The sequence below is a fragment of the Vreelandella lutescens genome (assembly GCF_014640815.1).
GTDB lineage: Bacteria > Pseudomonadota > Gammaproteobacteria > Pseudomonadales > Halomonadaceae > Vreelandella > Vreelandella lutescens.
Window position 1 is genome coordinate 744799 of the sequence record NZ_BMHM01000001.1, and the last position, 115343, is coordinate 860141.

Consider the following 115343-nt stretch of genomic DNA (forward strand, 5'->3'; position numbering starts at 1 on the left):
TTCGACAACGGCGGTGGCTCTCTTGGGAGCCCTATCAATCGATGACCCAACAACAACGGCTCAGTGCCCACACATTCTTATTTCACCCCCAGTGTGATGAATCAAAACGCAGTAAAGAAATTTGACGTCAAAAAACGTCAAATTAAGTCATGTGACTTTTATTTCACCATCCTCAATTATGTCTCTCATGAACAGGGCAAGCAGCACATGAGTTAACGATGCCCATAAATTCATCAATGATAGAGGCAAATAGAGATGGAAACTTTAAATGCTAAACCAATGACGCTTCTGCGTCTGAAACAAGTGATAGCGATAACGGGACTATCCCGTTCGTCCATTTACAGCATGTTGGATGAAAACTCATCTAGCTATGACCCTGATTTTCCTAAGCAAGTAAAAATAGGAAAAAAGTCGGTGGCCTGGGTAGAAAATGAAGTTGATCAGTGGATTGGCAAGCGTATCGCTGCGCGTCTAACTAAACAGGAGAAGTAATATGGCTATTCATCGGACAGGCAGAAATGCCGAGCTCAATAACCATGTAAAAGATTTAATTGAGCAATCAGCAGATGAAATGTCGATAAATTTACAAATCGACCAAAAAATGGCTTTGTCATGTTATTTGACTGCGGCGTCAACTGCATTACAGGGGGTGGCAGATATCCGCTGGCCTGATGGTAGGGAGTCCCCGCTATCTCTATTTACGCTGCTACTTGCAGGCTCGGGAGAGAGAAAAACAACAGCTTTTGCTAAAGCAAATTCAGTTGTACTGGCTAAAAATAAGGAATTAGCTCTAAGTAACGAGCGTAGGAAAAATCGATACGATAACGAAATTCGCATTTGGAGCAAAAAATACAAAGCAATTGAAAGTAAAATTGTTCGTGAAACTGTGCAAGGTCGAGAGACTGAAAAGTACGAAAAAATACTGAAGGAGCTAGATATGGAAAAACCTGAAAAGCCATCGATAATTGACTTCATATATAAGGATTCAACATCCGAAGCTTTAATGCAAGGATTGCATGATAAATCAAAGTATGCATCGTTGATATCAAGTGAGGGTGCTGGAATATTGAATGGAGGGGCATTTAAAAATTATGCTTCTATTAATGATGCCTGGAGTGGCGATGATCTAAAAGTGGATAGGAAATCAACTGCCTCAAGCTATGTAAAAGGGGCTAGGTTGACTATTGGTGTTATGGTGCAAAATGAAATAATGAATGAGTTTAATAAAAAACATTCATGCGAGTTCCGAGCTTCAGGCCTTTGGGCTAGGTTTTTAGTTTTTTTGCCTGAAAGCCGAATTGGTAAGCGCAATCAGTCCGGGCCTGTTCAAAGCCGTTACTCAAGTTTGTTCAACAGAAGTTGCAGTAAGTATATTCATGAGCAAATAAATATTCTGGAAAAACGGAGTGAAAGAAAGGCAATGAGTCTGTCAAGAGAAGCCGCTGCAGAATTTGCGCTTATGTGTCAGCATGTTGAAAGCGAAACTCTATCTGGTGGTCAATATGCTTCATTTAAAGATTTAGCATCTAAGGTGCCAGAAAATATTATCAGGCTATCGGCTATATTAAGTGCTTTCGATAATGGTTTGGACGTGTGTGTTACTAAGCATTATCTGGTGAAAGCATATAACATGGTTCAAATATGTGCAAATGATTTCATGCGCGTTTTCTATATGCCTAGTGAAGAAGATATAGACGATAATGTCTTGCACCAATGGCTTGAAGGTAAGAGAAAACTTGGATATCGATATTTGAAGAAAAACTATATTAGGAGAAATGTTTCGTCAAGGTTAAGGAATATCGATAAGTTAAACGCGTCAATCGATCGGTTGTCAAATAAAGGGATGATATCTAGATTTGTAATGAGTAACGTTCAGGCGATTGATATGTACCCTAATATAATCATTGATTATGTGGCTGCAAACCACGAGTTATTTGGAATGAATGGACCTTTTAAACCATTTGTTGACATTAACTTTGTGATTTAATTAAGAGTGTGAGTGCGCAGTATTTAGAGTCTTGTGTGCTGAATACATAAGAAAAAGTTTTGGTATATATGTTATTGGATTGTGTATTTTTATTTAAAATAGGTAGATGCTAGGTGTCTTTTAATTACTCCTTTCTATACTCGTAAAACATAATTGCTAAGGTGATATTAGGGTGGAGTAACTACCCTTATACTAAGAAAGTGAAGTAGAGTATTGCACCTTTTAGCGGTTACCAAGTCTTGGCTTTCTGCTTTATTAGAAAGAAATGTGTATATCAAAAATCTGCCATGCCATAGTCATGAGCCTGATAAAACTGCGCATATTATCTTGTTATAAGGATGCTTAAATGATTGATTTATTTTCTAAAGCTAATTCGAATGCATTAAATGCAACTAATGATAGTTGGCTAGAGTTAAGAGGTGGGCCGCGTGGTTACTGTGTGCAAGTGATTGGCTTGGTTAAGCGTCTAAAAGAGCAAGGGTGGCCTGCATTTAGTTCGAACGACGAAGGTGGGGCTGTCTTACTGTCTAGCCTTACTAGTAACGAGCTATTTGAAAGTATAATCGAAGGAGTTAACCTTGATAGGCTGGATGCGTCAAGATTGCCATATAATCCATATCTCTTATGCTTTTTAAGTCTTTTAAATGAAATTAAATCTAGGTTTGATGGTCAAGAGATAAATGCCATTAGTAAAGAAGATTTGCTTAATTTCAGCGTTAATTTTTTGAATTATGAATTTTCCTCTAGAAAAATAAGTTTGCTGAGGTATAAGCAAGAAAAAGCGTATCGTAATAGACTTAAGAGCGCATATGGGTATGTTGACTCTTTACATAATTTATATTCAAGAATACTTTGCGTTAGAGTCGATTTTTCTTATCGTAAAGGTAAGTTTATAGAAAGTGATAATTTCGGTAAACAAATGAGAGAGGTAAAAAACGACTGGAAGGTTATGCATTCAAAGCTAAGAGCATCGGAGCTTGGCGAAGATATGATAGGGTATTTGATAAAACTTGAATATGGACTGCTTAAAGGCTTTCATTACCATGCTTTAATTATTTATAACGGATCAAAGCGCCAGCAGGACGTCGTGTTAGGGAAAATGCTAGGTGAATGCTGGGTTAACAATGTAGTGTCTGGCAATGATGGTCGATACTATAATTGTAATCGATACAAGAATAGGTATAAGAGCCTTGGAATTGGTTCTATAAATTATTATGAAATGGATAAACGTAAAGCCCTTAAAAGCATGGTTTTGAACTATATGCTTAAGCCTGATGACGTATTAGATTTTATAGGCCTGAACGAGCGCTTGTTTTTTAAGGGCGTGCTGAAGAAAAAATATAATTCATGTAATGGCAGGCCTAGAAAGAAGGTTTCTATCAAGGCTTGGGAAGCATAAACCGCGCCAGTTGTTGCGATATTCGTTTAGGCAGTGCTTTTTCTTTATCCGCCTGGTCTTTTATGTCTTGTATTCTGGGCGGATTGTTTCTATCAATGCGTTCGCTAATTCTAAGGGCAAGTTCATTCATATTTACTACTGCTGGTGTAATTGCAGTATGGTATCTTGATTTTTCTGATAGACTTGGGGCGTGCATGTTTTTCATCAGTTGATCAGTGATTACAACATCTGTGCATGCGCTTAGTACGGTCTTACTTATTTCTTTTTTATTAATTTCTCGATAATTGTCGGAAATAAACTCTTTGATCAATATTTTTATCTGGTCATTGTCACTGATTGTGTTTGTTTTTTTCTCGATAAGAAATCTGACGCATGCTCTATTTAGCATTATTAAATTGTCATTCATCCACTCTTTAGTCACATCTAAATTTTCAAGCTGTATAATTTCATCTTGGATTGCTTTGGCTTCATCCTGTATTTTTTTGTTCCGCAGTCTTTCTTCTTTCTCTTTGTTTATTTGTTGCTGTAGGAAATGAGGGATGATTTTATCTAAATCATAGCTTCTTATCCAAAGTTGATCTATTGTAATGAAAAGCTCACATGGATTAATAGGTGGGAGGGTGACTGTTATTTTTTTTGGTTTGAAGTGTTGTAAAGAGTTTTTGCGTTCAAAGAAACAAAAGCGAGCCTCAGTCCTAAGCCGTCTTGAAATTTGACAAGTCTTAAATTTTTTGTCTGTTTCGTTAAGAGCAATATTTTCAGCAGATAATATATTTATTTCTGTTGGAGAGTTAAATCTTGCTATATTGTAGAAAAGAGAAATGGTTATCGATTTCGCGCATAATATTTTATCGTATACGCTGCTATCTACTACGACGTAGTCACAGTCATTAACTTCTTGATAGACAGTTCTGTTATCTTCAAGAAAGCCTTGGAATGGTGCAAATGGGGCTATTAAGTTTATATCAACTGAAAGGCAATAAAGGTGGATGAGTGAGCTCGGCTTATATAGTAAAGGGATGCTTTTTTCAACCAGTCTTTCGAGCAAAGAATTTTTATTAATACCGGCTAGTTTAGCGGCATCATCGAAAGTAAAAAGTTCATCGTTTGACATGCTTAGATTGACCTTATGTTCATTTTTTATTGATGTCGTTGAAAACAAAATCAGCCCATCCTTGCATCATTTGTCTGCGTTTTTCAAACAAGTCCCCACGCCTATATGCAGCCTCTACCTTATTTTCAATAGTATGTGCTAGCGCCATTTCAGCTACGTCACGCGGGTAGCTTGTCACTTCCCCTGTCCAGTCTCGAAAACTTGAGCGAAAGCCATGGGGAACGTAATTTCCTTTTTCACCACTGGGGCCATATCCAAGACCTCGCATAAATTGCAAAAGCGACATATTGGATAGTGGTCGACCCACCTTCATTCCGGGGAAAAGAAAATTATTACCTCTAACGCGCTGCAGGCTATGTAATAGATCCATTGCTTGCTTAGATAGTGGCACTCTATGCTCTCTATTAGCTTTCATGCGGGCTGCTGGTATTAGCCACGTAGCTTTACCCATATCGATCTCATGCCATTCAGCGTTGAGCACCTCAGAGGTACGCGTGGTTGTTAGTATCAAAAACTGCAGTGCTTTTGATGACACGCTATTGTAAGCCTGTATTGAACTTACAAATATCGCCACCTCGTCATAAGGCATAGCAGGGTGGTGAGTCACTTTTTGAACCCTTGACGGCTTGGCTAAGAGTTTGTCGAGATGGCCGCGCCAGCGCGCTGGGTTGACTGGGTCGCGGTATTCATGGGCTGCAGCGTAATCAAGCACATTCTCGATCCGCCCCTGTACACGCTTAGCTGTCTCGTTTTTGACTGTCCAGATAGGCGTTAGAACCTTCAATATGTCCTGCGTTGTGACATTCTCTACAGGGAGGTTTCCTATCACCGGGCGGGCATATGTTTTAAGCGTGCTTACCCACTGACGCGCATGCTTAGCATTTCGCCAACTGCGACGGTGAGATTGAATGTAGCGCGCTGCACAATGCGTGAAAGTTACAGGCCCTGCTACTGGATCAGATTTCTGCTCACGAGCAGCCAGTGGGTCGATGCCTTGCTTCACAAGCTTGCGTTGCTCAGCAGCAACGACCCTTGCCTCTGATAGGGAGCAATCTGCAAAGCTACCGAGGCCCATATCTCTCAATTTGCCGTTCCATCGAAAACGGTAAATCCAGCTTGCGCCGGCACCTTTACCGATTTTCAGATACAGCCCATCCCCATCATTGGTCATGCCAGGGTTTGATTCCCTGACCAGCTTCTGTACGCCTTTTGTTGTCAGTTTGCCCACAGCTGCTATCTCCCATAGTAGATTTTTCAAGATTACCATATGCTAGCCCATACGCCAGCCCATACTTTTCTTGTGTGACTAGTCGCATGAATGTGGATGTAGTGGGACTTATTTTTTACTTTTTTCTATATAAATCAGTTATTTCTGTATTTTTTTGGATTTGTCAGGACGATGAGTATGCGGACTCCCTCTCCGCCACAGAATTTAAAAAAGCCCGCTGAGCAATCAGCGGGCTTTTTTGTGTTTGAGGTTTTCACGAATAAACAAACAGCATTCATGCCTCAGCGTGCAGAATGCCGCCCCCACCAACATAACAATTGCCCTGACGACCCACGATCCGTCTATACTCGAAAAAAGTCACCCGGCTAGGCTGCCCATGTCCGTTGATTTACAGGCGCTTTATCCCAAGCTAGTTCACTTGATGCTCGATACTGTGTTCGTGGTGGATGCGGATCATCAGATCCTGTTCGTTAGCGATGCCTGCGAATCACTGCTGGGCTATCGTGCCGATGAGCTGGTGGGGTCGCTGATTACTCGCTATATGCACCCAGAAGATTTGGCCGTGACTAAAGCCTCCATTAAACGGGTGATGAATGGGCAGCCCCATCTCGATTTTCGTAACCGCTACCTGCATAAGAACGGCAGCGTGGTGCATGTGCTGTGGTCGGCTCGCTGGTCGGAAGAAGAGCAGGTGAGAATTGGGGTGGCGCGGGATGTAACGGCCCAGGTGCAGGCGGAAGACGACCTACGCTTTTTGGCGCATCACGACCCGCTCACCAAACTGACCAATCGTTCGCTGTTTTACGACCGTTTGGAATCGGCGTTAAGTACCGCAAGACGCTATCAAACCCGCTTTGCGCTGCTGTTTTTAGATGTAAACGACTTTAAGCGCATTAATGATGTGCATGGCCACGCGGTGGGGGATGCGGTGCTGTGTGAGGTGGCTCGCCGTTTGAGTGACTGCGTGCGCGAAACCGATACGGTGGCACGTATGGGGGGCGATGAATTTACGGTGTTATTGACCGACGTTCACTCTAAAGAGGCCGCTATCGAAAAAGCTGCCCAAATACTGGAGGTGCTTTCTGCACCACTCGCGGCAGAGGTAGGAGGGGCGGATATGCGGGGTATCGGCATGCCGTCTTGCAGTGTGGGTGTGGCCACCTACCCAGAAGACGGCAAAGATGCCGATACGCTACTTAACTATGCCGATGTCAAAATGTACCGAATGAAAAGGCGACGTGCGCGTTAGTAACTTGGCTGCTTTTAAAACGGTAGCCCACCGCTAAAGCCAAAAATCGCTACGGCAATCACAACAACGACAACAACGATGGTAGTAGTAGATGGCATGCTCTCTTCCTCTGAGAAATAAGTGTGCTTTAAGCCTAGCTGCTGGCCAGCGGTTTCGCACATTTTTATCCGCGTGTGCGGCTAAGAGCGCTGCCTAGTGTGATGAAGTAGTCACTCAGCAGCGCGTTGATGCGTTCGCGCTGCTCCCCCTGCGGATATAAACCACGCTCTGCTTCTGGCGAGCTTTTGGTGCCTTTCACCAAAAAGTGATTTTTGATCGAGGCATCCTGCACGAACGCTTCAAAGGCGCGGGCGCATAGCTCTTCTGGTTTGCTGTAGTAAAGCTGCCCAAGCGCTTTATCCATCGCCGCAGAGTGGTGAAATAGTGCGCTAGGTTGCTGGCCATTGGGTTGCAGTAGGATGGCACGAAAGCAAGCGATTAACCGCTGGTTGAGCGGGTGCTGAATAGGGGAAGCATCGGCCAGCCAAGCGGCAGATGCAAAAGCACTGTTCGGCACGTTGTGAAAGCATTTAGGCGCAATGTAGTGATCGAAGGCGTGAAACCACTCGTGGGCAATACTGCCCGGGCCTGCGTTTTTGGCCAGCGCAAAGCTGCGTTGGCGAGGGTCGTAGTGGGCCGAAACGCCAGGCCTTCCACCAGTGCCGTACTGGAGCGCGAGAGAGCCCCTGAGTGAAATCAGCGTTTCGGTACCTTGAAGAATCAGCATGAGATCGCACAGCGCATCGTGAAACAGCTCGGCTGCACGGTCTCGTTCAGTGTTGGTGACCCAGCGGCCAATCTCGATGGAGCGAAAATCGAACTGGCGGCGAATCAAGCCAAAACTGCTGGCGGGCTCCGAGCGGTGCGCAGGGCCGTTGCGGAAAAATGTTCGTTCGTGAAAGCTCACGTTAAACCTATGCCTGTCTGAACCATCGTCTCGCCATACCTTGCGCCCATGAAAAAGCGCCCTCGTAAATGAGGACGCTTTTTTAAGCACCAATGCTTCTAGTACCTGGCCTTCCATGGTCGTCGTTTAGCTCTTCCTGAGCTAACTCCTTCCCTGGTGTTACCTTGCTCTTCCTGAGCTGACTCCTTCCATGAGCAATATCTCGCTATTCCTTAGCGTACATTCCATTGTGACGCGGTATCCCTGCCGCGAGCCCTTTCAACTATAGGTTAGGGATAAGTGATGTACAAGATAAAATTGTATGTTTATTGTACTTGAATAGTACATAAATGATGCTTCCTGTTATCAAAAGGCGCGAAAACAAGTCGTTATGGTGGATATCGAGGTTTTTGATTTTCTATACAAGGTAGCCGGGCAGGGCTTGTAACCGTAAAAGTGCGCCCCAAGGTAAATGGAGTAACGCATCACGCTATCCCACTCTTCACTATTAGGAGCATCGAGATGAGCAAGCGTATTCTAGTGGTACTAACCTCGCATGATCAGCTAGGCGATACCGGCGAGAAAACCGGGTTTTGGCTGGAAGAGTTGGCAGCGCCTTACTACGTGTTTAAAGATGCAGGGGCGGTGGTCACGCTTGCTTCGCCGAAAGGCGGCCAACCGCCGCTGGATCCTAAAAGCGATGCAGAAGATAGCCAAACCGATGAAACGCGCCGCTTCCAAAAAGATGAGGCCGCAAAAGCAGCGCTTGCCAACACCCATCTGCTAAGTGAGATGAAGGCGGATGATTTTGATGCAGTCTTCTACCCCGGCGGCCACGGCCCGCTATGGGACTTGGTAGACGACCAAGACTCCATCAAACTGATTGAAACCTTCATTGCCCAAGGCAAGCCGGTAGCGTCTGTTTGTCACGCGCCTATCGTGCTGGTGAATGCCAAAGACAGCAACGGCGAGCCGCTGGTGAAAGGTCGCCAAGTCACTGGCTTCACCAACGGTGAAGAAGACGCCGTTGGCCTCACGGATGTAGTGCCGCACTTGGTGGAAGATGCATTGCAGAAGTGTGGCGGTATTTACAGCAAAGCCGATATCTTTACGCCCTATGTACGTGAAGATGGCCAGCTAATTACTGGCCAGAACCCGCCTTCCTCAGCGCCAACGGCAGAAGCGCTAATGGCGTGGTTTACGCGCTGAGCGAAGCGATCACATAAGTGAAGCGGTAAAGTGAACGCATAAAAAGGCGGGCCATGGGCCCGCCTTTTTTGTGGTGGTCATCGCCGAACTAGAAGCGGTAAGTTAGCGATACGCCGCTTAGTGCCTGCCAATCGCTACCTAGGTCTTCCACAATGGGGCTATCGGATGCGCTGCCGGTAAGGTAAGTGGTGCCTAAAAACCCTGTGGCAGTCCATTCCGGCGTTAACGCGTAGCTCAGCGTTGCGTTAATGCCTGCCCGCCAATAGCCGCCATCAGGCGTGTAAGCCGCTATGCCGCTGCGGGCGCTATCTTGTGCCGAGACACCAAAGAACGATTCGGTCCACTTTTCATTGGAGTAGCTCACACTTGGCGTCAGCGTGAAGAGCGTGCGTTCGCTCATGGGCAGTCGAAGGGCTGCATCCCCCGTGAAGTTAGCGCCCTCTACATCGCCTGTCACCGCTGTGCTGCCCGCGATGCTGTAACGCCACAGGCCCTGCTGGTAACTCACCCGTAGGCCAAGAGTGGCACCGCCATCGACTTTCTCAAAGCGGCTGATGTCGCCTTCGTTATCCCGCCCGAAGGTGTAGCCGATGTACGGAGAAGCGGTCCAATTGCCTTGGCGAATCGCATGCCAAGCGATACCGTCGCGTAGGTTGATGGAGAGCTGGTCACCATAGGTGAGGTTGAGCACTGGCAGTGGCTGCACATCGTAATCATCGCTGCCCAGGTAATCAGGAGCATAGGTAGCGCCTGCGCCAAGGGTGCCTTCCCAGCTGTCGGCGAGTGCTGGAGTAGCTAAGGCAATACCCAAAGCGGCCGCCAACCAGGGGGTAAGACGCTTCTGTGGAGGGGTCGCTATTGCAATAGTGTTGGTCGTCACGGGGCTGCCCTTTATTAGTTGCAAACGTGCACGATTGTATGTTTTTGGTAGAAGCCACTGCAAGGTATCTGATAGGTTTTAGTCGATAGCATGAAAACTTTTGGCGTTTCATATCATAGGTTAGATAACTCAACCGCTATAGAGCGCACTGTGTGCACATAACGCAGGGACGGCGTTACAGGGAAGTGCAGGCATGGAGTGCTTGCGGTGCACATGGAAGCATGAACAGGATGTTCGTGAAGTAGGATTATGGAGGACCTGATGAAACCCCGGCCAGCAATGGCCGGGGTTTTTTTATGAACGAGCGGTGCGCGTGACAAGAGCCATTAACAGGCGTGGTGATAGAACAGTGCGCTTAGCTGGCTCATGGGGGCCGATACCGACGTTTGGCAACTTAAACAGCGTAACAGCACGCTGTCTTTCCCGGTGCCTTCCAGTCGAAACCGGTTCAGGTACGGTGTTGTCGCGGATTCTGCATTGCCGCAGTGGCGGCACATAATATCCACACCGTGGACTTTCGAGCTGATCATGATATGTCGCACGCTGACCTCCTACCGCTAGGGGGTGAATGGGTTCAGGCGTGGTAACGTCCGTGTAGAAAGGCATCCTTACAGATGCCAAAAAAGTATAGGTGGCAACCCTGCAACGCGCTAAGAAAAGCAGTCTCAGTGTGTGCTTTATTTAAAAGTGCACAGCCTCGATATTTAACAAAAGTGCTGATGTTTCTATCTCAGGTTAATGTAGTTGACACATTTAAAAGGCAAGGTGAGCAGTAACACAGGGAAAAGTGTTAAGGAGCAGGCAGGGAAGGCTTGCAAGACCAGGGATGCACGAACAGGAGGTTCGTGAAGAAGGATTACGGAGGAGTTACTACTACCCCGGCCAGCAATGGCCGGGGTTTTTTTATGCCAATTAAGCGGGTTTTTCGTCGTCACTCTCAGGCTTAGCGCTGCCCTGGTGCGCAAGCGGGCTTGCTTGGTCTAAGCGCGGGTGGTTATCCAGGAAGGCCTGCTTAAGGTTGGGCAGGGCATCCAGCGCTTGAATGGTGTGGTGCAGCGCATGCACGGCAGCCAGTACGTCCTGGGTGTTACCGGTTTCCGAAATGGTATGCATGTTACGGATCGGGAATCCCATAGAGGTAGCAGCGCTATCGATGGAAGCCAACACGCCCGCCATGCCGTCCGTGCCGGTATCCACGCCCACGATGTCCCGCTGCATGGGAATGTCCTGCTCTTTGGCAGCACTGGCAATAATACGGTTGAGCTGTTCGCTGGCAATAGAGCCCACCGACAGCGTAAAGCCTTTGCCCATTTCCAGCGGCTGCATACGCTTATCGCCAATGCCGGGGGCCGCCACATAGTCGTGGTTAACGTCCACGCCAATCAACGCATCGGGCTTGAGTTCACCGGCCAGCACTCGGCTGCCGAAACGGCCAATCTCTTCGTAGCTGGCGATAGCAAACATCACCCGTACGTTCTCGGTGCCGCCCGCTTCAGCGATCAGGCGCGCCACTTCAGCCGTCACAAAGCAGCCCAGACCGTTATCCAAATACGCGCCGTAGAACGTATTCGGGCTAAAGCCTTGGCGGATAGGGCGATTGAAGATAATCGAGTCGCCCGGACGCACGCCCAGGTTCAGCACCTGCTGCTTTTTGTTCTCGCCGTGGATTTGCAGGTCGAGATATATCTGCTCTTTCTTAATGCCTTTGCTGCCATCGCGCTGGGCGGGGTCAGAAAAGTGGATAGCACCCAGCGCTTCCACCGTGCCGCCTTCAATGCTGCGGTAGCTGCCGGGGGCTTCCGGGTCTTCGCTGAACAGCGTGACTTCATGGCCGATCAGCACGCTGGGTAGGAAGGAGTCGGTGTTGATCCAGATTTTGCCATCTTCACCAATCGAGCGAACCTGCATACGGATTTTGTCCGCATGGCCGATGATCATCAGCTTGAACATATCATCGCGGTCCGGGTGAGTATCCAGCACCACGCCCGCATTGCCTTTGAACTGGTGCAAGTGCCAGTTACTGGGGGCGAAGCTCTCGAAGTAAGGCTTCAGCACGCCGTAGGTCATTGCGCCTTCCAGGCCTACCGGGCTGGGGGCGGCCAAAATGTCGCGCATCAGTTTGAACTGCGCGTCGGGCATGGGTTGCGTCCAGGGTTTTGCAGTATCGCTCATCGTGCTTGCTCGCTTATGACGGTAGTGAAACGTGAGGCTTAGTCTGCCAGATTCTGCGCGCCAATGCGCTGATTCCAGGTGCCACGTTTAGCGGATAGTACGGCGCGCGATTCCGGGTATGATGGAAGATAGCTGGCTATCCATTTACGCCACCCTATCACAACAAAAAAGCTCACGACGAGGGAGTGTCCATGCCCACTGCTAGCGTTCAAACGCAGCGCTTTAAAGTGCTGCTAGCGGGTGTGTTTAGCCAAATTCTATGCATTGGCATTGCGCGGTTTGCCTATACGCCGCTGCTGCCAGTGATGCAACAGCAGAGCTGGATTAGCGACGCCGATGGCGGCTGGCTGGCGGCGTTGAACTACGCAGGCTATATGCTGGGGGCGGTGCTCGCGGCTTCAATTCGCACGATTTATCTCAAAGACACGCTGTTTCGCATTGGCCTAGTGCTGGCGGTGCTAACCACCGCCGGTATGGCGCTGACCGAACACTTTTGGGTATGGGCAGGGTTGCGCTTTTTGGCGGGGCTCTCCAGCAGTGGCTCGATGCTATTGGCATCAGGGCTGATTTTGCATTGGCTGATTCAGCACCGCCAGCGGGGCGAGCTGGGCATCCACTTTGCAGGCGTCGGCATTGGTATTGTGGTAGCGGCTTTAGCGGTAGAGCTGATGCTGACGCTGGCAATGAACTGGCAAGCGCAGTGGTGGGGCTTTAGCGCCTTGGGGGCGGTGCTGCTGGTGCCTGCCTGGTGCTGGTTGCCGCGCCCGGTAAAACCGGTGGTAGGCAGTGCTGCCAGCCATCAAGCACCTGCAACGCCGCCTAGCCGCACCTTTATGCGCCTGATGCTGCCTGCCTACTTTTGTGCGGGCTATGGCTATGTGATCAGCGCGACGTTTTTGGTCGCGATTGTGGAGCGTGAACCGCTGCTGGCCGGAGCCGGGAACTGGGCCTTTGCGCTGGTAGGGCTGGCCGCAGCGCCTGCGGTGATGCTGTGGGATTTAATCGCGCGGCGGATTGGTTATTTAGGCGCGCTGATTGTGGCCATGCTGGTGCAGGTAGTCGGCATTGTGCTGCCTGCCATAAGCCCAACGCTGCCGGGCGTGTTGATTAGCGCTGTGCTGTACGGCGGCACGTTCTTGGGCTGTGTCAGTTTAGTGCTCACTATGGCCGGTAGGCTTTACCCCGCCAGCCCCGCCCGTTTGATGGGGCAAATGACGTTGGCCTATGGCGCAGCGCAGATTGTGGCTCCTGCGTTAACCGGCATGCTGGCAGAAGCCTCTGGCCATTATTATGTGGGCCTCTGGCTAGCCGGGGGCTTCGTATGTGTTGGGGCGCTGCTGCTGGCGTGGCTGCGCAAAGTGGATCATACCGCCCAGCGGCTGGATGCTGAGGCAAAAGCGAGCTATGCCACGCCGTGATACGTGGGCTTTCACTGCAAAATCCACTAGGATAGGCGCTTTTTTCTGACAGGGTGGAAGGTCATGGCGTCTTCTGGGCAACCTCGCATTCAGTGGCTAGGCCGCTGGGGCTTTATGTTGGCAGCCACCGGTTCGGCGGTGGGGCTAGGCAATATTTGGAAATTTCCCTATATCACGGGGGAGTATGGCGGCGGTGCCTTCGTACTGGTCTATTTAGCGTGCATCTTAGCGGTGGGCGTCCCGGTGATGATGACGGAAATTGCCTTTGGTCGTCGTGGTCGTGGAAGCCCCATTGATGCCATTCGCCGTGTGGTGAACGAGTCTGGCCGCTCCTCTATGTGGTCGCTGATTGGCTGGATGGCCATGCTCTGTGGCTTTATGATTCTGTCGTTCTACGTCGTGGTGGCCGGCTGGTCCTTCTCCTACTTATGGAAAATGCTCTCCGGCGGTTTGGCGGGCACTAGTGTTGACGATATGGCCGCGGTGTTCGGGGCCAATAACGCCAACCCCATCACGCTGGGCGGCTGGAGTACGCTAGTCACGCTGCTCACCATGGTCATTGTCGGTAAAGGCGTTCAGGAAGGCATCGAGAAAAACGTTAGCTGGATGATGCCTGGGCTGGTGCTGATGCTGGTGCTGCTGATTGTATTCGGCGTGTTTTCCGGCGGCTTTGGTGAGGCGGTGAGTTTCCTGTTCTCGTTCAAAGCAGGCAGCCTGTCTAGTGAAGGCATGCTGGCGGCTTTGGGACACGCCTTCTTCACGCTCTCACTGGCATCGGGGGCGATTCTGACCTACGGCAGCTACCTGCCGAAAGGTGCTTCCATTGGCCGCACCACGCTGAGCGTGGCCGTGGCAGATACCGTGGTGGCGCTGATGGCGGGGCTAGCGATCTTCCCGGTGATTTTTGCCAACGGCATGAACCCCGGTGAAGGCCCAGGGCTAATCTTTATGAGCCTGCCGCTGGCGTTCCAAGCGATGCCCATGGGCACGCTGTTCGGTGTGCTGTTTTTCTTAATGCTCTCCATGGCCGCGCTCACTTCCTCAATCTCTATGGTGGAAGCGACGGTCTCGTGGCTATGCGACAACAAAGGCATGAGCCGTAAATCAGCCGCGTGGGCCACGGGTATTGTGCTATGGCTGATGAGCACGCTGGCGATGCTGTCGTTCAACATGGGCGCTGACTGGACGCTGGCAGGCAAAAACTTCTTTGACTGGCTAGATTACCTCACCTCCCGCTGGATGATGCCGCTGGGTGGTTTAGGCATGGTGCTGCTGGCAGGGTTTGTGCTGAAAAGCGAGACCTTCCGCGACGAGCTGGGGCTTTCGCCGCTGCCCTATGCGCTGTGGCTCACCATGGTGCGCTACGTCAGCCCGCTGGGTATTCTGGTGATTTTTGTTGATGCCCTTGGCCTGTATCAGGTCTCGTTTGCGGCCCACTGGCCAATGTTGTTGGCGCTGCTGGTGCTAGTTGCCGTGGTGGGAGAGGCCATTAGCCCGCGTCTTCGCCACGCGCTTTCCGCCCGCTAAGCGCTGCTGTTCACGCCTTGCCCTGGCGGCAGCAATCGCGCCAGGGTGAGTGCCTGCCTCCATTAACTCATCCCAGCACGTGGTGTAGCGGTTAGACCGGTGCGCGCAGCGTAACTGCCAGGGCGCGTCGGCATCGGTCATGCCGAAGCGCAGCGTGCCTTGCCCCATCTTCTGATTAATGGCGTCGATCGTCTTCATCAAATGAGGATGCGCCTTGGTAGTTGGCCGCAGCAGAGAGAGCTGGTACTGCTGCGCGTCTACCAAATCCAACAGCATCACACCCGCTTTCATAAACGTGAAGCCGGGGCGGTACATCTGCTCTAGCCCTTCGCGAACGGCCTCTAGAATGACGCGGTTATCGTCGGTGGGCGCATCTAGGGGAATCATGGCGCTCGGTGAGAGCTGCGGCTGGTCTTTGCGGTGGCGGTTGGTGTTTAAAAACAGCATCACCGCGCGGGCCAGGCTGCCTTGCTGGCGTAGTTTTTCGGCACTGCGCTGGGCGTGGCGGCGTAGTGCGGCGTGCAGTTCCTCTTTCACACCGGTGGATTGGCCGAACGAGCGCGAGGTCATAATGCGCTGGCGGGGCTGCTCCACGGCGTTCATCTCCAGGCAGGGCGTACCGCGTAGCTCTAATGCGGTACGGGCCAGCACCACGGAAAAGCGTTTGCGCAGCTGCTTGGGGTCGCTCTCTCGTAAGTCCCAGGCGGTGCGAATACCGCTCACCGCCAGCCGTTCCGCCAAGCGTCGGCCTACGCCCCATACGTCGCTAACGGCCAGCTGTTTCAGCAGTACTTGTGTGGTGGCGCTCTCGCCGTGAAGCAAACACACCCCTTCATAATGCGGCTGCTTTTTGGCCACGTGGTTGGCGAGCTTAGCCAGCGTGTGCGTCGGTGCTAAACCCACACACACGGGCAGCCCTAAATGGCGACGAATACGGCGGCGCAGCGCCGCACCGATGGCTTGGCACTGGGCATCGCTAAAGCCATCCAGGTAGATAAACATTTCATCGATGGAGTAGGGGGCAACCTCCGGGCAGGCGTCGCGCAGCAGTTGGGCAAGCCTCGCCGACATATCGCCGTACAGCTCGTAGTTGGAAGAGAGCAGATGAATCACGCCACGGCGGCGCAGCCCCTCTAGCTGGTATGCAGGCGTGCCCATGGCGATCTCCATGGCTTTCATTTCGGCTGAGCGGGCAATCACGCAGCCGTCGTTATTCGACATCACGCCAACGGGCTTGCCCTCTAGCGCGGGGTCAAATACCCGCTCGCAGGAAACATAAAAGTTGTTGGCATCCACCAGCCCAATCATGGCAAGTACTCGTGAATAACGGCGCGCACCACGCCCCATAGCTGGCAGTTGGTACCTTCTAGCGGCAGCGGAGGATAATGGGGGTGAGCAGAGCAGAGATGCGGCGTGCCGCAATACAGCGCGTAGCGTTTGATCAGTACTTCCTCATCAAACATGGCCACTACCGTATGCCCCAAACGGGGCGTAACGCTGCGATCCACCACCAATAAGTCCCCTTCAAAAATGCCCCAGCCCTCCATGCTGTCCCCGGTGGCGGTGAGGTAGAACGTTTGAGTGGGGTGCTTGATGAGCCGCGTATTGAGATCAAGCGTGCGCGGTTCGTAATCCTGGGCAGGGGAAGGAAAGCCGCTAAAGCCTGCACGACCCGTCAGCGGAGGAAACGGCAGCGGTTGGGAGGTTAACGGAAAGGCTGTCGCAACCAGAGGCATGGCAAGAGGGGCGGGTTGAGACGGCATTATCGGTGTCCTCATGAATAAATAGTGTGTTTATATACAGTATTTTTAAACAGTATTTATTCATGAGGCAAAAATTGCAAGTGTCTTCCTAAGAAAGCTAAGCATTGTACGGATGACTAACGCACGGTTGACTAACGTGCCAGCCACAGCCCCACGACCAAAGCGCTGGTCACAGCAATAAAGAACACAAGGTTACGAGCGCGGGTATCGCGGCGAGGTTTCATGGCAATCTCCATCAAAAAAGGAACGGCGTCGTGGCCCATGGCCGCGTAAAAGCAGCACAAGCGCTGCGCCGAGCATGGTAACGTTTGCACTTACGAGCGTCATCAGACGCGCTGGCTTTTCGCTGTGAGACACCGATTTATGAACGATGCTTCCCGAGTAGGCACGGCTCCTCAACCGCTTTCGTTGGCCAGTGGACGGCTAGCGGCGCTGAGCTGGGGGCGGCAAGATGCGCCCACCTGGCTGGCGCTGCATGGCTGGTTGGATAATGCGGCCAGCTTTTCACGTTTAGCTCCACGCTTAGCCAATATGCTGGATATTCGCATTGTGGCGATTGATTTTCGTGGCCACGGGCACTCCGCCCATGCGCCTGCTGGCAGCGACTACGCGCTCTGGGATTACACCCACGACGTGCTGGATGCCATGGAAGCGTTGGGCCTTGAGCAGGCCACGCTGCTTGCCCACTCCATGGGCGCAGCGGTTTCTTGCCTGCTGGCGGCGTCGCTACCGGAGAAGGTCGCTCGGTTAATTCTGATTGACGGCTTAGGCGCGCTGAATACGCCCGCTGAAGAGACGCCAAGCCAGCTGCGCAAAGGCTTAATGGCCCACCGGCGGCCGCTTTCTCGTGGGCCCCGCTACCTAGATATTGAAAGCGCTGTGGCGGCTCGTGTGGCGGGTGGCGTCACGCCGCTGGATAGCATTACCGCCACGCCGCTGGTAGAGCGCAATACCCAGGCCACCGCCGATGGCAAAGTACAAATGCGCACGGATAGCCGTCTGCTTAAGCCTTCGCTAGTACGTTTTACACCGCAGCAGGTGCTCGCGGTACTGGCCGAGATTCAGGCACCGGTGCTATTGATAGAAGGTGAGCGGGGCATTTTGGGCGAGCGCGCCTGGGCTGCTCAGGCGCGGCAAGCAGTGCCGATGTTAACCCGGCATGTACTGGCGGGTGGCCACCATCTGCATTTAGAGCCGCAAGCCGTAGAGCGCGTGGCCGAGGTCATTAGTCGCGAAACCGCACTGTAATATAAGCATGCATTAAGCGCTAAGCGCGTACGCATCAGTCGCCATGCCAAAAGGGAGGGGCAGAACGTGGTCAGCCAATTGACGGGGAGAACGCTAGAGGGCGGCAATAAAGTCGCGCTGGTGCTGGGCAGCGGCGGGGCCAGAGGCTATGCCCATATCGGTGTGATTGAAGCGCTGGAGGCGCGTGGCTTCGAGATTATTTCGATTGCCGGGTGCTCCATGGGGGCGCTGATTGGCGGTATTTACGCTTCCGGTAAGCTACCCGAGTATCGGGAGTGGGTGTGTAACCTTGATTATCTAGACGTGCTCAAACTGGTAGACGTGACCTGGAGCCCCATGGGGGCCATGCGTGCCAACAAAGTGATGAGCAAGTTGGAAGAGCTGGTAGGCGACCGGCTCATTGAAGAACTGCCGATTCCCGTCACCACGGTGGCCACCGACCTCGTGCGCCAGCGAGAGGTGTGGTTTCAAAATGGCCCGCTGCTTCGCGCTATTCGCGCTTCTATCGCGGTACCTGGGGTGATTACCCCGGTGCATATTGGTGAACAGGTGCTGGTGGATGGCGGGCTGCTGAATCCGCTGCCGATGATGCCCATTTTGGCCGCCCACGAAGCTGATTTCGTGGTGGCGGTGAACGTCACCGCCCACAGCCCGCAGCCGGTTACGCTAGAAGAGTTGCTGCCTCAACAAGAGAGTGACGACAGCCGCACGGCCCTAGAGCGGGATCGCGATGCCAATATTGGCGGCTGGATGGAAGAAGTACGCGCCACCACCCGGCGGTTATGGGGCGGCCTGGGCGGTGGTGCTGACGATAGCGACGACGATGAAACGGTGGACCTGCGCGGTAAGCGCGAGTGGGGCAAGCTGGATATGATTCTGGAGTCGTTTGATATCACCCAGGCGGCGCTGGCGAAGTACAAGGTGGCAGGCTACCCGCCAGATGTCCTGATCGAAATTCCCAAAACCGTCTGCAGTACGTACGAATTCCACCGCGCTAATGATCTGATTCGGTTAGGACGCCACTTGGCCGACCAAGCCCTGGAGCGGCGCATGCCCAGCATTGCCTCGGATGCCACCGAATAACGGCGGGTATAAGTAACGGCGGCCTACTTACTGCCCGCGTTTGCGCAGCAAAATATACACCGCCCCGGTGCCACCATCGATATCCGTGGCAGAGCAGAACGCCAGCACGCCGGGCCACTCGCGCAGCCACGCATTGGTGTGGCTTTTCAGTACCGGGAAATCAGAGGTAGTGCCCCAGGCTTTGCCATGCACCACCAGCACACAGCGCAGCCCTTGGCCGGCGGCATCGCGAAGAAAGCTCTCTAGCTCTAACCGCGCCTCTTCCAGGGTATAGCCGTGAAGGTCTAGCCCTGCCTGCCAGGCCGTTTGGCCGCGCTTCAACTGGCTGAACGTGCGCCAGGGCAGGTCGGGCACGCTGAACTCTAAATACTCCGATGGCCGTACGGCTTCCACCCGGCCATCAGAGGTGCGCCCGCTGGTTTGCAGCGTATTGCTCTCTACCGCCGCACGGCGGCGTGCTTCGCTGGCATCCGTTTGGCGCTTAGGCTTGCCGGGGTCGGCTTGGTTGGTGGCAATACGGCGTACCCCTGCCGCCTGCAGCGCTTGGCGAAAGGCACTGATATCGTCATCGTTAGGCAGGTGTCGCGTCATGGTCGGCTCAAATCAAAAGTCACGGTGAATAGAAACATTACGGGCGAGACAGTATAGCGAGCTTGGCGCTGCTGTGAACCGGGCGGCGTCAAAGGTACAATCCCCTAACGAACTTTTGACGCCAGGAGCCCTTGTGACCACGCATCTCACCGATGAGTCCTCTCCCTCAACGCTATCGCTGCCCGATTCGGCGCTGTTGGGTGATCTTTTTACACTGCGCGATTATTTGCGCTGGGTCTCCAGCGAGTTTTATCTGGCGGGGTTGCACTATGGCCACGGCACCCAATCACCTTGGGATGAAGCCGTTGCGCTGTGCTTAGGCGCGCTGCACCTTCCTTGGAACGTTGACCCTGCCGTGTTGGATGCGCGTCTGCTGCCGGTTGAGCGTGAACGCATTATTCGCCTCGCCCGCGAACGCGTCACCACGCGCCGCCCGCTGCCGTATCTACTGGGTGAAGCCTTCTTTGCAGGCTACCCCTTCAACGTGGATGAGCGCGTGCTGATTCCTCGCTCGCCGATTGCCGAGCTGATTGAAGATGGCTTTGCAGCGTGGTTCCCCGAAGAGCCGCCCGCCCGCGTGCTGGATCTGTGCACTGGTTCAGGCTGCATTGGCATTGCAACAGCGCTGGTGCTGCCTACCTGCGAAGTAGCGCTGGCGGATATCAGCCAGGATGCCTTAGCCGTGGCGCGGCAGAATATTACCCGCCACGATGTTGGCGACCGGGTACGCGCCGTGGAATCGGACGTGTTTAACGGCCTGGAAGGGCAGCGCTTTGACCTGATCGTTTCCAACCCGCCCTATGTGGATGAGCGCGACTTAGCCACCATGCCCGCCGAATTTCGCCATGAGCCAGCGCTGGCGCTGGGTTCAGGCAGCGACGGCCTGGATATCGTGCGGCGCATTCTGCGCGAAGCGCGTAACCATCTAACGGCCGAGGGCTGGCTGATTGTCGAAGTGGGCAACTCTGACCGCCATTTAGAGGCGGCCTTCCCAGATGTGCCCTTTATCTGGCTTGAATTCGAGCGTGGCGGCCAGGGCGTGTTTGCCCTGAGCGCCGCTGAACTCGACGCCCATGCGGCGTCTTTTGCGTAAGGAATAAACGCCCATGTCTGGCAATACGTTTGGCAAACTGTTTACCGTTACCACTTTTGGTGAAAGCCACGGCCCCGCACTAGGGGCCATTGTGGATGGCTGCCCTCCTGGCATTGCGATTAGCGAAGAGGATCTGCAGGGCGATTTAGACCGTCGCCGCCCCGGCAGCTCGCGCCACACCACCCAGCGCAAAGAGCCTGATCAGGTGCGTATTCTTTCCGGCGTGTTTGAAGGCAAAACCACCGGCACCTCGATTGGCCTATTGATCGAGAATACCGACCAGCGCTCGAAAGATTACTCCAAGATTAAAGACCAGTTCCGGCCCGCCCACGCGGACTACACCTACCATCATAAGTACGGCCATCGTGACTACCGGGGCGGCGGCCGCTCCAGCGCCCGTGAAACCGCCATGCGCGTGGCGGCGGGTGCCATTGCTAAAAAGGTGCTGGCGGCCCAGGGCATCCAAATTCGTGGCTACATGAGCCAGCTCGGCCCGATTAAGATCGACTTCAAAACCTGGGAAGCCGTCGACCAAAACGCCTTCTTCTGCCCCGACCCCGATAAAGTGGCCGAGCTGGAAAGCTACATGGACCAGCTGCGCCGGGACCAAGACTCCGTGGGCGCAGAAATTACCGTGATTGCCGATGGCGTGCCTGTAGGCTTGGGCGAGCCGGTCTTCGACCGCCTGGATGCTGACTTAGCGCACGGTTTGATGAGCATTAACGCGGTAAAAGGGATTGAGATTGGCGCGGGCTTTGGCTGCATTGCCCAGCGCGGCAGCGAACACCGCGACGAGATGACGCCGGAAGGCTTCCTCTCTAACCACGCGGGGGGGGTGCTGGGCGGTATTTCCAGCGGCCAACCCATTGTGGCGCGGCTGGCGCTGAAGCCCACCTCCAGTATTACCACGCCGGGCCGCTCTATTGATGTGCATGGCGAGCCGGTAGAGGTGATTACCAAAGGGCGTCACGACCCTTGTGTGGGCATTCGGGCAACGCCCATTGCCGAAGCCATGATGGCCATTACGCTGTTGGATCATTGGCTGCGCCATCGCGGGCAGAATGCGGATGTTAGCGTTGATACACCGCGATTAGGCCAGCAATAACGCCAAGGTGCGCTGAGTGGTTCGCTGCTACACTCAAACAAGACGGTTAAGGAGTCGCCTATGAAAATTAACGTTGAGTTTGACCTGACGCCGGATGAGTTTCGGCAGTCGCTGGGGTTGCCGGATGTAGAAGCGTTCCAGCAGAGCCTGCTGGACAACATTCAGCGGCAGATGGAATCAGGGGTAGAAGGCTATGACCCCATGAGCTTAATGCGCCCATTTTTGCAGCAGCCTATGATGCAGCAAGGGCTTTCACAGGGGCTTGCTAACTTTGGCACCTACCAGCAAATGATGCTGGATATGTTGCGCCAAGCCGGTAGCGCTCATACGGGTGGAACCAGCACTAGCACTCAGGAGAGCGAACCGGCGTCAGCGGCAAGCGAGAAAAGCACCAAAGCGAAAGCCACGGCCTCTTCTCGTTCGCGCGCGAAAGGGTAGAAGAAAGGGTAGAAGATGCACAAGGAGCGAATGGAAAGCTCCTTGTTGCAAAGCAGCATACTAAGGATTACTCTTTTTGCAGTGCAGCAATCTGCGATGTGATGGGCCACTCTAGGCTCATGCCAAGGAATAAGAGACAGGAGCAACCACAATGCAAGATAAAATGATGGACGCCTTCAGCGCCCAAACCCGCCAAATGTTTGAGCCGATGCGCAAGATGAATTCGCTGATGCTTAACAACATGGAAAAAATGACCCAGTACCAGCTGGAAGCGATGAAACGCTACAGCCAGATGGGCACTGAGCGCATCCGCAGCGCGACCGAAATTAATGACGCTGAAAGCCTGCGTGATTTCGGTACCAAGCAAGCGGAAATGATGAACGAGCTCTCCCAGCAAATGCAGGAAGATGCACGGGTCATGGGCGAAATGAGCCTACAGTTCAAATCCGAAATGGAAAAACTGTTTAGCGAAGCCGGACAAAAAATGAGCGAACAGGCCAGCGCCGCCGCCAAAGGTGAGCAGCCTGCGGCTAAAGCGTCAAGTCAGTCGTCTCGCAAAAGCTAACGGTGAGTAGTGTTCGCGGCGCCTTTGAGGCGCCGCGTTCATTTTCAGCGTTCTTTAGAGCGTTTTTTTAGCAAGTTGCCAGGGCGAATCGCGCCCAGTTGGTGAGGGGGAAGTTGTATGCAGTCAGGGTGGAAAATGCCGTCTCAACCGTTGTCCCAGCAAGAGATGGAGACATGGAAGGCACAGCTTGACGACGTGGGTGAGCAGTACAAAGGCCTGCTACAAGACCTGCTGTCACGCATGGTGCCTAGCGAAGCCGCTGACTCTGTGTACAGCGACATGCGCGAAAGCTTTGAAGCCGCCGCTCAATCGCTAATGAGCAACCCCAATTTGCTGTGGCAAACCCAGTCGCGTTTGGTGCAGGACCAGTGGCTGCTATGGCAGCAGGGCGTGCGCGCCATGGCCGGTGAGCAGGTGGCCCCGCTGGTCACGCCGCCCAAACACGACCGCCGCTTTAAAGACGAAGCCTGGACCACCGACCCCTACTACATGGCGATCATGCAGCAGTATTTGCTGTTCTCGCAGATGGTTGATGAGTTAATCGGCGATCTAGACGGTTTAGACGATACCCATAAGCGTAATCTGGCGTTCTACGCCCGCCAGCTGGTGAGCGCTATGTCGCCCACCAACTTCGTCTCGACCAACCCGGAAGTGATGCGCCGCACCCTGGAAACCAAAGGCCAGAATTTGGTCGATGGCCTTGCCCGGCTGCGCGAAGATTTAGCCAACTCAGCGGAAGGCATCAACGTCCGCATGACCGACCGCAGCGCCTTTGGCGTGGGCGAGAACATTGCGGTGACGCCTGGCTCCGTGGTGTATGAAAACGAGCTGATCCAGCTGATTCAGTACACGCCCACCACCGAAAACACCTTTAAAACGCCGCTGTTGATCGTGCCGCCCTGGATCAACAAGTACTACATCCTCGACCTGCGGGAAGATAACTCGCTGGTGAAGTGGATGGTGGATCAGGGGCATACGGTATTTCTGATCTCCTGGCGCAACCCTGGCCCCGAGCAGAGCGATATTACCTGGGCCGACTACATGCAGCTGGGCCCCATCAGCGCCATGGAAGCGATTGAGCAAGCCTGCGGTGAGAAGTCGGTTAACCTGCTGAGCTACTGCGTAGGCGGCACGCTAACGGCCTCCACCGTGGCCTATCTCACCAGCACGCGCCGTGGCCGTAAGGTGAAGTCGGTTACCTACATGGCGACGCTGCAAGATTTCCGCGACCCGGGCGATATTGGCGTCTTCCTCAATGAGCGAGTGGTTCAAGGCCTAGAGAACACGCTGCAGTTGAAAGGCTATTTGGACGGCCGTTCGATGGCCTACACCTTCAACCTGCTGCGGGAAAATGACCTGTTCTGGTCGTTCTATATCAATAACTACCTAAAAGGCGAAGTGCCAGCGGCCTTTGACTTGCTGTATTGGAACACCGACGGCACCAACCTAACGGCAGGCACCCATGCGTGGTATTTACGCCATATGTATCTGGGCAACCGTCTGGTAGAGCCGGATGGTATTGAGCTTGATGGGGTGAAAATCGACCTGCGTAAAGTCTCAACCCCCAGCTACTTTGTCTCCACCAAAGAAGACCATATCGCCAAGTGGAACAGTACCTACTACGGTGCGCTGCTGCCTAAAGGCCCGGTCACCTTTGTGCTAGGCGGTTCTGGGCATATTGCCGGTATTGTGAACCCGCCGCATAAGAATAAGTACGGCTACTGGACCAACGACACGCTGCCTGAAACGCATGACGCGTGGCAAGAAGGCGCGACCTTTAACGAAGGCTCTTGGTGGCCCCATTGGCAGGCGTGGGTGACAGAGAACGGCTACGCGGATGCGGACCCGAAAAAGATGGTGCCCGCCCGCCAGCCAGGAGAAGGCGAACTAAAAATCATTGAGCCCGCCCCAGGTCGTTACGTGAAAATGACCATTCCTGAAGTGCTAGGGGAAATCCCCAGCGGCGCGACCAGCCAGTAAGGCCGCCACGCCACCGCGGTTAAAGAGCTGCGTTAGGCATCAAGCCGCTCCTCAGTACCCCCTAAAAGCCCCTGCCACTGAAACGTGGCGGGGGCTTTTACGTGGTGGCGCTACTTAGCAAGCCGACGCTGACGGTGCGCCAACCAGCCAATCCAGCTGCCGTATAGCGCACATAGCCCCAGCAACACGCCGATTTCACGCCAAATGCTGATGATCGGTGCGCCCATCTGATTGATCGCTAAAAAACCCTGGATGCCGGGTTTTACCGGAATCAGCAGGGTGATGACATCCAGCCAGCGGGGCAGGCTTTCGGCAGGCCAGGCAAAGCCTGCGGTAAACACAATAGGTAAAGAAGAGAGCAGCACCACCACGGTGGTCAGTTCCGGCCTAGGCAGTAAATACCCCAGCCAAATCGCAAACAGCGTGGCTGCCATGAAAAACAGCAGGCTGAACAGCAGCAGTGGCCCTGGCGTGGCCACATGGGGAATCCCGTACAAGCGGAAAAAGAATCCAAAATAGAGCATCGCGAAGAGCAAATAGATCAGCATAAAGCTGGCGACTCTTAGCGGAATCGCCAGCGCCAGCGAGGTGGCGGGCTGGCCGAGAAAACGCCGAGCGCGATCTTTGATGGTGACGCTGCCTGCGGCGATCAGCAGGGTCTGGTGGAGAATCAAGACAAACACCGCCGGAACGATATAGTTCAGGTAGCCGGATGTGGGGTTAAAAACGGGTTTGGTAATCACCCGCATGGGCATGATGTGCCCAGGAATCTGCATCGGGTTATCACCTTTGAGCAAGCTGCTCATGAGTTGGGTTTGAACGCTTAACGTGGTGGCGGCGGTGAGCAGCCCCTCGACCACATTGCCATAAATGAGAAAGTAGCTGGCATCCCCTGCAAAGGAGAGGCTGGTGGGGTTGCCGAGATACACATTGCGCTCAAACCCTTCGGGGATCACCAGCAGCCCGTGAACCTCGTCATTGGCCAGCAGTGCTTCGGCTTCTGCCATGCTGCCGGGGCGTGCCGCGACTCGAATTTGCGGGGCGGCATCGGCCATGCGAATCAGCTGGCGCGCCATGGCGGAGTGGTCGCTGTCTAACACGGCAATGGCCTGCTCGCCGGGAACACTTTTTTGATATGGCAGCGGGTACAGCACCGCATAAAATAACAGGCCGCCCACAATCACCAGCAGCACCGCACGGTCGGCCACAATATGGGTTATTTCAGCACGCCATGCCTGCCAAAAGCGCCGCCAATCGCTCATGTGGATACCTGCTCGGTAGGGTCGACGGTGAGCTGCTTGGGTAGTGCCCGAATAGCAAAAGGCAGCGGAATGAGAAACAGCAGCAGGGTGAGTAAGGGCGGCAACAGCGTGGCGAGCGGCGCACCGTGGTCGGCCACTGCGACCTGCAGCTCAATGTAATGGGTGGAGGGCATTAAATTTCCCCAGAGACGAGCCAACATATTCATATCGCCACGTGGAAAGGTAATGCCCATAAAGGCAAACGCCGGGGCAAGGTAGGCGGCGCATAAACTCAGCGCTCGCACTTTATTGGCCACTACGGCAAGTATCAGCATCGCCATGCTTTGTATCGCCAGCACCATCAGGGCCATGCCCACGATTAACCATCCAACGGAGCCCTCCGGGGTCCAGCCAAGAAAATAGTGAAATAGCCCTAGCGTGATTAGCCCTTGTAACCAGAGCAGCAGCGAAATAGGCATGAGCAGCTGCCAAAGGGCATGGCTTCTAGCGAGGTAGCCGTCAGGCAGCGGGGCGTTTTCTAAACGCCAGTACAGGGTGAGGAGCGTGGCGACAACAATCATGATTTGCCATAAGGCAGGGGTAATCGTCGTGACCAAGAACAGCGCGTAACTCATGCCCGCGTTATACAGCGCGGTGATTTGTGGACGCACAGGTGCAGCTGCGGCCACCGCTTCAGGAAGGGCGTAGCCTTGCCCTAACCGAAGTGCCACGCCTGTTTCTGCGGCAAAGGTCATGCTGGATTGCGTGACAGCAGAGGCAATGAACTTGCCCGCCAGTAAGTACTGACTATTGTAGAAAGCCACCGCCTCCGGGCTTAGCGACAGCCGTAAGTCGCGCCCAAAATCGTTGGGGATAATCAGCAGCGCCAGCACCTCGCCGCGTTGCAGTGCCACGGCACCTTCACTGGGCGAGGCATAGGGGTGACGTACATCCAGCGCGGGGCTGGCGTCTAGGTGGCGCTGCAGTGCGCGGGCTTCAGCGGTGTGGTCTAAATCCACCACTCCAATAGGCAGCGACTGTGGCGTGCCTAGGGCAAAAATGGCGATTAACAGCAGTGTCAGTACGGGCGGTAGCCAACCCACCAGCGCCAATAACCAAGGCTGGCGACGTAGCGCCTGCCAGCCAGTAACGTTATTCGTTGCCATGTTGGGTGTTTGAGTCAAGGTCGGGTAGTTCGAGCAGCACGCTCATGCCAGCCCTTAGCCCCGCCACCGGCGCAACAGGGTGCATTTCCACCTCGAAAGTGCGCATATCGAATCCACGCCCTGGCACGGTGGCCCGCCATGTGGCGAAATCGCCGAGCGCCGCAATATGGGTCACACGAAACAGCGCGGTTTGGTTAAGCGCCGGAATCGTCAGTTCAAGCTCTGCCCCTGGCGGTACCCGTTGGAGAAGGTCTTCGCGAACGTTAAACAGCGCCCAGGCGTCATCAAGGTCGGTGATCATCACCACTGGGAAGCCCTGAGGCACCAGCTCGCCGACATTCAGCAGCACGTTGCTTACCACCCCAGAGTGATGCGCAAAGGCCATGGAGTCTTCGAGTAATTCGTTGATCTCTTCCCGTAGGCTGGTGGTGATCTCCTCGCCTGCACGGCTAGCGGTGCGGGCCTCTTCACGCGGGCCAGCCTCAGCCAAGCGCAATATTTCACCGGCAGTAACGCGTGTTTGCTCCGCCACGCGCAGCAAAGTGAAGGTTTCATCCAAGCGCTGGCGCGCCACTACGCCCTGGTCGGCCAGCACCCGAATACGTTCATAGGTGGTGCGCGCCATGCTTTCAGCCGCCTGAGCTTTCTGAAACTCGCTGCGTGCCGCGGCTATTTTCTCTTCCCGAGTGCCGCCTTCCACCGCTTGGGCTAACGACCGGCTGATGGTGTCTAGCGCATCGACCTGGGTCAATTTGGCTTCGAGTTCGGGGCTGTCGATACGAAACATACGCTCGCCTGCGGCAACGCGGTCGCCACGGCGCACGTCAATCTCGGCAAGGCGACCGGGGACTTTGGAGGAGACCATATATTGGCGCGCCTCTATTTGCCCCTGCAGTTGCGGCGTGGGCGGGCGATACGTACGCCAAAACACCGTGGCAATGGCCCCTATGATCACCACCAACATGGCCAGCAGGAGGAGTTTACGAGTGGTCACTGGATGGGCTCTCCCTGGCTAAGGTAGTCAAACAGCGCCTCTTGCTGGCCGGTAATGCTTAATAGCTGTGCCAGCGAGACGACAAACTGAAAGGCCGTCGCATCTCGGCGTGTTTGTGTCGCGGATAAAAATGTCTGCGCATCAATCACGTCTAGCGCACGGCCCAAGCCCTCTGCAAACGCGAGTTCCTGCAAGCGCAGGCTCTCTTCCGCTAACGCAACGGTGCTGGCAAGGTCGCGATACTCATTCAGCGCCTGCTGAGCGTCGCGATACTGGTGGTCAAGCAGCAGTTCCAGCCGTCGCGCCGCCGCCTGCTGGCGGTGGTCTAATTCCACCACGGTGCTAACGGCGGCCTGCACTTTGCCGCTGCGCCCGCTGCGGTCCACCAGCGGCACGCTAACGCCGACCCCCACTAGCCAATCGGGCGTGAGGTCGCTGGCCACCGAGTCATCTTCATAAAGGTTATAGCTGCCGTACATGAACACATTCGGTTGATACAGCCCGCGGCTTGCGTCAACGACGCTCTCCGCCTGTGCTTTTTGATTGGCGAGCAGCCTAAGCCCTGGGTGGTTAGCAAGCCCCGGCGTGAACGTATCCATAGGCGGCAGTGTGCTTAGCGTAAAAAGCGGCGAGCTAGGCACAAGTAGCGAGGGAGAGTGCGCCGCCAAAGAGGGCTGGGTACTGGCATGATGAACGAGCGAGGCCAGCGCCTGCCGGGCGCTATTGCGCTGCTCTTCTACGGCGCGGGTAGTAATGCGAGCGCGATCATAGGCGGCTTCTGCTGCTAACCGCTCTACCCGCGCAATTTGGAATTGATCCTCCAGCGCCTGGGCGGAACGGTAATGGTGGCCTAGGGTTGATTCCGTTTGGCGCTGGGTGGCTAGGGCTCTCTCTGCCATCACCAACCCATAGTAGGTGCTCACTAACTCCATAAAGCGCACGCGGTAGACTTCTTCAAGTAACAAGGCAGCCGCTTGCTCTTCCAATGAGAGTAAGTCCCGCGCCGTGGTGATTCTTCCGCCGGTATACAGGGGCCAAAACATCGCCAGCGAGCTTCTGGCGATATTGCGATTAGTTACCGGGGTGGTAAAGGCCTCAGGCCCGCCAATTAAATCGACTAACAGCTGGCCGGGAACCGTTGCCGCTGCGCTGGTTAACGGGTTAAGCGCTAAGGCATCCACTTCGATGGGACTATTTAAGTGGGTGTAGGAGCCGATTAAGTCGATTTGCGGAAGTAGCAAACTGCTACTTGAAGAGAGAAGGGCGGCCGCTCTTTGCTGAGCGGCTTGCCCGGCGGCAACGTCGTCGTCTTGTTCGCGCAGCTGTTGCCAAGCGGTGGGGAGTGAAATTGGCTGCGCAGCGGCAGAGAGGCTAACCGAGGCTGCAGCCATCACCAGGATAGAGGTGCATAGCCGTCTGAATGAGATATTCACTCTCACCACCCTTAATCTATGTGTTATTGACGTTAAACCATAGTGAGGGAGGGAAGTACAAGCGCTGTTTTCAAATAGAGAGCATTCGTGTTGAAACAGCGTTACGAGACGCTTTTACGCAGTAACGTGAGACTAATAACCGCTATGCGGTGAATGGTTATTTGCGTTTCAGTGATAAAAGGGTTTTCAACGGCTTGGCTAGCTGGTTGAGTGCTTTACCCCAACATCTTGCCAAACAGTAGGCATTCAGCAGATGTTGGGGTGAAAGTGTCGCCTATTTAACGGCCAACGCTTAGCGCCTGCGCAGTAAGCCTGGAACCAGCATCAGCCCCGCCAGCAGCCATACGGGCCAGCTACCCATGCGGGTGAACGGCGTTAACCCTTCCATGGCGTAGAACTCGCCCGTGAGGTAGGTGGTTTCAAACTGCGGGGCGCGGTTTACCAGTTCACCACGGGGGTTAATAATGGCGGTGATGCCGTTGCTGGTGGCGCGAACCACGTAGCGGCCATTTTCCAGCGCACGCAGGCGGGCAATTTGCAGGTGCTGGTGCGGGCCAATAGAGGCACCAAACCAGGTGTCGTTAGAGACCGTCACAATCACGCCGCTATCGGCTGCCCGCTGTGCGACGAGCTGCGGGTAGATAATTTCGTAGCAAATGGCGTTACCAATCGCGACGCCCGCTGCCTGCATCGGCACTTGCTCTGACGCGCCTTTGCTAAAGCTAGACATCGGCAGGTCAAAGAAGTCGATGGCCCCCCGCAGCACGCTCTCTAGCGGCAGGTACTCCCCAAACGGCACTAAGTGCTCTTTTTGGTAGCTGCCTTCTACATTGCCCACGCCAATCACGCTATTAAAGTAGCGGTTGTTCTCATCGAGCTGAACAATGCCCGTTAGCAGCGCGGCTTCAGGCGGCAGGTTGGCCTGCACGCGCTCCAGCACTGGCCGGGCTTGGCTATCAATCATGGGCAGCGCGGTTTCAGGCCATAAGATCAGATCCGCTTCATCCGCCACTTCGCGGGTTAAGTCGCTGTAGATATTCGCGGCGGTGCGCTGGCCTTCAGGGGTCCATTTTAATAGCTGGGGCAGGTTGCCCTGCAGCAGCGCAACGCGAGTGGGTTCGCTTACGGGCGTTGTCCACTGGTGGGTTAAGGCAAGCGGAGCCAGCCAGATAGCGGCCAGCGGTAGCGCCGCCCACCACTGGCGGCGCAGCAGCTCCGCCCCTAACGTGCCGGTAAGCACCACCAGCAGCGAGAGTAAGTACACACCGCCAACAGGTGCCCAATTGGCCAGTGGGGAGTCTACGTAGCTAGAGCCCACCAGCAGCCAGGGGAAACCGGTAAACAAGTAAGTGCGCAGCACTTCGCCCAGCACCCACGCGCCTGCGAAGGTGAGCAGCGCCCAGCGGGGGCCAATAAAGCGCCGATAGAGCCAGAACGTGCCCGCAAAAAACAGCGCCAGTACGCTCACAAACAGCGCGGTTAAGAAGACCGCGAGCGGCGCACCGGTGTAGCCGTAGTCGTGAATCGAAACGTAGACCCATGAGGTGCCGCTGGCAAACAGCGCCACGCCATACAGCCAGCCTTTTAACGCGGCTTGGGCAGGGCTTAAGGTGTGCAGGCCTGCATACAGCAGGCCGATGGCAACAGGGCCAAGCCACCAAAGCTCAAACGGAGAAGCGGTAAGCGTCGTAAAGCCGCCAGCCACTAAGGCGGCTAGCAGCTGAAGCGTCAACGTGGGTGTAAACCCCATGGCGATATCCTATCAGCAGGGTGAGGTAGGCAAGGTGAGGGCGACAGGCTAGTCGTCTTGGCTTTCGTCTTCCGTAGGTTCGCTATCGCGATAGGCCTCAAGTAGACGTATCCGGCGGTTATCGGCGTTCAGAATCACAAACCGCCAGCCGCCTAAGCTGGTGTGCTCGCCACGGCCGGGTAGGTGGCCAAACTGCTGCATCACCAGGCCGCCCACCGTGTCGAACTCGTCATCAGAGAACTCGGTGCCAAAGCGCTCGTTGAAGTCTTCAATTGGGGTGAGGGCGCGGATCGCGAAGTGGCCGTTCTCCAGCGTGCGGATATCGTCCTCTTCATCGGTGTCATGCTCATCTTCGATATCCCCGACAATTTGCTCCAGAATATCTTCAATGGTGATGATACCCGCGGTGCCGCCATACTCATCCACCACGATGGCCATGTGGTTATGGGTTTCGCGGAACTCTTTGAGCAGCGTGTTCAGGCGTTTGGACTCTGGAATAAACATGGCAGGGCGCAGCACGTCTTCCAGTTTGAACGCATCGCGGCTCTCTTGCGATTGCGACAGCAGCGGCAGCAGGTCTTTGACCAGCAGGATGCCCTTCACGTCGTCCAGGTTTTCGCCCACTACCGGGTAGCGGGAGTGGCCGGTTTCCTGAATCAGGGGCAGGTAATCATCCCGCGTTTGATCAAGGGTGATGGCTGATACCTGAGAGCGTGGGATCAAGATTTCACGCACCTGCTGGTCGCTGATCTCAAGTGCGCCCTCAATAATCATGATGGCGTCTTGGTCCAGCTTCAGTTTCCCTGCGGTGTGGCGTAAAAACGTCATCAGCTCATCCCGCGAGCTGGGTTCGTCGTTGTCTCCGGAAAGGGCGCCAAAGAGTTTCTCGAGCCATGATTTTTGATTGGGGTTGCTCGATCGGTCTTCGCTCATTGCGTCAAATCTCTCAGTTACGAAAAAGGGTATTACGAACGGATGATCGTATTTACACGTCATCGTTTTATCACTGAGTGGCGGCCAACACCACTCTAAACATAGGCACCTGAACCATTAGGCTGGCTCAGGGTAGCAGCTTACACGTGATAAGGATCAGGAATATTAAGCGTCGCCAGCAGCTCGCGTTCTAGCTGCTCCATCTCTTCGGCTTCCTGCTCATCAATATGATCGTAACCCATAAGATGCAGGGTGCCATGTACGACCATGTGAGCATAGTGATGGGCCAGCGGCTTCTGCTGCTCGTCGGCTTCTTGCGCCACCACGGCGTGGCAGATAATCAGGTCGCCCAGCAGCGGCAGGGTAATGCCGGGTGGGTTTTCAAAAGGAAAGGAGAGCACGTTGGTGGGCTTATCTTTGCCCCGGTAATCGCTGTTCAGCGCTTGGCTCTCTTCTTCATCCACAAAACGAATGGTGAGCTCTAGGCGGTCATCATCCGGGTGGCGAGAAAAGACACAGCCCACCCAATGGGTGAGCTGTTCAAGCGAGGGTAGCAGTGGCTCATCAATCGCCGCCTGCCGATCAATCACGATCTCGCTCATCGGTAGGCTTCTCCAGAACGCTCGCTGTTGCGCTCTAGCGCGTGCATACGCGCTTCACGCTCTTGCTGGCGAGCTTCACGGCGGGCGCGCTCTTGCACTTCCTGCTCCGATTCAAACTCGTCGTAGGCTTCGATGATGCGCTGAACTAGCGGGTGGCGCACCACGTCCTTGGCGGCAAAGTGCGTCACGCCGATTCCGGGGGTCTCTTTGAGTACGTCGAGCACTTGCGAGAGGCCCGAACGCTGCCCGCGCGGCAAGTCGACCTGGGTAATATCCCCGGTAATCACGGCGGTGGAACCAAAACCAATCCGCGTCAGGAACATTTTCATCTGCTCTGGCGTGGTGTTCTGGCTCTCATCCAGAATGATGTAGGAGTTGTTCAGCGTACGGCCACGCATATAGGCCAGCGGAGCAATCTCGATCACCTGACGTTCGATCAGCTTCGCCACCTGCTCAAAACCGATCATTTCATACAGCGCGTCGTACAGCGGGCGCAGGTAAGGGTCGATTTTTTGAGCAAGGTCGCCCGGCAAGAAACCCAGTTTCTCACCGGCTTCTACCGCTGGGCGCACCAACAGAATGCGGCGCACTTCTTGCTGATTGAGCGCTTCTACCGCAGCGGCCACGGCCAGGTAGGTTTTACCGGTACCCGCTGGCCCAATGCCGAAGTTGATATCGTGCTCGCGAATGCTCTGCACGTAGCGCTGCTGGTTAAGCCCGCGTGGCTTAATCATGGTGCGCGGCGTGCGCATGATGACTTCATCGCTACCGCCTTCGCCATCGTCCTCCTCTTCCAGAGCTTCAAGCCCGGATTCCTGGAGGAACAGGTGCACGGTATCCGCCGAAAGCTCGGCGGCGGCGGTTTCACGGTAGAGGTGCTCCAGCACGTTAGCCGCCGCTTTAATACGGTTAGCGGCACCGGCCAGCTGAAATACATTGCCCCGGTTGCGCAACGTCACGTCCAGGCGGCTTTCAATCAGCTTTAGATGCTCGTCCTGTTGGCCGCATAGGCTAGCAAGACGCTGCGGATCATTGGGTTCAAGGCTTAGGGTGATAATGCGATTGGCCTGAGGTGATGGCTGGCTCAAGAGTAAGAAACCCGTCAGTTGATGTATGTGAGACTCAGCTTACTGCCCCGGCGGTGCCGGGGCAATTACCTAGGATAAGACGCCGATTAATAACGCTCGGCAGAGGCAAGCTCAGCACGCAGCGAATTAGGCAGCGCTTCGGTGATTTCGACGTCCACAAAGTAGCCGATTAACTCGGTAGGATTGGCGGCGCGGAAGTTCACCACGCGGTTGTTCTCGGTACGCCCAGAGAGCTGGCCGGGGTCTTTCGGAGAAAACCCGGTAACCAGAATACGCTGAGTAGTGCCCACCATGCGGCGGCTAATCTGCGCGGCCTGCTGAAGAATGCGCTCTTGCAGAATAGCTAAGCGCTGCTTCTTCACGCTTTCAGGGGTGTCGTCGGGCAAGCCGGAAGCCGGGGTGCCGGGGCGCGCCGAATACACAAAGCTGAACGAGTGATCGAAACCGATACGGTGGATCAGATCCATCGTGGCCTCGAAATCCTCTTCTGTTTCACCGGGGAAGCCGATAATAAAGTCAGAGGAGAAGCTGATATCCGGACGGTTAGCGCGGATACGCTCCATCTTCTCGATGTACTCTTCCGCCGTGTGGCCGCGCTTCATGGCGCTCAGAATACGGTCAGAGCCAGACTGAACCGGCAGGTGCAGGTGGCTCACCAGCTCCGGAATATCCGCATAGGCGTCTACTAAGCTATCCGTAAACTCCACCGGGTGAGAGGTGGTGAAGCGAATACGGTCGATGCCATCCACCGCCGCGATACAGGCGATCAGCTCGGCAAGATCAATCTCGTCGCCGTCTTCGTTGTCGCCACGGTAGGCGTTCACGTTCTGGCCCAGCAGGTTGATTTCACGCACGCCCTGGTCGGCTAGGTGCATGACTTCATCCATCACCGCTTCAAACGGGCGGGAGACTTCTTCACCGCGGGTGTAAGGCACCACGCAGAAGGTGCAGTACTTCGAGCAGCCTTCCATGATCGACACAAACGCCGTGGCACCATCAGATTTGGGCTGCGGCAGGTGGTCGAACTTCTCGATTTCGGGGAAGGTGACATCCACCGCCGCAATTTGGTTATTGGCGCGGGCGTCGAGCATCTTCGGCACCCGGTGCAGGGTTTGCGGGCCAAAAATCATATCTACGAAAGGAGCGCGTTTACGCAGCGCTTCACCTTCTTGGCTGGCCACGCAGCCGCCTACGCCAATCACAAGATCCGGATTCGCGTCTTTGAGCTTTTTCCAGCGGCCTAACTGGTGGTAGACCTTATCTTGAGCTTTTTCACGAATCGAGCAGGTATTCAGCAGAATCACATCTGCTTCCTTCTCGTTATCGGTGAGCTCCAGCTGGTGAGATTCGCCGAGTAGGTCCGCCATACGCGAGGAGTCGTACTCGTTCATTTGGCAGCCGTGCGTTTTGATGAAGAGCTTCTTCGCCATCGGTACCTGTCATCTATGGGTCGTCGGGGGAGACGAGGGATGAATGAAATAACGGTTGGGCAGCGATTGGTGCGGCCGTTGAATGCGTGCATTATACGGATACACGAAACCAGGGGCTAGGCATTCCCCCGTAATCGATACTTGACCCGAGCGTTTCAATCAGTATACTACGCACCGTGTTTGAGCAGTTCCTCGATAGCTCAGTTGGTAGAGCAAATGACTGTTAATCATTGGGTCGCAGGTTCGAGTCCTGCTCGAGGAGCCAAAACATTTGTTAAGACAACTACTTAGATTGCTTTAAGTAGAGGCTGACAAGTGATAGGCTCTGGTTCAAACGCAACAGCAAATGATGTTCCTCGATAGCTCAGTTGGTAGAGCAAATGACTGTTAATCATTGGGTCGCAGGTTCGAGTCCTGCTCGAGGAGCCAAGCTGCTGTTCTGCTAAAGATTTTTCTGTTGTTCCCNCTGTTCTGCTAAAGATTTTTCTGTTGTTCCCTGATAGCTCAGTTGGTAGAGCAAATGACTGTTAATCATTGGGTCGCAGGTTCGAGTCCTGCTCAGGGAGCCATCTAGCGTAACACCTTCCCCGTTTGAATGATTCTATCGCCCGCTGCCATATGGCATTTTGGGTGATTTTTTGTGCGTGCTTATTTTCCTATTTCCTTTCATGCCTGTGTATTGGCCTCAAAGTACCTTCCTAGCTGTGACAGAGCCTTTAAGTTGTTGAAAATTCATCATATTCCCATGATATGAATAAGATTTACTTAGTTAGAGTCCGTCTTAGAGAGAACTTTTCCGTTGCTGTGGAATAGAGTCATGATGTTTTTTCAGTAGTTGAAAGTTTTCTATTAAAAATTTCATATGTCTTTGCTTCTATCAAGAAATGATCCTACTGAGGATATTTTGTAAAATTAAAATGTGTGACCTAAAGTGCCAATTAGGGAGTTGTATTGTTGTAAATGAACGGGCATCATTGCTCATAATACTTAGAAATTATTATTTCTAAGTATAAGAATGTATTAGTGGCTTTTGGATATTTTTAATATGTTTATAGATAATAGTAATTATGCTCTACGTTTTTTTAGAAGTCTGGGCTCTACAAAGGGTTGGTGAGTATGAGTGATTCAGAAAATTATTTGCTTAGCTCCTCCTTTTGGGAGAAGGGTCAAGCATTGGGCTTTCCAGTCAATTTTGATCGTGTTTTAAGCCACTTGCGCCAAGATATGCGAGATGATTGGTATTTTGACTGCTTGCAATACCAAGATCTTTTTAATAACCCTAAAGATGCAAAAAATATAATTATATCGATGCTTCAAGACGGGAATGGTATTTATTGCGGAACTCAAAGGGTTCTGCGAAATATTCCAAAGAGTGGGTATGGTGAGCGTTACAGTCTTGAAACAGACTTTTTTGATCGTTTTATTTATCAAGCTATATGTAGTTTTTTGATTCCATATTATGACCGGCTAATAAGCCATAGAGTGCTAAGTTATCGCTATGATTCCAAGCCTTTTAAAGAAAAATATTTGTTTAAGCCAAAGATAGATCGTTGGTTTACTTTTGAAGGGGTTACGTTAACTTTTGCTAGGTCAAATAAATTTCTGCTGATAACTGATGTTAGTAATTTTTTCGAGAACATTTCACGAGATCAGTTAACTGCTGCGCTAGAGCATGCTATTCCATATATTTCAGCAACAGGACCAGAAAAGCTTCAAATACGAAACGCAATAACAACTCTGGATAAGCTTCTAGTGAAATGGACCTATAGTGGAAGTCATGGGCTTCCTCAAAATCGAGATGCTTCCTCATTTTTGTCAAATATACTTCTTTCATCTATTGACCATGCAATGGTTGAGAGCGGGTGTGATTACTATAGATATGTTGACGACATAAGAATTCTTGCTGATTCTGAATCTTCTGCTCGGCGTGCGCTTCAATATTTAATACGTCAGCTTCGCTGTATAGGTTTAAATATTAATGCAAGTAAAACCGAGATTTTGCCGCCTGATACAACTCATGAAAATATAGCGAAGTACTTTCCTTCTCAAGATAGTAGTACTAATGCAATTAACTATATGTGGCAGTCACGTAGTCGTAGGCTTGTAACACGCTCCGTAAGCTATATTGTTGAGATGCTGGAAAACTGTATTGAATCTGGCGAGACACAGTCTCGTCAATTTAGGTTCGCTGTCAATCGTATTGCACAAATTGTTGAATGTGAGCTGTTTGATGTTGGTGATGCACTAACTTTTTCTTTATTAGATGCACTCTCAGGTACTTTGCTTGATCAGGCTGTATCAACCGATCAGTATTGCCGTTTAATTGCCATTTTAGACAGAGATGGGCGCTGTTTGCCGGCATTAGAAGCTTTTCTAATGCAAGAAGAGGGCGCTATTCATGATTGGCAGAATTATAATATTTGGCTTCTCCTAGCTGTTAGAAAATACCGATCTGATGCCCTAGTTGAGCTTGCGGATCGAAAGCTTCAAAAAGATTTTGGATCTGGAGAAGCTGCTGCAATTCTCGTTTGGCTACGTTGCGTTGAAGAAAGTAAATTAATTGAAAAATCACTAGAAAAATTTTCAGGCACTCTGCCCTTTCAAAATGCGCGTTATTTGCTCATATCTGCTTCTGTTCTTCCTGAAGCAAGTCTAAGCAAGTTATACGGTTTGGTGCCATTAGCATTAAAAGGTACGATTGTTCGAGCCGCGCGACATAATAATAAGGAAGGTCTACCGTTTGCTATGCGTGAAAGAACTGACCTTCCAAGTCTCGTGAATGAGGTAAGCGAATATGATTGACTACTCTTATGCTATTTTGTTATTTGCGAAGGATATTACAGGTGGCGGAGCAGATAAATTCTACTGGTTTGACGATGGGCAGATTGTAGAGACGGATGTACAGCAAGTTGTTGAATTAGATAGGATAGTTGTATGCCATGATTTTTGGCTGATTCGCGACGTGTTATTTGATAAGGCGCAAGATATACCAGAATTAATTTTAGATCTTGATGAGTTTAGAATTACTATAAGTGGTGATCCAAAAGACCGTATCCTTCGCGAAAAGCAAGATATTACGAACGAGTTAATCAGGTATGGCACTAGCGAAGAAGTCTGCTCTCAATATAAGAAAATGTTTTATGGGGGGGAGGGGTTTGATATTGAAGTCGCATTAGAAGCTGCTACAGCTATGGATAAAATGTTTTGTTTTTTATGTGAAAAAGCATCTGTTAATGATGAGATGAGTAGGTTTTTAGAAGTTGAGTTGCCAGTTTACAGACTTCTTCAGAGGTCGATGGCTTCTGGTATTTGTATTAATTCGATGGGCTTAAAAGAAAAGCGAAGCGAGGCAGAGCACGACTATTTTTATGCCTTGAAGAATTACTCTGCTACTCATGATATGCCTTTAGAGACACCTGCTCAAGATGCAATAGAAGCCAAGCTAAATGCTTTGGGTTTCGATCTCAATGGGGTTTCGACTAATTATGTGTTGGAGTTTTTGCCTCATGAGAAGAATTTCGGGAATGATACAATTTCTCTTTTAAATTTAAACTCAACTAGGCAAGTGCTTTCATCATTATCCATATCTAGTGATCTTGTTCGTCCTGTAATCGACGTTTTTGGATCTAGAACATCGCGAGTGCATTTACGCAGTCCATCACTGCAAAACTTAGCTAAAAAATATCGAACAATACTGAAAGCACGTGAAGGTGCGAATCTCAGCTATGTAGATTTTGATCAATATGAAGTTGGAATTATGGCAGCACTTTCCGAAGACCCAGAATTAGCAAGACTTTACGAAACGGGCGACATGTATGATTTGTTTGCTACACAATATCTTGGTCTTGATGGAAATAGGAAGGCCGCTAAACAACTCTTTCTTTCATATGCTTATGGAATGAGTCGTGATGCCTTAGTTGATGCGGCAGTCTCTTTTGGTGCTGATCGTAAAAGTGCAAAATCTTCATTTAAAGCTTTTACCAAATATGAAGAGTGGAAGAATTCAGTTTGGTCGGAGTTTCGTCGAAATGAGCGAATAGGTACGTTAAATGGAAATTACTACAAGAGGGATGTGTACGATCTCAAATTGATGTCTGTTGATAATCTTAAGCGCCTTGCAAATAGCGCAGCTTCTTTGGTAATTGTCGCTATGGTTTCGAATAAGATACATGTTCGCATATTTGACGAAAAAGGAAAGAAAGTTATTGATAAGAGTGAGAAGCAAATATCTTCTAAAGATGGTTTTACAGAATTTTGTCAGCAGCTGAAATTTTTTTATAATAAGGATTGTTTGTCTTTTGATAATCAACAAGAGGTAATAAAATTAGCTATGAGCATTACAGGGTATAGTAGAAAATTATCTGGAAAAGAAAAGCGCTCGGCAGTTAGTCAAGTTGTGCAGGGTACTGCTTCTTTAATATTTAAAAAATCGCTTCTAGCAGTAAGCGAAATCGAAGATGTTACCATTGTTTTGCCTATGCATGATGCTTTGCTTTTTGAACATAATTTGTTAGATACCCCTAATAAGGTGGTCGAAATTTTTTCCAAAGTAATGACTGAAGAGCTCTCAGACCGAGTGAAGGGTAAGGCATCAATTGCTCAGTTTTCTTGAAATACAATTTGTTGGATATGAATTTAATGCTTTTTTAATTGTGTGACGCTTCTTTGGTATTAATAAAAATTTGGCATTAATGTTTTTTAGAGGTCTACGTTCTGGCTACCAACCCCTTAGCCTTACCCCCCAGCATGACGTAAACTAGCCTCCTCAATTCATGGCGTAGGAAGGTGTCGTGGGAAAAGCGGCTAGCCTGCAGGCGCTGCAGGTCTTTAAGTGTTTGAGCGATGAAACGCGGCTGATGCTGGTGCTGCTGATTGCCCAGGAGCAGTCGCTGTGCGTGTGTGAGATGACCTATGCGCTGGAGGAGTCTCAGCCGAAGGTGTCTCGCCATTTGGCGCAGCTGCGCCAGTGCGGCCTGCTGATCGATCAGCGGGAAGGGCAGTGGGTCTACTACCGTTTAGCGCCGCAGCTGCCTGCCTGGGCGCAGTCGATTATTGAATCCGGTGCGCAGGGGAGTGTGGTGCAGCTTAACGCGCTAACGCAGCGTTTGGCCCGCATGGGCGACCGGCCTGCGCGCCGTGCAGCGCTCTGCTAGCGGTTAGTTAGTACACACAAACAAAAACGCCAGCCCGAGGGCTGGCGTCTTCGTACTTAGGGTAGGTCAAGCCGTTTACTTACCGCTTGGCCATGCGCTGCTGGTTTTGCAGGTGTACATAGTCAAGCAGCACTTCAGCGGCTTCGAGTACGTGCGCACGGTCTACCGGTACTTCTTCGTCGCTTTCTTCCGTTCCGCCTTCGCTTTCTACTTCAGCATCTTCTGTCGGGGTGGTGCCGTCGCTACGCGCGTCCATCCACTCTTCCAGTTCGGGTAGCCCCAGGGCGCGGCGGCGCTGGTTTTCCAGCGAGAGCTGTTCGGCTTCTTGGGCTTCTAGCTCGCGTTGGCGCTGTTCCCGGTTCAGGCTCACGCTGGTGTGCTGTTCACGCAGTTGGCGAGCCAGCGTGGATTGGCGTTCCAGGTAGCGGAAGTTGGGGTTCTCTTTGGCGCGCTCTTCATGGCGGGCAATTAGCGTTGGCAGGGCGCGTTCCGGCTCGCCGTAGCGGCGGTACTGAACGTTTTGCACGGTGTCCCAGGCCAGGGCGTTATCCAGGCTGCTCTCACCAATCCGCTCCGGGTCAATCAGGCTGGGGAAGGTGATGTCCGGCTCTACGCCGCGGTTCTGGGTGCTGTCGCCAGAAATACGGTAGAACTTGGCGCGGGTGAGTTTGATCTGGCCATGGCTGAGGTCGTTCAGGGTTTGAACGGTGCCTTTACCGAAGGTAGACGCACCCACCACAATGCCGCGGCCGTAGTCTTGAATAGCACCGGCAAAGATTTCAGAGGCCGAGGCCGAAAGGCGGTTCACCAGCACGGTGAGCGGGCCGTCGTACACGGTGCCTGCTTCGGTGTCGCCGTAGAGCTGAATGCGGCCCTGGGCGTCGCGTACTTGCACGGTGGGGCCACGGTCGATAAACAGGCCGATCAGCGAGTTGGCTTCTTGCAGTGCACCGCCGCCGTTATTGCGCAGGTCTAGCACAATGCCTTCTACACCCTCTTTTTTGAGGCTGTCGATTTCGCGGGCCACATCGCGAGTGGTGCTGCGATACTCCTCTTCACCGGCCTGCCAGGCGTCAAAATCCACATAGAAGGTAGGCACGCTGATCACGCCAATGCGGTGGGGCGCGCCGTCACGCATCACTTCAATCACTTCGCTGTGGGCGGCTTGGTCTTCCAGGCTGACCGTGTCGCGGGTGATTTCAACGATTTGCGAGCGGGTCATGTCGACGGCTTGGGCGGGCACCACATCTAAGCGCACCACAGAGCCTTTGGGGCCACGAATCAGGTCCACTACGTTGTCTAGGCGCATGCCTACCACGTTGACCATCTCGCCCTCTTCCTGGCCGACGGCGATAATGCGGTCGGCAGGCTCTAATACGCCTGCGCGCTCAGCGGGGCCGCCGGGTACTAGGCTAGATACCTTGACGTACTCGCCGTCGGCTTGCAGCAGGGCACCAATGCCTTCCAGCGAGAGGCTCATCTGGATATCAAAGGATTCACCCTGGCGAGGGGAGAGGTAGCCGGTGTGCGGGTCGATGGTGCCGGAAACGGCGGCCATCATCAGGCCGAAGACATCTTCTGATTCTGCTTGGCGTAACCGAGAGAGCTGGCCTTCGTAACGCTGACGCAGGTTGTCTTCAATCTGCTCATTGTCTTGATCGGTCAGGGCGAGGGTCAGGGCGTCATTTTTCAACCGCTTGCGCCACAGTTCGTCCAGCTCGCTTTCGCGGGTGGCCCAGGGGGCGTCTTCGCGGTCCACTTCCAGGCGTTCGTCGCTATCAAACTCCAGCGAGAGCCCTTCATCCAGGCGAGCCAGCAGCCATTCAAGCCGAGCGGTATGGCGTTCACTTAAGCGATTGTAAAGCGCGAAAGCGTCGTCCAGGTCGCCGTTGAAGAGCACCTCGGCCATATCGTCTTCAAGATGACGGTAGGGTTCGATGTCGCGGTTTAGCAGGTAGGCGCGCTGACCATCTAGAATATCTAGATAGCGCTGGAAAGCTTCCTGTGACCACTGCTCGTTAAAATTAATATCAGCATAGTGGCCATAGCGGAGCGAGTCCGCAATTTCCACAGCCGCTTGGCGTTGTTCGTCGGTCGGCGCGATTTGCGCTAGTGCTGCCGGGCTGGCGATCACCAGCATCACGGCAAGGGCGACCGAGCGCGAAAGCGTTGCAAACAAGCTCATCAGTCAAGCTCTCCCGGATTTGTGTACACTCATTCTTCCCTAGACCCGCAGTTAGCCTATGAGTTGCGTAGGCCGAGGGAGCATTGTAGCAGGTCATTTCCCCTGTGAGACTCAATCATTACTGTTATGAGGAATTCCATGTCCGAGGCTTTCAACGCGGAACGTTTAACGCGGCTGTGCGATTTTTTGCAGCAGTCGCCTACGCCATGGCATGCCACGCGCAGCATGGCTCAGCGTTTGGAGCAGGCGGGCTTTACGCGCCTGGAAGAGACCGCGAACTGGCAGCTTGCGCCAGGAAAGCGCTACTACGTGACGCGTAACGATTCGTCTGTGATCGCTTTTCAACTGCCCGCAGGTAAATTGACCAGCCTGCGCATGCTGGGGGCACATACCGACAGCCCGGGGCTGCGTTTAAAACCTAATGCCACGCAGTATTCCGCGGGCTGGCTGCAGCTGGGCGTGCAGGTGTACGGCGGTGTGCTGCTAGCGCCCTGGTTTGATCGTGATTTGGGCTTGGCGGGGCGCGTACACGTGCGCCATGCCGATGGCCGCCTGGAGAGCGTGCTGCTGAACGTAGACCGCCCGATCGCGATGATTCCAAGCCTCGCGATCCATATGGACCGCGATGTGAATGCGGGGCGCTCGATTAATCCGCAAACGCAGATGTCGCCGGTGCTGATGCAGAGCGATACGTCCAAGCTGAATGATCTGCTAGCCCAATGGCTAGAAGAGCAGCACGGCCTGCGCGCCGTAGAAGTGGTGGATTTTGAGCTGGGCTTTTACGACGTGCAGCCGCCTTCACTGATTGGCTTGCGCAAAGAGCTGGTGGCCAGCGCACGGCTGGATAACCTGCTGTCATGCTTTGTGGGCCTAGAGGCGCTGCTGGAGTGCGATGCAAGCCAGGGGGCGCTGCTGGTAGCTAACGACCATGAGGAAGTGGGCAGCGCGAGCGCCTGCGGGGCTCAGGGGCCGTTTTTGAGCGATGTGCTGAAGCGTTTGAATGCCCAGGTAGGCGGTGGTAGCGAGGAGTCGTTGATTCAGCTGATTCAGTCGTCGCTGATGATCTCCTGCGATAACGCCCACGCGCTGCACCCGAACTTCCGTGATAAGCACGATGAGCGCCATGGCCCGGCCATTAATGGCGGCCCGGTGATCAAGGTGAACGCTAGCCAACGCTACGCTACCAATAGCGTTACCGGTGCGCTGTTCCGCGATGTGTGCCGCGAAGCGGATGTACCCGTGCAGTCGTTCGTTACGCGGGCGGATATGGGCTGTGGCAGCACCATCGGGCCGATTACCGCCACCGAAGTGGGCGTCCCGACCATCGACGTAGGGTTGCCCCAGTGGGCGATGCACTCGATTCGTGAAACGTCCGGTACGCGGGATGTGGATTACCTGACGCGTGCGCTGACGGTGTTCCTGAATCGTCCAGCGCTCTCCTGACCCAACCCCACGTTTAGAAACGAAAAATAGAAAACGAAAAAGGCCCGCTGACTGAGTCAGCGGGCCTTTGCTATTGCTAGCGATATTCGGTGTTGGTGGCTACGCCCTGATTTGAACAGGGGACCCCATCATTATGAGTGATGTGCTCTAACCAGCTGAGCTACGTAGCCGTTCAACGGGGGCGAATATTACTCAGAGAGACGCCACCCGTCAAGCATTTATTTCTCTTCTAGCTTATACGTTGAAGCGGAAGTGGATCACATCGCCATCTTTGACGGTGTACTCTTTGCCTTCCAAGCGCCATTTTCCGTTGTCTTTGGCACCTTGCTCGCCGCCTAGAGAGACATAGTCGTCATAGGCGATGACTTCAGCGCGGATAAAGCCTTTTTGGAAATCGGTGTGAATCACACCGGCGGCCTCGGGTGCGCTCGCGCCTTGCCTTACTGTCCAGGCGCGTACTTCTTTCACGCCTGCGGTGAAGTAAGTTTGCAGGCCAAGCAGCGAGTAGCCCGCGCGAATTACGCGGTCTAAGCCCGGCTCTTCCATGCCCATTTCGGAGAGGAACATGCTGCGCTCTTCATCTTCGAGTTCGGCAATTTCTGCTTCTAGCTGGTTGCAGACCGGCACCACAATCGCGCCTTCTTCGGCGGCGATCTCGTTGACGATATCCAGGTAGGGGTTGTTCTCAAAACCATCTTCATTGACGTTCGCAATGTACATGGTGGGTTTGAGGGTCAAGAAGCCAAAGCTTTTCACCTGACGCTTTTCGTCGTCATCTAGCCCAAAGCTGCGCAGCGGCTGGCCTTCGGCAAGGTGCGGCAGGATTTTATCTAGAATCGTTTTGGTGGCAATGGCGTCTTTGTCGCCGCCTTTCACCGAGCGCAGCAGGCGCTGGCTGGCTTTCTCGACGGTGTCTAGGTCGGCCAGGGCGAGTTCAAGGTTGATGGTCTCGATATCGGCGCGGGGGTCGACCTGGTTGGCAACGTGAATCACGTTGTCGTTATCGAAGCAGCGCACCACGTGGGCAATGGCTTGGGTTTCGCGAATGTTCGCCAGGAACTTGTTGCCCAGGCCTTCACCTTTGGAGGCACCCGCCACAAGGCCGGCGATATCCACAAACTCCATGGTAGTGGGCAGCACTTTTTCAGGCTTTACGATGGCTGCCAGCGCATCCAGGCGTGGGTCTGGCATCGGGACGATGCCAACGTTGGGTTCGATGGTGCAGAACGGGAAGTTCTCTGCATCAATCCCTGACTTCGTCAACGCATTGAACAGCGTGGATTTGCCTACGTTGGGTAGGCCGACAATACCGCAGTTAAAGCCCATAAAATAACTTCCTGGCCGCTAGGGCAGCGCTCAAGATGAAGCGTCTGCCGGTAGTGAAAAAAGCGCGTACTTAACGCGTACTGAATGTGTGCTGATAACGTGCTGCTATTTTACGCTATGTAGACGGTTCATGGCTTTAGCCCAATCGCCAGAAAGGGCGAGGGGAAGCGTGGCAAGGCATTCGTCCAGCGAGCGTTCAATGGCTTCTTGCTCGGCTTTGCCGGGGCGGCCCAACACGTAGTTGACCACTTGTTTCGCTTCGCCGGGGTGGCCAATGCCAATCCTTACGCGGTGGAACTCTTTCTGATTGCCCAGCGCGCTAATAATATCCCGCAGCCCGTTGTGGCCGCCGTGCCCGCCGCCGGTTTTGTAGCGTGACTGCCCAGGGGGGAGGTCAAGCTCATCGTGAGCGACCAGCAGGTTGTCTGGGGTCAGCTTAAAAAACTGTGCGAGCGCAGCCACGGAGGCACCGCTACGGTTCATAAAGGTGGTGGGGTTGAGCAGATGCAGCTCATGATCACCGAGGCGTGCTTTGGCATACAGACCTAAAAACTTTTTCTCAGGACGCAGTTCGGTGTGGGCACTGCGTGCAATGGCGTCCACTAGCCAAAAGCCCGCATTGTGTCGGGTGGCGTCGTATTCTGCGCCTGGGTTGCCCAGTCCTATAATGGCCGTTACCTGGCTCATGTTCCCACCTCCAACGGTTCTGGAAGATATTCCGTGCTTACTGTATCAGCCCCAGTGGGCAGCGTGTGCTGCAGAAGGGGCGAGAGTGCTAAGCGGCAAAAAAAAATCAAGCGCCGAAGCGCTTGATTTTCATATCCCTGGGCCATGCAGGCATGGCCCAGGTGGCGCTGGGCAGCCGTCGCTGGCAGCGCCTTTAGCAAGGCTTACTCAGCGCTGGCTTCTTCGCCTTCACCTTCGCCTTCTTCTTCGTCACCACCACGTACTTTCACTTTGGTGATGCTCAGAATGGCGTTGTCGTGCTCTTCACCGTGGGACAGGTCAACAGAAGTGACGCCAGCCGGCAGGGTCAGGTCAGACAGGTGCAGGGTAGTGCCCAGCTCAACCTTGCTGATGTCGATTTCCAGGAAGTCCGGAAGATCTTTCGGCAAGCAGCTGATGGCAATTTCATTGGCCAGGACGTGCAGTTCGCCGCCTTGGTCTTTGATGCCTACACACTTCTCTTCGTTCACCACGTGCAGCGGCACGTTCATGGTGATTTCGTGAGTAGCGTCAACACGCATGAAGTCAGCGTGGGTCAGAAGCGGCTTGTAGGGGTGACGCTGAAGGTCACGTACCACTACTTGCTCTTCAGTACCGTCGATCACCAGTTTGATGACTGAGGAGAAGAAGGACTCGTCTTCGATCGCTTTGTAGAAAGCAGTTTTTTCTACAGAGATAGACTGAGCGCCTTTCTCACCGCCGTATACAACGGCCGGTACCTGTTGGTTCGCACGACGCAGGCGGCGGCTCGCACCTTTCCCCAGGTCGTTACGAACGCTGGCTTTCAGGATAAAATCAGACATGGAATTTGCCTCTTAGTTTAAGTAAGGAAACGCCGCCGCCCGCGACCAGACGACGACGCCTCCAGGGCCCCAGATGGGGGCTTATTACGTCAGGCGTTAGTGGAACATCGCGCTGACGGATTCTTCGTTGCTGACGCGGCGAATCGCTTCCGCAATCAAACCAGCAACGCTCAACTGGCGAATTTTTCCGCTGCGACGCGCATGGTCGGCAAGCGGAATGGTGTCGGTCACGACCACTTCATCCAGTACAGAGTTAGTGATGTTGTCGACCGCAGGGCCAGACAAGATCGGGTGGGTGGCATACGCAACAACGCGTGCAGCACCGTGTTCTTTCAGCGCTTCACCGGCTTTACATAGCGTGCCAGCGGTATCAATCATGTCATCGACGACCACGCAGGTGCGGCCTTCGATTTCACCAATGATATGCATAACCTGCGCTTGGTTAGCCTGGGGGCGGCGCTTATCAATAATGGCCAGATCCGCATTCAGCTGTTTGGCAATGGCGCGTGCACGCACAACGCCGCCAACATCGGGGGAAACAACCACGAGGTCGTCGTAGTTCTGACGCTCGATGTCGTCCAGCAGAATCGGTGAGCCGTATACGTTATCAACCGGTACGTCGAAGAAACCTTGGATTTGGTCGGCGTGCAGGTCCATGGTCATGACGCGGTCAACGCCTGCTTTCACCATCATATCAGCCACCACTTTGGCGGAGATGGGAACGCGGGCGGAGCGTACACGACGGTCCTGGCGGGCATAACCAAAGTAAGGAACCACTGCCGTAATACGGGCAGCTGAGGCGCGACGCAGGGCGTCTACCATCAGAATCAGTTCCATCAGGTTGTCGTTCGTGGGGGCACAGGTGGATTGCAGGATGAACACATCCTTACCACGCACGTTCTCATTGATCTCGACCGCGATTTCGCCGTCGCTAAATTGACCAACCGTTGCGTTACCCATACGGCTGTCTAAGCTCTCGGCAATCTTTTGAGCGAGTTCGGGATTGGCGTTCCCGGTGAAAACCATCAATTTTGACACGCGCAGCCACCTTTGCAGTGTTGGGGATCAGGGGAGAAAACGCAGATCATAATTAGGATTGGCTGGGGTACCAGGATTCGAACCTGGGAATGCCGATACCAAAAACCGGTGCCTTACCACTTGGCGATACCCCAGCAATAACCTAATGCGATGACCGGGCGCTTTCAGCAGCCCAGAGCATCTTGTAGGGGAGAGGTGTTAAGTCCGCGTGCTACCCATGCTTGCCAGCGTTGATTGGCCCGTTCAGCCACTATTTGCGCGCTTTTTTGTGAATCAAAAGCGGCAAACAAACAAGCGCCGGTACCGGTCAGCCGACTAGGTGCATACTGCGCGAGCCAGTCAAGTGCTTCCGCGATAGGCGGGTAGCGTTTTCTGACAATTGCTTCGCAGTCATTACGCCACTCGACCACTCCCCCCTGCAGTGCGCGCGCCATAGTAATGGGGAGGCTGTCGCGTGTCAATTCTGGGTCTTGGAAGATAGCCGGTGTCGAGACGCTTACCCCGGGGTGAATGACCACAAACCAGGGGGTATCCAGAGTGGCTTGCGTTAACTGCTCGCCCACGCCTTCTGCCCAGGCGCTGTGCCCCCGCACAAATACAGGCACATCCGCCCCCAGCGTTAAGCCAAGCGCTGCCAGCGTGGTTGGGCTGTATCCCAGTTGCCAGAGCTGATTTAAACCGACCAGCACCGTGGCCGCGTTAGAACTGCCGCCGCCCAGGCCGCCGCCCATGGGCAGATGTTTATCAATCGTGATAGAGGCCCCTAGGGGCGTGCCGCTGTGCTGCTGTAACAGCTTCGCGGCGCGCACCATCAGATTGTCGTCGTGGGCGACGCCGTCCATGGGCGTGGTGAGTTGGATAACGCCGTCTTGGCGCAGGGTAAAGCTTAGGGAATCGCAGAGATCGATGATCTGAAAGAGGGTTTGCAGTTCGTGGTAGCCGTCTTGGCGACGGCCCACAATATGCAGCATGCGATTTAACTTGGCCGGGGCGGGTAGGGTGAGTGTGCGGGGTGTTGCGGGCATGCCGTCTCTCTACTGGCTAAACATATGTAAACGTATGAAAGAGGGCTGGCGTGTGCCGCCAGCCTGTCGCGCTCTATTAGGAGGCTTGCCACTGGTTAACGACCAGCGTGATACGCACATCACCGTAGTTCATGACTAAACGGCGCGGTAGCCACATGCCTTCTACTTGTTCCCAGTCACGGTAATCAATTTCCCAGCCATCCTGCTGTAGGAAGTTGGGGAAGCCGAGTTCGTCGGTTTCAAGCTGGTAGCTGGCGTGGTCGCCGGGCAGGCCGCGCACCCAGTCGGGCATGGCGCGTACAGGTAACGACCACCCTAGCTGCTCTTCCATTAAAGCTTCGGGGGTTTCCGCTTCAAAGCGACCGTCGCTGGTGGAAAGCGAGAAGCGACCCTCGCGGCCTTCCAGTACGCTACGGCCACCGCCAAAGGGCCCGCTAATCAGCATGCGGAAGTAGTGGGGAGTCTGGTTCCAGTCCAGGTTGGCGCTGGTGTTCTCTTGGGGCGTGCGCAGGCCCGCTTTACCGACTAGCGTCCAGCTTTCAAAAGCTTCTACCTCTGCCTGCTGGCGCTCCCACTGGCCAGCTTGGCGGCCGCCTTCATCTACCGGCGCTTGAGTGGCGCAGCCGGCAAGTGTTAACAGTGCCAATGCCGCCACCCACAGGCGGGCAGAGCGAGGAAAGGCAATATGCGGGGCATGGCCCCGGGCGCTATCTAAAGAGGGGGTCAACATAACTGGCTCCATGTCAGTGCTGTCTATGAACGATCAGAAAAAGTAAGCGTTAGGGTGTGCTTGGCGGCGTAAGTTCAGGGTGACGCTCAAGCAAATCATCAATTTGGGGGTGATAGCTGGCTCGTTGCAGGATGCGTGCAATCAGTTGGCGCGCCTCTTCACTGCGTCCCAGTGAGTGCAGTACTTCGGCCAAGTGAGCGGCAATTTCCTGGTCAGGCATCTGCGCGTAGGCGCTTTCCAGCCATGCCAGCGCATCGTCAGGTTTGCCCAAGCGGAAGTACACCCAACCCATGCTGTCTAGTACGGCGGGGTTGTCCGGGTCTGCTTCATAAGCGCGCTCAATAAGGTCGCGGGCCTCTTCTAGCCTGCCTGCTATATTGAGGTCGGCCAGCGTGTAACCCAGCGCGTTCAGTGCATCCGCGTTATTGGGCTCGGTGCGCAAAATTTGCCGTAAGTCCTGCTCCATGCCCGTTAGGTCGCCCATTTCCCAGGCGCGCATGGCGCGTAGGTAAAGCAGGCTGGTGTCATCTGGTGTGCGGGTGATCTCGCGATCGAGTAGCGCTGTGGCATCCTCTTGCCGTGCGAGTTCATCCAGTAGCTGTACTTCCAGGCGGACCAAGTCGCCGAAATAGGTGTCGTGGCGCATGCGCTCAATGCGCAGAAACGCGCGCGCATCCAGCAGGCGGTCGTCCTCAATCAGCATGCTGGCGGCGGCTGCCCTGGCAGGCAAGAACTCTTCGCCTTCATGCACTTGGCGGTAGTACAGGAGCGCGTTGTCTACTTCGTCTTGGGACTGCGCAATCGCGCCCATTAAGAAGTAGGCAATGTTAGGAATGCTCTCTTGGCCAATCAGCGGTTGCAGCAGCCGGTAGGCGGGTTCGCTGTGCCCCTCTTCCAAATAGAGCTGCGCCAGTGCAATGCGTAAATCCTGATTGCCACCGTGGCTCTCTAACAGGGTGTTGGTTTGCACTTCAGCGGCCGCAATGTTGTTAAGGCGAATTTCCGCTTGGGCCAGCATCAGGATAAAGCGCACATCATCCGGCGCGAGGCTAAGCCCTTGCTGGGCCGCCCGCTGGGCCGCGCGATGGTCGCCGGTTTCCAGCGCTAGGCGTGCTTTTGCCAGCCACAGGGCGGCGGACTCGGGCTCTTGCTGTTCGACTTCATCTAGGTAGCGCTGGGCGGTTTGCGTTTCGCCCAGGGCGGCCTCAATCAGAGCCGTGCCGAGCAGCACGTCGCTATGAAACTCGCGTTGAGACACCTCGGGCTGGGCAAGGTAGCTGCGCAGCTGCTGTGCCAGCAGCCGCAGCGGTGCCTCTTCGGCTACCGCAATTTCGGCAAAGGTGGCAATCTCGCCATTGCCGTCTGCGTCAGCAATGGCCAACCGCTGCTCTAGGCTGTCTAGCCAATCGCCCCGCTGCAGCGAGAGAGAGGCCAGCAGGCGGTTGGGCATTTCTGCGCGTGGGTCCAGCTCACGCCAACGCAGAGCGGCCGCTTCCATCAGTGCGGCATCATTACCAAAGCGGGCGGCAAAGGTGGCACGTTCGGCTAGCCCCGGTGCTGTATAGCGCTGAGCGGCTTCAAGATAGCCTTGGCCTGCGTAGCGGTAGTCGCCGCGCTGCCCGGCTAGCTCGGCGGCGAGCAGCGTGCGTAGCCCGGCGGCATCCAGGCCTTTGGTGATCGGCGGTGCCGATGCCATGGGATCTTCCAGGCGAGCGTTTGAGTCGCCACCAGGAAAGGATGGTGAAAGCTGGCAGCCGCTCAGCAGTAGCGTGGCGGCCAGAGGCAGTAGAGGAAAACCCGAAAACGAAAAGGGAATACCCAGTAGTGTTGCGCGATGGGGCATGCGTGTCTCGATCAAGTGGCCGAGTGTTCAGCATAGCGGCTTGGCTGCCTGCGGCAAAGTGGTGTGCGCCAGAACATGCTCTGCTGTGGTAGAATGTTCCACCTTGAAAAAGAGCCGAGTCAGCGCAATTCACTTGATGAGCTGCTCTCTTAGACTTGTATCAACAAGCCAAGAAACAATGACCGACAGTGACGTGACGACCGATCCACTAGCGAAGACGCCTAACCCATGACGCTTCTTGCCCTGGGAATCAATCATCGTACCGCCAGCGTAGCTGTGCGTGAACAGGTGGCTTTTACGCCAACGCAGCTAGACAGTGCGTTGGCCGAACTGCGTAGCCTGCCACACATTAGCGAAGCGGCCGTGCTTTCGACGTGTAACCGCACGGAGCTTTACTGTGTGACGGATGCCGCCGGTGAGCAGACGGTTCTGGACTGGCTGGGGCGTTTTCACAATTTGCGTGTTGATGAGCTTTCCCGCTGTGCCTATCACTACCACGATAACGAGGCCGCTCGTCATTTGATGCGCGTGGCCGTTGGGTTGGACTCCATGGTGCTGGGTGAGCCGCAAATACTTGGCCAGTTAAAAGATGCTTACCAGCAAGCGCGTCAGGCCAAGGGCTTGGGCGGCGAGCTGGAGCGCCTTTTTCAGCACACCTTCGCCGTCGCCAAGCAGGTGCGTACCGAAACCGGCATTGGTAAAAACCCGGTGTCGGTCGCCTATGCCGCCGTGAGCATGGCCAGCCGCATTTTTGATGACTTCAGCCGTGCCAGGGCGCTCCTGATTGGCGCCGGTGAGACCATTGAACTGGTGGCGCGCCATCTTCATGAAGCCGGTGTGCGTCAGTTAACGGTGGCTAATCGTACCCGCGAGCGGGCCGAGCAGATCTCCTCGTCGCTGGGCGGTACGGCGATCACGCTGCCTGAGATTCCGGACGCGTTAGAGTATGCCGATATTGTTATCTCCTCTACCGCATCGCCGCTGCCTATTTTAGGTAAAGGCATGGTGGAGCGGGCGCTGAAAAAGCGTCGCCATCGGCCCGTGTTTATGGTCGATATTGCCGTGCCGCGAGATATCGAGCCCGAAGTGGGTGAGCTGGCGGATGTGTTCCTCTATACCGTCGATGACCTGGAAGAGGTGATCGAAGAGAATCGTCGCCACCGTCAGGTGGCAGCCGACCAAGCCGAGTCGCTCATTGAGCACGGCGTTGGTAGCTGGCAGCATGAACGGCGTATTCGTAACGGTGGTGAGGTGATCCGCGACTATCGCCGCCACGGTGAGGCGCTGCGCGATCAGGCCCGCGACCAAGCGCTTGAGCGTTTGGCAAAAGGCGAAGACCCGGCCAAAGTGGTGGAGCGCTTAGCCCACCAGCTCGCTAGCCGCCTGATGCATCAGCCAACGCTCACCATTCGTGAAGCGGCCTCCCAGGAAAACCACGATTTGCTTAGCGCCGCACCGCGCCTGTTGCTGCCACCGAAGCCCGCCTTTGAGCAGCCAGCGCCCCCGGCAAAACGCCAGAAGGATGATACGCCCGCATGAAAGAGACTTTGCGCCAACGTTTAGACAGCTTCTCCGACCGGTTTGAAGAACTGGCCATGCTGCTGTCAGATCCTGAGGTGATCAACAATCAGCAGCGCTTTCGCGACTACTCCCGTGAGTACTCGGAGTTGGAAGAGCTGGTGGCGGCTTGGCAGCGTTACCTTGGCGTGGAAAAAAGCATTGCCGAGGCCGAGCAGCTAAGCCGCGATAGCGACCCAGAGATGCGCGAGCTGGCGGAGATGGAAATTCTCGACGGCCGCGAGCAGCTGGAAGCGCTTGATGTTGAACTGAAACGCCTGCTGATTCCGAAAGACCCAGACGACGGTCGTGGCGTCTTTTTAGAAGTGCGTGCAGGCACCGGTGGCGATGAGGCCGCGATTTTTGCAGGCGACCTCTTCCGCATGTACTCCCGCTATGCAGAAAAGCGCGGCTGGCGCGTCGAAATCGTCAGTGCCAGCCACGGCGAGCAGGGCGGTTATAAAGAGGTTATCTCCCGGGTGAAGGGCGATGGCGTGTATGCGCGGCTCAAATTTGAGTCGGGTGCGCATCGGGTGCAGCGCGTACCGGCCACCGAATCCCAGGGCCGTATTCACACCTCCGCCTGTACCGTGGCGGTGATGCCTGAAGTGGATGAAGTGGGTGATATCGATATCAACCCGGCAGATTTGCGGGTCGATACCTACCGCTCCAGCGGTGCCGGTGGTCAGCACGTTAACACCACCGACTCGGCGATTCGTATTACCCACCTGCCTACCGGCGTGGTGGTGGAGTGTCAGGAAGAGCGTAGCCAGCACAAGAACCGCGCTAAAGCGATGTCGCTGCTGGCCGCCAAGCTCAAGCGTAACGCAGTGGATTCCCAGCGCCAGGAGCAGGCCGATGCCCGCCGCTCGCTGGTAGGCTCTGGTGACCGCAGTGAGCGTATCCGCACTTACAACTTCCCTCAGGGGCGCATTACCGATCACCGCATTAACCTGACGCTCTACAAGCTGACCGAAGTGGTGAGCGGCGAGCAGTTGGACGATGTGATTGAACCGCTGATTCACGAGTACCAAGCGGAACAGCTTTCGGCGCTGCAGGACGCGTAATGACGTTCGACGCTTTGCTGAATAGCGCCGCCCAACGGCTGCAGTTAGCGGGCTCGCCGTCGCCTCGGATAGATGCCGAAGTGCTGATGGAGTTCGCCGCTGGCCGCAGCCGCACGTGGCTCTATACCTGGGGCGATAGCGAATGCCCTACTTGGCAGCACGCCCGGTTTGATGCGCTAGTCGCTGCGCGCGCCCAAGGCCAGCCGGTGGCGTATTTAACCGGAGAGCGTGAGTTTTGGGGGCTGCCTTTGGCGACTTCACCGACCACGCTCATTCCCCGGCCCGATACCGAAACGCTCGTAGAAGCCGCGTTGGCGCGAGCAGGCGCGCCCACGGGCAGACTGTTGGATCTGGGCACCGGCACTGGTGCCATTGCGCTGGCGTTCGCCAGTGAAAAGCCGGAATGGGAAGTGGTGGGGGCGGATATTCGCCCAGAGGCAGTGGCGCTGGCGACTCAAAATGCACGCTCGCTGAACATCACGAATGCCACGTTTCTGGTCAGCGACTGGTTTCGCGCCTTCACGCTTTCTTCTAGTTCACCTGTATCTTGTTCAACGTTTGAGATCATTGTCAGTAATCCACCCTATATTGCCGCCGATGATCCGCATTTAGGCCAAGGCGATGTACGTTTTGAGCCACGCTCGGCGCTGGTCGCCGAGGCAAACGGCATGGCGGATCTGCTGCACCTGATTACCCAAGCAAAAGCCCATCTCACGCCCGGCGGTTGGCTGGCGCTAGAGCACGGTTACCAGCAGGCCCCTAGCGTTCGCCAAGCGCTAGAGAAAGCAGGTTATCTAAGCGTTGAAAGCGTGCAAGACATGGGCGGCCATGAACGGGTTACCCTGGGGCACCTCGAATAACTGCCTGATTCATCAGTATTGGATCCTGCCATGAAACCAAAAAATAGAACGCTGGACCGTATCGACCTAAAGATTTTGCGCTGCTTGCAAGAGAACGCGCGCATCTCCTATGTAGACCTTGCCTCTGAAGTTGGTTTATCCACAACCCCTTGCTTAGAGCGAGTGAAGCGCTTGGAGCGCGCGGGCATCATCCGCGGCTACCAAGCCATTCTTGACCCCAGGGCGCTCAAGGCGAATTTGCTGGTATTTGTCGAAATTAGCCTGGAAACCCAGTCGCCTGCTGTGTTTGATGAGTTTCGTCGTGCGGTGGAGAAGCTGCCGCAGATTCAGGAGTGCCATCTTGTCTCTGGGCAGTTTGACTACATTTTGAAGTGCCGCATTCCAGAGATGGCCGCGTATCGTCAGCTACTGGGCGATGTGGTGCTGACCCTGCCCGGCGTGAAAGAGTCGAAAAGCTACGTGGTGATGGAAGAGGTGAAAGAGAGCTTTAGCCTGCACATCCCCGATTTTGAGGAATTTGAGGATAAGTGACGCGATGATGGACGATCAGGCGCTGCTGCGCTATAGCCGCCAAATCATGCTGCCTGAAGTGGACATAGAAGGGCAGGAGCGCTTGCGTGCAGCCCATGCGCTGATTATTGGCGCAGGCGGGCTGGGTTCACCGGTGGCGCTCTACCTGGCGGCGGCGGGCGTAGGCACCATCACCATCGCCGATGCTGACCATGTCGAGCTAACCAATTTGCAGCGCCAAATTGCCCATCAGCAGGCAAGCCTGGGGGTGAACAAAGCGCGTTCAGCCAAGGAGCGCATGCAGGCGCTTAACCCCGAGTGCCATGTTGTGGCGGTAGAGCAGCACGCAGAAGGGGAGGCGCTAGCGGCGCTAGTGGCCTCGGCGGATGTGGTGCTGGACTGCACCGACCGCTTCTCCAGCCGCTATGCCATTAATGCCGCTTCCCAGCAGGCAGGCGTGCCGCTGATTTCCGGCGCGGCGATTCGGTTTTCAGGCCAGCTAGCGGTGTTTGACCCACGTGATGACGCATGCCCCTGCTACGCCTGCTTGTACCCGCCAGGGGATAGCGAAGATGAGGCGCTGAGCTGTGCAGAGAGTGGCGTGATGGCACCGCTGGTGGGGCTGATTGGCTGCTTCCAGGCAGTAGAGGCGTTCAAGCTACTCAGTGGCGCGGGCAAACTGCACCAGGGGCTATCGACATTTGATGGGTTAAGCGGCCAGTGGCGTCATTTTCAGGTGCCACGTGACCCTGCCTGCACTGTATGTGGGTAGTGGTTGACGGATAGGTAGGTTAGCTGGCTTTCTCACTCTGAGAGGATTCAAGACGATGAATGTCATCCTGTGAGGGTGTGCACTTCTGCTTGCCTGCTTCGGAAGCACTCGCTTTGGTCGGTTGCGCGGTAAACATACGCTCGAAAATAGCGTTGTCAGGGTTCATATCGATAGTGCCATGGAAAGTGCTGCCATCTTCCAGCACTAAGCAAGGCGTGGTGATGGTACCCGTGACGTGAGCTCCGCCATGAATCGTCACTTTATGGAGTGCCACTAAACTGCCTTCGACCTTTCCTGATACGCGTAGTGTGTGTGCATAGGCATCACCATAGAGTATGCCGCTGGCACCCAGTTTGACCGTATGCTGTTTGCAGGTAATGGTGCCAGTGACCTGACCTTCAATGGTGAGGTCTTCATCGCTGTTTATATCGCCGTGCAGTTGGGTTTTACTGCCAATGACCGATGTGCTTTGGCGTGATGCAGAAGGCAGGCTTTTAGGCTCAAGAGCAGGTGTATTGGTCTCGGAGACCGCTAGCTGCTCGCCCGACGATTTTGCTTTTTTGAACATCACAATATACCTACTAAAGGCGTTGTTGTGTCTTGGCCCACCGCCTGCTGGTACGGGCGCTATCAACAACGTGGTAAATAAAGGAGGTGGCTATGATAACCGAAACGTGGCTTATCATTGCCGGTGTTGTCGCAATGACCATTATTGTTGTGGATGGCAAACGTAAAAAGCAAAAAGGGCTTTCAACCGAGCAGAAAAGCCCTCAAGCGCAAAGTCGGGTTGAGCAGGAAGTGACGCTTGCTCCACTAGCGCTGTGTCCACCTTTCGTCGGTAGTCATATCGGGGTGAAAACTCAGCTAATAGGGGTTGTGATCGCCGATGAACCCATGACGATTAGCGGCGCTGCCTCTGGTGAGGTGTATACGACGCACGGAGTCACGCTGACCTCTTTGGCTTATGTTGAGGGTAGGATTACGGCACGCTATTTGGAGTGCCATGAAGGTGCCGTCGTGTCTGCGGTGGTAGAGCCCTATCCAGCTAAGCAAAAGCCCGCTAAAGAGCGGGCTTAAACGTGTCACTTAGCGGCAGCTGATTAGTTACGAATCAGGTAGTCGAAGGCACCCAGTGATGCCTTGGCACCTTCGCCCATGGCAATAATGATCTGCTTGTAGGGCACGGTGGTGACATCGCCAGCGGCGAACACGCCGGGCACCGAGGTCATGCCGTGGGCATCGACAATGATCTCGCCACGGGGCGTCATTTCAATAGGCGAGCCTTTCAGCCACTCGGTGTTGGGCACCAGACCAATCTGTACAAAGATGCCTTCCAGCGCGATGTTTTTAATCTCATCGGTGTTGCGGTCTTTGTAGGTCAGACCGTTCACGCGGCTGCCGTCGCCGGTGACTTCCGTGGTTTGGGCGTTTAGCACGATATCCACGTTAGGCAGGCTTTTCAGCTTCTTCTGCAGGACCGCATCGGCGCGCATTTCACCCATAAACTCAAAAAGCGTGACGTGGCCGACGATGCCAGCCAGGTCGATAGCCGCTTCAACCCCTGAGTTACCGCCACCAATCACCGCAACGCGCTTGCCTTTAAACAGCGGGCCGTCGCAGTGTGGGCAGTAGGCAACGCCCTTGTTGCGGTACTGCTGTTCGCCGGGCACGTTCATTTCACGCCAGCGGGCACCGGTGGCCAACACCAGGGTTTTGCTCTTCAGCTTCGCGCCAGACTCAAACGTCACTTCATGCAGGCCGCCTTCGGCTTCCGCTGCTTTGAACGACGTGGCGCGCTGCAGGTTCATCACGTCAACTTCATACTCTTTGACGTGCTCTTCAAGGGCGCTGACCAGCTTGGGGCCTTCGGTATGGGAAACAGAGATAAAGTTCTCAATGCCCATGGTGTCGGCTACTTGGCCGCCAAAGCGCTCGGCGGCAACGCCGGTGTTAATGCCTTTACGGGCAGAGTAGATGGCTGCCGACGCGCCTGCCGGGCCACCGCCAATCACTAGCGTATCGAAAGCCGCTTTTTCGCTCAGCTTCTTCGCGTCACGCTCGGCAGCGCCGGTATCTACTTTGGCTAGGATCTGCTCAAGGGTCATGCGGCCTTGATCAAACGGCTTGCCGTTCAAATAGATGCTCGGCACCGACATGATTTCACGCGATTCAACTTCATCTTGGAACAGCGCGCCGTCGATGGCGACGTGACGCACGTTCGGGTTGAAGATCGCCATCAGGTTCAGCGCTTGAACCACATCCGGGCAGTTCTGGCAGGAGAGCGAGTAGTAGGTCTCGAACAGCATCTCGCCGTCGAGGTCCTTGATTTGATTGAGCAGTTCTTGAGAAGTCTTGGGTGGGTGGCCACCTACTTGCAGCAGCGCCAGTACCAGCGAGGTGAACTCGTGGCCCATGGGGATACCTGCAAACACCACGCCGGTCTCTTCGCCGGGGCGGTTAATCGCAAACGACGGCGTGCGGCTGTCTTGCCCGTCGCTGTGCAGAGTGATTTTGTCGGTGAGGCTGCTGATATCTTCCAGCAGGCCCAGCAACTCACGTGACTTGGCACCGTCATCGAGGGACGCAACGATCTCGAACGGTTGAGTCACTTTTTCCAGGTAAGCTTTCAACTGATTTTTTAAATTGGCGTCCAGCATGACAGTGGTTTCCTCGCAGTCAGCAGTAAATTGTTCTCAACCTAAAACGCCCGCTGCCGAGTCAGTAGGGCAGGCGGTAAAAGCGCTAGGGAAAACCGGTATGCGGTTACACGGGTGCTTAAACGAAACACCCGGGCTAAGTGCCCGGGTGTTGTGCTGCCTATAGAGATTCAGCTTGAAGCGATTTGAACCCCAGGCGGCAGCGGTAGGCGGTTTAGATTTTGCCTACGAGGTCCAGAGACGGGGCAAGTGTCTCTTCGCCTTCTTTCCATTTGGCCGGGCAAACTTCGTTCGGGTTTTCACGAACGTACTGAGCGGCCTTCACTTTACGCAGCAGCTCTTCAGCGTTACGGCCGATGTTGCCAGCGTTGATTTCAACAATCTGAATTTTGCCATCCGGGTCAACGACGAACGTGCCGCGCTCAGCCAGGCCTGCTTCTTCGATCAGAACTTCGAAGTTACGAGAAATTTGCAGGGTCGGGTCAGCAATCATCGGGTACTGCAGCTTGCCGATGGTCTCAGAGCTGTCGTGCCATGCTTTGTGGGTAAAGTGGGTGTCGGTAGACACGCTGTAAATCTCAACGCCCAGCTTCTTGAAGGCTTCGTAGTTGTCTGCCAGGTCGCCCAGCTCAGTCGGGCAAACGAAGGTGAAGTCGGCCGGGTAGAAGAAGAAGATAGACCACTGGCCTTTCATGTCGGCTTCAGTAACGTCAACAAATTCGCCGTTCAGGTAAGCAGTGGCTTTAAACGGTTTTACTTCAGTGTTAATCAAGGACATTCAAAACGTCTCCATAATAGGTGAATGGTAGTTGAAAAAGTTGCTACCAATGGTAGCGGTCTACGACTAATAGCTAAAATTGGAAAAATGAATCTTCCCAATGCATTTTGACTATTAATGAGTTTTGCTACCGTCAGCGACCCATGAAGTGGGGGCGTTGACGCTTTAATACAAGAATTTTTCACATACTCTTGCGATAGACGGCACTGCACCGCAAAATTCGCACGGTTGAGATAATCGCCTAAGCTGTTTTCAGCTGGATTGGGTTTGCACAAAAGCGCACCCGCCAGCGGCAGCCGGTTGCAGCACATGGGCTTTTTGGTGATGTGGACTTTACATTTAAGGAGTAGGTAAATGGGGAACATCCAAAAACTTTCAGGGGCCGTTACGGCCATCTCTTTTGCCGTAGCGGCCGCTGCTGCCCACGCTGATGAAGTGCGGGTATATAACTGGTCTGACTATATTGCCCCGGAAACGCTGGAAAAATTTACTGAGCGTACCGGCATAGAAGTGACCTACGATGTTTACGATAGTAACGAAATTCTAGATGCAGCGCTGCTGTCGGGCCGCTCTGGCTACGACGTAGTGGTGCCGTCCACGTACTACTTTACCCGCCAGGTAAAGGCAGGCGTTTTTCAGCCGCTAAACCATGAGTTGCTGCCCAATTTAGGCAACCTTGATCCTGAACTGATGGCCAATCTTGAAACCATCGATCAAGGTAGCGAATACTCGGTTCCCTATATGTGGGGTACTAACGGCATCGGCTATAACGTTGAGCGAGTGACCGAAATTCTTGGTGACGACGCACCGTTAGATAGCTGGGCGCTGTTGTTTGACCCGGAAATTACCAGCCAGCTGAGCGCAGCAGGCTGTGGTCTTTCGATGCTGGACTCTGCCGATGAGATGTTATCGCCTGCGATTGCCTATCTTGGCCGTGACCCGCTGAGCGAAAACATCGAAGACATTGAAGCGGCAGGCGAGGTGATTGCTGGCGTTCGCGACAACATCACTTACTTCCACTCCTCGCGCTATGTCTCTGATCTGGCCAACGGCGATGTGTGTGTCGCTGCAGGCTACTCGGGCGATATCTTCCAGGCCGCAGCCCGTGCTGAAGAAGCGGGGCGTGACTTCACCATTGGCTACAGCATCCCGAAAGAGGGCGCAGCTCTTTGGTTTGATATGATGGCGATCCCGGCGGATGCGCCGAATGCTGAAAATGCTCACGCGTTTATCAACTTTATTCTCGACCCTGAAGTTGCCGCTGAAATCAGTGAGTACGTGCGCTATGCCAACCCCAACTTGGCCGCTAACGAGTACCTCTCTGATGAGCTGCTCAACGACCCAGCTATCTACCCAGAAACAGAGGTCATGCAGAACCTCTACATCCAAGCGGAAAAACCGCAGGATGTGCTGCGTGCCCGTACGCGTACCTGGAACCGCGTCAAATCTGGCCGTTAATTCTACTCATCGCCTGACAGCGAGCCGGGCACTGCTCGGCTCGCTGTTTGTCTTTTATCGCCCGGTTAACCGGGCCTTTTGATGGGAGTGGCGAATGGTCACTACGCCCCTGTCGAACGATTCCTCAGCCTCTTCGTCTGCCATTCCTCCGCCTGCAAGGGCGCAGGGGAAAGCCCCTCGATTTGCTGAAGATATCGTTTTAGAGGTTAAGCGCTTGAGCAAGCGATTTGATGATGCGCTTGCTGTGGATGACGTGAATTTACAGGTGAAGCGCGGCGAAATTTTTGCGCTGTTGGGCGGGTCTGGCTCAGGTAAGTCCACCTTGCTACGCATGCTCGCCGGGTTTGAGACGCCCAGCGAAGGGAGCATTTTGCTGAGCGGCGAAAACATTACCGAGATGCCGCCGCACAAACGCCCCATTAATATGATGTTCCAGTCCTATGCCCTGTTTCCGCATATGACCGTGGCGCAGAATATTGCTTTCGGCCTGAAGCAGGACAAACTGCCGAAAGCTGAAATTGAAGCGCGGGTTGCCCAGATGCTGAAGCTGGTGCACATGGAGCGCTTTGCCAAGCGTAAGCCCCATCAGCTCTCTGGCGGCCAGCGCCAGCGGGTGGCCTTGGCGCGCTCGCTCGCTAAGCGTCCCAAGCTGTTATTGCTCGATGAGCCAATGGGCGCACTGGATAAAAAACTGCGCACGGAAATGCAGCTGGAAGTGGTCGAGATCATTGAGCAGGTAGGCGTAACTTGCATCATGGTGACCCACGACCAGGAAGAAGCCATGACCATGGCTGACCGCGTGGCGATCATGGCTGACGGCTGGATCGAGCAGGTGGGTTCGCCCGTGGATATCTACGAAAGCCCCGCCAGTCGTATGGTGGCCGAGTTCGTGGGCACGGTGAACCTGTTTGAAGGTGAAATCATTGAAGATGCCGCTGACCACTGCCGTATTGAGTCACCGTCGCTGTCACGGCCTATCTACATTGATCACGGTATTACCACTCAAGCGGTCGACCGCCGGGTGTGGGCGGCGCTGCGGCCTGAAAAAATCTGGCTGACCCGCGAACAGCCGACGTGTGAGTACAACTGGGAAGCGGGCAAAGTGGATGATATCGCCTACCTGGGCGGTTATTCGCTTTACTACGTGCGCACTGCCTCAGGAAAGATGATCAAGGTGAGCATGGCCAACACCGAGCGTCGCGGCGACCGCCCCACCTGGGAGGATAGCGTGTACGTTTATTGGGAAGACCATAGCGCTATCGTGCTGAACCGCTAATGCCCCGGTGGCTGAGAGGAGATTGCCTATTATGATGCCATCTCGCATTGCAGGCGTGATCAAGCGGATGCAGCTAGGCCGACGCGCCGTGATTGCTTTCCCGCTGGTGTGGTTGACGCTGTTTTTCCTACTCCCATTTGCGCTGGTGCTGAAAATCAGCCTGTCTGAGTCGGCCATTGCCATACCGCCTTATGGGCCGCTGGTGGAGTACGCCGACCAGACGCTGAATATTTTCCTGAATCTGGGCAACTATTTGTTTCTGTTGTCCGATTCGCTCTATGTGGCGGCGTACTGGGGGTCGATTAAAACCGCCTTTGTCGCAACGTCGGTGTGTTTATTGATTGGCTACCCAATGGCTTATGCCATGGCGCGTGCTCCGGGCCGCTGGCAGCTGATTCTGCTGCTGTTAGTGATGCTGCCCTCTTGGACGTCATTCCTGATTCGGGTGTACGCCTGGATGGGCATTCTCAGCAATAGCGGGCTGATCAATAACCTGCTGCTGGGGTTAGGCGTCATCGATTCACCGCTCCGGATGATGAATACCCAGTTCTCGGTGATTGTGGGCATTGTGTACGCTTACCTGCCGTTTATGGTGCTGCCCCTGTATGCCCATTTAACACGTCTGGATAACTCACTGTTGGAAGCGGCATCAGATCTCGGGTCACGTAAAATCAACACTTTCTTGAAGGTGACACTGCCGCTCTCTATGGGAGGCATCATCGCGGGCTCGATGCTGGTGTTTATTCCAGCGGTCGGGGAGTTTGTGATTCCTGAGCTGCTGGGCGGCCCCGATACCTTGATGATTGGTAAGGTGCTGTGGGAAGAGTTCTTCCTCAACCGCGACTGGCCCGTGGCCTCGGCGCTTGCCATGGTGATGCTGCTGCTGTTGCTTATTCCTATTGTGTGGTTTCACCGTTACCAGTCACGGGAGCTTGAAGAATGATGAGATCACGTCGACGTCCAAGTTTTACCACCGTGATGCTGGTATTAGGGCTGCTGTTTTTGTACCTGCCCATGGTGGTGCTGGTGGTCTATTCGTTTAACGAATCTCGACTGGTGACGGTATGGGCCGGGTTCTCCACCCAGTGGTATGGCGAGCTGTTCCGCGACCAGCAGATTCTGTCGGCGGTATGGACCAGCCTTGAGATTGCGTTCTTTGCCGCCAGTATGGCGGTGTGCCTGGGAACGGTCGCTGCGTTCGTCATGACGCGCTATGGCCATTTCCGCGGTAAAACGGCGCTCTCCAGCATGGTGACGGCACCGCTGGTCATGCCGGAAGTCATCACTGGGCTTTCGCTGCTGCTGCTGTTTGTGCAAATGGCGCAGCTGATTGGCTGGCCCGCCGACCGGGGGATGGCCACCATCTGGATTGCCCACACCACGTTCTGTAGTGCTTACGTGGCGGTGGTGGTGGCGGCTCGCCTGCGGGAAGTGGACCGCTCTATTGAAGAAGCGGCGATGGATTTAGGCTCACCGCCGGTCAAGACCTTCTTCTTTGTGACGCTGCCGGTGATTGCGCCCGCGCTGGCTGCCGGTTGGCTGCTGGCGTTTACGCTATCGCTGGATGACCTGGTGATCGCCAGCTTTGTCTCTGGGCCAGGCGCGAACACGCTACCGATGGTGGTGTTTTCATCGGTGCGCATGGGCGTGTCGCCCAAAATCAACGCGCTGGCCACGTTGATTATTTTGACGGTGTCGTTAGCCACGCTGCTGGCGTGGTACTTCATGCGCCGCAGTGAAGCTAAGCGTCAGGCGGCGATGCAGCAAGGAGAGGGAGTTTAAGCTTTTCTAGCGCTACAGCACGTCGTCATCACGCCCTGTGATAACGGCGTCTAGCTCCCCGGTCATCGGTGACACAATGACTTGTAGCTGTATAGGGGCGCAGCACTGGTGGCAATCTTCCCAGGTGTCGTGGCTGCCCTGGGAAGTATCGATCACAAAGGTGAGCGGTGTGTCACAGTAAGGGCAGTGGAAATCGTGATTGACTAGCGCGTCGTCGTGCATAGTGTTTGCCCTTTTTAGCGTTACTATTGATGTCGGTTGATATCGATATCAGCATGATAGCTGTCTAGTTTAGCAGTGCTGTTTGTAAGCAGGCACCTGATGAATGAATCAGGTAGGATAATGGCGAGTTTTCCCGAATCACCTAGCGAGATAAAAGCGATGATGAAACGATACATGGCAGTTGCGGCCCTAGCGGCCTTCCCGATGGTTGCCCAGGCGGAAACACCCAACGTGACGCCCGGCGAGTGGGAATTCGTCAGCGTCACTAGCGTTAGCGGCGATATGCAGATTCCTGACCAAACGGAAACCGAGCGCCAGTGCATTACTCAAGAAGAGTTAGACGGTGCTGAGTTTGGCTTTATTGAAGAGGAAGAGGGCTGCGAGCTTCTCAACCAAGACATGAATGCCGACGGCCTTTCCTACAGCATGGTGTGCCGCGCTGAAGGTGGTGAAGCCACCATTGATGGCGAAATGCGCTTTATGGGCGAGCAGATTGAAGGCACCGTGGATATTTTGACTCAGTCTCCCATGGGTGAGCTGACCATGAACACCGCGATTGAAGGCGAGCGCATCGGCGACTGCGAATAAGCAACGCCGTTGTGACGTTTAAACACTCAGGGCGCCTAATGGGCGCCCTGAGTGTTTTTGGGATGCGTTATCGCTCTGGCGTATCCAGCGGCGTGTGTTGAGCCGTGGGTGCGTTGGCGATCTCTTCTTCAAGCTGACGCTTCACCGCCCCAGGCGAGCCTGAGTAACGGGCCAGCAGGTCGTAGGCCACCGGCACCACAAACAGCGTGAAGACGGTAGCCGCACCGACCCCGGCCATAATGACCGTGCCAATCACCAACCGCGATTCCGCCCCTGGGCCGCTGGAGATAATCAGCGGAATGGCACCGGCCATGGTGGTCACGGCGGTCATCAAAATGGGCCTTAGGCGGGTCACCGAGGCCTCAATTAACGCCGAGCGAAATGCTTGCCCTTCATCGCGTAGTTGGTTGGCGAACTCGACAATCAGAATGCCGTTTTTCGCCGCCAAACCAATCAGCAGCACCAAGCCCACCTGGCTATAAATATTCAGCGATTGACCGCTGAGCAGCAGTGCGAGCAGTGCGCCGCTCATGGCCAGCGGCACCGTGAGCATAATCACAAACGGGTGGATGAGGCTTTCAAACTGAGCGGCCAGTACCAAGAACACCACGACAGCACCCAGCACTAGCAGGAACATCGTCGCGCCGCTTGCCTGCTGGAAGTCTCGGGATGGCCCGGCCACGTTGGTTTGCACCTCTTCCGGCAGGATGGTGTTGGCGGTGTCTTGCAGGTAGGTCAGCGCTTCGCCCAGCGGGTAGCCATCGGCGAGGTTGGCTTCAATGGTAATGGCGCGAACGCGGTCAAAGCGGTTTAGCGTGCTAGCACCGGCAAAATCAGACAGCGTCACTAGGCTTGCCAGCGGAATTAGCTCTCCTGTGCGTGCCGAGCGCACCTGAATGTTATCCAGCGCTCGCGGGCTGTTTTGGCGGCTGCGGTCGCCTTCCACAATCACGTCGTACTCTTCGCCGTCGTCCACGTAGCGGGTAACGTTACGGCCACCCAGCAGCACTTCCAGCGTGCGGCCAATCTCGGTGACCGTGACGCCTAACGAAGCAGCGCGTTCGTAATTGATGTCCACACGCAGCTGCGGCTGGGTTTCGTCGTAATTACTCTCGATGGCAGTCAATCGGGGGTTGTCTTCGCGCACATGGTTAATCAGCCGATCACGCCAGCGGGCGAGGTCTTCGTAAGTGCCGCCACCCAAGACAAACTGCACGGGCTTCTGAGTGCGCTGACCAAAGCCTTGGCGCATCACCGGGAAGGCCTGGACGCCAGGGAGCGAGCTGAGCTGCTGGCGCACGTCGGCCATGATCTCCCAGGCGCTGCGGCGGCTACCCCAGTCGGCCATATTGACGATGATGAAGCCGCTGTTGAAGTTTTCGATATTACCGAAGCCACGCGGGGCACGTACCACCACGCGCTCCAGCTCACCGCTCTCTACAAAGGGCGTGAGCCGCGCTTCGATCTCATCCATGTAGTCCATCATGTAGTCGAACGTGGCCCCTTCCGGGCCGTTGACCAGCACGATAAAGTTACCGCGATCTTCCTGCGGGGTGTATTCATTGGGCAGCTCTGACGCCAGCCACGCCGTGCCGGCGATCAGAAGGGCAAACAGGGCCACGACCAGCCATTTAGCCGCCAGCACGGCTTCCAGGGCTCGCTGGTAGCGGCGTTTGGTGCCGTCTAGCAGCCACTGTACGCCTTGCCCAATGCGGCTGTCGTGCATGCCGGGTTTGAGGATTTTAGACGCCATCATGGGCGTTAAGGTGAGTGCCAGTAGTGTAGACACAATGACGGCGGCCGCCATGGTCAGGGCAAATTCAGAGAATAGCCGGCCGATATCCCCCTGTAGCATGCTGAGCGGTACAAACACGGCGACCAGCACCAAGGTAGTGGCAATGACCGCAAAGGCAATTTGCCGCGTGCCGCGAAAGGCGGCGACCAGCGGTGTTTCGCCGTAGTCGTGCATGCGTCGGTTGATGTTTTCGAGCACCACAATGGCGTCGTCTACTATCAGCCCGATGGCCAGCACCAGTGCGAGCAGGGTGAGCAAGTTAATGGAGAAGTTCATGGCCGCCAGCGCCGTGAACGCGCCAATCACGGCAATCGGCACCGTCACGGCGGGCACAATGGTGGTGCGCAGATTGCCCAGAAACAGGAAGATGACGACCACCACGAGCCCCATGGCGATGAAGAGGGTCATCACCACCTGCTCAATGGCCCCGGAAACGAACACAGAGGCATCGTAATTCAGGGCAAGCGACATGCCTTCAGGCAGGGTGTCTTGGAGCCGCCCAAGCTCTTGTTGCACCGCCTCAGAAAGCTCAATGACGTTGGCGGTGGACTGCATAATCATCCCCAGCCCCACCATGGGTACGCCGTTGGCGCGGAAAACAGAGCGGTCTTCCACGGAGCCCACTTCCACCCTGGCAACATCAGAAAGGCGGGTTAGATAGCCGTTGTCGCTTTGGGTGATGGCTAGGCGCTGAAAATCATCGGCGGTGGCGAAGCTGCGGGGCAGGCGGACAATAAACTGACGGTCGTCGGATTCAATCGACCCCGCAGGCAGCTCGACGTTTTCGGCGCGCAGTGCATCTTCCACATCGCCGACGGTAAGGCCTCGGGCTGCCAAGGCGTTACGGTCAAGCCAGACGCGCATGGCGTAATCCTGACCGCCCCCTACGCGCACCCGCGCAACGCCAGGCTGTACTGAGAGGCTATCGACGAGAAAGCGGTTGGCGTAGTCGGTCAGTTCGGCAATGGAGTAGTCGGCGCCGGATAGGCTTAGCCAAACAACAATCTCTTCGCTGCTGTCGGCTTTGGTCACTTCCGGGTTGTCGGCATCGTCTGGCAAGTTACGCAGCGCGCCTGATATACGGTCGCGAACATCGTTCGCCGCGGCGTCGATATCCATGGTGATGGCGAACTCAATCTCAATCCGCGAGCGTCCATCTTCGCTTTGGGAGGTGATCAGCTCGATGCCTTCCACCCCGGCAATGCGGTCTTCCAGCACCTGGGTAATGCGTGTTTCGACGACGCTGGCGGATGCGCCTGGGTAGCGGGTATCAATACTGACGATAGGCGGGTCAACCGTGGGGTACTCTTGCAGCGGCAAGCGGTTGAGGGCGAGCAGGCCAAAGGCAATGATCAGCGCGGCAATCACCATGGCTAGCACGGGCCGCTGAACGGAAATATCGGATAAACGCATTAGCGGTCAGCCTCCAGCAGCGAGCGAATGTCCGTGCTGTCATCGGCAATGCCTAGTAGGCGTACTTCCTGGCCTTCGCGGGCCAGCTGTAGGCCGTGAATGACCACCAGATCGCCTTCGCTAATGCCTTCCAGTACCTCTACCTCTCCACTGCGCCGCTCGCCAATAGCCACTTCTCGGCGCTCTAAGCGAGGGGCCTCCTCCTCTTGCTGAATCACCATCACAAAGTGGCGGTTGCCGCTGGGTTGAATCGCCGCTTCAGGGAGGACGAGCGACTCACGCACGCGCTGTTGAACGATCACTTCCATTAGCATACCGGGCCGCAGCTTTAGGTCTGGGTTCGCCAGTTCGGCGCGCACATTCACGCTGCGTGAAATGGGGTCAATGCGGGTGCCAATACTGGAAATATCGCCCCGAAATACCTCGTCTGGGTACGCGGCGGTGGTGGCACTGAGGCTCAATCCCGCCGATAGCCTCCCCAAAAACACTTCGGGTACGGTGAAGTCCAGCTTCATGATATCTAGCTTGTCGAGTGTGACTAGCTCCATGCCGGGGGTGACGAGCGTGCCGACACTGACGTTACGAAAACCCACACGGCCGCTAAACGGGGCATGGAGGCGATAATTCTCAAGCCGCGCTTCGAGGGCTTGGGCATCAGCTTGTGCTTGGCGAAGCCGGGATTGCGTATCTTCTACGTCGGCTCTTGCGGCTAAGTTGCGCTGCTGAAGCTGGGAGGCGCGGCCTGAGGCGTTACGCCGCTCATCGGTAATCGCTTGGGCGGCTCTTAACAGCGCCTGCTCTTCGGCATCTTCCAATCGAATCAACAAACGACCGCGCTCTACCTGCTCGCCGTCATCAAAGTTGATCTCAGCGATGGTGTCGGTCACGGTGGCAGATAAAGTGACGCTTTCATCGGCGCTTAGGGTGCCCAGCGCTTCCAATGGATCGGACCAGGTCTCGGTCTTTACGTGGTAACCAATGACTGGCGGCTGTGACTGCGCGCTGGCAACACTGGCCCATCCAAGGAGAAGCAAGAAGCAGCAAAAGGGGCGTTTAAAAGCGAGCATAGGTATCTCTGTGTTATTAAATAGAAGTCGCAGTGGTTCGCAATCGGTGGTGATAGTAAGCCATTACACGCAACGGTGTTGAGGCAATTGGGTGTTATCTTGTGCATTTCTTGTACATTGACTTTTGAAATGTACAGTAGTTTGGCGCGCCTTACCTGTTAAAATGCCCGCCTTTTCATCTTTGGAGCCTCAGTTATGGTCTACGACGTCGTGGTCATTGGCGCAGGTGCCGCTGGTTTAATGTGTGCAGCACAGGCAGGCTATGCCGGGCGACGCGTTTTGGTGGTCGACCATGCAAACAAAGCGGGTAAAAAAATCCTGATGTCTGGGGGAGGCCGCTGTAACTTTACCAACCTTGATACAGCGCCTGGACACTTTTACTCTGAAAATCCTTATTTTTGCATTTCTGCATTAAAACGTTACCGTCCGGAACATTTTGTATCGCTGGTGGAGACCCACGGCGTTGAGTATGTGGAGAAAGCCCCAGGGCAGCTATTTTGCGCCGACTCCGCCAAAGAGATCGTGCGGGTACTGTTGACCGAGTGTGAGTGGGCCGGTGCAGAAATTAAACTGAAGACTTCCATTTCCCGGTTAGAGCGGCAGGGCGAGGGCATGCGGTTGACCACCTCGCTAGGCACGATTGATGCAGGGGTGGTGGTAGTCGCGACGGGAGGGCTTTCCATTCCTACCATGGGGGCGACAGGCTTTGGGTACGATATCGCCCGCCAGTTTGGCTTAGAGGTGCTACCCACTCGCCCAGGCTTGGTGCCGTTTACCTTAAGCGATAGCTGGAAAGAGCGGGCGGCGGGGCTGTCTGGGGTCAGCGTGCCCACGGCGGTGAGCTGCAAAGAGAAGCGCTTTGTCGAACCTATGCTGTTTACCCATCGGGGGCTGTCCGGCCCTTCCATGCTGCAGATTTCCAGCGTATGGGAGCCGGGAAGCGCAATCTCCATCGACCTCTTGCCGGGCGAAGATGCGGCTGGCGCGTTGCGCCATGCTCGCCAGGAAACCCCTAAGCGGCTGCTGTCGACCTGGCTAGGCGAGCGTTTCCCCAAGCGCTTTGCTCAGGCGCTATTAGAGTGGTATCCCGATCAGCACTTAACCAGCCCATTGGCGCAATACAGTAACGAGGCGCTTGATGTGTGGGCCCAGCGGCTCAACCAGTGGCAGCTAAAGCCGGCGGGCACGGAAGGGTGGCGCACGGCGGAAGTGACCATGGGCGGCGTGAGTACCGACGCTATCTCATCGAAAACCTTTGAGGTCAAAGACCTGCCGCAGCTGCGCTTCATCGGTGAAGTGCTGGATGTGACGGGGCAGCTTGGCGGCTATAACTTTCAGTGGGCGTGGGCCAGCGGCGTGGCTTGTGGGCAGGCGTGCTAGTGTCAACGCGGCGTATTAAAAAGCCGTTGTGGGAGAACCACAACGGCTTTTTAGAAACAGCTTGCTAGGCTAAACCCGCTCTGTTGCGTACTTAGGTTGCTACTTTAGTCAGCAATTTTAATTTACGAAACAGCATATAGCCCGCCAACGCCTTGCGGCCAACCGCCATGGTTCCGCCAGGGTGGCGCATAATGCGTAGGACCGCAATGCCTCCGATAGCATAAAGGGGAAGCTTGAGGCTTCGCCAGTTGCTGTCTAGCGGTGATGAAGCCCGTTTCAACGTGTCGCTATCCACTAAGATATCGATACGCTGTTGCTCTAGCTCAGCCAGCAATGCGGCTTTACGCTCTGCCCGGCTAGGTGGCTTAACGACGCTGTTGTGACGAGTCATCCTCATTCACCTCCAGCAGTGCTCGGTCAGCGGCTAGCTGCTTTAACGTCTCTTTAAGCAGCGTATGTCGTTTTGCCTGACGCAAAGCAATCATGGCCAGCAAAATACTCAGCGCAATCAGTACGCCTGCGCTAACACTAATAGCGGTAATGCGGTATGTATCCCAAAAGAGAACAACCACTAGCGCTGTAAGCGTAGCAACACCTAGCAGTAGCAACAGTAAGCTGGCACCTGCTAGTAGCAGCAGCACCAATAAACGTGCGCGTTCCTCTTCTAGCTCTAAAACCGCCAAACGCAGGCGGGTTTCACTGTTAGCAACCAGTGACTTCAGCAGGCGTTTGGCGGCAGAAAAAACGCGTTGGGTGGGACCCAAAGCCATTAGCGACGACCGAGTAGCATACCAACAACAAGACCGGCGGCAGCACCAATACCGAGGCTGGTCCATGGGTTTTCACGAACATAGCGGTCGCAGCAGTCAACCTGTTCAGAAAGCGTTTCGCGGGTATCTTCGTAGAAACGCTCTCCACGTGCTTCTAGACGGGCACGAGTATCCTTCAAACGTCGTTCGGCACGCTCACGCAGGTCACGCATTTCACCGCTGGCGTCTTTTGACGTCGCGTTCATTAGCTCTTCGACCGTTTCGCTTAAATGACGCAGGTCTTCTTTCAACTGATCAGCGCGTGCGGAGGTATCTGTATTACGTTTTGCCATGATGTCTTCCTTTGACGAATAAATGAGTGACGACTTCAGCATAGCAGCCGTCACCATATAGACAACCCTGCCGGGTTAACGGTTCAGCCCGGTAGCACTAAACAGAGGGTTGAGACTGAAACCGAGACTGAGGCGGTGCACGCGATTGTCATAATCAATCATGCTTTCCCCGTAGCCGTAGTAGTACTGCACGTGCGCTCGGACGCCGTTAAACGCAGGCCAGCTGTAATCAATTTGCGTGCCATAGTTGCCGGCACTGGGGTTGCCGCGCAGCTGCCCAGCAAACTCATGGTTGTTTTGCAGACGTTTGGCAAGTCGAATATCGCCGTAGCCCACAAAGCGCTCGATATCGGGATTATCGTCGTCGCTCTCAGACTCGGGAACACGCCAGTGAGGTGCTAGGGTGAGTGCCCAGTCGCCACTTTGGAACGTGCTTTCTAAATATACCCGGTTCCAGCTTCGCGACAGCGGATCTGAGCGGCCGTTGGACTGGTGGATAAAAGAGAAACGGTTACGAGTATTCACCCAGCCCAGCGCGCTCCAGGCGTTGTCGAAGTCGATAAAGACCTCAGGCTCGTAGTTGGTTTCCCGGAAAGGGGAGGAGGCATCGGTGTTGTAGGCCTGCCACCAACTTTTCTGAGTGTAGGCGAAGTAAACGTCACCGAGTTCGCCAAAGACGTTTTCTGCCAAATTGAATTTGGCAGAAAACTGGAATTTAACCTCGCCGCTATCGGGTTGCACTTCCTCAGAAATGCTGCGGAAATTTTCAGCATTTTGATTGGTGTTGTAGCTGATAGGGAACAAGTAATTGGTGCGGTGTGTGGTAATCGCAAACGGGTTACGGGATGACTCTTGCTCTAGCTGTCGCCGGTCACTTAAGTCTTCCAGGGCAACTTCGACCGGCAGTGGTGCAGGTTCAACGCCTTGTGCTGCTTCTTCAGGCGCCTCAATTTGCTGCAGTTGCTGGCGCAGTTGATAGAGTTCGGTGTTCAGCGCTTGAATACGCGCTTCAATCTCGTCTCGGGTCTCGGCCATGGCCGTTGTGCTGAGAATATTAGCGCCCATTAAGGCCGCCAAACCGGTGAACAGCAGTTTTCGGGTAACCATCAACGTGGCTCGCAAATTAAGAGTAAAGATACCAGCGTTGTTTCTATACATGCGGCAGGTGTAAGTCAACTGTCGATGTCAGTAGGCGCTTACCAGATTGCGTAACGATGTCATACCCATGACAATAGGCATCCTGCCCGGCTTAGCGGGCTGACATGTCAATGAGGCATAAGTAACGTGGTCAGAAATGCCCTTAAAGCCGCTCTCTGCTGCCTATGGCTGGTCACGATGTTGGCCGGAACCGCCAGCGCTCAAAGTACACCGGTTGAGCGCGTCCCTCCCCAATCTGAGCTTAGCGAACGTTTAGCGGCCATTGAGTCGCTTGAGACCGAATTAACGGCTGAACAGCAGCGTGACCAAGCGGCACTTGCCGCCGCGTTGGAGGCTTACGATCGGCTTAATGCGATTGAAGAGCGCCAGCAGGCACTGGAGCAGCGGGTAAGCCAGGCCCCTGAGCTGCTGCTGCGTTTAGAGCGTGAGCTAAACGAGGCTGAAGAACAGAGCTTACAGCTCTCGGTAGACAATCTGAGCGATATGCCTCTAGACGCTCTGGAAGCCGAACAGGCTGAGGCGGTCATTGAACTCCAGCAGTTGCAAAGCCAGATGGCAGAGGTCAATTCCCAATTATTGGCTGCGCAAACGCTTCCAGAGCGGGCACAGCAAGCCATTTCCGATGCACTACAGCGCGCGGAAACGCTGCGTCGCGAGCACGATACTCGCGCGGCGCTGCTAGCGGATCGTCAGCTCTCAGCCCGTGAAGATGCCCAGCTCATTCAGTGGCGCTTAGAGCGGGCGCTTGCTGAACGAGAAGTCAGCTTAAATCAGCGTGAGTTGAGTGCTAATAGCCGCCTGCGCGAGCTGGCTCAGCAGCGGCGTGATTTGCTCGCTCTGCAAATAGATCGCCAGGAACAGCAATTGAGCCTGTTGCAGGGTGTGATTGACCGCCAGCGACGCCTTCAGTCTGAGCAGGCCATTGCTGACGCTGCCAAAAATGATCCGCTCATTGCGGAAGGGCACCCGGTGGTGCTGAATGCCCAGCAAGTCAATCAAACGCTGAGCTTGGAACTGCTGCGGGCAACGGATCGTGCCAATGGCATCGTGCGTGAAAACATTGAGGCCCAGCGCCAGTTAGAGCATGTCCGCCAGCTTCAGCGCAGCCTCAATGAGCAGATGGAGGCCATTCGTGGTAGCCAACTGCTCTCGCGGATTCTACGCGAGCAGCGCCAGTCGCTGCCGGTGGTGCTGCCCCGGCGCGATTTGCAAGATGAGATTGCCGACCTGCGTTTGAAGCAGTTTGACCTTGTGCGTCAGCGAGACCAGCTGCGCCAGGGGGAGCGGCTAGCGGCACAGCGTATTGAAGAGGCGGGCGTCGATGTGACCTCTGGATTGGTCGATTCGCTGACCCGGCTGTATCAGTCGCGCCGTGAGTTGGTAGAGCAGCTAGAGCAGTCCTACGGTAATTTGCTCAGTGCCGCTATCGAGCTTCAGCTCAACCAGCAGCAGCTGTTAACCACCACGCATGACTTGCGCGCCACCATTGACGAGCAGCTTTTCTGGGTTGCTAACAGCCGCCCGTTGGATGTGAACTGGCTGCGACAACTCCCCCATAACCTGCAGCAGGAGTGGCGAGAAGGCGAGTGGCGTGGTGTGCTGCCCACCCGCTGGCAAGGGCTCTCTTGGGACATGTTAGTCGGTGCCCCTCTTCTATTGATCAGCGTGGCATTGCTCGCACTGCGCGGGCGCATCAAAGCACGTTTAGCGCTGATTCACTCTCAAATTGGTCGCTTAAAAAGCGATACCCAACTGCACACGCCTAAAGCGGTACTATTGAACGCTTTGTTGGCACTGCCAGGGCCGCTGGCATTAGCGGGTGCCGGTGTTGCGCTGCGCACCGCAGAAGGGGCACTGGCGCAAGGTGTGGCACCTGCGTTGTTACAGCTTAGCCTGAGCTGGGGCGTGATTGCGCTTGGGCGACGCTTGCTGGTGCCTGATGGCGTCGCTGAACGTCATTTTACCTGGGCTCCTGCTTACAACGCTCGACTACGCCAATTGTTGATTGGCTTAGGTATTGCCTTGGTGCCCGTGGTGGCAATTGCCGCTATGTCGGAGCAGATGGAAACACCGCTAGCGCTTCGCCCTGTGGCAATGGCGCTGTTTATGGGCGGGCTGGTGGCCATGGCCTGGTGGCTGGCGCAGCTTATTCTTGCGCATGTGCCGATTTTTGGTGTGCGGCTCTTCAGGTTAGTGTTGGGGCTGGGCATGGCCTCAGTGCCCTTGGTACTGCTGGGGTTGGTCGCATGGGGATATGAATATACGGCTCTTCGGCTAGTAGCACGCTTTGCCATTACGCTCTATTTGCTGGGGCTTTGGGTGGTGGTAGAGGCAACGGTGGTACGCAGTTTGGCGGTGGCAGCACGGCGGTTAGCCTATCGCCGGGCGCTGGCCAGACGCCGTGCCCAGGTACAAGAAGGCGCAGAAGGGGGGCTTGAGGTTGTCGAAGAGCCGCCGTTGGATATGGAAAAAATCAACGCGCAGTCGCTGCGCCTTTCCAAGCTCATTTTGCTGATCGGCTTTAGCGCGCTGCTCTATTTGGTGTGGTCGGATCTGCTCTCTGTGCTGGGGTACCTAGATCAGGTGTCGCTTTGGAATGCGGCTGAAGGCGATTTGGTCGACAACGCGCTATCGATCTCGGACTTTGTCACGGCGCTACTGGTGGTGGCCATCACCTTTATATCGGCGCGCAATCTGCCGGGCCTGCTGGAGGTGATGGTGTTATCGCGCTTGGCGCTCAAGCAGGGGAGTGCCTATGCGATTAGCTCGCTGCTCTCGTATACCATTGTGGGAACCGGCATCGTGATGTCGCTGGCGACCTTAGGGGTGTCCTGGGATAAGTTGCAGTGGCTGGTAGCGGCGTTGAGCGTCGGGTTAGGCTTTGGTTTGCAGGAAATTTTTGCCAACTTTATTTCCGGCCTGATTATTCTGTTTGAGCGCCCTATTCGTATTGGTGACACCATTACCATAGGTAACCTGCACGGCACGGTGAGCCAGATTCGTATTCGTGCCACCACGGTGACCGATTTCGACCGCAAAGAGATCATTATCCCCAACAAGACCTTCGTCACGGATCAGCTCATTAACTGGTCACTCTCCGACAATGTGACCCGCGTGGTGCTCACGTACGGAGTCTCGCACGGTTCAGATTTGCCGCTGGTGCATAAGCTTCTGCGTCAAGCTGCTGACGAAAATGCCCGGGTGCTGGATGACCCTGAGCCTCAGGTGTTCTGCCTAAGTTACGGGCCTCACAGCTTGAACTTTGAGCTGCGTATTTTCGTCAACGACCTTTTAGACCGCCTGTTTGCGGCCGATGAGGTGAATTGCCGCGTGGATGAGCTGTTCAAAGAGGCGGGCGTGCGGATTGCCTTCGAGCAATTGGACGTGTGGCTGCATCCTGAGCAGGGGGAGTCGGTGAAAGTGCAGTCCAACCCCACCCTTCCGCCGGCTACCTTGAGCTGACCGCTTAGCGCTTGCTGGCAAGAAGCAAAAACTCCCGATTGCCGTCGCTGCCGGTAATCGGGCTCTCCTGCCAGTGGCTGATGGCAAGCTCGCATTGCTGGCAGGCGGTGCGTATTTTTTGCTCGACCTCTGCGTAGCGACGCGGGTCTCGCACGATACCGCGTTTATCCAACGCACCGGGGTCGAGCTCAAACTGCGGTTTCACCAGCGAAAGCAGCTGCCCGCCCGGCGGCAGTAGAGCAGCAATCTCAGGCAGAATCAGCGTCTGGGAGATAAACGACACATCCATTACGGCAAGATCAATCGGCCGTTCGGCAAGCGTGCTCAACAGTGCCTCTGAAGTGCTCATATGGCGAGCATTGAGTCCTTCCAGGCAGGTCACGCGTGGGTCGCTGCGTAAGTGGCTGGCAAGCTGATCGTGCCCGACTTCCACGCCGACTACATGGCGTGCGCCAAACTGTAGCGCGCAGTCGGTAAACCCGCCCGTGGATTGGCCAATATCCAGCACGCCTTTACCCTCTAAGCGCATCGCTAAGGCCTGCAGAACACCTTCTAATTTAAGCCCGGCGCGCGAGGCATAGCGCTCTTCTGGGTCCTCTTCCACGCGGAGCGGGGCATCAGTAGGCCATTTTTCAGAGGGTTTATTCAGCAGGGTGCCATCGCTTAAAAAAACGCGCCCGTTTTTGATCAGCCGTTGGGCACGGGTACGAGAACTGGCCAGCCCTTGGCTGACCAGCAGTTGATCGAGTCGTATCATCTTGGTCGTGTCTGTAATGTGTGGGAGGCCCCGCGTTACTGGGGGCCTTGGTCGGCCTGCAGTTCAGTAGGTGGTAAACGCGTTGCCCCCCAGCTGCGGTGCAGGAAGCCTTTCACGCGCTCTAGTTCTTCATCCGTGACGGTAGCCAGCTCGCCTCTTTCCAGCGGGTCGTAGTGATAGATATAGAGCCGGGAAGTGAACTGCTCAAAAGGCAAAGAAGCCTCGCCAAAGCGCTCACCGTTGCCAGAGGTGCTGACCTTGACGCCGTCGCCCCAATCCTGACCGCTGTCGTTGTTGGGGTTATAGAAGTAGACCCGCATCACGTCGTTAGGGTCGAGGGAGGCGCGCAAAATAGTAATCGCGTGCCAGCCAATAAACCGTGCGGCGCTGTCGGTCACCGCGATTCCAGCAGGCTGTGGATGAATCAGCGGCTGGTTGCCGTTGTAGTAAGGGTGGTAGCTGGCGTAGAAATGGCGAATGAAGGTGTCTACTTCCGTCAGTTGGCCGGTGGCGACATCGACGTTAATGCTAAACCCGCGACCCGACCACCAGCCGTGGAATTCAGGGTTCACCCAGCGGTGTGGGTCGCCTTCACGGCCGATGCAGCGCCTGCCCATTTCGGCATAAATGCGATCCAGATGGGGCACTACAATCAGCGATACCGGATCAAGATCAATGGGTAGCTCAGCGGCAACGCCAGAGATGCTCTCATTGGAGGAGATGGGCTGCCCCTCGAAATGCATAATAATCTCATCATCTCGAGCGGCCCAGGTGACCATCTGAAGCAGATAATCAGGGTCGTTATAAGCCCACATGGAGAGCGCACGAGCCGATTGGCAGGTGGGGTTATTGCCCTGGCCCACGCCTAAAGGCAGCCCAAGCATACACAGCACGCCTTCAATAAGCCGGGCACGGGGAGAGGCAATATCGCCATAGGCAAGCGACAGGCGTCCTTCGGACCACTCAGAGAGCTGAAGGTTGAGCTGACGCCACATCGCCGGTGCCACGGGTGGCTGATAAAGAATGCCACGCTCTAGCAGCAGGGCCAGCCCATACACCGCTTGAGCGGTCGCCGGGTAAACGCCGCTGCGAATCAGCGCATGTACCAACTCGCGGTAGCACAGCAAGCAGTCGCGGCCGGTAGAGGAGAGCCCCAGCGCCTCTGAAAGCAGATGGTCGCCTTCTTCTAGCAGGTAGCGCAGCAGCACTGCGTGATACGGGGAGACTAACCCGGTGTCGTGCATGGCGCGTGCAAAACCGGTGGATTCCGCCTGTAGGGTGGCGTTATCCATACGCTCAAGTCGAGCGCTATAAACATCAACGCCAGGGTCTTCCCGGCAGGCTTGAGTCGGGCCATAAAGCGAGCTGACCAGCCTGCCTGCGCCGTGGCCGCTAGCGCCCAGGTCAATATCAGGGTTGGCTTGGCACAGGGCGATCTGCGTGATCATTTGCTTAATAGCATCAACCTGGATAGGGCGCTGTTTGAGGATGCGCCAAATCTCATCAATCAGCTGGTCGATCACGAACTCATAGCCGATGCGCTCGGCCAAGTGTTGGAACAGTTGGCGAGAAATATTCGCTAAACGCCCCTGGGTTTCTCGCTCGGCTTCGCTGGGCGCATTGAAGAGCAGCCACAGGTTAATCGCCATTACCTGGGTGAGGTAGTGGTGAGCCTGCTCTTGGGAAATAAGGGTGTGGGCGACATTGCCCTTGGCCACGGCTAGAAGCCGTAGTTCGCTGAGTGCCTCAATCACCACCACGTTGGCATCCGCGCTTTTGAGCGAATAGGTCGTGAGGGAGGGAATCAGGTATTGGGGCGTTGCCCAATCGGAGCCGGCGAAGACGCCAGCGGATTCAAAATCCGCCGCGCGGCTTTCCAGCGCTGCACAGCCGCCTGCTTGTAACAGTACGCGCCTAGCAGTATCCAGCACGCGAGGCAGCTTTGCCGGTTTGGTAAAGGCAGGCGCCTGCAAAAGCAGGCGCACCGCATCATCAAATTTGCTCAGTAATCCATTGAGCTTGCCATCTTCAGTAGAAGAGGCCTCTTGCGTGGTCGTCACGGTGACTCCTTATCCCAGCCTTGGCAGGGATTATACATAGAAGTCGAGATCTTCTTGGCGTTTCAGCAGATCGCGAATCGTATGCGCATCGTCGCCTTTAAAGTAGATCAACCCCCAGTGAGTACCAAACGCTGTCCGTTTGGTGACCGTTTCTTCAACGGGCGAGGTCAGTTCGTGGGACTCGAAGTAAGGGTGATCTTCGGTCTCTTCTGGAATTTCCAGGCGGCTTACCACGCGGCGGCGCGGGTACACACCAAAGCAGCCAGCGAAGCCGTTGGCATCGACGACCTCTTTCGGGAAGAACTCAGCCACTTCTTCTTTGGTGCTTTTCGGGTCGAACACCAGCATAGAGGCCTGATAGGCATTAAAGCCGTAAACACGCTCCAGCAGTTCAAACACCTTGAAGCCCGGCGGACGATAGGCGACTTCGCCAAAGTACATCTCACCGTCGCTGGTGACGAAGTACTCGGGGTGAATCAGGCCAAACTCGATATCGAACGCTTTGATCAATTTCTCGATCTGAGCGGTGATCTGCTCACGGTATTTTTCAAGTTCGGGCGACGCCGGAACGAACACTGAGTAGCCTAGCGTGACGTACTCTGAAATATTCAGGAAGGCGATTTTACCGTCGTGAATCCACGCTTCTACTGCAAATTCCCAGCCATCCAGGTGAGATTCCATCAGGACAGGAAACTCTTCATCTGGAATCATATCGACTTCATCAGGCGTACGGATGACCCGGTGGCCGAGGCAGCCTGCTTTATCAAACGCCTTCAGGTGAATGGGGTCATTGGGGTCGCCATCAAGTTTCAGCAGTGTCTGGTTGACCCGTTTGAGGAAGCGAATGACGTCTTCTTTGTCGTGGGCTTCTTCAAAAATGCCAACACGAATACCACCGAGCTGGGCGCGGCGCTTCATGAGTGCCTTATCGCGCAGTAGCAGCGATTGACCGTAAAGGCGCGGGTTGTCCAGCAGCACTGAGTTGATTGCCCCTGCCCACTCAACGGTTTCCTCAAACAGAGGGATCGCCACATCAACGCCTTTCTCTTTCAGCGTTTCTGCAATCTCAATAGAGCGATCATTTAGGCGCTCAAAGTTCCAAGGCACATAGGGAATGTCGTGTTTTTGGCAGTATTCTTCCGCCCAGTCGGGTGCAACCACGATGTAGCGACGGTCAAAGTTTTCCGCGGCTTCGATCGCGTTGAGGCTCCAGCCTAATAGGGCGATATAGCCCTTATTGGGATCCTTTTGCATGATGTTGACTCCTATGGGGTGATGAATGGTCTTGCCAATTACTCACTTCACCATACACGACCTGAACCGTCCTGGGCTAATTAGCACCCTCTGAAGCGAAAATGGCAGGGAATTCGCTCCCTTTAGCGATGTCTTCTAAAGGGAGCCCCCTGAGTATGGTAGGCTTGGCAGCTAAACGTTACGTTCAAATGGCAAGAGGAATAGGCCAAGATGGCGGCCAAGCCGATCTACCGTGTGGTGGTTCACCAGCAGGGTGAAATTTGGGATTTATACGTTCGTGAGATCTTTCAAAGCGAACTCTGGGGCTTTATTGAAGTCGAGGAGTTTGTCTTTGACGATGCGTCGCGGGTGGTGGTGGATCCAGGAGCGGAAAAACTGCAGCGAACCTTTGAGGGCGTCAAACGCAGCTACCTGCCTCTTAACGCCATTGTGCGGATTGATGAGGTAGAGCGTGAGGGGCCATTAAAAGCCGTTAAAAGTGATGCCCGCGTCGCAGAGTTTCCTCGTCCCTTCCCGTTACCGCCCCGCGGGGAAGGGTAAGCGCTTAAGACATGCGCAACGCTTTGAGCGACACGCGCGGTGGCTTCGTCGGCTGCGCGCGTTTTTATGATCAGGACATGACGTCATGCAAGTAGAAAAAATTCGTAGTAATTGTTATGCCGCCGCTTTTGGTGTGCTGTTAAGTGTCAGTGGCCAAGCAGCGTTTGCTCAATCCGATAGCCAAGCCTGGGTCAGCGATGAGCTAAGTACCTACGTGCGCAGCGGACCGACAGATGGCTATCGCATTGTGGGAACACTCAATGCAGGCGAGCAGGTAGACGTGCTGGAAACCAGTGGTGACTACACCCGGGTACGCAGCAATAGCGGCGATACCGTTTGGGTGCTCAGTAATGAGATTCAGCAAACCCCCAGTGCCCGCCAGCAGCTACCGGAACTACAGGCGCAAGTAGAAGAGCTGACCCAAGAGCTTGACGGTATTAACGATACTTGGGAGCAGCGAGTCTCTTCTATGACCGAAACGCTCGATGTTCGCGAGCAGCGTATCGCAGACCTGGAAGCGAGAAATCTCGAGTTGGATAACGAGGCAGAGCAGTCTCGCCAGCAGGTGAGAGCGCTGCAAGCACGTCTCGATACTCAAGAAGAAGACCTCTTGATGCGCTACTTTATGTACGGTGGCGGTGTGGCGGGTGCGGGTCTGTTGGTGGGGTTGATTGTGCCGCACTTGCCGCGTCGTCGTAAAAAGCGTGATCGCTGGTTCTAAGCATTTGGCAGTGGCGTAGCAGCGCAAAGTAGACGAGAGGTTAGCCGATGGATAATCCCTGGCGGCAGCGTTGGCAAGAGGGCCGTATTGGCTTTCACTTGGAAAGTACCCATCCGGCATTGCAGCAGCACTGGCCAACATTGGGCGTCGCTGACAGAGCCAAAGTGCTCGTGCCGTTGTGTGGCAAAAGCTTGGATATGCGCTGGCTGGCGGATCAAGGCCACCCCGTGTTGGGCATTGAGCTTGCCCCAGAGGCTATTGAGCAGTTTTTGGCCCAGCGTAATGGCGGCGTGTCCCGGTATACTCAGGCAGGTTTTGATGTGTCCCGCCAGGGTAACGTGGAGCTATGGTGCGGCGATTTCTTTCACCTGCATATTCAGCAGGCGGAGGAAGTCGAGGCTTTCTATGATCGTGCCTCGCTGATTGCGCTGCCACCCGCGACCCGTGAGCGCTACGCCTTTCATTTGGCGCAGCTGGTGCCGCCGGGGGCAAAAGGGCTGTTGGTAGGGCTGACTCATGGTGATGGCGATGCAGGCCCACCCTTTAGCGTGCCCGATGAGGAAATTGAGCGTCTGATGACGCCCAACTTCCGTATCGAACGACTCGCTCACTTACCTGCTGATGCCCGTGGTCGCAGTGAGAGCATTTGGGCGCTTGAACGCCGCGGGCCACGAGTTTAACGAGCGAGCAGTCGACCAAGCTCTGGGTCGTTGAACGCTCGATTTAAGCCATCGCTCAATAGATCATTCAACATGCGTGTATTAGCATCTTCGCCCGGTTTAAGCGCATAGCCTTGGGTGCGGCGAGATGTGTAGGTACCGGTATACGTTGTGCCCTGGTTCTGAGCGATGGCCCGGAAAACCCCTTCAATACGCGCTTCGTCAATCAGCGGCTGCCCGCTGTCACCACGGCCATAATCTAGGCTGGCAAGTTCTAGCGTCAAACTAGGGCGGCCTTGGGCAACCTCACGAGTGGGCGTAAAGCCCATGTCACGCGCGGCGCGCTCAGCTTCGGCTTGCAACTGTGGGATCAATTCATGGCTGCTGACGGTGATCTGCGCAGTAGACATGTTGCCGCCCGTACGCGTACCAATCACTTCGCTAGGCCGAGCATCAACGGCCACCACGGTGACCTGTTGGCCTGAGCCTGTTTGCGGCACGTTGGCGCTACGGGTGGGGTTTAGCTGTAAATATTGGGGGCTTGCGCAGCCTACTAGTAGCACCGTGGCTAGCAGCGCACCTGATGCGCGTAAAAAGTGACGCCGACGCATAAAACTCTCCGCAATCATCGTGGTTGAACGGGATAAATACCTGTCGCAACAAGGCATTGAGGGTGAAAGCCCCGAGTGTGAAGGCACCAGTATAGCTCTGTGCCGATGCGTGAAGCCAGCAGCGGCTAAGCCACGCGTGCCTGCTGTTCAGGTGTTTTAGCGTCTTCTTTAAAGCGATGCCACTGGCGCGGATGGGCAAACAAACGCTGCCCCCGGCGCATGTGCAGGCGCTCGAAATCAGCGTGACGGACGGTCGCCTGCCAGGGCTTCGCCAGCCAGTCGGCTTCTAGCTCTACACGCACTTCGGCACCGACCGGGGAGATAGCGGTAATCGTCACCGGCAGATGGCTTTCAGGGCTGGGTTCTTCCGCCAACCGCACCTCATGAGGGCGCAGCAGCAGCTCTTCATCGCCATCGGGTAAATCCACGTTGAGGTGCGCATCGCCGCAGGTCAGCACGCCATCGCGAACGCGGCCCTCCAAGTGGTTCACATCGCCCAAGAACTCAAACACAAAGCGGTTCTTCGGCGCACGGTAAAGGGTGTCTGGTGTGTCGATTTGCTCTATGCGGCCATTGCTCATCACCACCACGCGGTCAGAAAGCTCCAGCGCTTCTTCCTGGTCGTGGGTGACGAACACGCTGGTGAAGTTCAGCTCGTCGTGCAGGCGACGCAGCCAGCGGCGAAGGTCTTGGCGAACCTTGGCATCCAACGCCCCAAACGGCTCATCCAACAGCAGGACGTCAGGCTCTACAGCAAGCGCGCGAGCCAGCGATACGCGCTGCTGTTGCCCGCCCGAGAGCTGGGCAGGCAAGCGATTCGCCAAGTGCTGCAACTGAACCATTTCCAGCAGCCTAAACACCCGTGCACGAATTTCACCACTGGAAGGGCGACGCTTTTTCGGCATCACGGTGAGGCCAAAGGCTACGTTGTCGTAAACGCTCATATGGCGAAACAGCGCGTAGTGCTGAAAAACAAAGCCAATGCGGCGGTCACGCACGTGTACGTTGGTCACATCGCGGTCGCCAAACAGGATCTTGCCGGGCTGTGGGGAGCGGTCGGCGTTCTCCAAGCCAGCAATGATGCGCAGTAGGGTGGTTTTGCCTGAGCCAGAAGGCCCTAGCAACCCTACCAATTCGCCTTCGTGAATATCCAGGTTGATCGGTTCAAGGGCCTGGGTGTTGGCAAAGTGCTTGGCAATATTCTGTAAGCGAATACTCATGAGAATGCCTCCCGGCGCGATGCGCGCCATTCCAGGCCTGCCTTGGCCGCAAGAGTTAACAGGGCAATTAGGGCCAGCAGGGCGGCGCTCGCAAACGCACCCACGGCGTTGTAATCCTGATACAGCTGCTCAAGGTGCAGCGGTAGCGTATTGGTTTGCCCACGAATAGCCCCTGAGACAACCGAGACCGCGCCAAATTCACCTACTGCGCGGGCGTTGGTCAGGATAATGCCGTAAAGCAACGCCCAACGAATATTGGGTAGCGTGACCCGCCAAAACGTCGTCCAGCCAGAAGCGCCCAGCGTCACCGCCGCTTCCTCCTCCCGAGAACCTTGGGCCTGCATGAGCGGAATTAGCTCCCGCGCCACAAACGGGCAGGTCACGAAGATGGTCACCATTAAAATGCCCGGCCAGGCGAACATCAGTTGAATATCGTGGGTATCTAGCCAACTGCCAATCCAGCCGTTACGGCCATACAGCAGTAAATAAATTAAGCCTGCGACCACTGGGGAGACGGCAAACGGAATATCAATCAACGTTTGCAGAATGCGCCGCCCAGGAAAGCTAAAGCGCGTCACTAGCCATGCCAGCGCGACGCCAAACACTAAGCAGATAGGGATGGTCATTAACGCAATGACCAGAGTCAGACCAATGGCGTGCAGGGTGAACGTATTGCTGACGTTGGCCCAGAACACGGCCACACCCTGGGAAAACGCCTGAGCAAAAATAGCCACCAAAGGCAGCAGTAAGAAGAGCGCAGAAAGCAGTAGGGCTGCGCCAATTAATAAGCGCCGCACGATGGGCGCATCACCAATCCGACGCATTATCCTTTACCTCCGTGCAGACGACGCACAAAGCGGCCCTGCCAAATATTGATCGCGAGCAGCAACGCCAGCGAGACAAACAGTACGACCGACGCAATGGCAGACGCCCCCGCGTAGTCATACTCTTGTAGTTTGACGAAGATCATCAGCGCAGTGATTTCGGTTTCGTAAGGCATATTGCCTGCGATAAAAATAATCGCCCCAAACTCACCTAATGAGCGCACAAAGGCAAGCCCGGTACCGGTCACGAGTGCTGGCCAAAGGTGCGGCATAATCACTCGACGAAACGCCACGCCATCGGTAGCACCCAGAGACATCGCGGCTTCGTCCACCTCAGCAGGCAAGTCTTCCAGCACGGGCTGCACCGTGCGCACCACGAAGGGAATACTGGTGAAGGCCATTGCTAGCGCAATTCCCACCCAGGTGTACGCCACTTGAAAGCCCATGGGCTCAATAATGTTGCCTACCCAGCCGTTGCCCGCATAGAGCGTGGCCAGGGTAATGCCCGCGACAGCCGTAGGCAGGGCAAAAGGCAGGTCCATTAAGGCATCAAGCAGGCGTTTGCCAGGAAACTCATAGCGCACCAGCACCCAGGCTAGGAGCAGGCCAAACACCGCATTGACCAGTGCTGCCACCGCTGCCGCACCAATGGTGACCATATAGCTGGCGACAACGCGGCCTTCGGTGATAATGGCAAAGTATTCGGCCAAGCTCAGGTTGGCCAGTTGGCCAAACAGCCCCGTAATGGGGAGTAGCAGTACCAGCGAAATAAATAGCACGCTGATACCCATAGACAGGCCAAAACCCGGCAGCACGCGCGTGCTGCCGGATCGCCAAAATGCTAATTGGCTCATGGGGTTCCGTTAACGACGTTGCAGTTGATCAAGCAGAGCACCGCCTTCAAAGTGGTTCTCCATCGCTTCTTCCCAGCTACCAAATACGTCTTCTACTTCAAACAGCTCGGTGTCGGGGAACTGGTCGGCAAACTCTGCTACCACGGTCTCGTTGTGAACACGGTAGTTAAAGCCTGCCAGCTGACGCTGGGCATCTTCGCTATACAGGTACTCTAAGTAGCTTTGGGCTAAGTCGCTGTTGCCGTTACGTTCGGCGTTTTCACCCACGACCGCAACCGGGAACTCCGCCAGAATGCTGACCGGCGGGACAACCACTTCGTAGTCATCGCTGCCGTACTCGCTGCGGATGTTGTTCACTTCAGACTCAAAGCTGATCAGCACGTCGCCAATGCCACGCTCGATAAAGCTGGTGGTGGCACCACGGCCGCCGGTGTCGAACACCGCTACATTGCGCAGGAAGGTGCGCATGAAGTCTTGAATTTGCTCTTCATCACCGTCGAACTCATTCTCAGCGAAGCCCCAAGCAGCCAAGTAGGTGTAGCGGCCGTTACCGGAAGTTTTCGGGTTTGGGAAGACCATTTGCACGTCTTCTTTAACGAGGTCATCCCAGCTTTCGATACCTTTTGGGTTGCCCTTGCGTACCAAGAAGGCAGTCGTGGAGTAGTAGGGCGACGCGTTGTTCTCAAACGCATCCTGCCAATCTTCCGCCACTAGGCCTGCATCGGCCAGTACTTGTACGTCGGTGACTTGGTTAAACGTCACTACGTCCGCACGCAGGCCCTGCATGATGGCGCGCGCCTGGGCAGAAGAGCCACCGTGGGACTGGCTGATAGCGATCTCTTCGCCATGCTCTTCTTCCCACCAGGCCTGGAACTCTGGGTTGATCGCGGCGAACAGCTCGCGGGCGATGTCATAGGAGGAGTTCAGCAGCTCACGCTCTTGAGCGACGGCAGCGCTGGAGAAGGTCATGCCGGAAACGGCGGTGCCCACGGCAGCGGCGAGCAGGCTGCGGCGCAGGCCGGTACGGAAAGAGGAGGGTAGCGTCATTGTAGACTCCTTGATTCTGGGGGCGATTTAGTCGCGATGACGCTAAGGTTAAACCTAGGATTGTGGAATTACAATTGTGTTTTATATTCTATTTGGAAATATCTGTTTAAAAATATGCATGGGTGACAAGCATGCTGCACGACCATCATGCGGAATAGGGCTTCGTGTGTGGCTCTGGTAAGATAGCGCCCTTATTTTTATTATCCGAGGTCCCATCCATGAGCGCTGCACAGGATTTTTTGATTGCCCCTTCAATACTCTCCGCTAACTTTGCGCGGCTGGGCGAGGAGGTCGACAACGTGCTGGCGGCCGGTGCCGATGTGGTTCACTTTGATGTGATGGATAACCACTACGTGCCGAACCTGACCATTGGGCCGATGGTATGTAAGGCGCTGCGTGATCATGGCGTAACCGCACCGATTGATGTGCACCTGATGGTGAAGCCGGTGGATCGCATGATTAGCGATTTTATTGATGCCGGAGCCAGCTATATCACCTTCCACCCTGAAGCCTCTGAGCATATTGACCGCTCGCTGCAGCTGATTCGGGACGGCGGCTGTAAAGCAGGGCTGGTGTTTAATCCGGCCACGCCGCTTTCGTATCTTGATTACGTGATGGATAAGGTCGACATGGTGCTGCTGATGAGCGTCAACCCCGGCTTTGGCGGCCAGTCGTTTATCCCTGGCACGCTGGACAAGCTGCGCGAGGCACGGGCGCGTATCGACGCTTCGGGCTTGCCTATTCGCTTGGAGATCGATGGCGGCGTCAAAGTCGACAACATCGCCGATATCGCTGCCGCCGGAGCCGACACCTTTGTGGCAGGCTCGGCGATTTTTAATGCTCATCAAGCGAATGACCCACACGGCTACGACAGCGTGATTCAGCGGATGCGCGCGGAGCTGGCCAAGGTTCGCTGATACGGAGCGCAAGCTAAGACACAAGAGGGGCGGGCTAGTCTCCCGCCCTTTGCATGTCGTTAGTGCAGCTTCATACGTGGCTTGAGGTAGCGGTTCAGTTTGTCCACCAGCCAGGCAAGCCCGGTTTTTGGTGCACCGTGAATAGAGAGCTGATGCATGCGGTAGAGCGATGCATAGGCTTGGCGCGCAAGCCACCCTTCCAGGAACAGGCCGCGAGAGGCAGAGCTGCGCATGAGGTTACCTACCGCGTCGTAACGGGCCAGGGATACAAGCGAGCCGTGATCGCGATAGTGAAAGTCGCGCAGCGCCTTCTTCTCCAGGCAATGTTCCAGATTTTTGGCGAGTAACTTCGCCTGCTGATGGGCGGCCTGAGCGCGAGGCGGCACCGTTGCGTCATCGCCTTGGGGGCAGCTTGCGCAGTCTCCCATTGCAAAAATATGCGGGTCGTCCACGCTTTGCAGCGTCTGTTTGACGTTAATCTGGTTGCGCTTATTGGTGCTTAGGCCAAGCTCAGTAAGAAACGGCGGTGCTTTAATGCCTGCTGCCCAGACGTTGAGGTCGGTTTCAATCACCTCTCCATCGCCTGTCACCAGCTGATACTCCTGAGCTTCTTGAATCGCCGTGCCCACATGCACGGAGACCCCCATACTCTCCAGTTCCTGCTGCACCGTTTGGCTAATGCGTTCAGATAAACCAGGAAGCAGTCGCGGCGCTGCTTCAATTAAATGCACGCTGATCGTTTGATGGTCAACGGCCGTGACGCCATAGGCATTGAGCAGGCGCGAGGCGTCGAGTAACTCTGCTGAAAGCTCCACGCCTGTGGCACCGCCACCCACAATCCCGATGGTGAGCTGAGTATGCTGGCGCAAATTGGGGTCGGTATAGCGCAAGAAGGTATTGATCATATCCCGCTGGAAGGCTTTGGCCTGTTGCGGGGAGTCAATGAAATGGCAGTGCTCGGCGACGCCTTGAGTACCAAAATCGTTAGAGATGCTACCAATTGCCAGCACTAAATAATCGTAGGTGAGCTGGCGGGCAGGTAATACTTCCATGCCATCGTCATCTTTAATAGGGGCTAGGTGTATGACCTTCTTCTCCCGATCCAGGCCGTTCAACGAGCCGCGCTGATACCGGTAGCAGTGTGCAGAGGAGTGTCCACGGTAATCCACTTCATCCATGCTGGAGTTCAGTACTCCGGTGGCAAGTTCGTGCAGCAGCGGTTTCCAAACATGGGTGGCGTTACGATCAAGCAGTACGATCTCTGCACGTTTTTTCTTGCCCAGCGTATGCCCTAGACGTGTGGCAAGGGCGAGACCGCCCGCGCCGCCGCCTACAATCACAATTCGGGGAATGCCCATTACTTTCTCCTTGGCGAATATAGCCACAGCATAGATCGTTCTGCGCTGTCTGACGAAGGTCGAAGCAGGTAAGATTTGCTAATGAATCAACATTGTTGTGAACCGACAGCTCACATGCATAAGCGAGGCCATAGCGTGCATACTATTTTGCAGGGAAAGCGATTGATCGCCTTTGATCTGGACGGCACGTTAATCGACTCAGTGCCCGATTTAGCCGTTGGCGTGCAGCGAGCGCTGCAAGAGGTTGGGCGCTCTGCACCGAGTGAGTCTCAGGTGCGCGATTGGGTGGGTAACGGTGCGCAGGTGCTGGTTGAGCGAGCGCTGACATGGTCGCTTGGTAACGCACCAGAGGCAGCGCTGCAACAAAGCGCCTATGAGGCGTTTATGCGCCACTACGGTGCAGCGCCCAATGCGTTAACCACGCTCTACCCTGAGGTATTTGAAGCGCTGCATGCCTTGCATGATGCGGGCTATCAGCTTGCCTTGATTACTAACAAGCCTGAGCGGTTTATCGCGCCCATTTTAAGTCACTTTGATCTGCTGCCACTGTTTGTGGCCACTGTGGGCGGCGATTCGCTGGCAGAGAAGAAACCCAGCCCGCTGCCGCTACTACATATTGCCGAAACGCTGGATATTGCGCCCTCGGTGAGCGTGATGGTGGGGGATTCCCGTCACGATATCGCGGCGGGCAAGGCGGCGGGCTTTACCACCATCGCGTTGCCATACGGCTATAACCATGGTGACCCCATCGAACAGAGCCAACCTGACCTGTTGGTATCCTCGCTCCGCGAGCTGATTGCCTAGCGGCTACTCCTCGGCCCTGGCGCCTCCCAGCGCTTCATGCAGCAGCTCCGCATTGTGGCGTAGCATGGCGGGGTAGTTATAGGCGGGGCCATCGGGGGCGCTTAGCGTATCCACGTAGAGTGGGCCTGCCAGTGTAAGGCCGGTTTCTCGCGCTAAGGCATCCATATGGATATAAGGTGTCGTGCTCTCATAAAACAGTGCGGGCGGGCGCTTGTCGGCTAAACGCTTACTCATGGTTTCCATAGCTTGGGCGCTGCCTGCCGTTTCACTGTTAAGCCCCCAGATGGCCGCGTATTCAAAGCCAAACGCATGGGCAAAATAGCCGAGTGCCGCTTCGCTAGTGGTGAGTACACGATTCGTTTGGGGGATGCCCTCTAGCCGCTCGGTAAGCTGCTGGTTGAGCAGCTTAAGCGCCTGCTTTGCTTCATCCGCGCGCGCTTGAAAGGCGGGGGCTTTTTCAGGGTAATGGGTGCTTAAGGTGTGTGTAATGACATCGATATAGGCAATGGCTCCTTCGGGGGCCATCCACATATGAGGGTCGGGGTTACCTTTATGTTGGCCTACTGGAATTGTCAGAGGCGCGTAGTCAGCCATTTCTGCCAACGCCATCAGCGTTAAAGTATCGCTCGCCATGGCCTCTAGATGACGAATCCACGGTTCTAGTCCATGGCCGTTGTAAAACACAATATCGGCTTCTTCCACAGCCAGTACGTTGGGAGGAGTGAGCTCCCAGCGATGAACATCCTGGCCTATCGGTACAATCGTCGTAATAGTAATGTCGTCGCCAGCAACACGCTTTACCAAGTCTTCAATAACGGAAAAAGAGGCAATGACCTTAAAAGAAGGTGCTGCGATGGCGTGGGAAGAGGTGAGCACTGCTGCCAATAAAAGCGTGAGTAACCAAGGTGCCCGCTTATCCATGTCACGCTCCTAACCTATTAAAATGACGGCAGATAATAAAGAGAGTCTGGCTCCGTTGCCAGCCTTGGCGTACGCACGGTTCCTAGGCGTCGAGTAGTTAGACGCTAGAGAACGCGATGGTTTCCCCGTTAACGCTTAACCTCTATGCTATGAAAAAGCCGCTGACAAAGTGACTACCCATAGCGGCCTACCCCCAGCCAATCGTTGTCTCACCCACCTAGGCCCTTTTGAATGAGCATAGCGGCTTTGAGGATGGCGTCAGTAACGTTCTTTTGACCAGCTCTGGATTGCGTGTCATGACCTCTCAAATTGGTACGTCCTCTCTCCGTCGTCGCGGTTACCCAAAAGGGCGCGATGTGGCCCCCGTGGCGCTGGCAGCGCTACGGGGCTTATTGGGCGATGAGCGTCTCACGCCAAGCCTACAGCAGCGTGATCTACTGATAGAGCATTTGCACGCTATTCAGGAGGCACATGGCTACTTAGCGTTAGTAGAGCTGCGTGCTTTAGCGGCCTATATGAACCTGCCCATGGCCGCCGTCTATGAGACCGCCACCTTCTATGCCCATTTCGATGTTGTGCACGATCACCAAGCACCGCCCCCCGATACCACTATCCGCGTATGTGATTCACTCTCATGCCAACTGGCAGGAGCCCAGGCGTTACACAGCGCGCTCGCTGCTCGCGTCGATCCTGAGTGTGTGCGGGTGGTGCGTGCCCCTTGCATGGGGCGCTGCGATACGGCACCCGTGGCTGAAGTCGGCCATCACCATGTGCTGTATGCCACGGCCGATGGGGTTGAGGCCGTGGTGGATACGGGCCACTTTCACCCGGAGGCGATTTTGTGGCAGCGGCTTGACGCTTATCAGCAGGCAGGCGGTTACCAGTTACTGGCCAGTGTCCGCAGCGGTAAGGTAAGCGTGGATACGTTGCTGCAGGCACTGGAAGCCTCGGGCCTGCGAGGCTTGGGAGGCGCGGGCTTCCCTACCTTTAAAAAGTGGCAGGCGGTGCGCCAAGCCGCCGGGCCGCGCTACTGCGTGATTAACGCTGATGAGGGCGAGCCGGGGACGTTTAAAGATCGCTATCATTTAGAGCGTGCGCCCCATCAGTTTTTAGAGGGGGCACTGGTCAGCGCTTGGGCGATAGAGGCCGAGAAACTCTATATCTATCTGCGCGATGAGTACCCTGGCCTTCACCGTGTGCTCCATGAGGCGATTGCGGAGCTGGAGCAGGCGGGTTTAGTCGCGCCTGGATTCATCATCATGCGCCGGGGCGCTGGGGCCTATATCTGCGGCGAAGAGTCGGCGCTGATTGAATCCCTGGAGGGCAAGCCGGGTAAGCCGCGTCACCGCCCGCCTTACGTGGCCCAGCAAGGGCTGTTTGGCCGCCCCACGCTGGTGAACAACGTTGAAACTGTCTACTGGATTGCGCCCATCTGGCATAAAGGCGCTGAGTGGTTTGCCGGACATGGGCGCAACGGTAGACTCGGTTTACGCAGTTTTTCCGTCTCCGGGCGAGTGAAAAAGCCCGGCGTGTACCTGGCACCTGCGGGTATCACGCTGCGGGAGTTAATAGAGGAGTATGCGGGCGGCATGGCGGAAGGACATTCGCTGGCTGCATATCTACCCGGCGGTGCATCGGGCGGTATTCTCCCCGCCAGTAAAGCGGATTTGCCGCTGGATTTTGATACGTTACAGGCCCATGGCTGCTTTATTGGGTCTGCGGCGATTATTGTGCTCTCTGAGCAAGATAATCTTCAAGCGGTGGCCACCAACCTGCTGGCTTTTTTTGCCGATGAGTCTTGCGGGCAGTGCACGCCTTGCCGGGTAGGCACAGAGAAAATGCTCAGCCTGCTAGAGCGCCCTCAATGGGACGTACAGGCGCTGACTCGGCTGGCGCAGGTGATGCAAGACGCCTCAATTTGTGGGCTAGGGCAAGCGGCACCGAACCCCGTGTTAGGGCTGCTTAAGGATTTCCGCCCTGCGCTTGCCCAGCAGCAGATTATCGTCAGTGATACCGCCGAAGGGGGTGCGTTATGACCGGTTCGTTCACCCTATGGCTGGATGATCATGAGATCACCGCCTACCCCGGAGAGACCCTCTGGCAGGTAGCCAAGCGTGCTGGGGAGACCATTCCCCACCTCTGTTTTAAAGACGCTCCCGGTTACCGCGCCGACGGCAACTGCCGAGCCTGTATGGTGGAAATCGAAGGCGAACGGGTGCTGGCGGCAAGCTGTATCCGCGAGGCCAAGCCCGACATGGTGGTGCGCAGCGCCCACTCTCCCCGTGCCATGCAAGCCCGTGAAACCGTGCTGGAACTGCTGATGGCCGACCAGCCCAGCCGCGCCCAAAGCCCTGACCGCTCCAGCCACTTCTGGGCAATCGCCGAGCAGTTGGCGGTGGATGAGGATGCTGTCAAAACGTGGCTACCACCACGCCGCACAGCACCGGTCAGCCATGCGGCGGCGTCACCACAGGTGCAACAGCCAGACACCAGCCACCCAGCGATGCACGTCAACTTGGACGCCTGCATTACCTGCAACCTGTGCGTGCGCGCCTGCCGCGAGGTGCAGAGTAACGATGTGATCGGCATGGCCCAGCGGGGCGCTGCCGCCACCGTCGTGTTTGATTTTGCCGACCCGATGGGCCAGAGCACCTGCGTGGGCTGCGGCGAGTGTGTGCAGGCGTGCCCCACCGGCGCATTGATGCCTGCCACCGTGGTCAATGCCCAAGGTCAGGGCGATTCTCAAAGCCAGCGGCAGGTGGATTCCGTGTGTCCCTACTGCGGGGTGGGCTGCCAGCTCACGTACCATATTAACGACGATGCTCTGGCTTATGTGGAAGGGCGCAACGGCCCCGCTAACCAGAACCGCCTGTGCGTGAAAGGCCGGTTTGGGTTTGATTACGTCAGCCATCCCGCACGGCTGACCAAGCCGCTGATACGTCTGCCCGGTATACCCAAAGCGCTCGACCCTACCTTTGACCCCGCCAATCCTTTCAGCCACTTCCGCGAGGCCAACTGGGACGAAGCGCTGGAAATGGCGGCAGGCGGCCTGATGGCGATTAAGCAGGCGCAAGGCCCCAAAGCGCTGGCGGGCTTTGGCAGCGCCAAGTGCTCTAACGAAGAGGCGTGGCTGTTCCAGAAGCTGGTGCGTACCGGCTTTGGCAGCAATAACGTGGATCACTGCACGCGGCTTTGCCATGCCAGCTCCGTCGCGGCGCTGATGGAGTGCTTAGGCTCTGGCGCGGTGACCGCTTCGTTCATGCAGGCGTTGGAAGCTGACGTGGTGATCCTCACTGGCTGCAACCCGGCGGTGAACCACCCCGTGGCGGCAACATTCTTTAAACAGGCGGCCAAACAGGGCACCGAGATCATTATTCTCGACCCTCGCGGGCAGGCGCTGGATGCTTATGCCAGCATGAGCGTGCGCTTTACACCGGGGGCAGACGTATCGCTGTTCAACGCGCTGCTCCACGTGATCATTGCGGAAGGTTTGTATAACCAAGCCTACATCGACGCCCACACCGAAGGCTTTGACGCGCTCAAACAGAGCGTGGCCAACAGCACACCGGACGCCATGAGCGCGCTTTGCGGTGTTGCCCCCGACACCATTCGTGAGGTGGCACGCCGTTACGCCAAGGCTGAAAAAGCGATGATTTTCTGGGGGATGGGCATTTCCCAGCATACCCACGGCACCGACAACGCCCGCTGCCTGATCTCACTGGCACTGGCTTGCGGCCACACCGGTCGCTCCGGCACAGGTCTACACCCTCTGCGCGGCCAAAATAACGTGCAGGGTGCCTCAGACGCCGGGTTAATTCCCATGGTGCTGCCGGACTACCAGCCAGTGGGCGATAGCCAGCTGCGCGCTGCCTTTGAAGAGCTATGGAACACACCGCTGAGCGATGAGCCTGGGCTGACGGTGGTGGAAGTAATGAATGCGATTCACGCAGGCGAGGTGCGCGGTATGTACATTTTGGGTGAAAACCCGGCGATGTCTGACCCGGACCTTACCCACGCCCGCGCCGCGCTGGGTAAGCTTGAGCATTTGGTGGTGCAGGATCTGTTTATCACCGAAACCGCCCAGTTCGCCGACGTGATTCTGCCTGCCTCCGCGTGGCCTGAAAAAGAGGGCACCGTGACCAATACCAACCGACAAGTACAGCTCGGCAGGGCGGCCTTACCGCTGCCAGGAGACGCTAAGCCCGACTGGTGGATTATCCAAGAAATCGCCAATCGCTTTGGGTTGGGCTGGCGCTATCAGCACCCGCAAGAAGTGTTTGCTGAAATGAAGCAGGGCATGCACTCGTTCAACCGCATTAGCTGGGAGCGGCTGGCGCGAGAGAACTCCGTGACGTACCCCTGCCCAGCCGAGGATGCGCCCGGCCAGGATGTAGTATTTAGCGACGCCTTTCCGCGTGCTGGCGGGCTGGCGAAATTCGCCCCTACGCGCCCACTGCCGCCGGATGAGCCGGTGGATGCCGAGTACCCCACGGTGCTCACCACGGGCCGCCAGTTGGAGCATTGGCATACGGGCTCGATGACGCGGCGTGCCCAGGTGCTCGACGCCCTAGAGCCAGAAGCGGTCGCCAGCCTTTCACCGGGCGAATTGAATCGCCTGGGGGTGGCACCGGGCGAGAAGATCACCATTACCACGCGGCGAGGAGCGATCACGCTGACCGCCCGAGTGGATCTTAAAATCCCTGACGGCATGGTGTTTGTGCCGTTTGCCTACGCTGAGGCCGCCGCCAATCTGCTCACTAACCCAGCGTTGGACCCCTACGGTAAAATACCGGAGTTCAAGTACGCCGCCTGTCGGCTGGAGCGGGCAGCGGTGCCGCAGCTGCACTAAGCGCGCACTGCCCCTGCAAGGAGCGTCTGGGTTGGGGTATCATCCCGCCAGTGCGGTTTTATTTATGTGATGGAGTAAGCGGGGCGATGGCGCAAGCGCAGGCAGTGCAACGGGTGTTGATGCTGGACAACTACGACAGCTTCACGTTTAACATCGTCCAGTACCTTAGTGAGCTTAATGCCGAGGTGATGACCTACCGCAACGATGAGATTACTCTGGAGCAGATGCGCGCCCTGGCGCCCACCCATCTGGTGATTTCGCCTGGCCCGTGTACGCCGAACGAAGCGGGTATTTCGCTGGCGGCGATTGAGTATTTCGCGGGCAGGCTGCCAATTTTAGGCGTGTGCCTGGGACATCAAGCGATTGGCCAGGTATATGGTGGTAAGGTGGTGCGGGCACCCCAGGTGATGCATGGCAAAACATCGCCAGTGGTACACCGGGGCCAGGGGGTGTTTAACGGTTTGGAAAATCCGCTGGAAGTGACGCGCTATCACTCGTTAGTGGTGGATAAAACCAGCCTGCCGGACTGCTTGGAAGTGACCGCCTGGACGGCGGATGACGATGTTACCCCTGGGCTCATTATGGGGTTTAGGCACCGAACCTTCGATATAGAAGGCGTGCAGTTTCATCCTGAGTCGATACTCACGCGCCAGGGCCATGCGTTATTGGCCAACTTTTTACAACGCGGCTGATCGCCAAATTCATACGCTTTAGGGGCTTTCCTGCTCATGCAAATGCGAGACGCAATTAACGCGGTGATGCGCCGCGAAGACCTCTCTTTCAATGCGATGCACGCGCTGATGCGCCAGATCATGACCGGCGAAGCCTCCGATGCACAAATTGGTGGCCTGCTGGTGGGGCTGGCCATGAAAGGGGAAAGTGCTGAAGAGATTAGCGCCGCTGCCCAAGTAATGCGCGATTTAATGAAACGCGTCGAGCTGCACGCCGAGAACGTGGTAGATATCGTCGGCACCGGCGGCGATGGCGCCAACCTGTTTAATGTGTCCACGGCTGCTAGTTTTGTGGCCGCCGCGGGCGGTGCCCATGTGGCTAAACATGGCAATCGCAGCGTTTCCTCTTCTTCTGGCAGCGCCGATTTATTCGATGTTGCGGGCATCTATCTTGATCTCAAGCCTGAACAAGTGGCGCGCTGTATTGAGCAGGTAGGCGTTGGCTTTATGTTCGCACCTAACCACCACCCCGCTATGCGCTATGCCATTGGGCCACGCCGGGAAATGGGCGTGCGTACGCTGTTTAATATTCTTGGCCCGTTAACCAACCCCGCCAGTGCGCCCAATCAAGTGCTGGGTGTGTACTCTGCTGAGTTGGTGCCGCTGATGGCCGAAGTATTGCGCAAGCTGGGTAGCCGACATGTCATGGTGGTGCATTCTGAAGATGGTCTGGATGAAATCTCTCTCGCAGCCCCCACGCTAGTGGCAGAGCTTAAAGAGGGCGAGATTACCCAGTACACCATTACTCCCGAATCCCTGGGTATCGAGCGCCAAAGCCTAGCCACCCTTAAAGCGTCCAGCGCGGAAGATAGCCTGCGTTTGGTGAAAGCCGCACTTAGCGGTGAGGGCGCAGCGGCGGATATGGTGGCACTCAACGCCGGGGCGGCGCTTTACTGCGCGGGCGTGGCCGATAGCTTGAATGAGGGCGTGATGGTGGCCCAGGATGCCCAGGCCTCCAAACTACCGCTTGAGAAGCTCAGAGAGCTTTCGCACTTCACTAGCGTCTTTAAAGGGTAAAACTTCCAATGAGTGACCAGGCAACGCCGACTATTTTAACGCGCATTTTGGCCCGTAAAGACCAGGAAGTCGCTGAGCGTCAGCAGGCGGTATCCGAAGCGGATCTGTTAGCGCTGGCGGAGAAGCAGAGCGCCCCCCGTGGCTTTATTGATGCCTTGAATCAGCGTATTGCGGCAGGCGACGCGGCAGTGATCGCCGAGGTAAAAAAAGCCTCGCCCTCTAAAGGCGTGATGCGCGAAGAGTTTCACCCAGCAGATATCGCCAAAAGCTACGCCCAAGGCGGCGCGGCGTGCCTCTCTGTGCTTACTGATGCCGACTTCTTCCAAGGCCATGAGGATTACCTCATTGCCGCTCGCGATGCCTGCGACCTGCCGGTGATTCGTAAAGACTTTATTACCCACGGCTATCAGGTCACTGAAGCGCGCGCCATCGGTGCGGACTGCATTCTGCTGATTGTGGCGGCGCTCAATGACGCCCAGCTGCGCGACTTGCACCAGCAGGCCAACGCGTTGGGGATGGATGTGCTGGTGGAAGTTCACGATGCTGATGAGCTAGAGCGGGCCCTGGCGCTGGATATAAAGCTGGTGGGTATCAACAATCGCAACCTGCATACGTTCGAGACCAGCCTGCATACCACCCTGGACCTGCTTCCACGCATTCCGGCAGATGTCACCGTGATTACCGAATCTGGCATCCACACCCGTGATGATGTTGAGCTGATGCGCGACCATGAGGTCAATGGCTTCTTGGTGGGCGAGGCTTTCATGCGTGAAGATGATCCAGGCTTAGCGCTAAAACGACTGTTTTTTTAACCCGCGATACCTTGCCTAACTAACGCTGAGCGGGCTTCACGCAGGCGGCGTAAGCGCTCTTCGGCTCTCTTTGGAGGCTGGTGATGTTCAAACGTCGTCTTGGCATTGCCCTGCTGGTGTTGACACTGCTGATGCTTGTTCAGGGCGGTGTGGCAGTATGGGCCATTGACGGCGCTCGGCAAAAAGTCGAGCTTGGCAGACTGTCCAGCGACCTACACGCCGGGTTTTTGGCGTTTTCGGATAGTAAAAACCGGCTGCGCACTTGGCTGGTAAATGCACAAAGCGACCTCCAGCCTGATGATATTGAGCAGCGTGATTTCCTACTGTATGAGCTGCGCACCCACCTAGAGCGGCTTCACGCTAATAGCGACCGGCTTGCCAGGCGCATGCTCTCTACGAACGAGCAGGTTGCGGCGTTAGTGGATGAGCGCCGAGCGGCGCTCGCCACCTTTGACGCGTTATTTCAAGCGCTTGAGCGTGCCGTGTTAGCCAGTTCGGTGATGCCCGCCACCGAACAGTTCGACCTAGTGGACGGCCAACATCTGCGAATGGTGTTGTCGGATGCTCTCGCCCGTGAACGCACCCTGCTAGCTCAGCAGCGCAGCGATGCCGACCAGTCGTTGCAACATCTGATAACCCTGGCCATTGCCGCCACGCTTACGCTGACACTCACCATTGTGCTGGTGTTTTGGTATTTTGCTCGAGCGCTTCAGCGCCCTATTTATGAGTTAGTGAAGGGGGCGCAGGCGTTTCAGCGGGGAGATCTTGAGCACCGCCTAGATGAGCGTATGCGCGACGAGTTTGGTCATGTGGCGACGCGCATGAACGTTATGGCGGATGAGCTGCGTCAGCATCGCCGGATAGAGCAAGATCGGAAACAGCATCTTGAAGACCTTGTGGATGTCCGCACCCGAGAGCTTGAAATTGCTCTTGCCAGCCTGCGCCAGCTGGGCCAGCAGCGGCAGCAGCTGCTAGAAGATATTAGCCACGAGCTTCGCACGCCCACTACCTCGATTCGCGGCGAGGCGGAAATTACCCTACGGGGAAGTGGCCGCAGTGAGGCCGAGTATCGGCAAGCGCTGACGCGCATCGCCAGCGATGCCGCGCGCTTAACCGATGTGATTAGTGACTTATTGACCATGGCCCGCAGCGATATTGTGGAGTGGCAGGTGAAACGCCAGCCCCTGGACCCGTCGACGTTATTGGGGGATGCCATCGATCAAGCCTCTACGTTGGGCAGGCTGCGTAATATTGTTGTGTCGAGCGGTCCTATTCACAGTACGACAGTGCTAGGAGACCCCCAACGCTTGCAGCAGATAGTGGCTATTTTGCTGGATAATGCCGTGCAGTACTCCCACGCCGGAGGCGTTGTTAACGTTAGCGCTGAAGTGGCGAATAAACAGGGTAAAGCGGTTTGGGAGCTTTGCGTGCGTGATCACGGTATTGGGCTAATGGACAGTGAGGCACAGCGACTGTTTGAACGCGGCTACCGAGGCATGCAGGCTCGCCACCATCGACCGGATGGCCAGGGCGTAGGCTTGGCCATTGCTATGCTGCTAACTCGCCTGCACGGTGGGCAGCTCAGTTTAGAGACGGTACATGAGGGAGGGTGTGAGGCCCGTTTACAGCTGCCTGTGCACGCTGCAGCGGGCCACCTACCCCTAAAGGACGATTGAAGATGCACGTGATTGTGGTCGAAGACGACCTTCGCATTCGTGACTTTCTGAGCAGAGGTCTTGCGGCAGAAGGGTATCAGGTAGAGGTGTTCAGCGAAGGGCAGGAAGCCTTGCTGCACATTATCCAGTGTGCTCGGGAGCCTGATATACAGCCGGTGATTATTCTTGATCGATTGCTGCCCGATATAAAAGGCACGGACCTTTGCCGAAGTTTGCGCACCGCCGCCGTCAGTTACCCAGTATTAATGCTGACGGCGCTGGACAGCATTGAAGATCGCGTCTCGGGGCTTGAGTCTGGCGCAGACGACTATTTAGTAAAACCCTTCGCGTTTGAAGAGCTGTTAGCGCGTTTAAGTGCGTTGCATCGTCGCTACCATGGCCACCATCAGCCCCCTTCGCATAGCGAACTGTGGGTAGGTGACCTTTGCCTAAACCGTGAGCAGCGCAGCGTGACGCGGGGCGGCCAGCGTATCGACCTGACACCTAAGGAGCTGGCGATCCTTGAGCTGTTAATGACGACCCCAGGCAAGCTGTATAGCCGTGAGCGTATCTTAGCCAGCGTTTGGGGAGCCCATGAAGACCCGTTGACGAATATTGTGAATGTCTATATCCGTCGCCTGCGCGCCAAGCTAGATACCCAAGGGGCGGGGGAGTCGTTAATTACCACCCAGCGTGGTTTTGGTTACCGACTGAACCCTGCGCCTGCAGAGTGATAGGGGCAACAAGTGATAGGGGCAACACGTGATAGAGCAAAACACCTCGCCGTTTATTCACCTTCTATTAATGTAAAACGCCTGCTCTGTTAATGCTGTGATGACCTTAATGAAAGGGCGCTCCGCGTATAGTGCTTAAAAGCTCACTGGCAGAGCACTGTTAAGCGCTTTTTTATTCTCACGGTGCAACAACGGAGACGCCAATATGTTGAAAAAGATCTTGCTTGGTACGGCGATTGGATTAAGTGCTGCTTCTTTTGCCCACGCCACAGAAGTCACTCATCTTGGAGGCGACATCACTCCCGAACAAGTGAAAGAGGCTCAGCAGGCATGGGGCGAGGCGTTGGTGGCGATTGCAACCACCTATGAAAACGACGGGATTGATGCGGCGCGTGAGCTGGCCAGCACCATAATTGAAGGGGCCTATGGCTATGCGATGGGGCCGGTACTGTTCAAGCCAACGCTGGCCAGCGATCCACAAACGTTCCGCACAACCGCTGAAGGTGCGCTGGCCTACTTTGTTGGTCACAGCGATGAGTTTCCAGAAGATAGCGGCTTTGCCCTGAAAGGCTGGCAAGAGGTAGAGGTGGATAACGCGGCCATTTTTATCAGCGGCGATACCGCGCTTACCATGGGCCACGTAGCGATGCTGGACAGCGAAGGCAATACCACGACGGTAGACAAAACCTGGGGCTACCAGTTAGACGACGAGGGCAACTTACGCATCGTGCTGCATCACTCTTCACTGCCTTATACGCAGGAAGGTTAACGCCGACGCTCCAAATACACGTTGCCATATCCACAGGGCCTGCTGCATGCGCAGCAGGCCCTGTGTGCGATCAGGCGCTAGTGTAAATTAACCTATCGTGGCTGGCTGCGTAGGCAGTGGAGAAGGGCCTGTAAAGGATGCGGCAGGGTTTGTGCCGAGTAGCGCTTCACCTGGCTGCGGCAGGAGTAGCCGGTGGCGAGCAGTTTGCCCGCGTTCTCCTCTGCTTCCACCTGGGGCTGCCAAGACTGGGCATAAATCGTTTTGGAGGTGGCGACGTTACGGGTTTCGTGGCCGTAGGTACCCGACATGCCGCAGCAGCCCGTGGTGGCCAGCTCCAACTGCAAACCAAACGCCGCAAACACCTGCTGCCACGCTTTTGGGCTGCCCGGTGCATTGGTTTTTTCGGTACAGTGGGAAAGCAGCTTAAAACCTGGGTCTCTGAGCGTTAGCTGGCCGGGGGCGAGGGTATTTATGCGGGTTGCTAACCACTCCTGCAGCATCAGTACATCCGGAACCTTATCGCCGCCCAGAGCTTTGACGTACTCCTGGCGATAGGTGAGCGTCATGGCAGGGTCGATGCCTACCATGGGCACCTCAAATTCGCTAAGCGCGCGAAGGCGTTTGGCCTGCTTTTCCGCCGTGCGCTCAAAGGCCCCTAAAAACCCCTGCACGTGCAAAGGCTTGCCGTTGGCAGAAAACGGCATCACAAACACGCGTAGGTTAAGCCGCGACAACAGTTCCACCACATCCATCACCAGCTTGGCTTCAAAGTGAGTGGTGAAAGCGTCTTGCACAATCACCACGCTGTTGGCCCGCTGCTGCTCGGTGAGCAGCGAAAGCGATGTGGGTGTGGCTTCCGCGACGCCCCAGGCGCGCAGCTGCTTTTTCACGCTGGCGCGCGATAGGGCGGGGGAGTCGCTAATGCCGAGCCCCTTCTGCATCAGCTGCTCAACCCAGCGCTGGCCAAGGGCGGCGTTATAGAGCGGGGCCATCTTGGTTAACGCAGGCAGCATAAATTCGGTGCCGCCAATCACGTAATCCCGCAGCGGGCGCAGGTAGCGGCCGTGGTACACCTCTAAAAACTGCGAGCGGAACTGCGGCACATTGACCTTGATCGGGCACTGGCCCGCGCAGGATTTACACGCCAAGCAGCCCGCCATGGCGTCGTAGACCTCGTGTGAGTAGTCGTGGTGCTGCTGGCGGCTCAGGGTATTCATCACCCGCTTGGGGAAGCTTTTGATAAAGCCCCAGCTGCGCTCGGCTTTCTTTTTACGTGACTCTTCCACTACGTCGATGCCCGCTTGAGACTGCAGGCGCAGCCACTCACGAATCAGGCTGGCGCGGCCTTTAGGGGAGTGGCGGCGGTCGCGGGTGGCCTTCCACGATGGGCACATGGGGTCGTCCACATCGTAGTTGTAGCAAGCGCCGTTGCCGTTGCAGTACACCGCTGCGTCATACGCTTGCCACGCCCGCTCATCAATCGTGCGGTCTAGCTGGCCGCGCATGGGCACGCCGTCGACGGTGAGCAGTTCCGGGTCGCTCTCTTTGGCGATCAGCGTGGTACTTTCAGAAGGTGAAGCAATCTTGCCGGGGTTGAGCTGGTTATGCGGGTCGAACGCCGCTTTTACCTGCTGCAGGCAGGGGTAGAGCTCACCAAAGAACTTAGGCCCGTACTCGGAGCGCACGCCTTTACCGTGTTCGCCCCACAGCAGCCCGTCGTACTTCTGGGTGAGGGCGGTAACTTCATCGGAGATCTCGCGAATCAGCGCCTCCTGGGCGGGGTCTTTCATATCCAGCGCCGGACGCACGTGCAGCACACCCGCATCCACATGGCCGAACATGCCGTAAGAGAGCTTGCGTGCATCCAGCGCGGCGCGAAATTCGGTAATGAAGTCAGCCAGGTGCTCCGGCGGAACGGCGGTATCTTCTACGAATGGCAGCGGCCGTTTCTCCCCCTGAACGTTACCCAGCAAGCCCACCGAACGCTTGCGCATGGCGTAGACTTTCTGGATCTGCGGGCGGCCTTCGGCCAGGGTGTAGCCTAGCCGTTCCACGGTGGCATCCTGGCTAAGGTGCTGGGTAAATGCCTTTACACGCGTTGCTAACTGTTCGGGATCATCGTCGTTGAACTCAATCAGGTTGATGCCCTGAATGGGCGTGCTGCCCGCCGGGAAAAATTCCGCCACGCTGTCCCACACGAAGTCTTCCATCGCCAGTTGCAGGACGGTGTCGTCCACGGTTTCAATGGAGGTGGGCTTAGCGCTGCTGGTCATGAGCGCCTTGGCATCCCGCAGGGCGTCCATAAAACTTGGGTAGCGCACGTTGACCAGCGTAGAGTGCTTAGGGATCGGCAGTACGTTGAGCACGGCTTCGTTTAAAAAACCTAGCGACCCTTCTGAGCCACACAGCAAGCTGTTGAGGTTGAGCTGGCCATCTTCGCGCAGGTGGGCCAAATCGTAGCCGGTCAGGCAGCGGTTAAGCGGCGGGAATGTCGCCTCAATCAGTTCGCGCTGCTGATCGATAATCGTGGCGGCGGTGCGGTGTACCTTGCCGAGCACACCCTCCTGGGTCAGCGCTTGTTGCTCTTCTTCCGCGCTAAGTGGGCGGCTGTGTAAATGCTGCCCGCCGAGCAAAATCGTATCCAGCTCCAGCACGTGGTGGCGGGTTTTGCCATATTGGCAGCTACCTTGGCCGCTGGCGTCGGTGGAGATCATGCCGCCAATGGTGGCGCGATTCGATGTCGATAGCTCTGGGGCGAAAAACAGCCCGTGGGGCTTTAGCGCAGCGTTTAGCTGGTCTTTGACCACGCCTGCCTGTACCCGCACCCGGCGGGCTTCCACATCGATCTCAAGTATTTGGTTCATGTGGCGGGAGACATCCACCACGATGCCGTCGGTCAGCGACTGGCCATTGGTGCCGGTGCCGCCACCCCGCGGGGTGAGGATGATATCCCGGTGGGGCAGCTCGGAGGCGAGCTTAGCAAGGCGCTCCAGGTCTTCGGCGTGTTTGGGAAACACCGCCGCCTGGGGCAGGCGCTGATAAATCGAGTTATCCGTCGCCAGCACGGTGCGGTTGGCGTAGTCCGGCGCGATTTCGCCTTCAAACCCGCGGGCACGTAGGGCTTCGAGAAAACGCACGTAGTGGTTGCCAAGGCGTTCAAAGGGGGCCGTGCGAGAGTCCAGGGATGCAATCATAGGGGGTTAAGCCGTCACTGCTGGAAGCGGATAGGGGATAGCGCTACTTTACCGCAGCTACTGCGGCGGTGCATCTTGAGGTGGCGTCTTAGTGGCTATTGAGCGCCTCTTTTACTAGCGCCGCGCAGGCGTCGTTCATGGGCAGCGTCAGGGCCAGCGCATGTGCCTGCGGCGACATCTTGCCCCAGGTCTTTTGCACAATGCGCACCATGTGATCGTGCTCCACCTTGCGGGAGAAGTCGGCGAAGTAGTTTTCCAAGAACACTAGGCAGGCGCAGTCTTCCAGGGCTTGCACATCGCTATCGCGCCCCAGCCCCTGCTTGCGAATCATGCTGGCCACGCGCTTTGCCTCCTCTTGGGAGTAGCCTGCCTTTGCCATTAGCGCCGCCGTGGTATCACCGGCCTGGGCACTTTGGTCCCGACGCCAGGTTAAGTAGCCAATGCGGCCTTCCGGGTAATCGCTTCGCGGCTGTTGCCAGCGCTGCAAATGCTGAGCGCGCACGGCAATGCGCAGCAGCTCGCTGGGTGCGTTGTGCAGCTGCTCCAGCCAGTGGCTCATGCGCTGGGCATACACCAGCTCCTGGGGCTGAGAGGTGCCATCTGCAAGGTGACTGTGCTGAGGGTCTTGGGAATGCAGCTCATCGATATCGGCAAGGGTGTTTTCTAAGGCGGAAGGCATAATAACTCGCTCAATAAAGTCGGGATAAGAGCATCCTAGCAGCTTGCCGATGCGTATAAAAAACGCCCGCAGCCAGAGGCCGCGGGCGTGGAACCGCATGGTTAATAATTAAGGGCGGCTGGTGTTATAAATTTCTTCGTTAAGCTCACCTTCGCTTTTACCTACCAGGGTGGTCACCATCAAATCGCCCGCCACGTTAACGCTGGTGCGCGCCATGTCCAGAATACGGTCAATACCCGCGACCACAGCGATGGCTTCCAAGGGCAAGCCAATTTGCGCCATCACGATGGAGAGCATAATCAGGCCTGCACCGGGAACCCCTGCGGTACCAATCGAGGCCAGCGTACCGGTGGCGACAATCATTCCGTAATCCATCATGCTTAAATCAGTGCCGGTCATCTGGGCAATAAACAGTACTACCACGCCTTGATACAAGGCGGTGCCGTCCATATTGATGGTGGCACCCACGGGCAATACAAAGCCAGATACCCCTTCAGAAATGCCGAGGTTTTTCTGCGCACAGCGAATGGAGACGGGCAGGGTGCCTGCTGACGAGGCAGAAGAAAACGCCACCACAATGGCATCCAGGCTGCCCTTTAAATAGCGCACCGGGTTCAAACGCCCCAGTAGAGAGATAAAGCCAGAGTAGACCACGAGCACATGCAAAATACTGGCGAGATAGACCACGCCGATCAGCTTGGCGAGTGGAAGCAAAATCTCTAAGCCGTACTGGCCCGATACATGGGCAATCAAACCAAACACCCCGAACGGCGCAAACGCCATGACCAATCCGGTGAGTTTGTACATGGCTTCGGCGAAGCTATCAAACACCTTCATCACCGGCTCGCCCTTCTCTCCGATCAGGGTCAGCGAAATCCCCAAGCCAATGGCAAACACAATGATTTGCATAATGTTGCCATTAGCCAGGGCATCAATCGGGTTGCGCGGCACCAGATTGATCAGAATCGACATCAGCGAGGGAGCTTCGTTAGCCGAGACTTCAGCGTCGAAGCTTAGCCCGACACCCACCCCAGGCTGGAGTAGGGTAGAGAGCGCTAGGCCAATGCTGATGGCAAATGCGGTCGTGACGAGGTAAAGCGTAATGGTGCGCGCACCGATACGGCCCATCTTTTGCGGGTCACGCATGGAGGTAATACCCACCACCAGCGTCGAAAATACCAGCGGCACAATCAACATCATAATGGCGTTGATAAAAATATCGCCCAATGGCTTAAAGACACTGGCGGTTTCACCGAGCAGTGCGCCCGCTAACACCCCGAGCGCCAAGCCGGCGAGAATTTTTTTCCATAGGGCGATACGACGCCACCAGCCAAACTTTCCTTGCTGTGCTGTTTCCTGCACTGCTTTTCTCCTGTCCTGAATCCGTTGTTGTGATTCTTGCTGCGAATCGGCGGGCACTCTACCACTTTTGGCTAATAAGCGGGGATGGATATGTGCATTGCTCATAACGCATACCCGTGATCTGCCCGTTCAGTGTCACCCCATAGCCCCCTGACGTGCTTTTGCCTACAATAGGCCCCTTTGTCACGGCGTTTGTGTGCCGTGTTTCACAGAATTCTGGCCAAGGGATAACTCATGCTCGATCCGAAACTGCTGCGCGGTGATCTTGATGCGACTGCGCAACAACTGGCCCGGCGGGGCTTCGCACTCGATAAAGCGGCACTGCAGGCGCTAGAGTCGCGCCGTCGTGAGTTGCAAACCCAGACCGAGCAGCTGCAAAACGAGCGTAATATGCGCTCGAAAGCGATTGGTAAAGCTAAGGCGAGTGGCGAAGATATTCAGCCGCTGCTGGACGAGGTGAGTGATCTTGGTGATCGTTTAGATAGTGCTAAGCGTGAGCTTGCTGAGGTGCAGGCTGAGTGGGATGACGCGGTCAGCGGTATTCCGAACTTGCCCCATGAGAGTGTGCCGCAAGGCAACAGCGAAGACGATAACGTGGAGCTGCACCGCTGGGGCACGCCACGTGAATTCGACTTCGAGGTACTGGATCACGTGGATTTGGGTAAGAAATCCGGTTATCTCGATTTCGAGCTGGCCGCTAAGCTGACAGGCGCACGGTTTGCAGTGATGCGTGGCCCTATCGCTCGCCTGCACCGTGCGCTAGCGCAGTTTATGCTGGATACCCAAACCCAGCAGCATGGTTATGAAGAGTGCTACGTGCCTTATATGGTGAATCGTGACTCTCTGATGGGGACGGGGCAGTTGCCAAAATTTGGCGAGGATCTTTTCAAACTCAATGATGAGCGCGAATATCACCTGATTCCCACCGCTGAAGTACCGCTGACCAACTTTGTGCGTGATGAGATTGTGGAGCTAGCGGCGCTGCCGATGAAGCTGACCGCTCACACGCCGTGTTTCCGCTCTGAGGCGGGCGCATACGGGCGCGATACTCGCGGCATGATTCGTCAGCACCAGTTCGATAAAGTTGAGATGGTGCAGATTGTTGAGCCGGAGAAAAGCTACGAAGCGCTGGAGGAGATGCGCGGCCATGCCGAAGCAATCCTGCAGGCGCTGGAATTGCCGTATCGGGTGGTCACGCTATGTACTGGGGATATGGGCTTTGGCGCGGCTAAAACCTACGATCTGGAAGTGTGGCTGCCAAGCCAAGACACTTTCCGGGAAATCTCCTCTGTCTCAAACTGTGAAGATTTCCAGGCGCGCCGGATGCAGGCCCGTTACCGTCACCCTGATTCCAAAAAGCCGCAGCTACTGCATACGCTGAATGGTTCTGGTTTGGCGGTGGGGCGTTGCCTGCTGGCAGTGCTTGAAAACCACCAGCAGGCAGATGGGTCTGTGACTATTCCTGCTCGCCTGCAACCCTACCTGGGCGGCCTCGACCGTCTTGCCCTCTAAGCGCCCACTCAACATTCACCCCGGCATCAATGCGAATGGTGCCGGGGCGGTAGTCGCTGGCTGAGCCGCTGCCCACAGCGTCGCTTTCAGCGCGCATAGCCATCATGCGGGGCTGAAAAATCGGTGCTTGGGTCTCTTCAATACGTTGAACGTGACCCAGCGTGACGCCCAGCGTGCTCGCCATCAAGTCTGCTTTATGACGGGCTTTTTCCAACGCTTTGGTGAGTGCTTCGTCGGTGGCGGCATCGCGATCTTGCAGGTCAAACTGCACGCCATCCAAGGCATTCACACCCGCGCCAATCATCGCGTCCAGCACATCGCCTAATTGGTCTATATTAGTTAGCTCAACGCTGAAGGGGCGCTCCAAACGGGTACGCATCAAGGTATCCTGCTCGCCGTCGTCGTTTCGCGGGCCGGCCACATGCTCAGGATAAACGTTGAGTGAACCGGCATTGATGGCACGCTGTTCAATGCCAATCTCTTCCATCGCGGCAATAAGCTCGCTGGCGCGCTGTTCCAGCCGCTCTCTGGCGCTGCTAAGCGCTTCGCTATCGGTCTCTTCCAGCGTGGAAACGGCCGGGGTGTTTTCCCACAAGCGTGCGGAGAGTGTGGCTTTGTCGGGCTCGACTTCCACCCATGACTGCGCTTGCACATGGAGGCTAGGGGGGGCGGGGGGAGCGGCGTGCACGCTAGGCGCTACCATCAGGGCCAGTAATGCACCGCCCAGCACGCCGTAGCGCAGTCGTTTAAGAGGATGATTTGCTGTTTTCATAGGTCACTTCCTTGCTGAGAGCCATGCGTTAAATGAGCTAATGACGATAGGTGGTCGCTGCTTTGAAGGGAGCGTGGTCATAAAGTTCACAGGCTAAGCGTAGTCGAAAAACAGTTACTTAATGTTTGCACGGTTTGTGCAATACCCAGCAAGCAGCCATCATGTATAGATAACATGCTAAGGAAAGGGCTATGTCGAAGTTGTCGGACGAGGATTATCGAAGTATTCCGCTGAATGCCACGCTGGCGCTTGCCGCCTTGGTGGTGATTGTTGCCGGAATGAAAGTGGGGGCTGATTTACTGGTGCCACTGCTGCTGGCCGTATTTATTGCGGTGGTGTGTACTTCACCCGTGCAGTGGCTGCATCACTGTGGCTTGAGTCGGCGAATAGCGGCGCTGATTACGCTGCTGGTACTGGTGGGCTTTATCTCTCTGATTGGGCTGTTGGTGGTCAACAGTTTCAGCACCTTTGTTGAAGCGCTTCCGGATATTGAATCCAGGCTCTATGAGCACTATTGGGACTTGCTGAATGCGATGGCTTCCCATGGCTTAGCGATTGATCCGGATCAGCTGAGTTCGATGTTTGCCATGGAAGATGATGGCTCTTGGGTGGCGACGCTGCTAGGAGAACTCGGTTCGCTGTTTATGCAGGGTAGTATTGTTGCGCTGCTAGTGATTTTCATGCTGTTTGAGACGCTGCATTTTCGCGATAAGGTTTCCCGCGCGCTTGAAAATCCAGCGCCTAGCCTGAAGCGGTTTAGTGAGTTCAGCCTAACCCTCAAGCGCTACTTGGCAGTTAAAACCGTCATTAGCTTGGCAACCGGCGTGTTGGTCTGGCTCTCGTGTCTGATGGTCGGCGTGGAGTTTCCGCTGCTGTGGGGTGTATTGGCCTTTGCACTTAACTTTATTCCCAATATTGGCTCTGCCTTGGCGGCTATTCCGCCCGTGCTGCTGCTGTTAGTGTCTCAAGATGGGGGAGTGTTGCAGGCGCTGTTGCTGGCATCGGCCTACTTGGTCATCAACTTCATTTTGGGGAATTTGATTGAGCCAAGAGTGATGGGGCAGGCACTTGGATTATCTACTTTTGTGGCGTTTTTATCTTTAGTGGTGTGGGGGTGGATCTTTGGTGCGGCGGGTATGCTGCTATCGGTGGTACTGACCATGACGCTGAAAATTGCCTTGGATAGCCATCCTCAAACCCGCTGGATTGCCCATTTACTGGGCCCCGGGAGGCAACGTAATGTGCAGCTAAAACGCCCAGGAGATGCGCGTCGTCCGCCCTGGAGAAGGGGGAAGTGGTTAAGAAAAGAGGAAGCCGACGTCGAGATAAGCAAAGAATAAGAAGGAAGTTACCGCTGGCAGCGCCAGCGGTAACGTGAACGGCTTAAGCGTTCTGGTCGATGAACTGAGTCAATTGAGACTTAGACTGCGCACCCACCAGTGAAGCGACTTTGGTGCCAGATTTGAACAGCATGACCGTGGGTACACCGCGGACGCCCTGTTCAGCGGCAATTTCCGGCGCATCATCAACGTTGACGCTAACCACTTTCAGGTTATCGCCACGCTCAGCGGCCACTTCATCAACAACAGGTGCCATGACTTTACACGGGCCGCACCAGGGGGCCCAGAATTTCAGCAGGACAGGCTGTTCGGCGTTGAGGACTTCTTGCTCAAAATTGGCGTTGGTGACATCAACATTGTTAGCCATTTGCTTCTCCCGTTTGCGTTGCTCTTGCTGTTTCGTTGCCTCAAATGGAGCAACGGTCATTACGCGAAATACTAGCGCACTTTCACCGCGCCAAGTTGCCAGATGTTAGCGGGCGCGGCGGGTGCTGGCAAATTCCTGATGCGATTTGTCCTTAAATAGAAAAAATTAATAGATGTTCATAGACGCTATTTTTTATACTATAAGTGAATTATAAGACGTTTTTTTATTCAAAAATGTGCTCATTGAGCCATGGTAACCGGGCGCTTGGCTAAGCACGCAGTAGCAGCGCGAGGACGCGCTTTTACGTGCTTCCTGCATAGATAATAAGGTGAGGATATGAAGCTACAGCAACTTCGCTATATCTGGGAAGTCAATCGACATAACCTGAATGTCTCGGCAACGGCGCAGAGTCTGTTCACCTCTCAGCCAGGTATCTCAAAGCAGATTCGCTTGCTGGAGGACGAGTTAGGCGTTGAGATCTTTGCCCGCAGCGGTAAGCATTTAACCCGTGTCACCCCCGCCGGTCAGTCGATAATCGAGTTGGCAGGTCAGGTGCTTAAGTTAACGGAAAACATCAAGCAGGTGGCACAGGAGCATAGCGACGAGCGACGTGGCAGCTTGGCCATCGCCACCACGCATACGCAGGCTCGCTACGCGCTACCCCCTATTATTAGTGAATTTACCCTAAAGTACCCTGAGGTAGCGCTGCATATGCAGCAAGGCACGCCCAAGCAGATCGCCCAGATGGTGAGTGAAGGGCAGGCGGATTTTGCGATTGCCACGGAATCTTTAGAACTCTTTACCGATTTGGTGCTGTTGCCCTGCTATCGCTGGAACCGCTGTGTGCTGGTTCCAAAAGAGCATCCGCTGGCAACGCTAAACGGCCCGCTGACGCTTGAAGCCCTGGCCGACCATCCGTTGGTGACATACGTGTTTGGCTTTACTGGGCGTTCGCAGTTAGACGATGCGTTTAAAGCAAAGGGCTTAACGCCGAACGTGGTGCTAACCGCTGCGGATGCGGATGTGATTAAAACCTATGTTCGACTAGGCATGGGTGTGGGTATTGTGGCCCACATGGCAGTAGACCCGGTGTTGGACAGCGATCTTGTGGCCCTCGATGCCAGCCACTTATTTGCCAGCTCCACCACGAAAATTGGTATTCGTCGCGGTACCTTTATGCGCGGCTATATGTATGACTTCTTGGCACGGTTTGCTCCACACTTAACCCGTGACCGAGTAGATGAAGCGCTCATGGCTGGGCCACGTTTTGAGCAAGCGCTGTTTGAAGGCGTAGAGCTGCCCGAGTATTAAGCATCTGGCTAGGCAAATAAGGTCTAAGCGCGATATAAAAACACCGCCCAGGCAAATGCCTGGGCGGTGTTTTTGGTATGCATACGACTGGCCACATTAGTGCTGTAAGTGCAGCCCGCATTCGCGCTTCTCTTCCACTTTGGTGGGGTCGAAGTAGTCGAAGTTATTGGGGAGGTCGTTGGCCTCTAGGTAGTAGTACATATCCTTAGCGGTCCACTGTAGCAGTGGCGCGACTTTCAGCAGGCCGTCGCTGTTGCGGCTCACTACCTGCATTTTAGCCCGCTCCGGCGTATCTTCGGCGCGCAGCGCGGTAAACCATACATCGGGCTGCATCTCCCGCAGAGCGCGCTCGAAGGGTTCAAGCTTTACCTCTTGGGTGAAGGCGTCATGGCGCGGGTCATCGATACCCGGCATGGCGCCCTCTAACGCTTCACGGTGGGCGCGCGTGCGTTTAGGTAAAAAGCTCACGATATTTAAATTGAGACGCTGAATGAGCGCATCGGCAAACTGATAAGTAGCTTCAGTGTTGTAGCCACTATCCATCCATACAATCGGAATGTCTGGGCGAACCTGCGTCACCATGTGCAGTATGACTGCTTCGAAGGGGCGGAAATTAGTGGTGCAGATAGGACGTTCGCCTTGGCTGAACGCCCATTCGATCAGCCCTTGGGGGTTGTTAGCAAAGTCGTGATTAATCTGTTCAAGCGCTGAGGACATGCGGCCTCCTATGTGAAAAAGCGTACCATCCTCCTAGGCTAACAAAGGCAATGGGGTTCTCCCCAATACCGTTTGGTTAGATTTTTATATTTCTTTTTGATGTAAGAGCATAGTCGCTTATTCCAAAGCGCCTATTAAGTGGCGGATCTTATCCAGTGTTTCGGCGTACTCTTCCTCCGCTTGCGAATCAGCGACTAGCCCGCCGCCGCCCCATACATGCAGATTCCCTGCATCGGCCACCATGGTACGAATGGCAATGGAAGTATCCATACTGCCACGGATGTCGATGTACCCCAGGCTGCCGCAATAAACGCTGCGCTGACAGGGTTCCAGCTCATCAATAATCTGCATTGCGCGTATTTTAGGAGCGCCCGTGATTGAGCCACCGGGAAACGCAGCGGTGAGCAGTGAAAGCGGTGAGTGCTGGGGGGCAAGTTGGCCCTGCACCACGCTAACTAAATGGTGCACATTAGGGTAGCTCTCCAACTGGCACAGCTGCGGCACGCGAATAGAGCCGGGTGTGCATACACGCCCTAGGTCGTTGCGCAGCAGGTCCACAATCATCACGTTTTCAGCGCGATCTTTGGTGCTGCTGAGCAAGTCATCTGCTAACGCACGATCTTGTTCTGGCGTTTGGCCCCTTGGCCGAGTGCCCTTAATTGGCCGAGTTTCTACTAGCCCGTGACGGCTTTGAATAAAGCGCTCTGGGGAAAGTGACATCACCGCTTGCTCACCCCACGCCATAAAGCCTGAAAAAGGCGTGGGTGTGGCCTCGCGCAGTTTAAGGTACGCCTGCCACTCATCGCCTTGGTAACGGGCCGAAAAGCGTTGGGCCAAATTAATTTGGTAGCAGTCTCCTGCGCGAATATAGCGCTGCACAGCGGTGAAGCGTTGTGTGTATTCCGCTTGGCTCAGCTCGGCTAAGAACGGCTGGGTAAGCCGAAAGGGGGCAGTAGGTGCTGCTGGTTCGTTTAGCCAGGTCATTACCTGGCTGCGCCGCTCTTCGCTACCAACCAGCCAAGCAGTTTGGGTGGCGTGGTCAAACGTAATGCACCAGTCAAACAGTCCCAGGCGCGCTAGCGGTAGCTGGGTTGCCGGCGGGTGCTGGCTGGGGATAGCTGCCTGATTGCGGCCAAAATCGTAGCTCCAGTAGCCTATCAGGCCCCCTAGAAAAGGCAGCTCGCTCTCTTGCAGTGGGCTTGGTAGCTGCTCTAGCAGCCACTGTTGCTGAGCCGTTGTATCGCTGAGCGAAGCGGGGAGTGCCAGCGTCTCAGACTCAAACGTTGTTTGGCCGCTAGGCCCTATCTCAAGCGTCGCAAGCGGGTCGCTGGTCAGAATGTCATAGCGCCCGTTGGTGGCTTTAGGGCGGCCGCTATCAAGCAGCACCGCGCCAGGGCGTTGCCTAAGCTTGGCAAAAAGAGCCAAAGGATCAGGAGCGTAGGGAAGGGCTGTAATCGTCAACGCCGTTGTCATGAAGCAAACGCCAGGCCAGTGAGGGCGACACATTTTAGAGGTCTCGTCACGATCACACCAGCACAAGCCATTGACGGCGTTCTCACGTTATTGGCAGTGGTATGGGTAAAAAACGCCTGATTGTTGACATTTTGTTAGTGGTGGGATGGCCAAGTGCAACGAAAGGCGAATAAAAACGCCTATTTCACATGGTTGACGAGAGAAATAGAGCGGGCTAAAGTTCCTCTATTCCCTAATTGTCGACAATTTGCCATGACGTTACTTGCTACAACTTCCGCTCCTGCCGATGAAGCGCTTCCAGAGCCCGTGTCACCTGAGGTGCGCACGCTCGCTGAACGTGTCTTTCATCAGCTGCAAAGCGCCATTGTGCGCGGTGAACTAGCGCCGGGCAGCAAAATTACGGAGCCTGGGCTATCTAAAACCTACGGTATCTCCCGTGGGCCGCTGCGTGAAGCCATGCGTCGCCTTGAAGCTCATCGCCTTATCGAGCGTGTGCCTCATGTGGGGGCGCGCGTTGTTAAGCTCTCTATGAAAGAGCTATTAGAGCTGTTTGACGTGCGAGAAGCGCTAGAGAGTATGGCAGCTCGCTTGGCCGCTGAGCATATGTCCTCTGAGGAAATTCAGGGCTTACGCGATGTGTTGGCGCTGCACGAAAGCCAGGGCGACTTAAAACGCGGTGAAGCCTACTACCAGCGGGAAGGCGACCTAGACTTTC

The 115343-nt window shown here is 55.4% G+C and carries 102 protein-coding genes and 5 tRNA genes (1 of these 107 running past the window's edge); 51 read left to right on the forward strand and 56 right to left on the reverse strand.

Going from position 1 to position 115343, the window contains the following annotated elements; translation table 11 throughout:
- Positions 1–255: 255 nt before the first annotated feature.
- From IEW65_RS03465 to IEW65_RS03475, 3 genes are all read left to right on the forward strand, one after another.
- Positions 256–492: an AlpA family transcriptional regulator gene (locus IEW65_RS03465; RefSeq protein WP_188638099.1), complete on the forward strand. Its 237-nt coding sequence runs from the start codon at positions 256–258 to the stop codon at positions 490–492.
- A gap of 1 nt (position 493) precedes the next feature.
- The gene (locus IEW65_RS03470; RefSeq protein WP_188638100.1) at positions 494–1987 is read left to right on the forward strand and encodes a YfjI family protein; all 1494 of its coding nucleotides are present in this window, start codon (positions 494–496) and stop codon (positions 1985–1987) included.
- A gap of 346 nt (positions 1988–2333) precedes the next feature.
- Positions 2334–3386, forward strand: coding sequence for a YagK/YfjJ domain-containing protein (locus IEW65_RS03475; protein ID WP_188638101.1), 1053 nt, complete (start codon positions 2334–2336; stop codon positions 3384–3386).
- On the opposite strand, the gene IEW65_RS03480 is transcribed toward IEW65_RS03475, so the two are convergent.
- Positions 3367–4500, reverse strand: a complete 1134-nt coding sequence (locus tag IEW65_RS03480; protein WP_188638102.1) for a hypothetical protein — start codon at positions 4498–4500, stop codon at positions 3367–3369. The two genes, IEW65_RS03475 and IEW65_RS03480, sit on opposite strands and share 20 nt — an antisense overlap.
- Positions 4501–4519: 19 nt before the next feature.
- Entirely contained in the window at positions 4520–5728 is a 1209-nt protein-coding gene (locus IEW65_RS03485; protein ID WP_229755456.1) for a tyrosine-type recombinase/integrase, read from the reverse strand.
- Between the two features lie 376 nt (positions 5729–6104).
- On the opposite strand from IEW65_RS03485, the gene IEW65_RS03490 reads away from it, so the two are divergent.
- On the forward strand, positions 6105–6977 hold the full coding sequence (locus tag IEW65_RS03490) for a GGDEF domain-containing protein (RefSeq protein WP_188638104.1): 873 nt from the start codon (positions 6105–6107) through the stop codon (positions 6975–6977).
- A 14-nt stretch (positions 6978–6991) separates the two neighbouring features.
- On the opposite strand, the gene IEW65_RS03495 is transcribed toward IEW65_RS03490, so the two are convergent.
- The gene (locus IEW65_RS03495; protein WP_188638105.1) at positions 6992–7138 is read right to left on the reverse strand and encodes a hypothetical protein; all 147 of its coding nucleotides are present in this window, start codon (positions 7136–7138) and stop codon (positions 6992–6994) included.
- 2 nt (positions 7139–7140) lie between these two features.
- Positions 7141–7923, reverse strand: coding sequence for a CLCA_X family protein (locus IEW65_RS03500; RefSeq protein WP_188638106.1), 783 nt, complete (start codon positions 7921–7923; stop codon positions 7141–7143).
- A 501-nt stretch (positions 7924–8424) separates the two neighbouring features.
- Between IEW65_RS03500 and IEW65_RS03505 the strand changes: the two genes are divergently transcribed.
- Positions 8425–9111 (forward strand): type 1 glutamine amidotransferase domain-containing protein, encoded by a 687-nt coding sequence (locus IEW65_RS03505; protein ID WP_188638107.1) that lies wholly within the window; start codon positions 8425–8427, stop codon positions 9109–9111.
- Positions 9112–9199: 88 nt separating this feature from the next.
- On the opposite strand, the gene IEW65_RS03510 is transcribed toward IEW65_RS03505, so the two are convergent.
- The 3 genes from IEW65_RS03510 to IEW65_RS03520 form a co-directional block, all read right to left on the reverse strand.
- Positions 9200–9991, reverse strand: a complete 792-nt coding sequence (locus IEW65_RS03510; RefSeq protein WP_229755457.1) for a MipA/OmpV family protein — start codon at positions 9989–9991, stop codon at positions 9200–9202.
- A gap of 326 nt (positions 9992–10317) precedes the next feature.
- Positions 10318–10533 (reverse strand): hypothetical protein, encoded by a 216-nt coding sequence (locus IEW65_RS03515; RefSeq protein WP_188638108.1) that lies wholly within the window; start codon positions 10531–10533, stop codon positions 10318–10320.
- A gap of 370 nt (positions 10534–10903) precedes the next feature.
- Positions 10904–12163 carry a M20/M25/M40 family metallo-hydrolase gene (locus tag IEW65_RS03520; RefSeq protein ID WP_188638109.1) on the reverse strand — a complete coding sequence of 420 codons (1260 nt, stop codon included), beginning with the start codon at positions 12161–12163 and terminating at the stop codon, positions 10904–10906.
- Between the two features lie 191 nt (positions 12164–12354).
- Between IEW65_RS03520 and IEW65_RS03525 the strand changes: the two genes are divergently transcribed.
- Positions 12355–13581: a YbfB/YjiJ family MFS transporter gene (locus IEW65_RS03525; protein ID WP_188638110.1), complete on the forward strand. Its 1227-nt coding sequence runs from the start codon at positions 12355–12357 to the stop codon at positions 13579–13581.
- Between the two features lie 63 nt (positions 13582–13644).
- The gene (locus tag IEW65_RS03530; protein ID WP_188638111.1) at positions 13645–15108 is read left to right on the forward strand and encodes a sodium-dependent transporter; all 1464 of its coding nucleotides are present in this window, start codon (positions 13645–13647) and stop codon (positions 15106–15108) included.
- On the opposite strand, the gene IEW65_RS03535 is transcribed toward IEW65_RS03530, so the two are convergent.
- Both IEW65_RS03535 and IEW65_RS03540 read right to left on the reverse strand, forming a co-directional pair.
- Positions 15046–16416, reverse strand: a complete 1371-nt coding sequence (locus IEW65_RS03535) for a Y-family DNA polymerase (RefSeq protein WP_188638112.1) — start codon at positions 16414–16416, stop codon at positions 15046–15048. The genes IEW65_RS03530 and IEW65_RS03535 overlap by 63 nt on opposite strands.
- Positions 16413–16871: a LexA family protein gene (locus IEW65_RS03540; protein ID WP_188638113.1), complete on the reverse strand. Its 459-nt coding sequence runs from the start codon at positions 16869–16871 to the stop codon at positions 16413–16415. The genes IEW65_RS03535 and IEW65_RS03540 overlap by 4 nt, the downstream gene beginning before the upstream one ends.
- A gap of 363 nt (positions 16872–17234) precedes the next feature.
- On the opposite strand from IEW65_RS03540, the gene IEW65_RS03545 reads away from it, so the two are divergent.
- Complete coding sequence (locus IEW65_RS03545) at positions 17235–18119, forward strand: alpha/beta fold hydrolase (protein WP_188638114.1); 885 nt, start codon at positions 17235–17237, stop codon at positions 18117–18119.
- 66 nt (positions 18120–18185) lie between these two features.
- The gene (locus IEW65_RS03550) at positions 18186–19202 is read left to right on the forward strand and encodes a patatin-like phospholipase family protein (RefSeq protein ID WP_188638115.1); all 1017 of its coding nucleotides are present in this window, start codon (positions 18186–18188) and stop codon (positions 19200–19202) included.
- A gap of 27 nt (positions 19203–19229) precedes the next feature.
- Here the strand turns inward: IEW65_RS03550 and IEW65_RS03555 are convergent, their stop codons facing one another.
- The gene (locus tag IEW65_RS03555; protein WP_188638116.1) at positions 19230–19793 is read right to left on the reverse strand and encodes a Smr/MutS family protein; all 564 of its coding nucleotides are present in this window, start codon (positions 19791–19793) and stop codon (positions 19230–19232) included.
- Between the two features lie 133 nt (positions 19794–19926).
- Between IEW65_RS03555 and prmB the strand changes: the two genes are divergently transcribed.
- The 5 genes from prmB to phaC all read left to right on the forward strand — a co-directional run bounded on the left by prmB (position 19927) and on the right by phaC (position 24974).
- Positions 19927–20886: a 50S ribosomal protein L3 N(5)-glutamine methyltransferase gene (gene prmB / locus IEW65_RS03560; protein WP_188638117.1), complete on the forward strand. Its 960-nt coding sequence runs from the start codon at positions 19927–19929 to the stop codon at positions 20884–20886.
- A gap of 13 nt (positions 20887–20899) precedes the next feature.
- Positions 20900–21991, forward strand: coding sequence for a chorismate synthase (aroC, locus tag IEW65_RS03565; RefSeq protein WP_188638118.1), 1092 nt, complete (start codon positions 20900–20902; stop codon positions 21989–21991).
- 60 nt (positions 21992–22051) lie between these two features.
- Complete coding sequence (locus tag IEW65_RS03570; RefSeq protein ID WP_188638119.1) at positions 22052–22429, forward strand: hypothetical protein; 378 nt, start codon at positions 22052–22054, stop codon at positions 22427–22429.
- A 151-nt stretch (positions 22430–22580) separates the two neighbouring features.
- Positions 22581–22994, forward strand: coding sequence for a phasin family protein (locus IEW65_RS03575; protein WP_188638120.1), 414 nt, complete (start codon positions 22581–22583; stop codon positions 22992–22994).
- A 117-nt stretch (positions 22995–23111) separates the two neighbouring features.
- Entirely contained in the window at positions 23112–24974 is a 1863-nt protein-coding gene (phaC, locus tag IEW65_RS03580) for a class I poly(R)-hydroxyalkanoic acid synthase (protein ID WP_188638121.1), read from the forward strand.
- Between the two features lie 110 nt (positions 24975–25084).
- Here phaC and IEW65_RS03585 read toward each other — a convergent pair whose 3' ends face one another.
- The 9 genes from IEW65_RS03585 to miaB all read right to left on the reverse strand — a co-directional run bounded on the left by IEW65_RS03585 (position 25085) and on the right by miaB (position 35611).
- The gene (locus IEW65_RS03585; protein ID WP_188638122.1) at positions 25085–26236 is read right to left on the reverse strand and encodes an ABC transporter permease; all 1152 of its coding nucleotides are present in this window, start codon (positions 26234–26236) and stop codon (positions 25085–25087) included.
- A complete protein-coding gene (locus tag IEW65_RS03590; protein WP_188638123.1) occupies positions 26233–27381 on the reverse strand; it encodes an ABC transporter permease in 1149 nt (382 codons plus the stop codon). The genes IEW65_RS03585 and IEW65_RS03590 overlap by 4 nt, the downstream gene beginning before the upstream one ends.
- A complete protein-coding gene (locus tag IEW65_RS03595; RefSeq protein WP_188638124.1) occupies positions 27368–28375 on the reverse strand; it encodes an HlyD family secretion protein in 1008 nt (335 codons plus the stop codon). Before IEW65_RS03595 ends, IEW65_RS03590 begins: the two co-directional genes overlap by 14 nt.
- A complete protein-coding gene (locus tag IEW65_RS03600) occupies positions 28372–29808 on the reverse strand; it encodes a TolC family protein (protein ID WP_188638125.1) in 1437 nt (478 codons plus the stop codon). Before IEW65_RS03600 ends, IEW65_RS03595 begins: the two co-directional genes overlap by 4 nt.
- Before the next feature lie 292 nt (positions 29809–30100).
- A complete protein-coding gene (lnt, locus tag IEW65_RS03605) occupies positions 30101–31558 on the reverse strand; it encodes an apolipoprotein N-acyltransferase (protein ID WP_188638126.1) in 1458 nt (485 codons plus the stop codon).
- Positions 31559–31606: 48 nt separating this feature from the next.
- Positions 31607–32491, reverse strand: coding sequence for an HlyC/CorC family transporter (locus IEW65_RS03610; protein ID WP_044628236.1), 885 nt, complete (start codon positions 32489–32491; stop codon positions 31607–31609).
- A gap of 140 nt (positions 32492–32631) precedes the next feature.
- Complete coding sequence (gene ybeY, locus IEW65_RS03615; RefSeq protein WP_188638127.1) at positions 32632–33093, reverse strand: rRNA maturation RNase YbeY; 462 nt, start codon at positions 33091–33093, stop codon at positions 32632–32634.
- Positions 33090–34181, reverse strand: a complete 1092-nt coding sequence (locus tag IEW65_RS03620; protein ID WP_188638128.1) for a PhoH family protein — start codon at positions 34179–34181, stop codon at positions 33090–33092. The genes ybeY and IEW65_RS03620 overlap by 4 nt, the downstream gene beginning before the upstream one ends.
- Positions 34182–34267: 86 nt before the next feature.
- Positions 34268–35611, reverse strand: coding sequence for a tRNA (N6-isopentenyl adenosine(37)-C2)-methylthiotransferase MiaB (gene miaB, locus IEW65_RS03625; protein ID WP_188638129.1), 1344 nt, complete (start codon positions 35609–35611; stop codon positions 34268–34270).
- 189 nt (positions 35612–35800) lie between these two features.
- On the opposite strand from miaB, the gene IEW65_RS03630 reads away from it, so the two are divergent.
- The 6 genes from IEW65_RS03630 to IEW65_RS03655 all read left to right on the forward strand — a co-directional run bounded on the left by IEW65_RS03630 (position 35801) and on the right by IEW65_RS03655 (position 40764).
- Positions 35801–35876: transfer RNA gene (locus IEW65_RS03630), tRNA-Asn, on the forward strand.
- A gap of 88 nt (positions 35877–35964) precedes the next feature.
- A tRNA-Asn gene (locus IEW65_RS03635) sits at positions 35965–36040 on the forward strand.
- Between the two features lie 64 nt (positions 36041–36104).
- Positions 36105–36180 (forward strand) — tRNA-Asn (locus tag IEW65_RS03640).
- Positions 36181–36727: 547 nt separating this feature from the next.
- Positions 36728–38413 (forward strand): RNA-directed DNA polymerase, encoded by a 1686-nt coding sequence (locus IEW65_RS03645; RefSeq protein WP_188638130.1) that lies wholly within the window; start codon positions 36728–36730, stop codon positions 38411–38413.
- The gene (locus IEW65_RS03650) at positions 38406–40223 is read left to right on the forward strand and encodes a DNA polymerase (RefSeq protein ID WP_188638131.1); all 1818 of its coding nucleotides are present in this window, start codon (positions 38406–38408) and stop codon (positions 40221–40223) included. The genes IEW65_RS03645 and IEW65_RS03650 overlap by 8 nt, the downstream gene beginning before the upstream one ends.
- Before the next feature lie 178 nt (positions 40224–40401).
- Positions 40402–40764 (forward strand): metalloregulator ArsR/SmtB family transcription factor, encoded by a 363-nt coding sequence (locus IEW65_RS03655; protein ID WP_188638132.1) that lies wholly within the window; start codon positions 40402–40404, stop codon positions 40762–40764.
- A 79-nt stretch (positions 40765–40843) separates the two neighbouring features.
- Here the strand turns inward: IEW65_RS03655 and IEW65_RS03660 are convergent, their stop codons facing one another.
- On the reverse strand, positions 40844–42949 hold the full coding sequence (locus IEW65_RS03660) for a carboxy terminal-processing peptidase (RefSeq protein ID WP_188638133.1): 2106 nt from the start codon (positions 42947–42949) through the stop codon (positions 40844–40846).
- A 138-nt stretch (positions 42950–43087) separates the two neighbouring features.
- Here IEW65_RS03660 and IEW65_RS03665 point away from each other — a divergent pair, with 138 nt between their 5' ends.
- Positions 43088–44392 (forward strand): M18 family aminopeptidase, encoded by a 1305-nt coding sequence (locus tag IEW65_RS03665; protein ID WP_188638134.1) that lies wholly within the window; start codon positions 43088–43090, stop codon positions 44390–44392.
- Between the two features lie 93 nt (positions 44393–44485).
- Here IEW65_RS03665 and IEW65_RS03670 read toward each other — a convergent pair.
- The 9 genes from IEW65_RS03670 to IEW65_RS03710 all read right to left on the reverse strand — a co-directional run bounded on the left by IEW65_RS03670 (position 44486) and on the right by IEW65_RS03710 (position 51883).
- A tRNA-Met gene (locus IEW65_RS03670) sits at positions 44486–44562 on the reverse strand.
- A gap of 64 nt (positions 44563–44626) precedes the next feature.
- Complete coding sequence (ychF, locus tag IEW65_RS03675; RefSeq protein WP_188638135.1) at positions 44627–45718, reverse strand: redox-regulated ATPase YchF; 1092 nt, start codon at positions 45716–45718, stop codon at positions 44627–44629.
- Positions 45719–45823: 105 nt separating this feature from the next.
- A complete protein-coding gene (pth, locus tag IEW65_RS03680) occupies positions 45824–46405 on the reverse strand; it encodes an aminoacyl-tRNA hydrolase (protein WP_188638136.1) in 582 nt (193 codons plus the stop codon).
- A 203-nt stretch (positions 46406–46608) separates the two neighbouring features.
- Positions 46609–47247, reverse strand: a complete 639-nt coding sequence (locus IEW65_RS03685) for a 50S ribosomal protein L25/general stress protein Ctc (protein ID WP_188638137.1) — start codon at positions 47245–47247, stop codon at positions 46609–46611.
- 96 nt (positions 47248–47343) lie between these two features.
- A complete protein-coding gene (locus IEW65_RS03690; RefSeq protein ID WP_188638138.1) occupies positions 47344–48285 on the reverse strand; it encodes a ribose-phosphate pyrophosphokinase in 942 nt (313 codons plus the stop codon).
- Between the two features lie 59 nt (positions 48286–48344).
- Positions 48345–48419: transfer RNA gene (locus IEW65_RS03695), tRNA-Gln, on the reverse strand.
- Between the two features lie 30 nt (positions 48420–48449).
- Entirely contained in the window at positions 48450–49310 is an 861-nt protein-coding gene (gene ispE / locus IEW65_RS03700) for a 4-(cytidine 5'-diphospho)-2-C-methyl-D-erythritol kinase (RefSeq protein WP_188638139.1), read from the reverse strand.
- Between the two features lie 76 nt (positions 49311–49386).
- Entirely contained in the window at positions 49387–50040 is a 654-nt protein-coding gene (gene lolB, locus IEW65_RS03705) for a lipoprotein insertase outer membrane protein LolB (protein ID WP_188638140.1), read from the reverse strand.
- A 49-nt stretch (positions 50041–50089) separates the two neighbouring features.
- Positions 50090–51883: a tetratricopeptide repeat protein gene (locus IEW65_RS03710; protein WP_188638141.1), complete on the reverse strand. Its 1794-nt coding sequence runs from the start codon at positions 51881–51883 to the stop codon at positions 50090–50092.
- A 228-nt stretch (positions 51884–52111) separates the two neighbouring features.
- Between IEW65_RS03710 and hemA the strand changes: the two genes are divergently transcribed.
- Genes hemA through IEW65_RS03735 form a run of 5 tightly spaced genes read left to right on the forward strand, consistent with a single transcriptional unit; the run spans position 52112 to position 56649 of the window.
- A complete protein-coding gene (hemA, locus tag IEW65_RS03715; protein ID WP_188638142.1) occupies positions 52112–53422 on the forward strand; it encodes a glutamyl-tRNA reductase in 1311 nt (436 codons plus the stop codon).
- Positions 53419–54507 (forward strand): peptide chain release factor 1, encoded by a 1089-nt coding sequence (gene prfA, locus IEW65_RS03720; protein WP_188638143.1) that lies wholly within the window; start codon positions 53419–53421, stop codon positions 54505–54507. Before hemA ends, prfA begins: the two co-directional genes overlap by 4 nt.
- Entirely contained in the window at positions 54507–55367 is an 861-nt protein-coding gene (gene prmC, locus IEW65_RS03725; RefSeq protein WP_188638144.1) for a peptide chain release factor N(5)-glutamine methyltransferase, read from the forward strand. Before prfA ends, prmC begins: the two co-directional genes overlap by 1 nt.
- 30 nt (positions 55368–55397) lie before the next feature.
- A complete protein-coding gene (locus IEW65_RS03730; protein ID WP_044628221.1) occupies positions 55398–55898 on the forward strand; it encodes an Lrp/AsnC ligand binding domain-containing protein in 501 nt (166 codons plus the stop codon).
- Positions 55899–55902: 4 nt separating this feature from the next.
- Entirely contained in the window at positions 55903–56649 is a 747-nt protein-coding gene (locus IEW65_RS03735; protein ID WP_188638145.1) for a HesA/MoeB/ThiF family protein, read from the forward strand.
- A 19-nt stretch (positions 56650–56668) separates the two neighbouring features.
- Here IEW65_RS03735 and IEW65_RS03740 read toward each other — a convergent pair whose 3' ends face one another.
- Positions 56669–57217 carry a bactofilin family protein gene (locus IEW65_RS03740; RefSeq protein WP_188638146.1) on the reverse strand — a complete coding sequence of 183 codons (549 nt, stop codon included), beginning with the start codon at positions 57215–57217 and terminating at the stop codon, positions 56669–56671.
- A 92-nt stretch (positions 57218–57309) separates the two neighbouring features.
- Between IEW65_RS03740 and IEW65_RS03745 the strand changes: the two genes are divergently transcribed.
- A complete protein-coding gene (locus tag IEW65_RS03745; RefSeq protein WP_188638147.1) occupies positions 57310–57726 on the forward strand; it encodes a bactofilin family protein in 417 nt (138 codons plus the stop codon).
- Positions 57727–57749: 23 nt separating this feature from the next.
- Here the strand turns inward: IEW65_RS03745 and ahpF are convergent, their stop codons facing one another.
- Both ahpF and ahpC read right to left on the reverse strand, forming a co-directional pair.
- On the reverse strand, positions 57750–59306 hold the full coding sequence (ahpF, locus tag IEW65_RS03750; RefSeq protein ID WP_188638148.1) for an alkyl hydroperoxide reductase subunit F: 1557 nt from the start codon (positions 59304–59306) through the stop codon (positions 57750–57752).
- 214 nt (positions 59307–59520) lie between these two features.
- Complete coding sequence (ahpC, locus tag IEW65_RS03755; protein WP_083024625.1) at positions 59521–60084, reverse strand: alkyl hydroperoxide reductase subunit C; 564 nt, start codon at positions 60082–60084, stop codon at positions 59521–59523.
- Between the two features lie 354 nt (positions 60085–60438).
- Between ahpC and IEW65_RS03760 the strand changes: the two genes are divergently transcribed.
- The 4 genes from IEW65_RS03760 (at position 60439) to IEW65_RS03775 (ending at position 64600) form a co-directional block, all read left to right on the forward strand.
- Positions 60439–61542 carry a polyamine ABC transporter substrate-binding protein gene (locus IEW65_RS03760; RefSeq protein ID WP_188638149.1) on the forward strand — a complete coding sequence of 368 codons (1104 nt, stop codon included), beginning with the start codon at positions 60439–60441 and terminating at the stop codon, positions 61540–61542.
- 94 nt (positions 61543–61636) lie between these two features.
- A complete protein-coding gene (locus tag IEW65_RS03765) occupies positions 61637–62818 on the forward strand; it encodes an ABC transporter ATP-binding protein (RefSeq protein ID WP_188638150.1) in 1182 nt (393 codons plus the stop codon).
- A 31-nt stretch (positions 62819–62849) separates the two neighbouring features.
- The gene (locus IEW65_RS03770) at positions 62850–63761 is read left to right on the forward strand and encodes an ABC transporter permease subunit (RefSeq protein ID WP_188638151.1); all 912 of its coding nucleotides are present in this window, start codon (positions 62850–62852) and stop codon (positions 63759–63761) included.
- On the forward strand, positions 63758–64600 hold the full coding sequence (locus IEW65_RS03775) for an ABC transporter permease subunit (RefSeq protein ID WP_188638152.1): 843 nt from the start codon (positions 63758–63760) through the stop codon (positions 64598–64600). The genes IEW65_RS03770 and IEW65_RS03775 overlap by 4 nt, the downstream gene beginning before the upstream one ends.
- 12 nt (positions 64601–64612) lie before the next feature.
- Here IEW65_RS03775 and IEW65_RS03780 read toward each other — a convergent pair whose 3' ends face one another.
- Positions 64613–64822 carry a zinc ribbon domain-containing protein gene (locus tag IEW65_RS03780; RefSeq protein WP_188638153.1) on the reverse strand — a complete coding sequence of 70 codons (210 nt, stop codon included), beginning with the start codon at positions 64820–64822 and terminating at the stop codon, positions 64613–64615.
- Positions 64823–64996: 174 nt separating this feature from the next.
- On the opposite strand from IEW65_RS03780, the gene IEW65_RS03785 reads away from it, so the two are divergent.
- Positions 64997–65410 carry a DUF3617 domain-containing protein gene (locus IEW65_RS03785; protein ID WP_229755458.1) on the forward strand — a complete coding sequence of 138 codons (414 nt, stop codon included), beginning with the start codon at positions 64997–64999 and terminating at the stop codon, positions 65408–65410.
- Positions 65411–65477: 67 nt separating this feature from the next.
- On the opposite strand, the gene IEW65_RS03790 is transcribed toward IEW65_RS03785, so the two are convergent.
- On the reverse strand, positions 65478–68618 hold the full coding sequence (locus IEW65_RS03790; RefSeq protein WP_188638155.1) for an efflux RND transporter permease subunit: 3141 nt from the start codon (positions 68616–68618) through the stop codon (positions 65478–65480).
- Complete coding sequence (locus IEW65_RS03795; RefSeq protein WP_188638156.1) at positions 68618–69685, reverse strand: efflux RND transporter periplasmic adaptor subunit; 1068 nt, start codon at positions 69683–69685, stop codon at positions 68618–68620. Before IEW65_RS03795 ends, IEW65_RS03790 begins: the two co-directional genes overlap by 1 nt.
- Before the next feature lie 195 nt (positions 69686–69880).
- On the opposite strand from IEW65_RS03795, the gene IEW65_RS03800 reads away from it, so the two are divergent.
- Complete coding sequence (locus tag IEW65_RS03800) at positions 69881–71065, forward strand: BaiN/RdsA family NAD(P)/FAD-dependent oxidoreductase (protein ID WP_188638157.1); 1185 nt, start codon at positions 69881–69883, stop codon at positions 71063–71065.
- 91 nt (positions 71066–71156) lie between these two features.
- Here IEW65_RS03800 and IEW65_RS03805 read toward each other — a convergent pair whose 3' ends face one another.
- From IEW65_RS03805 to IEW65_RS03820, 4 genes are all read right to left on the reverse strand, one after another.
- On the reverse strand, positions 71157–71456 hold the full coding sequence (locus IEW65_RS03805; protein WP_188638158.1) for a YqjK family protein: 300 nt from the start codon (positions 71454–71456) through the stop codon (positions 71157–71159).
- Complete coding sequence (locus tag IEW65_RS03810) at positions 71431–71835, reverse strand: phage holin family protein (RefSeq protein WP_188638159.1); 405 nt, start codon at positions 71833–71835, stop codon at positions 71431–71433. The genes IEW65_RS03805 and IEW65_RS03810 overlap by 26 nt, the downstream gene beginning before the upstream one ends.
- The gene (locus IEW65_RS03815; protein WP_188638160.1) at positions 71835–72167 is read right to left on the reverse strand and encodes an ElaB/YgaM/YqjD family protein; all 333 of its coding nucleotides are present in this window, start codon (positions 72165–72167) and stop codon (positions 71835–71837) included. The genes IEW65_RS03810 and IEW65_RS03815 overlap by 1 nt, the downstream gene beginning before the upstream one ends.
- Positions 72168–72242: 75 nt before the next feature.
- On the reverse strand, positions 72243–73274 hold the full coding sequence (locus IEW65_RS03820; protein ID WP_188638161.1) for a phospholipase A: 1032 nt from the start codon (positions 73272–73274) through the stop codon (positions 72243–72245).
- A 177-nt stretch (positions 73275–73451) separates the two neighbouring features.
- On the opposite strand from IEW65_RS03820, the gene mscK reads away from it, so the two are divergent.
- Complete coding sequence (gene mscK / locus IEW65_RS03825; RefSeq protein ID WP_188638162.1) at positions 73452–76787, forward strand: mechanosensitive channel MscK; 3336 nt, start codon at positions 73452–73454, stop codon at positions 76785–76787.
- A 4-nt stretch (positions 76788–76791) separates the two neighbouring features.
- Here mscK and IEW65_RS03830 read toward each other — a convergent pair whose 3' ends face one another.
- From IEW65_RS03830 to IEW65_RS03840, 3 genes are read right to left on the reverse strand one after another with little or no spacing between them, the layout of a single operon-like run.
- Positions 76792–77544, reverse strand: coding sequence for a TlyA family RNA methyltransferase (locus tag IEW65_RS03830; RefSeq protein ID WP_188638163.1), 753 nt, complete (start codon positions 77542–77544; stop codon positions 76792–76794).
- Between the two features lie 35 nt (positions 77545–77579).
- Positions 77580–79604 (reverse strand): hypothetical protein, encoded by a 2025-nt coding sequence (locus IEW65_RS03835; protein ID WP_188638164.1) that lies wholly within the window; start codon positions 79602–79604, stop codon positions 77580–77582.
- 30 nt (positions 79605–79634) lie between these two features.
- Complete coding sequence (locus IEW65_RS03840; protein WP_188638165.1) at positions 79635–80858, reverse strand: ATP-grasp domain-containing protein; 1224 nt, start codon at positions 80856–80858, stop codon at positions 79635–79637.
- Positions 80859–81068: 210 nt separating this feature from the next.
- Between IEW65_RS03840 and IEW65_RS03845 the strand changes: the two genes are divergently transcribed.
- The 3 genes from IEW65_RS03845 (at position 81069) to IEW65_RS03855 (ending at position 82799) form a co-directional block, all read left to right on the forward strand.
- Positions 81069–81398, forward strand: a complete 330-nt coding sequence (locus IEW65_RS03845) for a DUF1820 family protein (RefSeq protein ID WP_009100748.1) — start codon at positions 81069–81071, stop codon at positions 81396–81398.
- Positions 81399–81483: 85 nt separating this feature from the next.
- The gene (locus IEW65_RS03850; RefSeq protein WP_188638166.1) at positions 81484–82119 is read left to right on the forward strand and encodes a TIGR04211 family SH3 domain-containing protein; all 636 of its coding nucleotides are present in this window, start codon (positions 81484–81486) and stop codon (positions 82117–82119) included.
- Between the two features lie 47 nt (positions 82120–82166).
- Complete coding sequence (locus IEW65_RS03855) at positions 82167–82799, forward strand: thiopurine S-methyltransferase (protein ID WP_188638167.1); 633 nt, start codon at positions 82167–82169, stop codon at positions 82797–82799.
- Here the strand turns inward: IEW65_RS03855 and IEW65_RS03860 are convergent.
- The 5 genes from IEW65_RS03860 to cysP all read right to left on the reverse strand — a co-directional run bounded on the left by IEW65_RS03860 (position 82796) and on the right by cysP (position 87334).
- Positions 82796–83389: a YajG family lipoprotein gene (locus IEW65_RS03860; RefSeq protein ID WP_188638168.1), complete on the reverse strand. Its 594-nt coding sequence runs from the start codon at positions 83387–83389 to the stop codon at positions 82796–82798. The genes IEW65_RS03855 and IEW65_RS03860 overlap by 4 nt on opposite strands.
- A gap of 125 nt (positions 83390–83514) precedes the next feature.
- On the reverse strand, positions 83515–84609 hold the full coding sequence (locus IEW65_RS03865; protein WP_188638169.1) for a sulfate/molybdate ABC transporter ATP-binding protein: 1095 nt from the start codon (positions 84607–84609) through the stop codon (positions 83515–83517).
- Positions 84606–85433 (reverse strand): sulfate ABC transporter permease subunit CysW, encoded by an 828-nt coding sequence (cysW, locus tag IEW65_RS03870; protein WP_188638170.1) that lies wholly within the window; start codon positions 85431–85433, stop codon positions 84606–84608. The genes IEW65_RS03865 and cysW overlap by 4 nt, the downstream gene beginning before the upstream one ends.
- Entirely contained in the window at positions 85433–86287 is an 855-nt protein-coding gene (gene cysT / locus IEW65_RS03875) for a sulfate ABC transporter permease subunit CysT (protein ID WP_188638171.1), read from the reverse strand. Before cysT ends, cysW begins: the two co-directional genes overlap by 1 nt.
- Positions 86288–86296: 9 nt before the next feature.
- Positions 86297–87334 carry a thiosulfate ABC transporter substrate-binding protein CysP gene (gene cysP, locus IEW65_RS03880; protein ID WP_188638172.1) on the reverse strand — a complete coding sequence of 346 codons (1038 nt, stop codon included), beginning with the start codon at positions 87332–87334 and terminating at the stop codon, positions 86297–86299.
- 218 nt (positions 87335–87552) lie between these two features.
- Between cysP and rpe the strand changes: the two genes are divergently transcribed.
- Positions 87553–88251 carry a ribulose-phosphate 3-epimerase gene (gene rpe, locus IEW65_RS03885; RefSeq protein WP_188638173.1) on the forward strand — a complete coding sequence of 233 codons (699 nt, stop codon included), beginning with the start codon at positions 87553–87555 and terminating at the stop codon, positions 88249–88251.
- 59 nt (positions 88252–88310) lie between these two features.
- On the opposite strand, the gene IEW65_RS03890 is transcribed toward rpe, so the two are convergent.
- Positions 88311–89609 (reverse strand): NAD(P)/FAD-dependent oxidoreductase, encoded by a 1299-nt coding sequence (locus IEW65_RS03890; protein ID WP_188638174.1) that lies wholly within the window; start codon positions 89607–89609, stop codon positions 88311–88313.
- Positions 89610–89723: 114 nt separating this feature from the next.
- Between IEW65_RS03890 and IEW65_RS03895 the strand changes: the two genes are divergently transcribed.
- Positions 89724–90413: a phosphoglycolate phosphatase gene (locus tag IEW65_RS03895; protein ID WP_188638175.1), complete on the forward strand. Its 690-nt coding sequence runs from the start codon at positions 89724–89726 to the stop codon at positions 90411–90413.
- 3 nt (positions 90414–90416) lie between these two features.
- Here IEW65_RS03895 and IEW65_RS03900 read toward each other — a convergent pair whose 3' ends face one another.
- Positions 90417–91334 (reverse strand): metal ABC transporter solute-binding protein, Zn/Mn family, encoded by a 918-nt coding sequence (locus IEW65_RS03900; RefSeq protein ID WP_188638176.1) that lies wholly within the window; start codon positions 91332–91334, stop codon positions 90417–90419.
- A 296-nt stretch (positions 91335–91630) separates the two neighbouring features.
- Here IEW65_RS03900 and IEW65_RS03905 point away from each other — a divergent pair, with 296 nt between their 5' ends.
- From IEW65_RS03905 to IEW65_RS03940, 8 genes are all read left to right on the forward strand, one after another.
- Positions 91631–93370: an NADH-ubiquinone oxidoreductase-F iron-sulfur binding region domain-containing protein gene (locus IEW65_RS03905; protein ID WP_188638177.1), complete on the forward strand. Its 1740-nt coding sequence runs from the start codon at positions 91631–91633 to the stop codon at positions 93368–93370.
- Positions 93367–96183, forward strand: coding sequence for a formate dehydrogenase subunit alpha (gene fdhF, locus IEW65_RS03910; protein WP_188638178.1), 2817 nt, complete (start codon positions 93367–93369; stop codon positions 96181–96183). The genes IEW65_RS03905 and fdhF overlap by 4 nt, the downstream gene beginning before the upstream one ends.
- A gap of 86 nt (positions 96184–96269) precedes the next feature.
- Positions 96270–96875, forward strand: coding sequence for an anthranilate synthase component II (locus tag IEW65_RS03915; protein ID WP_188638179.1), 606 nt, complete (start codon positions 96270–96272; stop codon positions 96873–96875).
- Positions 96876–96911: 36 nt separating this feature from the next.
- A complete protein-coding gene (trpD, locus tag IEW65_RS03920; RefSeq protein ID WP_188638180.1) occupies positions 96912–97931 on the forward strand; it encodes an anthranilate phosphoribosyltransferase in 1020 nt (339 codons plus the stop codon).
- A gap of 8 nt (positions 97932–97939) precedes the next feature.
- Positions 97940–98743 (forward strand): indole-3-glycerol phosphate synthase TrpC, encoded by an 804-nt coding sequence (gene trpC, locus IEW65_RS03925; protein WP_188638181.1) that lies wholly within the window; start codon positions 97940–97942, stop codon positions 98741–98743.
- An 83-nt stretch (positions 98744–98826) separates the two neighbouring features.
- Positions 98827–100419 carry a sensor histidine kinase gene (locus tag IEW65_RS03930; RefSeq protein WP_188638182.1) on the forward strand — a complete coding sequence of 531 codons (1593 nt, stop codon included), beginning with the start codon at positions 98827–98829 and terminating at the stop codon, positions 100417–100419.
- A gap of 2 nt (positions 100420–100421) precedes the next feature.
- On the forward strand, positions 100422–101132 hold the full coding sequence (locus IEW65_RS03935; RefSeq protein ID WP_188638183.1) for a response regulator transcription factor: 711 nt from the start codon (positions 100422–100424) through the stop codon (positions 101130–101132).
- A gap of 205 nt (positions 101133–101337) precedes the next feature.
- On the forward strand, positions 101338–101901 hold the full coding sequence (locus IEW65_RS03940) for a phosphoribosyl-AMP cyclohydrolase (RefSeq protein WP_188638184.1): 564 nt from the start codon (positions 101338–101340) through the stop codon (positions 101899–101901).
- Positions 101902–101993: 92 nt separating this feature from the next.
- On the opposite strand, the gene ydiJ is transcribed toward IEW65_RS03940, so the two are convergent.
- The 3 genes from ydiJ to IEW65_RS03955 all read right to left on the reverse strand — a co-directional run bounded on the left by ydiJ (position 101994) and on the right by IEW65_RS03955 (position 107136).
- Positions 101994–105095 (reverse strand): D-2-hydroxyglutarate dehydrogenase YdiJ, encoded by a 3102-nt coding sequence (ydiJ, locus tag IEW65_RS03945; protein ID WP_188638185.1) that lies wholly within the window; start codon positions 105093–105095, stop codon positions 101994–101996.
- Positions 105096–105183: 88 nt separating this feature from the next.
- Entirely contained in the window at positions 105184–105774 is a 591-nt protein-coding gene (locus IEW65_RS03950; RefSeq protein ID WP_188638186.1) for a DUF4202 domain-containing protein, read from the reverse strand.
- 108 nt (positions 105775–105882) lie between these two features.
- The gene (locus tag IEW65_RS03955; RefSeq protein WP_188638187.1) at positions 105883–107136 is read right to left on the reverse strand and encodes a dicarboxylate/amino acid:cation symporter; all 1254 of its coding nucleotides are present in this window, start codon (positions 107134–107136) and stop codon (positions 105883–105885) included.
- A gap of 234 nt (positions 107137–107370) precedes the next feature.
- Between IEW65_RS03955 and serS the strand changes: the two genes are divergently transcribed.
- Complete coding sequence (gene serS / locus IEW65_RS03960) at positions 107371–108648, forward strand: serine--tRNA ligase (RefSeq protein ID WP_188638188.1); 1278 nt, start codon at positions 107371–107373, stop codon at positions 108646–108648.
- Here serS and IEW65_RS03965 read toward each other — a convergent pair.
- Positions 108593–109420, reverse strand: coding sequence for an SIMPL domain-containing protein (locus IEW65_RS03965; RefSeq protein WP_188638189.1), 828 nt, complete (start codon positions 109418–109420; stop codon positions 108593–108595). The two genes, serS and IEW65_RS03965, sit on opposite strands and share 56 nt — an antisense overlap.
- 191 nt (positions 109421–109611) lie before the next feature.
- Here IEW65_RS03965 and IEW65_RS03970 point away from each other — a divergent pair, with 191 nt between their 5' ends.
- A complete protein-coding gene (locus tag IEW65_RS03970) occupies positions 109612–110760 on the forward strand; it encodes an AI-2E family transporter (RefSeq protein ID WP_188638190.1) in 1149 nt (382 codons plus the stop codon).
- Between the two features lie 43 nt (positions 110761–110803).
- On the opposite strand, the gene trxA is transcribed toward IEW65_RS03970, so the two are convergent.
- Complete coding sequence (trxA, locus tag IEW65_RS03975; RefSeq protein ID WP_009722702.1) at positions 110804–111187, reverse strand: thioredoxin; 384 nt, start codon at positions 111185–111187, stop codon at positions 110804–110806.
- 276 nt (positions 111188–111463) lie between these two features.
- Here trxA and cysB point away from each other — a divergent pair, with 276 nt between their 5' ends.
- Positions 111464–112438, forward strand: a complete 975-nt coding sequence (cysB, locus tag IEW65_RS03980) for an HTH-type transcriptional regulator CysB (RefSeq protein ID WP_188638191.1) — start codon at positions 111464–111466, stop codon at positions 112436–112438.
- 96 nt (positions 112439–112534) lie between these two features.
- On the opposite strand, the gene IEW65_RS03985 is transcribed toward cysB, so the two are convergent.
- Both IEW65_RS03985 and pabB read right to left on the reverse strand, forming a co-directional pair.
- Positions 112535–113155 (reverse strand): phosphoadenosine phosphosulfate reductase domain-containing protein, encoded by a 621-nt coding sequence (locus IEW65_RS03985; RefSeq protein ID WP_188638192.1) that lies wholly within the window; start codon positions 113153–113155, stop codon positions 112535–112537.
- 117 nt (positions 113156–113272) lie between these two features.
- Complete coding sequence (gene pabB / locus IEW65_RS03990; RefSeq protein WP_188638193.1) at positions 113273–114628, reverse strand: aminodeoxychorismate synthase component I; 1356 nt, start codon at positions 114626–114628, stop codon at positions 113273–113275.
- A gap of 252 nt (positions 114629–114880) precedes the next feature.
- Here pabB and IEW65_RS03995 point away from each other — a divergent pair, with 252 nt between their 5' ends.
- On the forward strand, positions 114881–115343 hold the 5' portion of the coding sequence (locus IEW65_RS03995; protein ID WP_188638194.1) for a GntR family transcriptional regulator. 281 nt of this gene lie beyond the right edge of the window; the window shows 463 of its 744 coding nt (coding positions 1–463); it begins with the start codon at positions 114881–114883; its stop codon lies beyond the right edge, outside the window.

Coding starts and splice junctions, on each gene's coding strand:
- IEW65_RS03480 (WP_188638102.1), bottom strand. CDS start 4,500: ATGTCAAACGATGAACTTTTTACTTTCGATGATGCCGCTAAACTAGCC.
- trxA (WP_009722702.1), bottom strand. CDS start 111,187: ATGACCGTTGCTCCATTTGAGGCAACGAAACAGCAAGAGCAACGCAAA.
- rpe (WP_188638173.1), top strand. CDS start 87,553: ATGAGCGCTGCACAGGATTTTTTGATTGCCCCTTCAATACTCTCCGCT.
- IEW65_RS03830 (WP_188638163.1), bottom strand. CDS start 77,544: ATGATACGACTCGATCAACTGCTGGTCAGCCAAGGGCTGGCCAGTTCT.
- aroC (WP_188638118.1), top strand. CDS start 20,900: ATGTCTGGCAATACGTTTGGCAAACTGTTTACCGTTACCACTTTTGGT.
- IEW65_RS03800 (WP_188638157.1), top strand. CDS start 69,881: ATGGTCTACGACGTCGTGGTCATTGGCGCAGGTGCCGCTGGTTTAATG.
- IEW65_RS03840 (WP_188638165.1), bottom strand. CDS start 80,858: ATGCAAAAGGATCCCAATAAGGGCTATATCGCCCTATTAGGCTGGAGC.
- IEW65_RS03465 (WP_188638099.1), top strand. CDS start 256: ATGGAAACTTTAAATGCTAAACCAATGACGCTTCTGCGTCTGAAACAA.
- lolB (WP_188638140.1), bottom strand. CDS start 50,040: ATGTTGACCCCCTCTTTAGATAGCGCCCGGGGCCATGCCCCGCATATT.
- IEW65_RS03815 (WP_188638160.1), bottom strand. CDS start 72,167: ATGGCAAAACGTAATACAGATACCTCCGCACGCGCTGATCAGTTGAAA.
- IEW65_RS03770 (WP_188638151.1), top strand. CDS start 62,850: ATGATGCCATCTCGCATTGCAGGCGTGATCAAGCGGATGCAGCTAGGC.
- IEW65_RS03665 (WP_188638134.1), top strand. CDS start 43,088: ATGTCCGAGGCTTTCAACGCGGAACGTTTAACGCGGCTGTGCGATTTT.
- IEW65_RS03575 (WP_188638120.1), top strand. CDS start 22,581: ATGCAAGATAAAATGATGGACGCCTTCAGCGCCCAAACCCGCCAAATG.
- hemA (WP_188638142.1), top strand. CDS start 52,112: ATGACGCTTCTTGCCCTGGGAATCAATCATCGTACCGCCAGCGTAGCT.
- ahpF (WP_188638148.1), bottom strand. CDS start 59,306: ATGCTGGACGCCAATTTAAAAAATCAGTTGAAAGCTTACCTGGAAAAA.
- ybeY (WP_188638127.1), bottom strand. CDS start 33,093: ATGAGCGAGATCGTGATTGATCGGCAGGCGGCGATTGATGAGCCACTG.
- ychF (WP_188638135.1), bottom strand. CDS start 45,718: ATGGGCTTTAACTGCGGTATTGTCGGCCTACCCAACGTAGGCAAATCC.
- IEW65_RS03810 (WP_188638159.1), bottom strand. CDS start 71,835: ATGGCTTTGGGTCCCACCCAACGCGTTTTTTCTGCCGCCAAACGCCTG.
- IEW65_RS03740 (WP_188638146.1), bottom strand. CDS start 57,217: ATGTTCAAAAAAGCAAAATCGTCGGGCGAGCAGCTAGCGGTCTCCGAG.
- IEW65_RS03645 (WP_188638130.1), top strand. CDS start 36,728: ATGAGTGATTCAGAAAATTATTTGCTTAGCTCCTCCTTTTGGGAGAAG.
- IEW65_RS03890 (WP_188638174.1), bottom strand. CDS start 89,609: ATGGGCATTCCCCGAATTGTGATTGTAGGCGGCGGCGCGGGCGGTCTC.
- IEW65_RS03860 (WP_188638168.1), bottom strand. CDS start 83,389: ATGCGTCGGCGTCACTTTTTACGCGCATCAGGTGCGCTGCTAGCCACG.
- IEW65_RS03805 (WP_188638158.1), bottom strand. CDS start 71,456: ATGACTCGTCACAACAGCGTCGTTAAGCCACCTAGCCGGGCAGAGCGT.
- IEW65_RS03660 (WP_188638133.1), bottom strand. CDS start 42,949: ATGAGCTTGTTTGCAACGCTTTCGCGCTCGGTCGCCCTTGCCGTGATG.
- IEW65_RS03930 (WP_188638182.1), top strand. CDS start 98,827: ATGTTCAAACGTCGTCTTGGCATTGCCCTGCTGGTGTTGACACTGCTG.
- IEW65_RS03685 (WP_188638137.1), bottom strand. CDS start 47,247: ATGTCTGATTTTATCCTGAAAGCCAGCGTTCGTAACGACCTGGGGAAA.
- cysT (WP_188638171.1), bottom strand. CDS start 86,287: ATGAGCCAATTAGCATTTTGGCGATCCGGCAGCACGCGCGTGCTGCCG.
- ispE (WP_188638139.1), bottom strand. CDS start 49,310: ATGCCCGCAACACCCCGCACACTCACCCTACCCGCCCCGGCCAAGTTA.
- IEW65_RS03780 (WP_188638153.1), bottom strand. CDS start 64,822: ATGCACGACGACGCGCTAGTCAATCACGATTTCCACTGCCCTTACTGT.
- prmC (WP_188638144.1), top strand. CDS start 54,507: ATGACGTTCGACGCTTTGCTGAATAGCGCCGCCCAACGGCTGCAGTTA.
- IEW65_RS03775 (WP_188638152.1), top strand. CDS start 63,758: ATGATGAGATCACGTCGACGTCCAAGTTTTACCACCGTGATGCTGGTA.
- IEW65_RS03765 (WP_188638150.1), top strand. CDS start 61,637: ATGGTCACTACGCCCCTGTCGAACGATTCCTCAGCCTCTTCGTCTGCC.
- IEW65_RS03795 (WP_188638156.1), bottom strand. CDS start 69,685: ATGCTCGCTTTTAAACGCCCCTTTTGCTGCTTCTTGCTTCTCCTTGGA.
- IEW65_RS03965 (WP_188638189.1), bottom strand. CDS start 109,420: ATGAAAACAGCAAATCATCCTCTTAAACGACTGCGCTACGGCGTGCTG.
- IEW65_RS03730 (WP_044628221.1), top strand. CDS start 55,398: ATGAAACCAAAAAATAGAACGCTGGACCGTATCGACCTAAAGATTTTG.
- prfA (WP_188638143.1), top strand. CDS start 53,419: ATGAAAGAGACTTTGCGCCAACGTTTAGACAGCTTCTCCGACCGGTTT.
- trpD (WP_188638180.1), top strand. CDS start 96,912: ATGCAAATGCGAGACGCAATTAACGCGGTGATGCGCCGCGAAGACCTC.
- phaC (WP_188638121.1), top strand. CDS start 23,112: ATGCAGTCAGGGTGGAAAATGCCGTCTCAACCGTTGTCCCAGCAAGAG.
- IEW65_RS03950 (WP_188638186.1), bottom strand. CDS start 105,774: ATGCCTTCCGCCTTAGAAAACACCCTTGCCGATATCGATGAGCTGCAT.
- IEW65_RS03735 (WP_188638145.1), top strand. CDS start 55,903: ATGATGGACGATCAGGCGCTGCTGCGCTATAGCCGCCAAATCATGCTG.
- IEW65_RS03530 (WP_188638111.1), top strand. CDS start 13,645: ATGGCGTCTTCTGGGCAACCTCGCATTCAGTGGCTAGGCCGCTGGGGC.
- IEW65_RS03505 (WP_188638107.1), top strand. CDS start 8,425: ATGAGCAAGCGTATTCTAGTGGTACTAACCTCGCATGATCAGCTAGGC.
- IEW65_RS03895 (WP_188638175.1), top strand. CDS start 89,724: ATGCATAAGCGAGGCCATAGCGTGCATACTATTTTGCAGGGAAAGCGA.
- IEW65_RS03940 (WP_188638184.1), top strand. CDS start 101,338: ATGTTGAAAAAGATCTTGCTTGGTACGGCGATTGGATTAAGTGCTGCT.
- IEW65_RS03915 (WP_188638179.1), top strand. CDS start 96,270: ATGGCGCAAGCGCAGGCAGTGCAACGGGTGTTGATGCTGGACAACTAC.
- IEW65_RS03850 (WP_188638166.1), top strand. CDS start 81,484: ATGCAAGTAGAAAAAATTCGTAGTAATTGTTATGCCGCCGCTTTTGGT.
- IEW65_RS03790 (WP_188638155.1), bottom strand. CDS start 68,618: ATGCGTTTATCCGATATTTCCGTTCAGCGGCCCGTGCTAGCCATGGTG.
- cysB (WP_188638191.1), top strand. CDS start 111,464: ATGAAGCTACAGCAACTTCGCTATATCTGGGAAGTCAATCGACATAAC.
- IEW65_RS03555 (WP_188638116.1), bottom strand. CDS start 19,793: ATGACGCGACACCTGCCTAACGATGACGATATCAGTGCCTTTCGCCAA.
- IEW65_RS03760 (WP_188638149.1), top strand. CDS start 60,439: ATGGGGAACATCCAAAAACTTTCAGGGGCCGTTACGGCCATCTCTTTT.
- IEW65_RS03710 (WP_188638141.1), bottom strand. CDS start 51,883: ATGCCCCATCGCGCAACACTACTGGGTATTCCCTTTTCGTTTTCGGGT.
- IEW65_RS03590 (WP_188638123.1), bottom strand. CDS start 27,381: ATGGCAACGAATAACGTTACTGGCTGGCAGGCGCTACGTCGCCAGCCT.
- trpC (WP_188638181.1), top strand. CDS start 97,940: ATGAGTGACCAGGCAACGCCGACTATTTTAACGCGCATTTTGGCCCGT.
- IEW65_RS03985 (WP_188638192.1), bottom strand. CDS start 113,155: ATGTCCTCAGCGCTTGAACAGATTAATCACGACTTTGCTAACAACCCC.
- IEW65_RS03525 (WP_188638110.1), top strand. CDS start 12,355: ATGCCCACTGCTAGCGTTCAAACGCAGCGCTTTAAAGTGCTGCTAGCG.
- IEW65_RS03905 (WP_188638177.1), top strand. CDS start 91,631: ATGACCTCTCAAATTGGTACGTCCTCTCTCCGTCGTCGCGGTTACCCA.
- IEW65_RS03470 (WP_188638100.1), top strand. CDS start 494: ATGGCTATTCATCGGACAGGCAGAAATGCCGAGCTCAATAACCATGTA.
- cysP (WP_188638172.1), bottom strand. CDS start 87,334: ATGACGCTACCCTCCTCTTTCCGTACCGGCCTGCGCCGCAGCCTGCTC.
- IEW65_RS03490 (WP_188638104.1), top strand. CDS start 6,105: ATGTCCGTTGATTTACAGGCGCTTTATCCCAAGCTAGTTCACTTGATG.
- IEW65_RS03545 (WP_188638114.1), top strand. CDS start 17,235: ATGAACGATGCTTCCCGAGTAGGCACGGCTCCTCAACCGCTTTCGTTG.
- serS (WP_188638188.1), top strand. CDS start 107,371: ATGCTCGATCCGAAACTGCTGCGCGGTGATCTTGATGCGACTGCGCAA.
- lnt (WP_188638126.1), bottom strand. CDS start 31,558: ATGGGGTTTACACCCACGTTGACGCTTCAGCTGCTAGCCGCCTTAGTG.
- IEW65_RS03935 (WP_188638183.1), top strand. CDS start 100,422: ATGCACGTGATTGTGGTCGAAGACGACCTTCGCATTCGTGACTTTCTG.
- IEW65_RS03785 (WP_229755458.1), top strand. CDS start 64,997: ATGGCAGTTGCGGCCCTAGCGGCCTTCCCGATGGTTGCCCAGGCGGAA.
- fdhF (WP_188638178.1), top strand. CDS start 93,367: ATGACCGGTTCGTTCACCCTATGGCTGGATGATCATGAGATCACCGCC.
- ahpC (WP_083024625.1), bottom strand. CDS start 60,084: ATGTCCTTGATTAACACTGAAGTAAAACCGTTTAAAGCCACTGCTTAC.
- IEW65_RS03845 (WP_009100748.1), top strand. CDS start 81,069: ATGGCGGCCAAGCCGATCTACCGTGTGGTGGTTCACCAGCAGGGTGAA.
- miaB (WP_188638129.1), bottom strand. CDS start 35,611: ATGGCGAAGAAGCTCTTCATCAAAACGCACGGCTGCCAAATGAACGAG.
- IEW65_RS03970 (WP_188638190.1), top strand. CDS start 109,612: ATGTCGAAGTTGTCGGACGAGGATTATCGAAGTATTCCGCTGAATGCC.
- cysW (WP_188638170.1), bottom strand. CDS start 85,433: ATGCGTCGGATTGGTGATGCGCCCATCGTGCGGCGCTTATTAATTGGC.
- IEW65_RS03745 (WP_188638147.1), top strand. CDS start 57,310: ATGATAACCGAAACGTGGCTTATCATTGCCGGTGTTGTCGCAATGACC.
- IEW65_RS03855 (WP_188638167.1), top strand. CDS start 82,167: ATGGATAATCCCTGGCGGCAGCGTTGGCAAGAGGGCCGTATTGGCTTT.
- IEW65_RS03650 (WP_188638131.1), top strand. CDS start 38,406: ATGATTGACTACTCTTATGCTATTTTGTTATTTGCGAAGGATATTACA.
- pabB (WP_188638193.1), bottom strand. CDS start 114,628: ATGACAACGGCGTTGACGATTACAGCCCTTCCCTACGCTCCTGATCCT.
- IEW65_RS03900 (WP_188638176.1), bottom strand. CDS start 91,334: ATGGATAAGCGGGCACCTTGGTTACTCACGCTTTTATTGGCAGCAGTG.
- IEW65_RS03610 (WP_044628236.1), bottom strand. CDS start 32,491: ATGAGCGAAGACCGATCGAGCAACCCCAATCAAAAATCATGGCTCGAG.
- IEW65_RS03535 (WP_188638112.1), bottom strand. CDS start 16,416: ATGATTGGGCTGGTGGATGCCAACAACTTTTATGTTTCCTGCGAGCGG.
- IEW65_RS03820 (WP_188638161.1), bottom strand. CDS start 73,274: ATGGTTACCCGAAAACTGCTGTTCACCGGTTTGGCGGCCTTAATGGGC.
- IEW65_RS03865 (WP_188638169.1), bottom strand. CDS start 84,609: ATGAGTATTCGCTTACAGAATATTGCCAAGCACTTTGCCAACACCCAG.
- IEW65_RS03495 (WP_188638105.1), bottom strand. CDS start 7,138: ATGTGCGAAACCGCTGGCCAGCAGCTAGGCTTAAAGCACACTTATTTC.
- IEW65_RS03540 (WP_188638113.1), bottom strand. CDS start 16,871: ATGCCGTCTCAACCCGCCCCTCTTGCCATGCCTCTGGTTGCGACAGCC.
- ydiJ (WP_188638185.1), bottom strand. CDS start 105,095: ATGATTGCATCCCTGGACTCTCGCACGGCCCCCTTTGAACGCCTTGGC.
- IEW65_RS03570 (WP_188638119.1), top strand. CDS start 22,052: ATGAAAATTAACGTTGAGTTTGACCTGACGCCGGATGAGTTTCGGCAG.
- IEW65_RS03585 (WP_188638122.1), bottom strand. CDS start 26,236: ATGAGCGATTGGCGGCGCTTTTGGCAGGCATGGCGTGCTGAAATAACC.
- IEW65_RS03520 (WP_188638109.1), bottom strand. CDS start 12,163: ATGAGCGATACTGCAAAACCCTGGACGCAACCCATGCCCGACGCGCAG.
- pth (WP_188638136.1), bottom strand. CDS start 46,405: ATGAGCCAGGTAACGGCCATTATAGGACTGGGCAACCCAGGCGCAGAA.
- IEW65_RS03475 (WP_188638101.1), top strand. CDS start 2,334: ATGATTGATTTATTTTCTAAAGCTAATTCGAATGCATTAAATGCAACT.